Source organism: Polynucleobacter kasalickyi, assembly GCF_900176405.1.
Lineage (GTDB): Bacteria > Pseudomonadota > Gammaproteobacteria > Burkholderiales > Burkholderiaceae > Polynucleobacter > Polynucleobacter kasalickyi.
The window spans coordinates 1-115,343 of record NZ_FWXJ01000008.1; the positions used below are offsets into that span (position 1 = coordinate 1).

The 115,343-nt window shown below is 42.7% G+C and carries 109 protein-coding genes and 2 pseudogenes (1 of these 111 running past the window's edge); 38 read left to right on the top strand and 73 right to left on the bottom strand.

Features of this window, described 5'->3' with window-relative positions:
• The first annotated feature begins 445 nt into the window (after window positions 1-445).
• The gene (locus tag B8983_RS08155) at window positions 446-1,378 is read left to right on the top strand and encodes a hypothetical protein (RefSeq protein WP_084283661.1); all 933 of its coding nucleotides are present in this window, start codon (window positions 446-448) and stop codon (window positions 1,376-1,378) included.
• Window positions 1,368-2,255: a nucleotidyl transferase AbiEii/AbiGii toxin family protein gene (locus tag B8983_RS08160; protein WP_084283662.1), complete on the top strand. Its 888-nt coding sequence runs from the start codon at window positions 1,368-1,370 to the stop codon at window positions 2,253-2,255. The genes B8983_RS08155 and B8983_RS08160 overlap by 11 nt, the downstream gene beginning before the upstream one ends.
• Before the next feature lie 53 nt (window positions 2,256-2,308).
• Here the strand turns inward: B8983_RS08160 and B8983_RS14340 are convergent, their stop codons facing one another.
• From B8983_RS14340 to B8983_RS08180, 5 genes are all read right to left on the bottom strand, one after another.
• Window positions 2,309-2,560 carry a hypothetical protein gene (locus tag B8983_RS14340; RefSeq protein WP_369405849.1) on the bottom strand — a complete coding sequence of 84 codons (252 nt, stop codon included), beginning with the start codon at window positions 2,558-2,560 and terminating at the stop codon, window positions 2,309-2,311.
• Window positions 2,557-2,838 carry a hypothetical protein gene (locus tag B8983_RS14345; RefSeq protein WP_369405850.1) on the bottom strand — a complete coding sequence of 94 codons (282 nt, stop codon included), beginning with the start codon at window positions 2,836-2,838 and terminating at the stop codon, window positions 2,557-2,559. Before B8983_RS14345 ends, B8983_RS14340 begins: the two co-directional genes overlap by 4 nt.
• A complete protein-coding gene (locus B8983_RS08170; RefSeq protein WP_084283663.1) occupies window positions 2,835-3,536 on the bottom strand; it encodes a helix-turn-helix transcriptional regulator in 702 nt (233 codons plus the stop codon). The genes B8983_RS14345 and B8983_RS08170 overlap by 4 nt, the downstream gene beginning before the upstream one ends.
• A 113-nt stretch (window positions 3,537-3,649) precedes the next feature.
• Window positions 3,650-4,045, bottom strand: a complete 396-nt coding sequence (gene ruvX, locus B8983_RS08175; RefSeq protein WP_084283664.1) for a Holliday junction resolvase RuvX — start codon at window positions 4,043-4,045, stop codon at window positions 3,650-3,652.
• An 81-nt stretch (window positions 4,046-4,126) separates the two neighbouring features.
• Entirely contained in the window at window positions 4,127-4,720 is a 594-nt protein-coding gene (locus B8983_RS08180; RefSeq protein ID WP_084283665.1) for a YqgE/AlgH family protein, read from the bottom strand.
• A 130-nt stretch (window positions 4,721-4,850) separates the two neighbouring features.
• On the opposite strand from B8983_RS08180, the gene B8983_RS08185 reads away from it, so the two are divergent.
• From B8983_RS08185 to B8983_RS08200, 4 genes are all read left to right on the top strand, one after another.
• Window positions 4,851-6,350 (top strand): cryptochrome/photolyase family protein, encoded by a 1,500-nt coding sequence (locus tag B8983_RS08185; RefSeq protein ID WP_084283666.1) that lies wholly within the window; start codon window positions 4,851-4,853, stop codon window positions 6,348-6,350.
• Between the two features lie 158 nt (window positions 6,351-6,508).
• The gene (locus B8983_RS08190; protein ID WP_084283667.1) at window positions 6,509-7,330 is read left to right on the top strand and encodes a symmetrical bis(5'-nucleosyl)-tetraphosphatase; all 822 of its coding nucleotides are present in this window, start codon (window positions 6,509-6,511) and stop codon (window positions 7,328-7,330) included.
• A 207-nt stretch (window positions 7,331-7,537) separates the two neighbouring features.
• Window positions 7,538-7,876, top strand: a complete 339-nt coding sequence (locus B8983_RS08195; RefSeq protein WP_084283668.1) for a helix-turn-helix transcriptional regulator — start codon at window positions 7,538-7,540, stop codon at window positions 7,874-7,876.
• Window positions 7,863-9,155 carry a type II toxin-antitoxin system HipA family toxin gene (locus tag B8983_RS08200; RefSeq protein ID WP_143736141.1) on the top strand — a complete coding sequence of 431 codons (1,293 nt, stop codon included), beginning with the start codon at window positions 7,863-7,865 and terminating at the stop codon, window positions 9,153-9,155. The genes B8983_RS08195 and B8983_RS08200 overlap by 14 nt, the downstream gene beginning before the upstream one ends.
• A 39-nt stretch (window positions 9,156-9,194) precedes the next feature.
• On the opposite strand, the gene hemL is transcribed toward B8983_RS08200, so the two are convergent.
• From hemL to B8983_RS08225, 5 genes are all read right to left on the bottom strand, one after another.
• Window positions 9,195-10,505, bottom strand: coding sequence for a glutamate-1-semialdehyde 2,1-aminomutase (gene hemL / locus B8983_RS08205; RefSeq protein ID WP_084283669.1), 1,311 nt, complete (start codon window positions 10,503-10,505; stop codon window positions 9,195-9,197).
• A gap of 22 nt (window positions 10,506-10,527) precedes the next feature.
• The gene (locus B8983_RS08210) at window positions 10,528-10,698 is read right to left on the bottom strand and encodes a rubredoxin (RefSeq protein WP_084283670.1); all 171 of its coding nucleotides are present in this window, start codon (window positions 10,696-10,698) and stop codon (window positions 10,528-10,530) included.
• 177 nt (window positions 10,699-10,875) lie between these two features.
• Entirely contained in the window at window positions 10,876-12,723 is a 1,848-nt protein-coding gene (locus tag B8983_RS08215) for a THUMP domain-containing class I SAM-dependent RNA methyltransferase (RefSeq protein ID WP_143736142.1), read from the bottom strand.
• Between the two features lie 26 nt (window positions 12,724-12,749).
• Window positions 12,750-13,187, bottom strand: a complete 438-nt coding sequence (locus B8983_RS08220) for a CopD family protein (RefSeq protein ID WP_234986955.1) — start codon at window positions 13,185-13,187, stop codon at window positions 12,750-12,752.
• A 65-nt stretch (window positions 13,188-13,252) separates the two neighbouring features.
• Complete coding sequence (locus B8983_RS08225; protein ID WP_084283672.1) at window positions 13,253-14,596, bottom strand: glutamate-5-semialdehyde dehydrogenase; 1,344 nt, start codon at window positions 14,594-14,596, stop codon at window positions 13,253-13,255.
• Window positions 14,597-14,853: 257 nt separating this feature from the next.
• Between B8983_RS08225 and B8983_RS08230 the strand changes: the two genes are divergently transcribed.
• Both B8983_RS08230 and B8983_RS08235 read left to right on the top strand, forming a co-directional pair.
• Window positions 14,854-15,306, top strand: a complete 453-nt coding sequence (locus B8983_RS08230; protein WP_084283673.1) for a hypothetical protein — start codon at window positions 14,854-14,856, stop codon at window positions 15,304-15,306.
• Window positions 15,307-15,359: 53 nt separating this feature from the next.
• Entirely contained in the window at window positions 15,360-15,830 is a 471-nt protein-coding gene (locus B8983_RS08235) for an HVO_A0114 family putative DNA-binding protein (RefSeq protein ID WP_143736143.1), read from the top strand.
• Between the two features lie 81 nt (window positions 15,831-15,911).
• Here B8983_RS08235 and holA read toward each other — a convergent pair whose 3' ends face one another.
• The 5 genes from holA to B8983_RS08260 form a co-directional block, all read right to left on the bottom strand.
• Window positions 15,912-16,976, bottom strand: coding sequence for a DNA polymerase III subunit delta (gene holA, locus B8983_RS08240; protein ID WP_084283675.1), 1,065 nt, complete (start codon window positions 16,974-16,976; stop codon window positions 15,912-15,914).
• Window positions 16,973-17,518, bottom strand: coding sequence for an LPS-assembly lipoprotein LptE (locus tag B8983_RS08245; protein ID WP_159460862.1), 546 nt, complete (start codon window positions 17,516-17,518; stop codon window positions 16,973-16,975). The genes holA and B8983_RS08245 overlap by 4 nt, the downstream gene beginning before the upstream one ends.
• A gap of 134 nt (window positions 17,519-17,652) precedes the next feature.
• Complete coding sequence (gene leuS, locus B8983_RS08250) at window positions 17,653-20,331, bottom strand: leucine--tRNA ligase (RefSeq protein WP_084283677.1); 2,679 nt, start codon at window positions 20,329-20,331, stop codon at window positions 17,653-17,655.
• Window positions 20,332-20,364: 33 nt separating this feature from the next.
• Window positions 20,365-21,180 carry a 4-hydroxy-tetrahydrodipicolinate reductase gene (gene dapB, locus B8983_RS08255; protein WP_084283678.1) on the bottom strand — a complete coding sequence of 272 codons (816 nt, stop codon included), beginning with the start codon at window positions 21,178-21,180 and terminating at the stop codon, window positions 20,365-20,367.
• A 138-nt stretch (window positions 21,181-21,318) separates the two neighbouring features.
• Entirely contained in the window at window positions 21,319-21,765 is a 447-nt protein-coding gene (locus B8983_RS08260; RefSeq protein ID WP_159460863.1) for an outer membrane protein assembly factor BamE, read from the bottom strand.
• A gap of 174 nt (window positions 21,766-21,939) precedes the next feature.
• Between B8983_RS08260 and fur the strand changes: the two genes are divergently transcribed.
• Together fur and B8983_RS08270 are read left to right on the top strand one after the other, a co-directional pair.
• A complete protein-coding gene (fur, locus tag B8983_RS08265) occupies window positions 21,940-22,389 on the top strand; it encodes a ferric iron uptake transcriptional regulator (RefSeq protein WP_084283680.1) in 450 nt (149 codons plus the stop codon).
• 409 nt (window positions 22,390-22,798) lie between these two features.
• The gene (locus B8983_RS08270) at window positions 22,799-23,914 is read left to right on the top strand and encodes a glycosyltransferase family 4 protein (RefSeq protein ID WP_084283681.1); all 1,116 of its coding nucleotides are present in this window, start codon (window positions 22,799-22,801) and stop codon (window positions 23,912-23,914) included.
• Window positions 23,915-23,992: 78 nt separating this feature from the next.
• Here the strand turns inward: B8983_RS08270 and B8983_RS08275 are convergent, their stop codons facing one another.
• The 3 genes from B8983_RS08275 to tkt form a co-directional block, all read right to left on the bottom strand.
• Entirely contained in the window at window positions 23,993-25,417 is a 1,425-nt protein-coding gene (locus B8983_RS08275; RefSeq protein ID WP_084283682.1) for an FAD-binding oxidoreductase, read from the bottom strand.
• Between the two features lie 45 nt (window positions 25,418-25,462).
• A complete protein-coding gene (gene gap / locus B8983_RS08280; RefSeq protein ID WP_084283683.1) occupies window positions 25,463-26,476 on the bottom strand; it encodes a type I glyceraldehyde-3-phosphate dehydrogenase in 1,014 nt (337 codons plus the stop codon).
• A gap of 105 nt (window positions 26,477-26,581) precedes the next feature.
• On the bottom strand, window positions 26,582-28,597 hold the full coding sequence (gene tkt / locus B8983_RS08285; RefSeq protein WP_084283684.1) for a transketolase: 2,016 nt from the start codon (window positions 28,595-28,597) through the stop codon (window positions 26,582-26,584).
• A gap of 178 nt (window positions 28,598-28,775) precedes the next feature.
• On the opposite strand from tkt, the gene B8983_RS08290 reads away from it, so the two are divergent.
• Window positions 28,776-29,528: a 16S rRNA (uracil(1498)-N(3))-methyltransferase gene (locus tag B8983_RS08290; protein ID WP_084283685.1), complete on the top strand. Its 753-nt coding sequence runs from the start codon at window positions 28,776-28,778 to the stop codon at window positions 29,526-29,528.
• An 80-nt stretch (window positions 29,529-29,608) separates the two neighbouring features.
• Here the strand turns inward: B8983_RS08290 and B8983_RS08295 are convergent, their stop codons facing one another.
• From B8983_RS08295 to B8983_RS08305, 4 genes are all read right to left on the bottom strand, one after another.
• Complete coding sequence (locus B8983_RS08295) at window positions 29,609-30,271, bottom strand: barstar family protein (RefSeq protein ID WP_234986957.1); 663 nt, start codon at window positions 30,269-30,271, stop codon at window positions 29,609-29,611.
• Window positions 30,272-30,617: 346 nt separating this feature from the next.
• Complete coding sequence (locus tag B8983_RS14350) at window positions 30,618-31,004, bottom strand: NYN domain-containing protein (RefSeq protein WP_200806883.1); 387 nt, start codon at window positions 31,002-31,004, stop codon at window positions 30,618-30,620.
• 9 nt (window positions 31,005-31,013) lie between these two features.
• On the bottom strand, window positions 31,014-31,256 hold the full coding sequence (locus tag B8983_RS14115; RefSeq protein ID WP_200806881.1) for a PIN domain-containing protein: 243 nt from the start codon (window positions 31,254-31,256) through the stop codon (window positions 31,014-31,016).
• 364 nt (window positions 31,257-31,620) lie between these two features.
• Window positions 31,621-33,957, bottom strand: coding sequence for an NADP-dependent malic enzyme (locus B8983_RS08305; protein WP_084283686.1), 2,337 nt, complete (start codon window positions 33,955-33,957; stop codon window positions 31,621-31,623).
• Window positions 33,958-34,102: 145 nt separating this feature from the next.
• Between B8983_RS08305 and thiL the strand changes: the two genes are divergently transcribed.
• The 4 genes from thiL (at window position 34,103) to B8983_RS14450 (ending at window position 36,582) form a co-directional block, all read left to right on the top strand.
• Window positions 34,103-35,170 (top strand): thiamine-phosphate kinase, encoded by a 1,068-nt coding sequence (thiL, locus tag B8983_RS08310; protein ID WP_084283687.1) that lies wholly within the window; start codon window positions 34,103-34,105, stop codon window positions 35,168-35,170.
• A gap of 18 nt (window positions 35,171-35,188) precedes the next feature.
• The gene (locus tag B8983_RS08315) at window positions 35,189-35,791 is read left to right on the top strand and encodes a phosphatidylglycerophosphatase A family protein (RefSeq protein WP_234986959.1); all 603 of its coding nucleotides are present in this window, start codon (window positions 35,189-35,191) and stop codon (window positions 35,789-35,791) included.
• Entirely contained in the window at window positions 35,788-36,309 is a 522-nt protein-coding gene (locus B8983_RS08320; RefSeq protein ID WP_084283688.1) for a CinA family protein, read from the top strand. The genes B8983_RS08315 and B8983_RS08320 overlap by 4 nt, the downstream gene beginning before the upstream one ends.
• A 195-nt stretch (window positions 36,310-36,504) precedes the next feature.
• On the top strand, window positions 36,505-36,582 hold the full coding sequence (locus tag B8983_RS14450) for a DUF8462 domain-containing protein (RefSeq protein WP_500796503.1): 78 nt from the start codon (window positions 36,505-36,507) through the stop codon (window positions 36,580-36,582).
• Window positions 36,583-36,660: 78 nt separating this feature from the next.
• Here B8983_RS14450 and pyrF read toward each other — a convergent pair whose 3' ends face one another.
• Entirely contained in the window at window positions 36,661-37,491 is an 831-nt protein-coding gene (gene pyrF, locus B8983_RS08325; protein WP_255372803.1) for an orotidine-5'-phosphate decarboxylase, read from the bottom strand.
• 102 nt (window positions 37,492-37,593) lie between these two features.
• Here pyrF and corA point away from each other — a divergent pair, with 102 nt between their 5' ends.
• On the top strand, window positions 37,594-38,559 hold the full coding sequence (gene corA, locus B8983_RS08330) for a magnesium/cobalt transporter CorA (RefSeq protein WP_084283690.1): 966 nt from the start codon (window positions 37,594-37,596) through the stop codon (window positions 38,557-38,559).
• A 55-nt stretch (window positions 38,560-38,614) separates the two neighbouring features.
• Here corA and aroE read toward each other — a convergent pair whose 3' ends face one another.
• Genes aroE through mpl form a run of 4 tightly spaced genes read right to left on the bottom strand, consistent with a single transcriptional unit; the run spans window position 38,615 to window position 44,176 of the window.
• Window positions 38,615-39,511, bottom strand: coding sequence for a shikimate dehydrogenase (gene aroE, locus B8983_RS08335; protein WP_084283691.1), 897 nt, complete (start codon window positions 39,509-39,511; stop codon window positions 38,615-38,617).
• Between the two features lie 33 nt (window positions 39,512-39,544).
• The gene (locus tag B8983_RS08340; protein WP_084283692.1) at window positions 39,545-40,438 is read right to left on the bottom strand and encodes an energy transducer TonB; all 894 of its coding nucleotides are present in this window, start codon (window positions 40,436-40,438) and stop codon (window positions 39,545-39,547) included.
• A 6-nt stretch (window positions 40,439-40,444) separates the two neighbouring features.
• Entirely contained in the window at window positions 40,445-42,667 is a 2,223-nt protein-coding gene (locus B8983_RS08345; RefSeq protein WP_084283693.1) for a ribonuclease catalytic domain-containing protein, read from the bottom strand.
• 3 nt (window positions 42,668-42,670) lie between these two features.
• Complete coding sequence (gene mpl, locus B8983_RS08350) at window positions 42,671-44,176, bottom strand: UDP-N-acetylmuramate:L-alanyl-gamma-D-glutamyl-meso-diaminopimelate ligase (RefSeq protein WP_084283694.1); 1,506 nt, start codon at window positions 44,174-44,176, stop codon at window positions 42,671-42,673.
• 26 nt (window positions 44,177-44,202) lie between these two features.
• Between mpl and B8983_RS08355 the strand changes: the two genes are divergently transcribed.
• From B8983_RS08355 to B8983_RS08385, 7 genes are all read left to right on the top strand, one after another.
• Window positions 44,203-44,787, top strand: a complete 585-nt coding sequence (locus tag B8983_RS08355) for a TlpA family protein disulfide reductase (protein WP_234986961.1) — start codon at window positions 44,203-44,205, stop codon at window positions 44,785-44,787.
• 190 nt (window positions 44,788-44,977) lie between these two features.
• Entirely contained in the window at window positions 44,978-45,439 is a 462-nt protein-coding gene (gene aroQ, locus B8983_RS08360; RefSeq protein WP_084283695.1) for a type II 3-dehydroquinate dehydratase, read from the top strand.
• A gap of 97 nt (window positions 45,440-45,536) precedes the next feature.
• On the top strand, window positions 45,537-45,998 hold the full coding sequence (gene accB / locus B8983_RS08365; protein WP_084283696.1) for an acetyl-CoA carboxylase biotin carboxyl carrier protein: 462 nt from the start codon (window positions 45,537-45,539) through the stop codon (window positions 45,996-45,998).
• Window positions 45,999-46,028: 30 nt separating this feature from the next.
• Window positions 46,029-47,405: an acetyl-CoA carboxylase biotin carboxylase subunit gene (gene accC, locus B8983_RS08370; protein ID WP_084283697.1), complete on the top strand. Its 1,377-nt coding sequence runs from the start codon at window positions 46,029-46,031 to the stop codon at window positions 47,403-47,405.
• Window positions 47,406-47,445: 40 nt separating this feature from the next.
• Window positions 47,446-48,378 (top strand): 50S ribosomal protein L11 methyltransferase, encoded by a 933-nt coding sequence (prmA, locus tag B8983_RS08375; protein ID WP_084283698.1) that lies wholly within the window; start codon window positions 47,446-47,448, stop codon window positions 48,376-48,378.
• A gap of 69 nt (window positions 48,379-48,447) precedes the next feature.
• Window positions 48,448-48,927 carry a DUF3426 domain-containing protein gene (locus B8983_RS08380; protein ID WP_143736144.1) on the top strand — a complete coding sequence of 160 codons (480 nt, stop codon included), beginning with the start codon at window positions 48,448-48,450 and terminating at the stop codon, window positions 48,925-48,927.
• Window positions 48,928-48,983: 56 nt separating this feature from the next.
• Window positions 48,984-49,943, top strand: coding sequence for a carbohydrate kinase family protein (locus B8983_RS08385; RefSeq protein ID WP_084283700.1), 960 nt, complete (start codon window positions 48,984-48,986; stop codon window positions 49,941-49,943).
• A 150-nt stretch (window positions 49,944-50,093) separates the two neighbouring features.
• Here the strand turns inward: B8983_RS08385 and B8983_RS08390 are convergent, their stop codons facing one another.
• The 5 genes from B8983_RS08390 to B8983_RS08410 form a co-directional block, all read right to left on the bottom strand.
• Window positions 50,094-50,663 carry a histone gene (locus B8983_RS08390; protein WP_200806882.1) on the bottom strand — a complete coding sequence of 190 codons (570 nt, stop codon included), beginning with the start codon at window positions 50,661-50,663 and terminating at the stop codon, window positions 50,094-50,096.
• 390 nt (window positions 50,664-51,053) lie between these two features.
• Window positions 51,054-52,283 carry a ribonucleotide-diphosphate reductase subunit beta gene (locus B8983_RS08395; RefSeq protein WP_084283701.1) on the bottom strand — a complete coding sequence of 410 codons (1,230 nt, stop codon included), beginning with the start codon at window positions 52,281-52,283 and terminating at the stop codon, window positions 51,054-51,056.
• Between the two features lie 123 nt (window positions 52,284-52,406).
• Window positions 52,407-55,304 (bottom strand): ribonucleoside-diphosphate reductase subunit alpha, encoded by a 2,898-nt coding sequence (locus B8983_RS08400; protein WP_369405852.1) that lies wholly within the window; start codon window positions 55,302-55,304, stop codon window positions 52,407-52,409.
• Between the two features lie 522 nt (window positions 55,305-55,826).
• Window positions 55,827-56,660, bottom strand: coding sequence for a 1,6-anhydro-N-acetylmuramyl-L-alanine amidase AmpD (gene ampD, locus B8983_RS08405; RefSeq protein WP_255372802.1), 834 nt, complete (start codon window positions 56,658-56,660; stop codon window positions 55,827-55,829).
• A 108-nt stretch (window positions 56,661-56,768) separates the two neighbouring features.
• Complete coding sequence (locus tag B8983_RS08410) at window positions 56,769-57,689, bottom strand: cytochrome C assembly family protein (protein ID WP_084283703.1); 921 nt, start codon at window positions 57,687-57,689, stop codon at window positions 56,769-56,771.
• A gap of 20 nt (window positions 57,690-57,709) precedes the next feature.
• On the opposite strand from B8983_RS08410, the gene ffh reads away from it, so the two are divergent.
• Window positions 57,710-59,101, top strand: a complete 1,392-nt coding sequence (ffh, locus tag B8983_RS08415) for a signal recognition particle protein (RefSeq protein ID WP_084283704.1) — start codon at window positions 57,710-57,712, stop codon at window positions 59,099-59,101.
• 73 nt (window positions 59,102-59,174) lie between these two features.
• Here ffh and B8983_RS08420 read toward each other — a convergent pair.
• From B8983_RS08420 to B8983_RS08430, 4 genes and pseudogenes are all read right to left on the bottom strand, one after another.
• Window positions 59,175-59,987 (bottom strand): annotated as a pseudogene (locus B8983_RS08420) (nucleotidyl transferase AbiEii/AbiGii toxin family protein); the annotation flags it as partial.
• Between the two features lie 12 nt (window positions 59,988-59,999).
• Window positions 60,000-60,161: a hypothetical protein gene (locus tag B8983_RS14025; RefSeq protein ID WP_159460864.1), complete on the bottom strand. Its 162-nt coding sequence runs from the start codon at window positions 60,159-60,161 to the stop codon at window positions 60,000-60,002.
• Window positions 60,148-60,558 carry a DUF6088 family protein gene (locus tag B8983_RS08425; RefSeq protein WP_084283706.1) on the bottom strand — a complete coding sequence of 137 codons (411 nt, stop codon included), beginning with the start codon at window positions 60,556-60,558 and terminating at the stop codon, window positions 60,148-60,150. Before B8983_RS08425 ends, B8983_RS14025 begins: the two co-directional genes overlap by 14 nt.
• A 226-nt stretch (window positions 60,559-60,784) precedes the next feature.
• Entirely contained in the window at window positions 60,785-62,521 is a 1,737-nt protein-coding gene (locus B8983_RS08430) for a proline--tRNA ligase (protein ID WP_084283707.1), read from the bottom strand.
• Between the two features lie 50 nt (window positions 62,522-62,571).
• On the opposite strand from B8983_RS08430, the gene B8983_RS08435 reads away from it, so the two are divergent.
• Window positions 62,572-63,174: an RNA pyrophosphohydrolase gene (locus B8983_RS08435; RefSeq protein ID WP_084283708.1), complete on the top strand. Its 603-nt coding sequence runs from the start codon at window positions 62,572-62,574 to the stop codon at window positions 63,172-63,174.
• Complete coding sequence (locus tag B8983_RS08440) at window positions 63,171-63,704, top strand: CNP1-like family protein (protein ID WP_084283709.1); 534 nt, start codon at window positions 63,171-63,173, stop codon at window positions 63,702-63,704. The genes B8983_RS08435 and B8983_RS08440 overlap by 4 nt, the downstream gene beginning before the upstream one ends.
• A 207-nt stretch (window positions 63,705-63,911) precedes the next feature.
• Here the strand turns inward: B8983_RS08440 and proB are convergent.
• The 4 genes and pseudogenes from proB to rplU form a co-directional block, all read right to left on the bottom strand.
• Window positions 63,912-64,697: pseudogene (proB, locus tag B8983_RS08445) on the bottom strand (glutamate 5-kinase); the annotation flags it as partial.
• A gap of 14 nt (window positions 64,698-64,711) precedes the next feature.
• On the bottom strand, window positions 64,712-65,797 hold the full coding sequence (gene obgE / locus B8983_RS08450) for an Obg family GTPase CgtA (protein WP_084283711.1): 1,086 nt from the start codon (window positions 65,795-65,797) through the stop codon (window positions 64,712-64,714).
• 75 nt (window positions 65,798-65,872) lie between these two features.
• The gene (gene rpmA / locus B8983_RS08455; protein ID WP_084283712.1) at window positions 65,873-66,133 is read right to left on the bottom strand and encodes a 50S ribosomal protein L27; all 261 of its coding nucleotides are present in this window, start codon (window positions 66,131-66,133) and stop codon (window positions 65,873-65,875) included.
• Between the two features lie 23 nt (window positions 66,134-66,156).
• Window positions 66,157-66,468 carry a 50S ribosomal protein L21 gene (gene rplU, locus B8983_RS08460; RefSeq protein ID WP_084283713.1) on the bottom strand — a complete coding sequence of 104 codons (312 nt, stop codon included), beginning with the start codon at window positions 66,466-66,468 and terminating at the stop codon, window positions 66,157-66,159.
• 367 nt (window positions 66,469-66,835) lie between these two features.
• Here rplU and B8983_RS08465 point away from each other — a divergent pair, with 367 nt between their 5' ends.
• Window positions 66,836-67,864: a polyprenyl synthetase family protein gene (locus B8983_RS08465; protein WP_234986972.1), complete on the top strand. Its 1,029-nt coding sequence runs from the start codon at window positions 66,836-66,838 to the stop codon at window positions 67,862-67,864.
• Window positions 67,865-67,898: 34 nt separating this feature from the next.
• Here B8983_RS08465 and B8983_RS08470 read toward each other — a convergent pair whose 3' ends face one another.
• Complete coding sequence (locus tag B8983_RS08470; RefSeq protein WP_084283714.1) at window positions 67,899-69,518, bottom strand: mechanosensitive ion channel family protein; 1,620 nt, start codon at window positions 69,516-69,518, stop codon at window positions 67,899-67,901.
• Between the two features lie 63 nt (window positions 69,519-69,581).
• Here B8983_RS08470 and B8983_RS08475 point away from each other — a divergent pair, with 63 nt between their 5' ends.
• Both B8983_RS08475 and bioB read left to right on the top strand, forming a co-directional pair.
• The gene (locus B8983_RS08475) at window positions 69,582-71,576 is read left to right on the top strand and encodes an acyltransferase family protein (protein ID WP_084283715.1); all 1,995 of its coding nucleotides are present in this window, start codon (window positions 69,582-69,584) and stop codon (window positions 71,574-71,576) included.
• Window positions 71,577-71,608: 32 nt separating this feature from the next.
• The gene (gene bioB / locus B8983_RS08480; RefSeq protein WP_084283716.1) at window positions 71,609-72,595 is read left to right on the top strand and encodes a biotin synthase BioB; all 987 of its coding nucleotides are present in this window, start codon (window positions 71,609-71,611) and stop codon (window positions 72,593-72,595) included.
• A 39-nt stretch (window positions 72,596-72,634) separates the two neighbouring features.
• Here bioB and B8983_RS08485 read toward each other — a convergent pair whose 3' ends face one another.
• From B8983_RS08485 to B8983_RS08515, 7 genes are all read right to left on the bottom strand, one after another.
• Complete coding sequence (locus B8983_RS08485; protein WP_084283717.1) at window positions 72,635-73,636, bottom strand: NAD(P)H-quinone oxidoreductase; 1,002 nt, start codon at window positions 73,634-73,636, stop codon at window positions 72,635-72,637.
• A 34-nt stretch (window positions 73,637-73,670) separates the two neighbouring features.
• Window positions 73,671-74,423, bottom strand: coding sequence for an ABC transporter ATP-binding protein (locus B8983_RS08490; protein ID WP_084283718.1), 753 nt, complete (start codon window positions 74,421-74,423; stop codon window positions 73,671-73,673).
• The gene (locus B8983_RS08495) at window positions 74,420-75,181 is read right to left on the bottom strand and encodes an ABC transporter ATP-binding protein (protein WP_084283719.1); all 762 of its coding nucleotides are present in this window, start codon (window positions 75,179-75,181) and stop codon (window positions 74,420-74,422) included. The genes B8983_RS08490 and B8983_RS08495 overlap by 4 nt, the downstream gene beginning before the upstream one ends.
• Window positions 75,174-76,049 carry a branched-chain amino acid ABC transporter permease gene (locus B8983_RS08500; protein WP_143736150.1) on the bottom strand — a complete coding sequence of 292 codons (876 nt, stop codon included), beginning with the start codon at window positions 76,047-76,049 and terminating at the stop codon, window positions 75,174-75,176. Before B8983_RS08500 ends, B8983_RS08495 begins: the two co-directional genes overlap by 8 nt.
• A 2-nt stretch (window positions 76,050-76,051) precedes the next feature.
• Window positions 76,052-76,933: a branched-chain amino acid ABC transporter permease gene (locus tag B8983_RS08505; protein ID WP_084283721.1), complete on the bottom strand. Its 882-nt coding sequence runs from the start codon at window positions 76,931-76,933 to the stop codon at window positions 76,052-76,054.
• A gap of 28 nt (window positions 76,934-76,961) precedes the next feature.
• Window positions 76,962-78,107: an ABC transporter substrate-binding protein gene (locus tag B8983_RS08510; protein ID WP_084283722.1), complete on the bottom strand. Its 1,146-nt coding sequence runs from the start codon at window positions 78,105-78,107 to the stop codon at window positions 76,962-76,964.
• 85 nt (window positions 78,108-78,192) lie between these two features.
• Entirely contained in the window at window positions 78,193-78,723 is a 531-nt protein-coding gene (locus B8983_RS08515) for a methylated-DNA--[protein]-cysteine S-methyltransferase (protein WP_084283723.1), read from the bottom strand.
• A 43-nt stretch (window positions 78,724-78,766) separates the two neighbouring features.
• On the opposite strand from B8983_RS08515, the gene B8983_RS08520 reads away from it, so the two are divergent.
• From B8983_RS08520 to zapD, 7 genes are all read left to right on the top strand, one after another.
• Window positions 78,767-79,447, top strand: coding sequence for a dienelactone hydrolase family protein (locus B8983_RS08520; protein WP_084283724.1), 681 nt, complete (start codon window positions 78,767-78,769; stop codon window positions 79,445-79,447).
• Between the two features lie 269 nt (window positions 79,448-79,716).
• Window positions 79,717-81,003 carry an HlyC/CorC family transporter gene (locus tag B8983_RS08525; protein WP_084283725.1) on the top strand — a complete coding sequence of 429 codons (1,287 nt, stop codon included), beginning with the start codon at window positions 79,717-79,719 and terminating at the stop codon, window positions 81,001-81,003.
• Window positions 81,004-81,021: 18 nt separating this feature from the next.
• Window positions 81,022-82,155, top strand: a complete 1,134-nt coding sequence (locus B8983_RS08530; RefSeq protein WP_084283726.1) for a GspE/PulE family protein — start codon at window positions 81,022-81,024, stop codon at window positions 82,153-82,155.
• On the top strand, window positions 82,152-83,198 hold the full coding sequence (locus tag B8983_RS08535; protein ID WP_084283727.1) for a type II secretion system F family protein: 1,047 nt from the start codon (window positions 82,152-82,154) through the stop codon (window positions 83,196-83,198). Before B8983_RS08530 ends, B8983_RS08535 begins: the two co-directional genes overlap by 4 nt.
• The gene (locus B8983_RS08540) at window positions 83,195-83,683 is read left to right on the top strand and encodes a prepilin peptidase (RefSeq protein WP_159460865.1); all 489 of its coding nucleotides are present in this window, start codon (window positions 83,195-83,197) and stop codon (window positions 83,681-83,683) included. The genes B8983_RS08535 and B8983_RS08540 overlap by 4 nt, the downstream gene beginning before the upstream one ends.
• Window positions 83,684-83,689: 6 nt before the next feature.
• Window positions 83,690-84,310, top strand: coding sequence for a dephospho-CoA kinase (gene coaE, locus B8983_RS08545; protein WP_234986963.1), 621 nt, complete (start codon window positions 83,690-83,692; stop codon window positions 84,308-84,310).
• 96 nt (window positions 84,311-84,406) lie between these two features.
• Entirely contained in the window at window positions 84,407-85,159 is a 753-nt protein-coding gene (zapD, locus tag B8983_RS08550; protein ID WP_159460866.1) for a cell division protein ZapD, read from the top strand.
• A 72-nt stretch (window positions 85,160-85,231) separates the two neighbouring features.
• Here zapD and mutT read toward each other — a convergent pair whose 3' ends face one another.
• The 6 genes from mutT to secA form a co-directional block, all read right to left on the bottom strand.
• Window positions 85,232-85,642: an 8-oxo-dGTP diphosphatase MutT gene (mutT, locus tag B8983_RS08555; protein WP_084283730.1), complete on the bottom strand. Its 411-nt coding sequence runs from the start codon at window positions 85,640-85,642 to the stop codon at window positions 85,232-85,234.
• Complete coding sequence (locus tag B8983_RS08560) at window positions 85,643-86,497, bottom strand: ATP-binding protein (RefSeq protein WP_084283731.1); 855 nt, start codon at window positions 86,495-86,497, stop codon at window positions 85,643-85,645.
• A 37-nt stretch (window positions 86,498-86,534) separates the two neighbouring features.
• On the bottom strand, window positions 86,535-87,761 hold the full coding sequence (gene argJ, locus B8983_RS08565) for a bifunctional glutamate N-acetyltransferase/amino-acid acetyltransferase ArgJ (protein ID WP_084283732.1): 1,227 nt from the start codon (window positions 87,759-87,761) through the stop codon (window positions 86,535-86,537).
• A 53-nt stretch (window positions 87,762-87,814) separates the two neighbouring features.
• A complete protein-coding gene (locus B8983_RS08570; protein WP_084283733.1) occupies window positions 87,815-88,447 on the bottom strand; it encodes an SGNH/GDSL hydrolase family protein in 633 nt (210 codons plus the stop codon).
• Between the two features lie 72 nt (window positions 88,448-88,519).
• Window positions 88,520-89,764 carry an MBOAT family O-acyltransferase gene (locus B8983_RS08575; RefSeq protein ID WP_084283734.1) on the bottom strand — a complete coding sequence of 415 codons (1,245 nt, stop codon included), beginning with the start codon at window positions 89,762-89,764 and terminating at the stop codon, window positions 88,520-88,522.
• A 123-nt stretch (window positions 89,765-89,887) separates the two neighbouring features.
• Window positions 89,888-92,656: a preprotein translocase subunit SecA gene (gene secA, locus B8983_RS08580; protein WP_084283735.1), complete on the bottom strand. Its 2,769-nt coding sequence runs from the start codon at window positions 92,654-92,656 to the stop codon at window positions 89,888-89,890.
• A 152-nt stretch (window positions 92,657-92,808) separates the two neighbouring features.
• Between secA and B8983_RS08585 the strand changes: the two genes are divergently transcribed.
• The gene (locus B8983_RS08585) at window positions 92,809-93,306 is read left to right on the top strand and encodes a hypothetical protein (RefSeq protein WP_084283736.1); all 498 of its coding nucleotides are present in this window, start codon (window positions 92,809-92,811) and stop codon (window positions 93,304-93,306) included.
• 47 nt (window positions 93,307-93,353) lie between these two features.
• Here the strand turns inward: B8983_RS08585 and lpxC are convergent, their stop codons facing one another.
• The 19 genes from lpxC to B8983_RS08680 all read right to left on the bottom strand — a co-directional run bounded on the left by lpxC (window position 93,354) and on the right by B8983_RS08680 (window position 114,721).
• Window positions 93,354-94,271: a UDP-3-O-acyl-N-acetylglucosamine deacetylase gene (gene lpxC / locus B8983_RS08590; protein WP_084283737.1), complete on the bottom strand. Its 918-nt coding sequence runs from the start codon at window positions 94,269-94,271 to the stop codon at window positions 93,354-93,356.
• 39 nt (window positions 94,272-94,310) lie between these two features.
• On the bottom strand, window positions 94,311-94,811 hold the full coding sequence (locus tag B8983_RS08595) for a peroxiredoxin (RefSeq protein ID WP_084283738.1): 501 nt from the start codon (window positions 94,809-94,811) through the stop codon (window positions 94,311-94,313).
• Window positions 94,812-94,943: 132 nt separating this feature from the next.
• Complete coding sequence (ftsZ, locus tag B8983_RS08600) at window positions 94,944-96,290, bottom strand: cell division protein FtsZ (protein WP_084283739.1); 1,347 nt, start codon at window positions 96,288-96,290, stop codon at window positions 94,944-94,946.
• 66 nt (window positions 96,291-96,356) lie between these two features.
• The gene (gene ftsA / locus B8983_RS08605) at window positions 96,357-97,586 is read right to left on the bottom strand and encodes a cell division protein FtsA (protein ID WP_084283740.1); all 1,230 of its coding nucleotides are present in this window, start codon (window positions 97,584-97,586) and stop codon (window positions 96,357-96,359) included.
• Window positions 97,583-98,701: a cell division protein FtsQ/DivIB gene (locus B8983_RS08610; protein ID WP_084283741.1), complete on the bottom strand. Its 1,119-nt coding sequence runs from the start codon at window positions 98,699-98,701 to the stop codon at window positions 97,583-97,585. The genes ftsA and B8983_RS08610 overlap by 4 nt, the downstream gene beginning before the upstream one ends.
• The gene (locus tag B8983_RS08615; RefSeq protein ID WP_084283742.1) at window positions 98,698-99,759 is read right to left on the bottom strand and encodes a D-alanine--D-alanine ligase; all 1,062 of its coding nucleotides are present in this window, start codon (window positions 99,757-99,759) and stop codon (window positions 98,698-98,700) included. Before B8983_RS08615 ends, B8983_RS08610 begins: the two co-directional genes overlap by 4 nt.
• Complete coding sequence (gene murC / locus B8983_RS08620) at window positions 99,752-101,212, bottom strand: UDP-N-acetylmuramate--L-alanine ligase (protein WP_084283743.1); 1,461 nt, start codon at window positions 101,210-101,212, stop codon at window positions 99,752-99,754. The genes B8983_RS08615 and murC overlap by 8 nt, the downstream gene beginning before the upstream one ends.
• The gene (gene murG, locus B8983_RS08625) at window positions 101,209-102,291 is read right to left on the bottom strand and encodes an undecaprenyldiphospho-muramoylpentapeptide beta-N-acetylglucosaminyltransferase (protein ID WP_084283744.1); all 1,083 of its coding nucleotides are present in this window, start codon (window positions 102,289-102,291) and stop codon (window positions 101,209-101,211) included. Before murG ends, murC begins: the two co-directional genes overlap by 4 nt.
• Entirely contained in the window at window positions 102,288-103,550 is a 1,263-nt protein-coding gene (gene ftsW / locus B8983_RS08630; protein ID WP_439650352.1) for a putative lipid II flippase FtsW, read from the bottom strand. Before ftsW ends, murG begins: the two co-directional genes overlap by 4 nt.
• Window positions 103,551-103,570: 20 nt before the next feature.
• The gene (murD, locus tag B8983_RS08635) at window positions 103,571-105,268 is read right to left on the bottom strand and encodes a UDP-N-acetylmuramoyl-L-alanine--D-glutamate ligase (RefSeq protein WP_234986964.1); all 1,698 of its coding nucleotides are present in this window, start codon (window positions 105,266-105,268) and stop codon (window positions 103,571-103,573) included.
• Entirely contained in the window at window positions 105,181-106,350 is a 1,170-nt protein-coding gene (mraY, locus tag B8983_RS08640; RefSeq protein WP_084283746.1) for a phospho-N-acetylmuramoyl-pentapeptide-transferase, read from the bottom strand. The genes murD and mraY overlap by 88 nt, the downstream gene beginning before the upstream one ends.
• Entirely contained in the window at window positions 106,335-107,837 is a 1,503-nt protein-coding gene (locus B8983_RS08645) for a UDP-N-acetylmuramoyl-tripeptide--D-alanyl-D-alanine ligase (RefSeq protein ID WP_084283747.1), read from the bottom strand. The genes mraY and B8983_RS08645 overlap by 16 nt, the downstream gene beginning before the upstream one ends.
• Window positions 107,834-109,402 (bottom strand): UDP-N-acetylmuramoyl-L-alanyl-D-glutamate--2,6-diaminopimelate ligase, encoded by a 1,569-nt coding sequence (locus B8983_RS08650; RefSeq protein WP_084283748.1) that lies wholly within the window; start codon window positions 109,400-109,402, stop codon window positions 107,834-107,836. The genes B8983_RS08645 and B8983_RS08650 overlap by 4 nt, the downstream gene beginning before the upstream one ends.
• Complete coding sequence (locus B8983_RS08655) at window positions 109,399-111,129, bottom strand: peptidoglycan D,D-transpeptidase FtsI family protein (protein ID WP_234986966.1); 1,731 nt, start codon at window positions 111,127-111,129, stop codon at window positions 109,399-109,401. Before B8983_RS08655 ends, B8983_RS08650 begins: the two co-directional genes overlap by 4 nt.
• Window positions 111,130-111,131: 2 nt before the next feature.
• Window positions 111,132-111,398, bottom strand: coding sequence for a cell division protein FtsL (ftsL, locus tag B8983_RS08660; RefSeq protein WP_084283750.1), 267 nt, complete (start codon window positions 111,396-111,398; stop codon window positions 111,132-111,134).
• A complete protein-coding gene (gene rsmH / locus B8983_RS08665) occupies window positions 111,395-112,324 on the bottom strand; it encodes a 16S rRNA (cytosine(1402)-N(4))-methyltransferase RsmH (protein ID WP_084283751.1) in 930 nt (309 codons plus the stop codon). Before rsmH ends, ftsL begins: the two co-directional genes overlap by 4 nt.
• A gap of 12 nt (window positions 112,325-112,336) precedes the next feature.
• The gene (gene mraZ, locus B8983_RS08670) at window positions 112,337-112,765 is read right to left on the bottom strand and encodes a division/cell wall cluster transcriptional repressor MraZ (RefSeq protein WP_084283752.1); all 429 of its coding nucleotides are present in this window, start codon (window positions 112,763-112,765) and stop codon (window positions 112,337-112,339) included.
• Between the two features lie 237 nt (window positions 112,766-113,002).
• Complete coding sequence (gene coq7 / locus B8983_RS08675; RefSeq protein ID WP_084283753.1) at window positions 113,003-113,668, bottom strand: 2-polyprenyl-3-methyl-6-methoxy-1,4-benzoquinone monooxygenase; 666 nt, start codon at window positions 113,666-113,668, stop codon at window positions 113,003-113,005.
• A gap of 21 nt (window positions 113,669-113,689) precedes the next feature.
• Window positions 113,690-114,721, bottom strand: coding sequence for an NAD(P)-dependent oxidoreductase (locus B8983_RS08680; RefSeq protein ID WP_084283754.1), 1,032 nt, complete (start codon window positions 114,719-114,721; stop codon window positions 113,690-113,692).
• Window positions 114,722-114,863: 142 nt separating this feature from the next.
• On the opposite strand from B8983_RS08680, the gene B8983_RS08685 reads away from it, so the two are divergent.
• On the top strand, window positions 114,864-115,343 hold the beginning of the coding sequence (locus tag B8983_RS08685; protein WP_084283755.1) for a M20 aminoacylase family protein. The gene runs 711 nt beyond the window's last position; 480 of the gene's 1,191 nt are visible here — the first part of the coding sequence; it begins with the start codon at window positions 114,864-114,866; its stop codon lies off the right edge, out of view.

The following is a 115,343-nucleotide window of genomic DNA, read 5'->3' on the forward strand; positions in this document are numbered from 1 at the left end:
AAATAACCGACCAAGAAAAAGGTTAGGATTTAAAACACCCAACGAAGTTTTTATGCAGTCTGTAAAACGTGTTGCACTTCGTACTTGAATCCACGTAACATAATAAATACACGATAAAACAATTAATGTTACCGTGTAAATTACATGTTACATAACCCCATTATGAAATATAGTATATCTACCTTCTAATTGTTTGACGGTAGAAAATTACTGGTTTCGGTGAAATGTCAGCCTGTGATGGGATTGGATGATGGTGCCATTATTAATTTCTAATTTTTACAATTAAACATACCTTAAGGTGATAAAATACGTCCTAAGGACGTATTTTATCACCTTAAGTAATTAATAGTCAACAGTAAATTAATGTTTATTCTTACTTTAAACTGAATGTTTGCTTTTGTTTTATAAATATATTAAAATACGTCCTAAGGACGTATTTTAATATATGAAAACTGTTAATAAATTAAACGTAGTCAGTACCCAACTTTTAAACCAACTTACGCAAATGTTGGCATCACACAATGCGCCCGCAATCTCTACCTATGAGTTGGCTAGTCACGCTTTTATATTTGCCCAAAAACTGGATTGTGAGCTTACTGACTTTAAAGTCGTCTTCAAAGATCTTTGTAACCAACTTACCAGTATTTCCCTCCTTTCAGAAATACAACCCATCACTGAATCAAAAGGATATCTTTTATTTGGTCAAAATAAGGCCTCCCCTGCGGAGGTAATTTGTGGTCTAGACCCCTTTACCTATGTCTCACATTTAAGTGCCATGGAGTACCACGGCCTCACAGATCGCTTCCCAGTCATGTTATATGTCACACGACCTTCGCCTTCCGAATGGAAACTTCAAGCACAGTTACGCATGAATCGCGATCTTAACGAAAATCAAGAATCTTATTTGGCGGCTGGTCTACCGAGGCTAACTCCTACAAAAATTACTCGTTTAAATAAAACGTCTGTCCACTTTTGTGAGCGCTCACAACTCGGTGCATTTCGATTAGTCTCAGGCTCTAACCTAAGGGTCGCTACCATAGGTAGAGTTTTTCTAGAAATGATTCGTGAGCCAACGCTTTGCGGGGGCTTGCAGCATGTAGTGGATGTTTACTGTGCTGAAGCGAAGATCTACTTAAACCTCATTATTGATGAAATTTCTCGCCACGGTTTACCGATTGATAAAGTGCGAGCAGGTTATCTATTAACCGAAGTCTGCCACCTTGACGCTCCAGAATTTCAAGAGTGGGAAAAATTAGCCCAACGCGGTGGGTCTAGAAAGCTCGATCCAGATGGAGAGTACGCAGCCGCTTATTCAGAGCGTTGGAAATTGTCGATTAATCTTCCATCACTAACAGGTCCAACCTCTCATGATGAATAGTCCAATAGAGAGTCACATAGAGTCCCTTGATATACCTGCATGGGTAGCTAAAGCTTCGGCAAATAAGAGAAATTTTCGCGAGGCTGTTCACATCATTCTCACAGCAATTGGGCAATCGACTGCTCTACGGACCAAAATGATTATGAAAGGTGGCATGCTAATGGCGCTTCGCTACGAAAGTAGTCGATTTACTAAAGATGCTGACTTTTCAACTCGCGAACTATATATTCAAGGTAATGAAAAAGAGTTAATAGCAGAACTCGAAGTTCAGCTTGTCATAGCCAATGTAGAACTTTCTTATGACACAAGTTGCAAAATCCAACGTTCTGAACTAAAGCCAACTGGTCTAGATAAAACATTTCCGACACTGGCTCTAAAAATTGGATATGCTCCTAAAAGTAATGCAAGAGCAATGAGTCGCCTTTTAGCTAAGCAATCACCTACGGTAGTTGAAATCGATTACAGCTATAACGAAACCGTACTTGATACAGAGGTTCTTCAACTTGTCGATGGGTTGGAATTACAGGCGTATAGTCTTGTAAATTTAATGGCTGAAAAATACCGATCCGTACTTCAACAAACGATACGGAATCGAAACCGACGTCAAGATATTTATGACCTAGCTTTGCTTCTTAGCCATGTTGACCGTTGGACTCATGCTGAACGTGTCCAGCTTAGGTCTCTAATTGTGGCTTCGGCTGAACCCAAGGGAATTAAAGCTCAAGCAGATTCAATGACTGACTTGCGAATCAGAGAAATGGCAGCAAAGGGCTATGAAGATTTGGCGGCAGAAGTTGAAGAGCCTTTACCTGAGTTTGATAAGATTTATCAGCAAGTTCTTCAATTCTATGAAAGTCTACCATGGTCTCAACAGTGAGTTAGAGATTATTGAAATGAATTTTTATGCGATGGTAGGTCATGGATCTAAATTTACAAGGCTCTTGCCCAACGGCGAATCGTTGCGCGTAATCTTCGTTGATCATCCTCTTCAATCGGCATAGTCGTCACCAAATTTAGCGCATCTTCAACTCTTAGATAATCATATTCGAGTAAAGCCATACAAAACTCTCGATCCTTTTCACGACTTGCTATCGCCTTCGATAAAAAGAGGTCAAGAATATCTAGGCAGTATCCAACTCGATCATTCGTATTTCTATTCTGCACACGATGAACACGCCTCATCCAGTCCCTAGGTAATATCGCCGTGTCGGCCCTACTCCTTGAGCATAGTAACCATAAGTTTCATGAAAATATGATCCCTCGCCAATTGCACCATCAATCTTATCTGCTAAATCTGGAAAATCTAGTGGGTATATATCCGCTTCCATTGATACCGAAAATACCCTTTCAGGATTCGGTACAGGGCCCAACATGGACTGACTTCCGATGATTACAAACTCATACTGATCAGTTACATCAGCACTAGCACGGATGATGTGTTCGAGTTCTTCGCGCGTCATGGCAATTCCTTATAATTTTCTATAGACTCAAGAGTTTCGGTAGTATTATTCAGCACTACCCCTTTTTTAAGTGCGCTTACTTGGCTTAAGATATCAAGTCGTAATGGTTCCGGAATGATGGTCACTAGTGGTGAACTTTGCCTAAGTTGTTGGGCACGTCTTGTTCGGCCGAGAACTTTGCGCCATGACTGGGCTTTCAATATCTGTTGCCATTCAAGCCATAGGCTTGCGGAGCGAGTATCGCCAGTTTCGAGCCAATGTTGCAAAGTGCTTTCAGCCTGTAATACGAGCGTCGGGTCGTCCTTGGCTAGTCCTACAGCCGCCTCATGCAAGGCTAGACTTTGTAGATCTTGAAGTCGATGCCTAGCACTCTCTGCCAAAAAACGCACTTGGACTACAGGCGCAGGTCTTAGCGACCTTGCTGCTGCAGAGCCTTTTTTAGTGGCTTGCATGGTATCTCCGGCCAAAAGCGCTAGCTCCCCACTAACGCCTAAAACAGACATCACTCGAAGATAAGCGCCAATTGATGGGGAAGGGTCACCTGCCTCTATTGACCTTAGGGTATTACGGGTCAAATTTGCACGCAAAGCCACCTCAACCGTGCCTAGCCCTTGTGACTTTCGCAATTGCTTCAGTCGATCGCCTAGTTGTAATAACAACTGACGTTCTAAGATAGGTGCTATATCAGTATGATTCATTTGGTTATTATTTTAACCAAAATATCGGATTTTGGTCAATATTTTATCCAAATTATCAACATCGGAATCGCATAAAATGACCCGACATGCATCTATAAGTTGATTTGATGAAACTATTGTTGATTCTCAGCAAAATATTGCTCCAGAATCATTACCGCAGCCTGAGAATCGATATCCCCCGCTAAATCCCCAGCAACTGCCGAGGTATATCTTTCATCGATCCACACGACCGGAATATTGAGTCGACCATGTAATTGATTACCAAAGCGTGTTGCCTTTTTAGTCATCTCATGCGGATTACCATCCGGATGTCTTGGCAAACCAACCACTAGCAACTTAGTATCCCACTCTTTGATTAGTTGCCCGATTTGTTCAAAGGTATAATCAGCACTTTTATTTAAGATGGTTTTTAAAGGCTGAGCTTGGCGTAAAAAGGTATTACCAACGGCCACACCAATTCTCTTTTCGCCAAAATCAAAGGCTAAGATGGTGTGGCTCAAGACGGATATACCATTTGAGTTGGAATACTCTGGATAGATTGTTTAAAGAATTGCTTCATTAATTGCATCATCAGCTGCAATGCGGAGATCTTAAGCATGACCCACTTCACCACTTAGATGACTTGGATCAATGCCAATAATCGACATGACCTTCTGATACCTCTGTGCAAATGGTGTATCAAAAATAATCTCAGAAATCTTCTCAAGACTTGTTGAAACATTTAACCAACCATTGCGTGCAATCTCATCTTCTAACTGTCCAGCACTCCAACCTGAATAGCCCAGAGACATTAAAAACTTATTCGGCCCACCACCCTCGGAAACTGCCTCCAGCACATCTTTAGAAGTCGTCATGGCAAGACCCCCAGGAACTACCAAAGTAGAGGAATACTGCACATCTTCCACCTGCGAATGCAACACAAAGCCTCGCTCCGTTTGCACTGGTCCGCCCAAATAAACGGATTGCTTCATTAAAGGATCAATTTCTAATTTGAGATTAATTTTGTCAAATAGCCCATGTAAATTCAAATCGGTCGGACGATTCACGACCAGGCCCATAGCACCTTGTTGATTATGCTCAATCATGTACACAACAGTACCACTAAACCGATCATCTACCATACCAGGCATGGCGATAAGTAATTGGTTCGCGAGGTGACTTACATCTTCGGTCAGGTTTTTCATGCTTTAATTTTAGCGTAGTCTAGAATCGGTTTGCTCAAATAGGATGATGGTTTTTGTGGTATGGTTATTCACTTTTCTGTGAATTTCATCATTCATATCAATATTATTTCATTATCAAAAAGGTTATCTCATGGAGAAAGCACTCGTTTGGTTACGAAGGGATTTAAGAACCTTTGATCATGCTGCTTTATCAGCGGCACTCCAGGTCGCTGATCAGGTCTATCTTTGCTTTATTTTTGATACAAACATCTTAAATCCACTATTAGACAAGGGTCTAACTACGGATCGACGGGTTGATTTTATTTGGCAAAGTATTGGACAAATTCACGCTGAATTAATTGCAAAGAATCCCAAGAGTGGTCTGATTGTTCTCCATGGTAATCCGCAAGTATTGATTCCAGCGCTTGCGAAGGAGCTTGCCGTCGATGCAGTATTGACTAATCATGATTACGAACCAAGTAGCATTGCTAGAGACGCGCTAGTTGCCAATCAATTAAAAGACCTAGGCATTGACTTTACTAGCTATAAAGACCAAGTGATTTTTGAGCGCAAAGAAGTCTTAACCGGTGCAGGTGGCGTCTTCTCCGTCTTCACACCCTTTAAGAATGCTTGGCTCAAAAAATTAACGCCGCAGGATATTGCTTCGCAGGATTGCTTTACCTCGGAGCAACAATCTCAGCAACTCGCTCCCCTACCAAAAACCATCCTCGGTAAAGCCACAGAGATCCCAACTTTAGAAGCGATGGGCTTTACTCCCTCCAACATTCAGGAATTAATCCCCATTGGCATGCATGGTGCTAGTCAATTACTGAGTGATTTTGAAGATCGTATCCATCAATATCAAGCAACCCGAGATTTTCCGGCGATTAAGGGTCCTAGCTATTTATCCACCCATTTACGTTTTGGCACGGTATCGATTCGCGCCTTAGTGCGGATTGCGCATCATTTGATGCTAGCAGGAAGTGCAGGTGCGAGTACTTGGCTCTCAGAACTGATTTGGCGTGACTTTTATTTTATGATTTTGGCCAATCACCCACGTTTAGCCAGCGGTGTTTCCTTTAAACCCGATTATGACAAAATCACTTGGGAACAAGGTCTACTGCAAGAAAAGTTTTTTAAAGCATGGACTTTAGGCAAGACAGGCTATCCCTTAGTCGACGCCGCGATGCGTCAACTCAATACTTCTGGCTATATGCATAATCGCCTAAGGATGGTAACTGCTTGTTTTTTAATCAAAGACTTAGGTGTTGATTGGCGTTTAGGTGAAGCGTATTTTGCTGACCAGCTCAATGACTATGACTTCGCTGCGAATAATGGTGGTTGGCAATGGGCCTCCTCAAGTGGATGTGACGCTCAACCTTATTTCCGGATTTTCAACCCGATCACGCAGTCCCAAAAGTTTGATAAAGAAGGGAAATTCATTCGCAAATATTGTCCTGAGCTAGCGGGTTTATCGAATCAATCGATTCATGCGCCATGGCTTGCTGGGGAAATAGAACTACAAGCAGCCAAATTAGAACTTGGTAAAGACTATCCATTCCCCATCATCAAGCACGATGAAGCGAGGAAAACCACCTTATTGAGATACAGTGTAGTCAAAGCGGAAGCAAATTCTTCAACAAATGCATGATTTTGCGTAAAACCATTTAAAATTTCAATTGTTGTTGTCAGATATTTTCCAGTCAAAGTGTCTGACATATCACGAAAATTTCGAAGACCTTCACCGGAAGAAAAAGTTTCACCTGAACTCTAATGAATTACCAATATGACCTTTAAAAAGCGCCGAATATGAATCAAATTTACGCCATTGGTGATATACAAGGTTGCTCGACCCAATTAGACAACTTGGTGAATGAACTTCCATTCGGTTCAAAGATTATTTGTGTCGGAGATTTGGTCAATCGTGGACCTGATTCATTGGGAACACTCCGTAGGCTCAAAGCCTGGCAAGAGCTAGGGGATTGTGAATGCATCTTAGGTAATCACGACTTACACTTACTAGCCCGTGATGCTGGTATTCGCGGCCCTAAATCGCTTGATACCCTCGACGATATTTTACGCGCACCCGATCGACGTGAATTAATTGACTGGTTACGTAAGCGCCCCTTAGCCTTATTCGATGGCTTTAATTTATTTATCCATGCCGGTGTCTTGCCACAGTGGGGCATTAATCAAGTCATGGAACTAGCAGATGAAGTACAAAAGGCCCTCAAGCGGAAGAACTATGTTTCCTTTTTAGAGAGCATGTACGGCAACACGCCCACGAAATGGTCTAATACCCTTAAAGGGGAAGACCGCTTACGAGTCATCGTAAATGCTTTTACTAGAATGCGGTTTTGCTCCAGCAAAGGTGAAATGGACTTTGCCAGTAAAGAGGGGATGGGAACTGCACCAAAAAATTTCTACCCTTGGTTTAATGTGCCAAAACGAAAAACAGAGAATCTACGGATTTATTTTGGTCACTGGTCTACGATGGGACTCGTCCAAAAGAAAAATATTATTGGTTTGGATACAGGTTGTGTTTGGGGCGGAAGTCTCACGGCCATGTCCTTGGATGAAGAACCACAAATGATTCAAACACCTGGTTTAGTCAAACACGTGGCGTTTTAATACCTTTATTGTTCTTTACAACCACTTTTAGCATCCTATTTTCAGATATTTTTGATTCATTAATAAATCATTTGAACCCTTATGAATCATTAATGAATCAATTTTACTTGTTTTATTGTTGAAAGTTCTGTAATATTGAACGAAGATATGTTGCTGTCATTTGATGTTCCAATCATTTGCAGCGCTATTCATTGATGAGGTAAAACTATGGTCAAACCAATCGCACGACCCTATTCACAATACAGTCTTCAAGGTCTTGAATTGTTGGGATCGCTAGTACATGAGGCACGCATTAATAAAGCCCTCACAACCACGGATTTGGCTGCGCGCGCTGGCATTTCAAGGTCATTACTACAGCGTATCGAGCGCGGAGATCCCAATTGCTCTATCGGGGCAGTATTCGAAGTTGCTTCCATCTGTGGTGTACCTTTGTTTAACGAAGAGCAGCGAGGGCTAAATGCTTCCTTACTCCACCAACGAGAAAAATTAACATTATTACCAAAATCTGTGAGGTCCCATCTCAAGGAAGTGAATGATAACTTCTGAATTTCATTCAGCCTATTCTGAAGCGTATGTCTGGTTTTGGCTACCAAACGCAATAGAACCTGTTGTGGCGGGCTTACTCACTAAACAAGGTGAGCAATTAGTATTTAACTATGGACGTAGTTATTTGGCTCGGGCTGATGCTATTTCTTTATATAGTCCAGAATTGCCTCTTCAGACTGGTAGTATTCCTTTGGTACCTGGATTATCCATACCAAGTTGTCTGCGAGATGCGTCACCCGATGCATGGGGACGACGAGTATTAATGAACCGTAAACTAGGGTTAAGAGGGACAAGTACTTCCAACTTTGAATTAGATGAGTTAACTTACCTTCTCGAGTCTGGTTCAGATCGGGTCGGGGCTTTGGATTTTCAACTTACCCCAACCCAATATTTACCTAGACAAACGCAACAACCTTTATTAGAAGAGTTACTAATCGCGGCAGAAAAAGTGGAACGTGGGATTGTGCTCAATCCGGATCTTGAGCAGGCCTTATTGCATGGTACCTCACTGGGTGGTGCTCGACCCAAGGTTTTATTGCATGACGGTCAACGCAAATTGATCGCTAAATTTTCTGCAAGTTATGATCTTTATAGCATGGTGAAAGCAGAATTTATCGCTATGCGTTTGGCGCAAAAAGTTGGTCTTGATGTAGCTCCAGTAGAACTTCGTACCGTCATGGGTAAAGAAGTACTATTAATCGAGCGTTTTGACCGAGTTCATCAGGATGTTGGCTGGAGTAGACGCGCTATGGTATCGGCACTCACTTTATTTGAGTTAGATGAAATGATGGCTGCTTATGCTAGTTATGAAAAACTTGCCGAAATAATTCGCCATCGCTTTAAAGACCCATTGGCAACATTGCGAGAGTTATTTTCTAGAATTGTTTTTAATATTTTAAGTGGCAACACCGACGACCATGCTCGTAACCATGCTGCATTTTGGGATGGGCATCAGTTGATTTTGACTCCAGCCTACGATATTTGCCCACAATCACGCTCAGGTCAGCAGGCTTCTCAAGCGATGCTCATTCATGGCAGGGATCGAAGTAGTCAACTGGCAACTTGTATTACTGCTGCTCCAGTTTTTTTACTTGGAAAAGAAGATGCCATTAGCATCATTAACCATCAAATACGTGTTATCGAAGAATCTTGGCAGGGCATTTGTGATGAAGCCAAACTTAGTCAGGTAGACCGTACATTCTTTTGGCGGCGTCAATTCCTTAATCCCTTTGCATTTCTGAATGCGCCAGAGGAGGTACGAATTCCATCTTCGAATTGAGACTCTTCAACGCAACAGCGTTAAAGAATTCATTTTCATTTAAATCTTCGAGAAAGCCACCTTCGCCGCAACTAACATTTTCTCAATGACGCTATCATTGTGCTCAATCGATAAGAAACCTGCCTCATAGGCTGAAGGTGCCAAGTAAACCCCCTCATCCAACATCGCGTGGAAGAAGCGCTTAAATTTCTCCATATCAGATTTGGTAATATCTTCCAAAGATTGTGGCTTTTCTTTGGCAAAGTAGATACCAAACATACCGCCCACATGATCTGTCGAAAAATCGTGCCCCGCCTCTTTAGCTAACTGCTCGAGACCTTTGAGTAACTTACTAATGTTGTTGCTAAGCTCAGTGTAAAAACCTTCTCTACTCACCAAATTGAGCGTTGTAAGACCCGCAGCGACCGCTAATGGATTACCTGATAAAGTACCCGCCTGATAGACATTGCCAATCGGTGCTAATTTTTGCATGATGTCTCTGCGACCACCAAATGCAGCCATCGGCATCCCACCACCCATGACTTTACCTAAGCAGGTTAAATCGGGAGTGATCCCGTGCAAACTTTGCGCACCACCGAGAGCGACTCTAAAACCAGTCATTACTTCGTCGTAAATCAACAAGGCACCATGCTGAGTCGTTAGACTCCGCATCGCTGCAATAAACTCTGGTGTCATTTGCACGAGGTTCATATTGCCAGCAATCGGTTCAACAATTAGTGCCGCAATTTCTGGGCCAAACTGGGCAAAAGCATGCTCAAGCGCCGCTAAATCATTAAAGGGTAAAACTAAAGTATGTTTAATCACATCTTGTGGCACGCCACCGGAGGAAGGAGCATTTTTCGATAAATCGATATCCTCACTCTCCTCTGCAAATGTCAACAAACCCGATCCTGCTTTGACTAAGAGGCTATCTGCATGGCCGTGATAGCAACCTTCAAATTTCACAATCAAGTCCCGTCCTGTAAATCCGCGAGCCAAACGCAGCGCACTCATCGTTGCCTCGGTACCGCTCGAGACTAAACGTACTTGTTCGATACTTGGCACGAGCTGCGTAATTTTCTCAGCCATCAAAATCTCTGCTTCTGTCGGAGCACCATAGCTAAAGCTATTTTCAGCGGCGACTTGTACCGCTTTAACAACTTCAGGATGTGCATGTCCAAGAATCATTGGACCCCATGAACCAATGCAATCAATATATTGTTTGCCTTCCACATCCCAAATATAGGCACCCTTTGCTTTACTAATAAAGCGAGGTGTACCACCTACCGAGCGAAAGGCTCTAACAGGAGAGTTTACGCCCCCAGGGGTAGTGATTTGAGCGCGTTCAAATAAGGATTGATTGGTTGCCATAGGATATTGTTATCTGTTCAAATTAAAAAGCCATCATTTCAAAATCTTCTTTACGTGCGCCACACTCTGGGCAAGTCCAGTTCACTGGCACATCTTCCCATTTGGTGCCTGGTGCAATGCCCTCATCTGGTAGGCCTGCTTCTTCATCGTAGACCCAACCGCAAATCAAACACATGTATGTTTTAAATTCCATTTGAAATTCCTAGTGATAATAATATTTGTACTATTGTATTAGTTCTGTCTCGTCTATTTCTTTTTCTAAACTCTATCTTAGCCCAATTCAATGGCAACTCCTGAGTGATCCTTTTGAGAAAGGATCACTCAGTTAGTTCATTCTCAATTCGTTCATTCTCAGTTCGATCATTTTCAATTAACTCTCTGTTGGGTCATTCGTTTGAATCGGAGTTTGTTCTTGCCGCTTCTGAAATTCACGAATTTCGAACCGGAACAGGCGGCACTCAATCGAGCCATTAAATAATGGGGTACGCTTGGTTTCTTTCATGCGCATTTGCCCTGGTAAACCCATATCTGCTGTCAAAATATCAATCTGCCAACCAGCAAACTCTTCTTTGAGATGTCGGCCAAACTTTGATAAGAAATCGACAAAGGCTGGATCCGTAAAATTCTTTGGCAATGGATCTCGTGCGCCGCGCATTTTCTTTTCTGGCTCGACAACCTCATAAGTATCTTCCTCGTAGCGTGCACCACGACCACCCTTCAACTCAATCCGCTCGCCATACGGTGGATTAAACAACATCACACCAGGATTACTCATCTGAGACTTAAAGGGAGATTTCACCATGAGCGCATCTACTTGGCGCACATTGGGTTGACCAGGTAGTCTTGCCATCCGCCAGTTGTGGCGCACTACTCGAATCATCTGTTCATTAATGTCAGAACCGGCAATCTGCAGAGGTACCTCTTGATAACGTTGCATCTCCAGTTGAGCCACTTTCTTGAGCAAACCCCATAGTTCTTTTTCCGGCTGGGTTTGGAATGGCTTCAATCTTAAAAATCCGAAGCCTTGATAAACACCAACCAGGTCTACGCGGCTCGGCTTGAACTTTAAAGTTTTATTTGAGCCGGCGAAGTATGCCTCACCACCCTTTTTTTCAAAACGACTTTTTGAGGTGCGGCTAGCGTCTTCGGGTTCAGCTTTTTGCACTCTTTTCGGTACTATTGGCATCAAATCTTGTGGCGTTGTTTTTATTTCCAGTGGCTTACCGGAATCTACCAAAATTGGTGCTGACCAAACTGGTTTAGTACTTGCCGACTGTTCCTCAGAAACAGCTTGAGGAGTATCCTGCGCAGATTGACTTAAAGACTCTTTTTGAATCTCCTCATCCTCATCTGCATCTGCATCTGCATCCGCATCTGTATCCACATCATTGAGCAAAGTATCGGTATACGCTTTACGGACCGGCTCAACGCCCTGGTCTTCAGGTTCCAATTCTTCCATCAATCCGGCGCGAATAGCACCTGGCGGAATATGTCTGGCGATTTGTGCGGCCTCAATCAAAAACGTACCACTACCGCACATCGGATCATACAAAGGTTGCTTGGCTTGCCAACCCGTGAATGCCAAAATCCCTGCAGCCAGATTTTCTTTTAAAGGAGCCGCACCTTTTTCATCGCGCCATCCGCGCTTAAAGAGCGCCTCACCGGAGGTATCCAGATAAATCGAAATATGCGTGGCATCTAAAAACGCCATAATTCTGACATCTGGTGTGCCGGTCTCAATACTTGGACGCTCACCGCATAGATCTCGAAAGCGATCACATACCGCATCTTTAATGCGCAAGGTAATAAAGTTTAAGCTTTGTAAATTGGAGCGCTGAGCGGTTACATCCACGCGGATGGTTTGACTTACATCAAACCAATCTTCCCAGCTAAGTCCCTTCGTGACCTTATAAATATCATCTTCTTTTTTATAAGGACAATGAATGAGTTGCAAGAGGACTCTGGAAGCAATACGACTATGTAAATTAATCGCCATCGCTAGACCCAATGTGCCACTGACCTCAATCCCACCACTAGGCTTGATCGGCGCATCCCCTAAAAACACATTCTTGATGGATTTAGCGAGAGGTATTGCTTCTGGCTTACTCAGCCCAAGCTGTTGCAATTCCTCTTCATCCATACAATGGGTCGTAATTGATACTAGTTCCTCATATAAGGGAACTTCTAGTCCTCTGGGACAAACAACAAAATATTTCAAGCGAGATCTTTAATCAAAGTAAAACATCAAAAGGGTTTAAGAATCACCAAGATGACAATAATCGTCAATAGTACGACAGGGATTTCATTAAACCAACGGAACCATACATGGGACTTCGTCACAGTCCCTGCTACAAATTTTTTCACCATAGCACCACACATATGGTGATAACCAATTAAAAAGATGACAAGTAATAATTTAGCGTGCATCCAAGCAGTACCTGGACTTCTACCAACACCAAAATATAACCAAAGAATCAAGCCAAAAATTAAGGCTGGAATCATCAAAATATTCATAAAGCGATAGAGCTTTTGGGCCATCGCAATCAATCTTGCCTGCACTTGTGGATCTTTATCCATCGCCAAATTCACAAAAATTCTTGGCAAATAAAACAAACCGGCAAACCAAGAAGTAATAAAAATAAGGTGCAGTATTTTGACCCATTGATAACCAACCATGCCCATCTCAACCCCTTTAGTAAACTATTTCTCATGGCCCAAAGCGGACCTGTTTCATACCAGTATGCCGCTTAACCCCGAATAGAGCCGTTGCCCTTAACAATATATTTTAGCGAAGTAAGTCCTTCCAAACCTACTGGTCCACGGGCATGCAGCTTGTCATTAGAGATGCCAATTTCTGCCCCGAGTCCATACTCAAAGCCATCAGCAAAACGGGTACTGGCGTTGAGCATCACACTTGCACTATCCACCTCTTTTAAGAAACGATCGGCAGTGATGGTATTTTCTGTCATGATGGCATCGGTATGGTGACTACCATAGTGATTGATATGGTCAATCGCTTCATCCAGATTTTCTACGACTTTAATCGACAGAATCGGTGCTAAATACTCGGTTGTCCAATCTTCTTCAGTAGCGTCAACCAGTGCACTCATCCCATCAAAGCCCGCCTGAGCAAGGACACCTTTAGTTTTACGATCCACCCGTAATTCGACACCTTTGTCTTGATAAATCTTACATAATGGCGCCATGATTCGTGGGGCAATTTTGGCATGTACCAACAAAGTCTCCATCGCATTACAAGGCGAATAGCGTTGTGTTTTGGCGTTATCGCAAACGGTAATCGCTTTACTCATGTCCGCTTCCGCATCGACATAGGTATGACAGATACCGTCTAAGTGTTTAATCATCGGTACGCGAGCATCTTGCATTAAACGAGCAATCAGACTCTTACCACCGCGTGGCACAATCACATCGATATACTCCGTCATCGTAATCATTTCACCAACTGCGGCACGGTCGGTAGTTTCAATCACTTGTACACCATCCTCAGGTAGTCCCGCTCTTTTTAGACAATCTTGGATAATTTTGGCTAAAGCAGTATTGGATTCAATTGCTTCTGAACCACCCCGCAAAATAGTAGCATTCCCCGACTTAATACATAAAGCGGCTGCGTCGATGGTTACATTCGGACGAGACTCATAAATAATGCCAATCACACCAAGTGGCACACGCATTTGACTAATATCAATCCCAGTCGGACGACTGCGATGATTTAACACTTCACCAATTGGATCCTGTAAAGCGGCAATTTGTTCTAAACCTTCTATCATGCCGTTAATGGCCTTATCACTCAGCGTTAAGCGATCAATAAAAGCTGCATCTTGACCAGCTAATTTAGCTCTTTCGATATCCCTCAAATTCACCTCTTTTAAGAGAGGTGTTTGTAAGCGAATCGCCATCCCCATTTGCAAAAGTGCTAAATTCTTTTGCTGTGATGTGGCTTTAGCCATGGCGCGTGATGCGGCTCTGGCTTTTTTACCAATAACAGTCAATTGCTCATGAATTGCTTGTAAATTCGCTGAGCTACTTGTTGTTGGGGTCGTATTGTTTACGCTTGGATCAGATGTAGACATATAGGTTTAAAAATCGTCAATGAACTAGATGTGACTATTTTCCACTATTTAATTCAAATTGACTAATTTCTTGTTTTATTCGTTAGATCCAATCTTCTAATAAATTGGATTACTCATTTGTCGTACCATAAAACAACTTTAGATAAATCAAATTTCATCATGTAATGAACTTAGTGATGACAGGGGTAATAGTTTTGGAATAATTCTGAACAATATACAATCATATCTAGATATGATATTATAGGTTTAAAAGTAAATTGAGAAAAAAATTAAAAGAAATTCAAGATGAAAGTAATCGAAAGTATGTTGAATCAATTGCTGGATTTGATGGCACAGAACTTTTATTTGCGAGTGGTTACAAATTGACTATAAATCTATCTATAGTAAATATATCAATAGATCATCCGCACGGTTATAGCTATGCCTTTAATTTATTTGCACCAGATTCTGATGGAAATCCTACTGTAAGAATTTTAGCCACAGATAATGCTCATGCGCCTCTAGATAGTAAACATCCCCATGATCATTGGCATGATACTAAATTTGGACCTGGTGGTTTCGTTCCGATAGGCGTTAAAAAAGCTAAATCCATCGAAATGAATAACATTGAACAGCATATTGGGAAGTTCATACGGGAGTCAGAAATTCTTTTAATGAAACTAGGGCAACCCGTTGACATTATTCAAATGAATATTGAAAAAAATATTTAAAAAATTTCTCAAAATAGAGCAAAGAATTCCTTAAATTAATTTAGGTAAACGATATGAAAATAGAAAAGAAAAAAATGTTAAATGAAATTCCAGTAACGACACTTTCTAATGTATTTGAAAGTATTAAAGCTGTTGGGCGGGGAGATGCAGAGCTACCAAATTGGGCTGGGGGGAAGGTTTATATAGGAGATGAAGCTAAACAGTACTGGGAAAACATTGGAACTAATGTTAATAGTTTAGATTCTTTTTCTAAACTTTATTCCGATAATAAAGATTTGATTGCTGCAATTGCTAATCATCAACCTGAGTCGATAGTGAGCCTTGCAAAATTAATTTCTAGAGAAGAGTCAAATGTTTCTAGAACCTTAAATAAACTAGAGAAATTCGGTCTAGTAGCGTTGATTCCAGCTCCAATTGGAAGAGCAAAACGTCCAATTTTAATCATGCAAAGAGTCAGATTTGATTTGGATTTACTTAGTGGTCAAATGTCATTAACTGGAATAAAACAGCCTATAGCAGCTTAAACGATGAAGGAAGACTCCTAATCTCGCCCTTGATGCCTCGAATAGAATGTTTCTTACTTTGTTGTTTGATAAGGAAGGTTATCAGCGAATCGCAAACAACCCACCAATGCGACGCAGCCCATCCCACGGATCCATCGGCATTTCTTTGGCCGGAATTCCTTTGGATTGTTTATCGATATCAGCAATCATTTGCAGGGCACGGTCAAGGGCTGGCAAGTGCATTCTTTGTAAGACTTGTGGGATCAGTTGTTCTCTTTTACCCCAAATTCTGCGCGATTTCATGGCTGAAGCAAGGTGCCCCCCTTGCAGGACGATTTCTTTTAAAGTGCGTAGCAAACGAATCTCTTCAGATAAAGTCCAGACAATTAAGACCAAGGCTTCCCCCTCGCCTTTGAGACCATCGAGGGTACGATTGATTCTCGCCATATTGCCCACCAGAAAAGTTTCGGTCAGTTCGAACACATTGTAGCGAGCCACATTCAGAATCGACTCCCGAATTTGTTCCTCAGTCAACATTCCCTTCGGATAGAGTAAAGCTAATTTTTGAATTTCTTGATGCGCAGCAATCAAGTTTCCTTCAAATTGCTCCACCATAAATTCAATACTGCGTTTACCTGCTTCACCAGTTTCAAACTCTTGCTCGTTGTGCTTGAGTCGAGCTTTGATCCAATTGGGAAGTTCTGAGCGCTCTATCGCATCCAAACGAACCGCAAGTCCGGCTTCCTCTAAAGCAACAAACCAAGCGGATTTTTGGGTCGCACTATCTAATTTAGGTAAATAAATACAAACAATCGTATCTAAGTCTGAGGTTTCCAATTGTTCAACATGTTTGGCAAAGGACTTGAGCGCTTCCGCTCCTTCACGTCCTGGCTTTCCCGTTGGAATCGAGAGCTCTAACAATTTTTTCTCACCAAACAGTGAGAGCGTTTGCGAACCACTCATGAGAGCGCTCCAATCAAAGCCAGACTCATTCATTAAGGTTTCGCGCTCCGTAAATCCTTGACCCTTAACAGTTGCACGGAGTAAATCTTTAGTTTCCATCATAAAGAGTGCTTCATCGGAACTGAGCACATAGAGGGCTCTTAAGCCCTCTTTGCCAGCCCTCACCCGTTGCAAATGACTAACTAGTACGTCTAGGCGATTCATTTGATGGTAGGTGCAAGGACTGGTGATGGCTTTTGCTGGAGGGTACTTAAGCGTCTGGCAATTTGACTAACTATATCTTGCCGCATATCAGTGACGAGTAAGGCCTCTAACTCTCCAGACGCAGTTGGTGTGGAGATGGAAAAATCCATATCTCTGGTGATGAAGAGATTCGAAGACTCAATGAGCTCATCACCATTCGCATTACTCACGGTAAAGTTCACAGAAGCCACAATTCGGTAAGCTGTGATTTGCCCCGCCGAGTTATAAGACAGAATTTGCTTACCAATAGTTTCGTTGATATTCAAAATCAACTCTGCTTCTTGAACATTCGACACAATTGCAGTATTCACGGATGTTTTTAAATATCGATTTAAATACAATCGTAATTCTTGTGTCATCGTACCGTTCAAATACAAAGTTTTATAGGGTAGATTGACCGGTCCACGTAAATGAAAACCACAGCTACTCACGAGCAGACTTCCTAGCAAAAGGACTGCTAGCAACCATCTACTGATCGTTCGATGTGTGAATAAAAAGTGCATGCTCATTTCAATAATAATTACCGATTTTTTTTGCTAAGTGCTTCTCAAAATGCTTCTCAAAACTGCCTAAATATATTGTCTTGTGACTTGAGTCATTGGTACTGAATACAAGATGCAAATCTTCGCATCTTGTATTAAATTACCACATTCACAAGACGGCCTGGTACTACGATCACTTTTTTCGGTGTTGCGCCATCGAGTAGCTTTTGTAAAGTTGGTGTGGCCATGGCAATACTTTCAATTTGCTCCTTGGAACTCTCCGCAGGTACCAAGAAATCGCCCCTTAACTTGCCATTGACCTGCAACATGAGTTTGATTTCATTTTGGACTAAAGCACTTTCATCGACCGCTGGCCATGGCGCATCTAACAATGGGCCTAGCGTTGCATTTTGGTTGACTTGTTCAAAGCCTAAATCAGTCCAGAGTTGTTGTGTAATATGCGGGACGATCGGATACAAAATTCTCAGTAAGATGCTAATGGACTCCACCATGACTCTAGGTGAGATCTCTGCGCTTTGCTCTAAAGTATTGAGCATCTTCATACAGGCGGAAACCACCGTGTTGTATTGCATTCTCGAATAATCGAAATTCGCCTGTTTGAGAATCGTATGGATTTCAAAACGTAGTGCTTGATCCGCCTTAGTGAGGTCATTTGGAGCTTGGTTGGCGTTCTGACAAATTGCTTGATTGGCATCCGCAAAGTTCCATAATCTTCTCAAGAATCTTGCTGCACCTTCGACTCCGGTCTCAGACCACTCCAGTTGTTGCTCAGGAGGTGCTGCGAACATGGTAAATAAACGAGAAGTATCAGCGCCGTATAAATCGATCAGAGTTTGCGGGTCAATGCCGTTGTTTTTACTTTTGGCCATTTTCTCGACACCACCGATTTCGACTGGTAGACCATCTGATTTGAGGGTCGCACCTTGTGGTCGACCTTTTTCGTCAAGTGTTAAATCGACATCAGCAGGATTAATCCATTCGCGACGACCATTGGGTAAATCTCGGTAATAGGTTTCATTCAGAACCATCCCTTGTGTGAGCAAATTCTTAAACGGCTCATTAAAACTAATGAGCCCTAGATCTCTCATAACCTTGGTCCAGAACCTCGCATAGAGCAAATGCAAAATAGCATGCTCGATACCGCCAATGTATTGATCCATTGGCATCCAATATTCATTACGGCTATCAACCATTTGCTGGGCATCTGGCCCGGTATAGCGCATAAAATACCAAGACGAATCGACAAAAGTATCCATCGTATCGGTTTCGCGCCGTGCAGGTTTGCCACACTTCGGACAAACACAGTTCAGAAAATCAGTTCTTTTATTCAGTGGATTACCAGAGCCATCTGGTACACAATCTTCTGGTAACACAACGGGTAAGTCAGCTTCGGGAACTGGCACTTCACCGCAGCCAGGCGTTTGGCTATCGCCACAATGAATAATAGGGATGGGCGTGCCCCAGTAGCGTTGTCTAGAGATACCCCAGTCACGCAAACGATAGGTAGTTTTTTTAGCGCCTAACTCTAACTTTTCTAAATCACTTGCTACTGCCAAAATAGCCTCTGCCACCGTCAAACCATCATAGCGACCACTATTGATCACGACGGTATTTTCTTTGTCGGCGTACCATTCCTGCCAATGCTCGGTGGTAAATGGTTTGGCTTTGAGAGCTTCCGCCTTTTCAGGATTGTTCAGACCAACGACTTGTTCAATCGGCAGATCATATTTAAGGGCAAAAGCAAAATCTCTTTCGTCATGCGCAGGCACGCCCATGACTGCGCCATCACCATAACTCATCAACACATAATTACCCACCCACACCGGAATTGCTTTGCCAGTTAATGGATGTTGCACTGTTAAGCCAGTCGGTAAACCTTCTTTTTCTTGGGTGGCTAGATCTGCTTCAATCACGCTGCCTTTTTTACATTTTTCGATAAATGCTTCAAGTTCAGGGTTGTTTTTAGCCGCGTAAGTCGCTAAGGGATGCTCAGGGGCAACGGCGACAAAAGTAGCACCCATAATCGTGTCAGCACGCGTGGTAAACACGTACAACTTACCGTCTTGAATGCGAGTACCGCCCTCTTCAATCTCGTGCGGAAAAGCAAAGCGTACCCCAAAGCTTTTACCAATCCAGTTTTGCTGCATGATTTTGACGCGCTCTGGCCAACCCAAGGGCTCTAAATCATTGAGTAACTCTTCTGCATACGCAGTGATGTTTAAGTAATAGCCTGGGATTTCTCGTTTTTCAACGATTGCACCGGAGCGCCAACCACGGCCATCAATCACTTGCTCATTGGCAAGTACCGTTTGATCAATCGGATCCCAGTTCACAACTTGGGTCTTGCGGTAAGCAATGCCTTTTTCCAACATCTTCAAGAACAACCATTGGTTCCAGCGATAGTAATCTGGTGAGCAGGTCGCAATTTCGCGGGACCAGTCAATCGACAAGCCCATCGCCATCATCTGCTTTTTCATATACTCAATATTGGCATACGTCCACTGCGCCGGCGGTACTTGATTATTGATCGCCGCATTTTCAGCTGGCATCCCAAAAGCATCCCAACCCATCGGCATCAAGACATTAAAGCCTTGCATCCGCAACTGACGTGCCATCACATCATTAATCGTATAGTTCCGCACATGGCCCATATGTAATTTGCCAGAAGGGTATGGCAACATGGAACAGGCATAAAACTTCGGCTTTAAACTGCCGTCAGGATTTTTTGCATTTTCTTCAACACGGTACACTTGGGCATCTTGCCACTTTTGACGAACTTCTGATTCTACTAAGCGATGGTCATACTGGGACATACGTTATTCTTTTCTTCTTGAAAATTACTACAATTAAAGTTGATTTAAGCCTAAGACATCTTGCATATCAAACAAGCCATTGGACTGATCATTTAAAAAACGGGCCGCACGCAAGGCGCCTTGCGCATAAGACATTCTGCTCGCTGATTTATGGGTAATTTCGATCCGCTCGCCGTCACCCGCAAATAACACAGTGTGATCACCCACGATATCGCCACCCCGGATCGTTGCAAAACCAATCGTGCCTTCTTGGCGCTCACCCGTATGGCCTTCACGTGACAGCACCGCCCATTCTTTGAGATTTTTACCCTGCGCCTGAGCAATCACTTCACCCATTTTCAAGGCCGTACCAGATGGCGCATCGACTTTATGTTTATGATGGGCTTCGATCACTTCGATGTCATAGCCTTGGTTCAAAATCTTCGCCGCGAGCTCGAGTAACTTGAAGGTAGCATTCACGCCCACACTCATATTCGGTGCAAAAACAATCGCCGTACGGGTACTCAACTCTTTCAACTCAGCCAACTGTTCTTCACTGAGTCCAGTCGTGCCAATAATCATTTTGATACCGTGCTCTGCCGCATAACGCGCGTGATTGAGTGTGCCCTCTGGGCGGGTAAAGTCAATTAAAAACTTCGCATTGGCTAAGCCTTGTGCAAGATCAGCAGTGATCACCACATCGGTTTTTTTACCGAGCGTAGCGCCTGCATCTTGGCCAATCGCTGGACTCTGCGCAATATCCAAGGCGCCGACGAGGGATGCGTCATCACTCGCCAAAATGGTTTCAATTAACATCTTCCCCATCCGTCCGGATGCACCTGCAATAGCAATAGGTAAAGTGGCTGTCATAAATAAATATTGGTTATAAGATTTGTGATAAAAAAGTTGTCATCCAGCGAATCGGTAAAAGTTGCTTTTGAAGAATCAAGGGGATTGAACTTTTCTCTCGTAATAGGGCTTCATCATTTCTGCAAAAAATAAAGAAAATTACCGATCCGCTTTTCTCAGATTATTTCTGATGCTATCAATTTCACTAATGAGCTCTTTTTCGGAAGGCAATGCATCAGCATCAATTTTTGCCAGCTTAGTACCATCAAAATTGAGCGTAACTCGTCGTTGTTGCATATCGTCTGAGTCACCCTTGCGATATAAAAAAACATAATCCCAGCGATTGATATGAAACACATCATTAATGAGCGGTGTTCCTAAAATAGCGCGCACTTGATCTTTCGACATCCCTGGGCGAATCGATTCTAGCAAGTCTTTTGAAACGACGTTGCCTTGGACGATATCTGGTCGATAAGGATTAAAAACGCGCGTAACAAAATTTTCTTTTTCTTTCACCAAGGTTGGTTTATTGGCGGTACTTGAACAGGCGCCCAATAGTAGTGTCGTACTTACTGCCAAAACAATTAACTTTAGTGTATTTGTCATAGAATTCATGCGTATGTGGAGGAAATGAAGCGAACCTATTTATAACCATTGATTTTAACGCTGAACTGGTGAATCTTCTGCATATTTCACCTTTTTTCCCTAAATGATTCACTTTTGAATACAATCAAAGCACAATTACTCCTCTTTTTAATCCGCTCATAAAACCGTTTCCTCATGCCAATCAACTCTAACTCTTCCAATGATTTACGTAATATCGGGCTCAAAGTCACAGGGCCGCGAATCAAGATTTTAGAGTTCTTTAACCAAAATCCTGGTGCTCATTACAGCGCTGACGATATTTATCTGGCACTTAGCAAAGAGGGTCTTGATGTTGGTTTAGCGACAGTGTATCGAGTTTTAACTCAATTTGAACAAGCTGGAATCTTGCTCAGGAATCATTTTGAGTCTGGTAAAGGCGAAGGAAAGGCAATTTTTGAACTGAACGAGGGGGTACATCATGACCACCTTGTTTGTTTGGATTGTGGGCATGTCGAAGAATTTGTCGATACGGCCATCGAAAATAGACAACGTGAAATTGCTAGTAAATTAGGGTTTACTTTAGAGGAACATGTCTTAGCCCTCTATGGCAACTGTACCAAGAAAAACTGTAAATACAAAACCTAATTTTCAAAAGAAATTGGCATAGCAGCTTATTTGCAGAGAAAATGAATCCTTGAACTTTGTTCCCAAAGCATAAAATCTACGTATTTTTCAATAACTTTCCATTCACTTTCCATTTATTTTCGGTTTTTTTATTTTTTCTTTTCTATTTCGTACTAATGATGAAGTAGTGGTCGAGAAGGTTGTTACTTTTTTATTGGCCGTAATACTTGATGCTTTTCATCAATCGTTTTGCACCGAAATAGTGCCAAACACTTAATTCATTAGGAAAAATATTGGCATTCCCCCTCATTCGTGGGATATTTTCAATATGTAGAGTCAATTAAAATATCATTTTCATTTATGTAATTGTCAAAAATCTATCATAAAATTGATTTTTGTTACTTTTCTTCAAAAATATCGGACCACATCAATGTATTACATGCTTAGCGTCCTACTGATCTCCTACATTGTGACAATGTTGGTTGTTAAATGTGCAAATTGGCATATTCACTTTACGACGGATCAGGATCATGGTCCGCAAAAATTACACTCTGGCTCTGTAGCTCGAATTGGTGGTTTAGGTATTTTTCTTTCGGTGATGTTGGTATTACTCGTGAAACTCCTCTTTGATCAACCAGCCAACTATAGTTTCTTGATCTTTTTCATCAGTACGATGCCCTGTTTTTTCATTGGCTTATTTGAAGATATTACAAAAAAAGTTGGCGTAAGATTACGTTTAATTTTTACTGCGATTTCTGCCGGAATCGGTATTTACCTACTCAACGGCTTCATTCATAGCGTTGAACTCCCTATCCTTGATGCTTTGTTAAAGCTACAGTGGTTTGCCTATCTATTTACTATTTTTGCAATTACTGGCATTTCTAATGCTTACAACATCATCGATGGTCTCAATGGTTTAGCCGGCATGACAGGGATTTTTTCCTTAATGGGGATTTATTATGTAGCCTACGTATTTGGTGATAATTACATCATGTTCATTGCCCAACTATTAATTGCTAGTATTTTGGGATTTTTAGCGTTCAATTACCCTAAAGGTAAGATTTTTTTAGGGGATGCTGGTGCTTATTTGGTTGGATTTTGTAGCGGCTTTTTATCCGTATTACTCGTCGATCGACATACGGAAATTTCTCCTTGGTTTGCCCTATTACTCAATTTCTATCCGATATTCGAAACCTTGTACTCTATTTTCCGTAGAAAATTTCTGTCTAAAAAAGACTCCACCGCGCCCGATGCTGAACACTTTCACTCCTTGGTGTATTTTTGGTTAAAAAACCAATATGGCAACAATACGGCTCGTGATCATCAAGAAGTTCTGTGGGTTAATAATGCCAAAGCATCCATCCTTCTTTGGGTATTACCGATCTTGTGTGCGATTCCTGCAGCTTTATTTTTTTACGACTCGATGATTCTGAAAGTTTTTATCGGCATATTTGCAGTAACTTACATCCTGGCTTACCGTGTCTTGATTAAAAAGAACGCCGCATCAACGGTCATCGAGATGATGGATGATGTGGCAATGAGTTAATGGAGTAGCTTTAGTCGTAGTTCAGTGAAATGGTTGAGGTGCTACTTCTTGAGTGATGGAAGCTTGAGTCCGCTGCATTCACAACAAGACTTTCTTTGGATTCAGTAAATTTTCAGGATCTAAGGCTTTTTTAATATCCTTCATCATTTGATAGGCAACACCACCTCGGTGTTGAAACAAATAATCTCTTTTTAATTGCCCAATACCGTGTTCAGCGGAAATGGAACCACCAAATAACTGGATTTGCGCAATCACCACCTCAGTCAGGCTTTTTTCATGATTCGCGATATAGTCGACTGAGGCACCCTCTGGGGCACATAAGTTGTAATGTAAATTACCATCCCCTAAGTGACCGAAATTGATGATTTTCACCCCATCAAATTGCTCTTTGAGGAGAGCGTCAGTGCTTTCAATGAAGCCGGCAATTTTAGAAATTGCAAAGGAGATATCAAACTTAATATTGCCAGGTTCTTTTGCTTGGGCTAGAGTGATGTGATGTCGAATCCCCCAAAATTCATTCACTTGCGCTTGCGAACTGGCAATAGCTGCATCTGAGATAGCGCCTTTGACCAGGTAATTCTCTAAGGACCCTTCAAGCACCTCTTGGACTCGCGTACTGGTTGGCGAGTGTTCCTCTTCAAAGTTCGCTAACTCAATCAGCAGGGTGTATTTCCCTGCAGTAAAAATAGGTCGGTTATATTGTGGAAAATGTCGAATGGTTAACTCTAATGATTCCCGAGACATCATCTCAAAGGCGCACAATTCATTCCCAGCGCGGCGCTGTAATTCTTGTAAGAGGGCAATCATCTGCGACACATCATCAATCGCCACTAAGGCCGCATAATGACCTAAAGGTGCGGTAAATAGTTTAAAAACTCCCGCCGTAATAATACCCAAAGTCCCTTCGGAACCAATCAACAAATTTTTCAGGTCGTAACCGGTATTGTCTTTCCGTAAACCCTTTAATTGAGAATACACTTCACCACTGGCTAAAACGGCCTCAATACCTAAACAAATATCTCTCGTATTGCCGTAACGCAGCACATTAATACCACCCGCATTGGTGGCTAAATTGCCACCAATCGTACAACTGCCCTGTGCCGCCAAACTTAAAGGAAAAAATGCGCCACTCGCAGCGACCTTTTCTTGTAGGGTTTGGAGAATGCAACCCGCCTCCACCGTAATGGTTTGGTTTTCTAAATCGATTTCGCGGATTTGATGGAGACGTTTTAAAGACAAAATAATTTGTGGGTCATCACCCTCTGGAGTCGCACCACCACATAAGCCTGTATTGCCACCCTGCGGGATGAGCTTCACCTGAAATGCCCGACACAGTTGGACCACCTCGGCTACTTGCTGAGTAGTTTTTGGCAAAGCGACTGCCAGCGCTGTGCCCGAAAAAATCCCACGCCAATCAGTGCAGTAAGGAGCCAGATCTTCCTTTTCAAACAAAACGCCTGCAGGGCCAAGACAGTCTTGCAGGCGTTGGATGATGGCGTGCATGAATTAAATAATGAAAATTATAAAATTAGCATGGAAAGTTAATGATTACTTCGCTTGCATCAAGGCAACCGTTGCATTTAACATCTGGCAACTATAGCCCCACTCATTGTCATACCAAGATAATACTTTGACCAACTTACCATCTTTCGATACACGCGTTTGAGTACTATCAAAAATACTTGGGTAAGGATTGTGATTAAAGTCGACGGACACAAGCGGTAGGGTATTAAACGCAAGAATGCCTTTGAGTTCACCTTCACTCGCTGTTTTGAGGATTTGATTCACTTCATCTAGAGTGGTTGCTCTGCTCGCAGTAAACGTTAAATCAACCACAGAAACGTTAATGGTTGGCACCCGCATGGCAAAGCCATCAAACTTGCCGAGCAGTGCTGGTAAAACGAGTCCTACTGCCTTTGCTGCCCCAGTCTTGGTAGGAATCAAACTCTGGGTCGCTGAACGCGCACGGCGCATATCTTTGTGATACACATCCGTTAATACTTGATCATTCGTATATGCGTGAATCGTTGTCATTAAACCTGCTTCAATACCGATTTGCTCAAGTAAAGGTTTAACGAGTGGCGCTAAACAGTTCGTTGTACAACTGGCATTGGAAACGACCTGATCACTCGCTTTTAAGATTTGATGGTTCACGCCGTATACGACGGTTGCATCGACATCGTCACCACCTGGCGCTGAAATTAATACTTTCTTCGCACCTTGAGTAATATGAATCATCGCTTTTTCTTTGGTAGTAAAGGCTCCAGAACACTCTAGTACCACATCCACTTGATGCTCACCCCACGGAGTTTCCAAAGGATTACGCGTAGAGTACATTTTGATCCGATCACCATCAATCACTAAATGATCGCCGTCGACCGTTACTGTCGAGCTAAATTTACCGTGCGCAGAATCATATTGCGTCAAGTGGGCATTGATATCGATCCCACCTAAACCATTAATCGCAACTACTTTTAAATCTGTTCTTTTTTCTTCATAAATGGCTCTTAGAACCATTCTGCCAATACGTCCATAACCGTTAATCGCGACCCGAATTGTCATGCCTTACTCCTGAATGAAATATAAATTTTTTCTCTAATAAATGGGGTGATACAACTGATGGCTTCATCAATCATTGGATTGAATCACTCCATCAGTGGGTAGCAATTACTTCGCTTTCACACCAAGTACATCCAATGCTGTTTTAACGATATTTTCCGTCGTTAACCCGAAATATTGGTACAACACACCAGCAGGTGCCGATTCACCGAAGGTATCTAAGCCCTGTACTGCGGCACAACCATATTTCCACCAACCATCGGTAACACCTGCTTCAATCGCAATTCTTGGCACACCAACCGGTAAGACACTGGCTTTGTATGCGCTAGACTGTTGATCGAAGGTCGTAGTTGAAGGCATCGACACGACATTGGCAGCAATTCCTTGTTGCTCGAGAGCACTTGCGACATGCATCGCTAAGCCCACTTCAGAGCCTGTTGCCAGCAATACCAGCTTGGGCTTTTTGACAGATCGCAGAACATAAGCACCTTTTTCGATATTGGCAATTTGTTCAGCAGATTTTTCTAAATAGGGACAATTCTGACGGCTAAAAATTAAACTAGTTGGACCACGACGACGCTTGACTGCGCTAGCCCATGCCACGGCAGATTCAGTCGTATCAGCCGGACGCCAAACATCCATATTCGGAATTAAACGCAAACTCGCTGTTTGCTCAACCGCTTGGTGAGTTGGGCCATCTTCACCTAAACCAATGGAGTCATGGGTAAATACAAAAATACTTCTAATCTTCATGAGCGCTGCCATCCGCAGTGCATTGCGACTGTAATCGGAGAAGGTGAGGAAGGTGCCGCCAAACGGAATATAACCGCCGTGGAGGGTCACACCATTCATAATCGCACTCATCCCAAATTCACGCACACCATAACTAATGTGATTGCCCCAAGTATTTGGACGCAAGGAGATAGACTTACTCCAATTGGTTAAATTAGAACCCGTTAAATCAGCAGATCCGCCCAAAAATTCGGGTAAAACGGGTGCTAAGCCATCAATTGCATTTTGACTCGCTTTACGCGTTGCAATGGTTTCTGCTTTCGCACTGATATTGGCTAATAAGGCTTGCACTGTTGCCTCAAACGATTCCGGCAAGTCGCCTGACATGCGGCGGCTTAGCTCTGATGCGAGATCAGGAAATTCTTTTTGATACTCTTTGAAATGTAAGTTCCATAGGATCTCTGTGGCTGCGCCCATTTCTTTGCCATCCCATAATGCGTAGACCTCTTCTGGAATCGTAAAGGGTGGATAGTTCCAACCAATCGACTCTCTGGTAGCAGCAATTTCAGTTGCCCCAAGTGGCGCACCATGGACTTTATCAGTATCGGCTAAATTCGGTGAACCTTCACCAATCCTCGTTTTACAAGCAATTAAGGTCGGCTTACCATTGTTCATGGATTTGGCATAAGCGATGGCATTCGACACTTCCTGCGCATCATGACCATTAATATCACGAATCACGTTCCACCCGTAAGCTTCAAAGCGTTTTGGGGTATCTTCGGAGAACCAGTTAACGACTCGACCATCGATTGAAATACCGTTATCGTCCCACAAGGCAATTAACTTCGATAGTCCCAAGGTTCCGGCTAGCGAACAGGCTTCATGACTAATCCCTTCCATGAGACAACCATCACCTAAAAACGCATAGGTGTAATGATTAATGATGGAGTGTCCTGGACGATTAAATTCTTCGGCTAATAATTTTTCAGCTAATGCCATTCCTACTGCATTGGAAATTCCCTGACCTAAAGGACCGGTAGTTGTCTCAACGCCTGGCGTCACACGATACTCTGGATGACCAGCCGTTTTACTATGCAACTGACGGAAATTTTCGATTTCAGTCATGGGTAAATCATAGCCCGTCAAATGCAATACGGAATACAACAACATGGAGCCATGACCGTTTGAGAGTACAAAACGATCACGATCAATCCACAAAGGATTTTTAGGATTGTGCTTCAAATGATCATGCCACAAAGCCACCGCAATATCTGCCATACCCATTGGCATCCCTGGATGGCCCGAGTTAGCTTTTTGCACTGCATCCATCGACAATGCTCGAATCGCATTCGCCATTAATTTGGAATCTTCAGGGGTAAGTTTGGTAGGCATAATTTAGTTTATTTGATGAATACAGGTTTAATAATCTTCAATCAATACTTTGCTATTTCGCGATATAGTATTTGGTCGGTCTTCAATTCATCTTGTTTTCTTCTGCACACCATCTCTTTCAAATGGATGAAGGTAGAATAAACAAGACCACAATTCGTACTATTTTAACATTGGACCTATGTCTCACTTTTATCTTCCTGGTAATTGGCAAGAAAGCCAATTGATTGCCCCCGAATCCCTCAAGCATCATTTGCGGGTTAGACGAGTCCACGCTGGCGAATCCATCGCGGTTTTTAATGGTGCTGGCATGGTGGCAAGCGCGGGGATAGATCCCGCCTCGACGGAGAAGAAGCTCCTTTTAAACTTAAGTAATATCCGAGAAGACCTGAGTCGAGAGGCGAGTTACCCCATCACCTTAATCCAAGGTTTGGCAGCCAATGAAAAAATGGATTGGGTTATTGAAAAAGCAGTGGAATTAGGGGTCGGCACCATTATTCCGGTCCAAGCCCAACGCAGCGTGCTTCGAGTAAATGTCCAACAAGATGAAAAAAAAGCGCAGAAAAAAATAGATCACTGGCAACAAATCATCATTGCCGCTTGTGAACAATGTGACCGCACGATCCTACCTACCCTAGAAGCGCCGCAAACTCTCAACCAGTTTTTAGCTAGCTTTGATGTGGCTAGTAGTGGGCAATTACCGATTGTCTTATCACCACTTGGACAACTAAAGCTCGTGAGCATTTTAAAAAGAGCTCCCGGCCAAGGCGTTGCTATCATGATCGGCCCGGAAGGTGGCTTTGATGATCTGGAATTACACAATATTGAACAAAAGGGTTGGCTGAGTGCCAATATGGGGAACCGCATCCTACGAACAGAGACGGCTGGTATCAGCGCGATATCAGCCGTTCATGCTATTTGGGGTGGTTTTTAATGAAATTGCCGCTATTTAGCGGCAATTAGATACTTCTACAATCTTCAACTGCTACTCAAGTCTTGAACCTAAGTAACTATTTAAGCTAAATTTGCGAACGAATAGAAGACACGATAAGGCACTCTTCTTTCAGCCCAGTACTCTACCGCATCACGGAAAACATCGAGTAAAGTCTCACGTGCATCTTTATCAAACTTCAGCGTAGAAGGGATTCCCTCTAATACCACAACAAAACCAGGTTGCGGACCAGACTTATCGATCAAAGTCGTGAGTGCATCTAATAAATGATCGTAGTTTTTGGCTTGTTGTTTCGTGAAATGATAAGCCTTGGCTACAGACTCCAAGACTTCACCTTTGGTGTAAGCATGGGCTGAATTGGCATAAACAAAATGCTGACCTAATTCAGAAGCGGCTTCCATTAACTCTTCTGTTCTAAAAGCACGAATCGACTGCACAATATTTGTTCTAACACTTCTGAGCATCGCTGCCGGTCCACTATCACGAACCGCTAGAGCCGCACGCCAAGATGGTGCAGGTTTCTTCTGTGGAAGCGCACTTAAATCTCTTAATACGCTACCTGTTGGATACAAACTGTTGTTGTAGTAAGGTGATGTTGGAGTTGAAGGCATACTCATACCAATGTTCATACCTGAACGGTTAATTGTTGAACCAAGGCTGTGATCTACGGACTGATCTTCTTCCCAGCCTGCCAATGTTGCGTTTTCTGGAATGTTTGTAGTCATAATCCGTAAAGGTTACTCTTTTCTGTTACTTTTGACAAGAGGTATTCCTCAAAAAACATAGTAAACATATGATTCATAAGACGATAAAAATTAGTGATTACTTGCTTACGAATACAAAAATTTGCTTTAAAAATCAGTGAAAGTGAACTCATAGAAGTAAAAGACAGTTGTAAATATTTGATTTTTTTAAACAAGTTTATAAAATTTATTCGAAAAAATTATGTTTGTATGCTCTTTAGCCATGGCTAACAATTATTCCGTTTAAGCATAGCTTCAGGAATAAATCGTTGCAGTCTAGTGTAAAAAATTCCTTTGATTGTTTGCCGTTTTTGTAAATCAGGAAAATCTACCGGCTTTTAGGCTTTGATATCTCCGTACCAGGAATTGGGTTTGGCAACAAGCTCTTTTCTAGTGCCCAAGGCCTAATAATCTTAATAAAGCTAGAGAACTGTCGGAGCTGCCAGGATGGATTTCTTTTGGGTGCTCCAGGTGTAATCAAACCTATTACTTTCTTTTGCTGCTCTCGAACCATTTTCAAGGCTGTAGCTAAATCAGAATCATTTGAAACAATAACAGCGCAATCATAAGCATCAGCCCAGGCATCATTAAGAACATGTAAAGCTAAATTAACGTCTGAACCCTTCTCTTCCGCCTTAAAAATTTCAATCTTATTTGGTGGAGGATTTGCATTTTCAGCAAAAACCTTATGACGTAAAAAATGTCCAAATTGAATTTCAACTTCTTAGCAATAAGCTTCTAAGGCTCTGAAGTAAGTATCTTGTCTAATATTAACTTGTGGATCACGATCGGTTGGTTGGACTCTGGCAGTAATATATTTTACTTTTATTAGGTTATTTTCATCACCTAAAATGGTTTTGAATAGCTTAACTAAATCCAGCCATTTATAAGGACTATCTTTTAACTGTCCATAGTAAAAATTAAATCCATCTATATAGACAATAGTTCGTAGTTTGGACTTAGCCACAAAAAACCTTTTCTAAAAAAAGCAAAGGCCTCCGAAGAGGCCCTGCACCTGACAGTCGAAACCGTCAGGGAAGTAAATTCAACGATAGTATCTAGCATCCCAAAAATCAATACCTCTTATTGATTTTTTTATTCATACAACACTATTTTCCAATCAAGTTGTCATTAATGGATCAACTAAACAAGTGCTACTCAACGGGTCGGAAATCTAGTTGCCTGTTATATATCACCCGTGGTTTCGCGTTTTTTATTTAAATCTAACTTTACCTTAAACACAATAAACTTAAAAATCTATTTTCTCTAAGGTTATTACACAACTCTGTAATGGAAACTAGAAACCTTTATTACTTTAATAATGCCTTCTATTATTTATGTAACTCAATCCCCATTACAGCCAAAGTTGCCATATTAACAATCCTACGAACAGTCGAAGATGGTGTCAAAATATGGACTGATTTGGCCGCACCCAACAAAATAGGACCAATCGCAATTCCATTACCCGCTGCCACTTTGAGTAAGTTATAAGAAATATTGGCCGCATCAATATTTGGCATCACGAGTAAGTTTGCCGGTCCAGTTAAGGTGCCATCTTTCATAATCGATTCCCGAATGGCTGGATCTAGGGCGCAATCACCATGCATTTCGCCATCCACTTCAATATCTGGATGCTTTTCACGCAGAATTTGGTAAAGTTTGCGCATTTTTTCAGCAGAGGCTGCTGTCGAAGAACCAAAGTTTGAGTGGGATAAGAGCGCCACTTTCGGCTCAATATTGAGGGAGCGCATTTCTGCAACTGCCAGTCGAGTAATTTCAGCAAGCTCCTCTGCCGTCGGATCATAGTTGATATGGGTATCAACAATAAATAACTGACGATCAGGCAGAACTAAGGCATTCATAGCTGCATACACATTCGTACCCGGCTCGTGACCAATCGCCACATCAATGAAATGTAAATGTGCCGCAGGATTACCTATGAGGCCACAAATTAAACCATCGGCATCGCCTTTACGTACCATCAAACTACCAATTAAGGTACTACGTCGTCTGACTTCAAGTCTTGCATAGGACTGCGTAACGCCCTTACGCTTTGTTAGTTCGTAGAAAGTTTGCCAGTAATCTTTGAAACGCTCATCATTTTCCGTATTGATCACGGTGTAATCAGTATCCCGCGCAAGACGCAAACCTAACTTCTTCACACGATGCTCAATGACATTCGGACGACCAATCAGAATCGGATTGACAATCTGCTCATCTACTAAAACCTGTACAGCTCTGAGGATTTTTTCATCTTCACCCTCACAAAATACAATCCGTTTTTTATTCTTATCAATCTTTTTCGCAGCCGCAAATAAGGGCTTCATGACGGTACCCGATTGATATACGAACTGTTGCAACTGATTGGTGTAAGCAGCAAAGTCCGTAATTGGTCTAGTCGCTACGCCACTTTCCATCGCAGCTTTAGCAACTGCAGGGGCAATAATCGTAATCAGTCTCGGATCAAAAGGCTTTGGAATCAGGTATTCTGGACCAAAGGTTAAGTCTGCAATTCCGTAAGCATTCGCCACAATTTCACTTTGCTCTGCACGGGCGAGCTCAGCAACTGCGTCAACGGCGGCAATTTCCATTTCCCGCGTAATGGTAGTGGCACCGACATCTAATGCGCCACGGAAAATAAAAGGGAAACAAAGGACGTTATTCACCTGATTTGGATAATCCGTTCTACCCGTAGCAATCACAGCATCACTGCGAACGGCTTTAATATCCGCTGGATTAATTTCAGGATTGGGATTAGCTAAGACAAAAATCAATGGATTAGGCGCCATCTTTTTGACCATATCCTGGCTTACGACACCTCCAGCAGAAAGTCCCAACAAAATATCTGCGTCTTCAATAATGTCGCTTAAGGTTCTGGCAGAAGTATCTTTAGCAAAGACATCTTTGTCCGGATCCATTAATTCGACCCGGCCTTTGTAAACCACCCCAGCTAAATCCGTCACATAAATATTTTCAACTGGCATGCCTAAATCGACCAATAAATCGAGGCAGGCTAGAGCTGCGGCACCCGCTCCAGAAGTCACTAATTTGACGTCTTTAATACTTTTACCGACCACTTTTAAACCATTCGTAATCGCTGCGCACACGACAATCGCTGTACCATGCTGATCATCATGGAAGACTGGAATCTTCATTCTTTCACGTAATTTACGCTCTACCAAAAAGCAATCTGGGGCTTTAATGTCTTCCAGATTAATACCGCCAAAGGTGGGCTCTAAGGAGGCAATAATATCGACTAACTTTTCTGGATCGGATTCATTAATTTCGATGTCAAAGACATCAATACCAGCAAATTTCTTAAATAAAACAGCTTTACCTTCCATCACAGGCTTACTAGCCAAGCCACCAATATTGCCTAAACCTAAAACTGCTGAGCCGTTCGTTACGACTCCAACCAAATTACCACGCGCAGTATATTTCACGGCATTCGCAGGATCCGCCACAATTTCAAGGCAGGCAGCGGCCACGCCAGGTGTGTAGGCTAATGCCAAATCGCGTTGATTGGTTAATTGTTTGGTGGGAGTAACTGAAATTTTTCCTGGCGTAGGAAACTGATGATAATCTAGAGCTGCTTTTTTAAGTGCTTCTTGGGAGTTACTTGGTGCGTTTGTTTGATTCGCTGTCGGCTGTTGAGAGTCTTGGCTCATATATTTTCCATATTGTTTATTGCGCTTAATTTATTGTTTTTATTTGTTACTACTATTTTCTACTATTTATTTTTAAATATTACCAATTGGCAACATTCATTTTCATTACTTTACGCCATTTTTATAACATCACCTACAATTCATTATGGCCTCTGATAAATCCCAACAATTTGGTGAATTTGATCTAATTAACAAGTATTTTTTAAGGAACTCCTTATCAAATCCATCAATTGACCATCACCATGAGCAGGTGCTCCTCGGTATTGGTGATGATTGCGCCTTACTTGCGCCACCACCAAGTGACCATATGTTAGCAGTTACGTCTGACATGTTAGTTGAAAACAGGCACTTCTTTAGTGATGCTGACCCGAAGCTTTTGGGCCACAAGAGCTTGGCTGTCAATCTGTCTGATTTAGCAGCGATGGGAGCAAAACCTACTGCTTTTACCCTATCGATTGCCCTTCCACACATCAATCATGCGTGGTTATCCGCTTTTTCAGAAGGTTTACACGCTATCTCCGATCAATTTCATTGCCCATTAATTGGTGGTGATACCACCTCCGGACCTCTCACCATTGCGATTACAGCGATGGGCTATTTGCCCAAAAAAAGTGCACTCAAACGCAGTGGAGCTAAGGTTGGGGATGATATTTGGGTATCTGGTGAAGTTGGCGATGCACGATATGCGCTTGGTATCCGACGCGGCGAGTGGCCATCCATCCGTCCTGACGCGAGCTCTTGGACAAAGATTGCACTGCGGATGGACGCACCTCAACCTCGAGTTGATTTAGGGATCGCATTGCGGGATGTTGCGCACTCGGCGGTGGATATTTCTGATGGTTTATTGGGAGATTTACAGCACATACTAAAGGCTTCACAGTGTCAGGCGGCCATCCAGATAGATCAAGTACCGGTTTCTACACAACTCCAGCTCGAATCCCAAGCCATGCGCAGAATCTGCAGTTTAAGAGGGGGTGATGACTATGAGCTGTGTTTTACTGCTCCTCGTCAAAACGCTGCCCAGATCGAAGCCATTGGTCGCAATCTCAACCTACGCTTGACCAAAATTGGTAATATCACCGAAGCACCGATCTCAAGCTCCTCGAACGACGCGATCCATCGCATGGAACTGATCGATCAACAGGGTGAACGGCTCCCTTTGCAAGAGGTACAAATGTACTTAAAATCCTTTGATCATTTTGATGTGGCTTAAATTTATTTGAAATTGAATATGACTGACTTCTCTTCTACGAACATTCCATCACCCATCAATTCCGGATTCATGCCGATTACCCCTACCGCCAACTGGATCAAAGATCGTCCTTGGCGTTTGTTTGCTTTTGGCTTTGGCACTGGTTTAAGTCCTATTGGACCTGGCACGGTTGGCACACTTTGGGCTTGGATTGCCTGCCTTGCTTATCACGTGTTCTACCCTAGTCTAGAAACTTTTGAGAGTATCGTATTGTTAGTTGGAGGGTTGATTCTAGGGATCATCGTGTGCGGTTTAACGGGTAAAGAATTAGGTAAAACGGATCATGGTGGAATTGTTTGGGATGAAATTCTGGCCTTTTGGTTAATCTTATTTTTTATCATCCCGAGTTCTTGGCTGGTCCAAAGTCTAGCATTTGTCTTATTTCGCTTTTTTGATATCGCCAAACCTGGACCGATCAAGATGGTTGATCAATATTTTAAAGATTGGCAACCTAGTCCTAGCACAGCACCATATGCCACCTGGATTCGAGGTTTTGGTGTCATGGTTGATGATCTCTTTGCGGCCCTTGCCACTCTATTTGTTTTATCGATTCTCATCCGACTAGGGGCTCTCTCTTTATGAAACATATTGCTAATGAACACGCAGTTGCCCTATCTCATTTTTTAATGGATCACCATCTTGTCATGAGTACGGCGGAGTCTTGTACTGGTGGCATGGTAGCAAGTGCCCTCACTGATCTTGCGGGTTCAAGTGCTTGGTTTGATCGTGGCTTTGTGACTTATAGCAATGAGGCAAAATGCGATAGTCTGGGCGTAGCGATGGACTTGATTCAAACCCACGGCGCTGTCAGTGAAGAAGTGGCCAGAGCCATGGCAATTGGCACGATTACACACTCTAAAGCGGATATTGCCTTATCCATTTCTGGTGTTGCTGGCCCAACAGGTGGAAGTTTAGAAAAACCCGTTGGCTTTGTCTGTTTCGGTTGGGCTTGGAAACAAAATGGTGTAATTCACTCGCAAACGCAGGCTGTAAAACTTTTAGGCACCGACATCACCATTACAGAGTCAACCCGTCATATTGTCAGGCTATTAGCCCGAGATCATGCCTTAAAAGAACTATTAGTATTTTTAAAGAATTAAGAAACGAAGTTCATCTTCAAAACTTGAGAAACTCACAACCAGAAAGCACTCGGAATCATATCAAATTGATATCTTCCGCCGTGCATTGTAATAACTCCTAACAGTTGGATCGTTGATGATGTTGCAAAACTGATAGGCTTTTCTGGAACACTCCATTTCTAGTAGAGTGATAGCCTATGGATATTAGTCGGGGGGATGATTTCTAGTCCAGCTCACGGGGATTTAGCCTTTACGGTTCCATTGTTTGATGAGTTCTTATTGCGATTAATGTAAAAGTTTTTTAAACTACACTATTTTTTGTTTGAATTGGATATCGCTATCTAATCTACTACTAAAACGATATCCACTTCGCTATCTCGCTCGATTAATCGCATCCCTCGTCTTTAGCGCCTCTTTTCTTGCTGCCTCTGCAAAGTCCTCACCTTGACTAGCGTACAAGATTGCCCTCGAAGAATTAATCATTAGATTTTTATTCCGTCCAGCTTTGACCGTTGCTTGCACATCTCCACCCTGAGCACCAATTCCTGGTATCAAAAGAGGCATATCGCCAACAATTTCGCGCACTTTAGCAATTTCCTCAGGGAAAGTCGCACCCACCACTAAGCACATTTGGCCATTGGTGTTCCACTTCGTTGCGGCGCTCTTAGCAACGCGCTCATAGACCGACATGACCTCACCACTACCATCTGTCGTGGGTAAGAATTGAATATCAGAGCCTCCTGGGTTTGAGGTCCGACACAGCACGATCACCCCTTTACCAGCGTAGCTTAAATAGGGCTCCATCGAATCAAAGCCCATATAAGGATTTACTGTCACGGCATCAGCCTGATAACGCTCAAAAGCCTCGATGGCATACTGCGACGCAGTAGAACCGATATCGCCACGCTTCGCGTCCAAGATCACCGGAATATGCGGGTAATGCCGATGAATATAACTAATTAACTTTTCTAGTTGGTCTTCTGCCCTTGCTGAAGCAAAATATGCAATTTGGGGCTTGAAAGCACAAACTAAATCGGCGGTTGCGTCTACAATATACCGGCAGAACGTAAAAATAGCATTTGCCTGACCTTGTAGAGAAAGTGGGAATTTTTGTTGATCTGGATCTAAGCCGACACACAGCATCGACTGATGTTTTTCAACGCAATAATGGTATTTCTCTAAAAAAGAAGATCCATTAGTAATAGTAGGTGAATTATTCAAAAGAGTTAAATTAAATTGTTTTAATAACGATACTTTAAACTTTCTTTTAATTCTAGTTAAGAAGTAAATTTGAGGAAATGCAAAATGATCAATTTATTCACATTACAAAACGGCCGTTTGGTCCAAGAACAAGTTGAAGACCTCAATGAACTTTTAGACCAGCATGCGCCGATTTGGATTGATGCGATTGAGCCAAACGATGAAGAGTTAGGCTGGATCAAGACTGCCTTTGGTGTTTCCCTCCCAGAATTAGAAGAACTTGGTGACTTAGAAGCCTCTGCCCGATATTTTGCAGGCGATGACGGCTACCTCCATATTCGTACCGATTTTTTACTGGATGAAGATGACCTTTCCCGCAACGTTCGGGTAGCTTTTGTTCTCACCGATAAAACCTTATTCTCCATCCATGACGAAGATTTACCAGTTTTCCGGCTCGTGCGCATGCGCGCTCGACTGCGTCCGGGGTCTGTCAATGATGCAAAAGATGTTTTATTAGACCTTTATTCCACCGATGCCGAGTATTCTGCCGACTCCTTGGAAGAAGTTTATGTTCAGTTAGAAGAGGCCAGTAAAGTGGTCTTATCCAATACCGTGACCGATCAAATTGCGGGAGTAGTCCTCGAAACCATTGCTAAAGAGGAAGATACGAATGGTCGTATTCGGCGCAATGTGATGGACACACGTCGAGCACTCTCTTATCTTATGCGTAGTAAATACCTATCAGATGCCCAACAAGAAGAAGCTAGATTGATTTTGCGTGACATTGATTCACTCGAAAACCATACTGCTTTCCTGTTTGATAAGATCAACTTCTTAATGGATGCGACGGTCGGTTTTATTAATATTAACCAAAATAAAATTATTAAAATCTTTGCCGTGGTATCGGTGGGTCTCATGCCACCTACCTTACTCGCTAGTATTTGGGGGATGAACTTTGAATTCATGCCAGAATTAAAGCTGATGATTGGCTACCCGATTGCCCTCCTCATGATGGTTATTTCGACCATTCTGCCACTGGTTTACTTTAAGCGTAAAGGTTGGATGGACTAAGTAAGTAAACTCAAACGAAGGTTTTGAAACATCTAAAACCTTAGAAGGTCCTCAATTAAAGTGCCTCACGTAGCGTCTTTAAGACAATTTTTGTATCAAGCTTGGCTAAGTCTGGCAATTTTCGCCAGACTTGAAAAGCCACAGCAGCCTGTTCAACTAACATTCCTAAGCCATCCTTCACGACAAATCCATGGTCTTGCATTTGTTGCATAAAGACCGTTGTCTTACCGTACACCATGTCATAGCTTAAGACGGATTTGTCTTTAGTTTCACAGATCATGGCGAGATGATTCGCTTGTATATTTGTCAGAGGTGAGTTACTCGTTAATCCAGTCGATGTTCCGTTAATGACGATGTCAAAAGGCTCATCTAAATTTTCAATCCAGTGACTCTCTAGCGCTCCTAGGTGAACACCTAAGGCTGCAGCTTCCTGTTCAAATCGATTCACTAGTTCTAGTGCTTTTTCAAAAGTACGATTCACAATCACGATACTAGCCACTTCCGCCTTGATGAATGGCAAGATCACCCCTTGCACTGCGCCACCAGCGCCGAGAATCAGTACGGAACGGCCTTTTAAACTGTCACTCTCATCCATCAGATCTCTCACCAAACCAAGACCATCGGAATTATCCCCAAACAACTTCCCATTTTCCATCCACAGGATATTGACTACTCCAGCAGCTTTTGCGTAACTCGTTAACTCATCACACATGGCAAACGCTTTATTTTTGAATGGCACGGTAACATTTAAACCCTTGCCACCTGCCGCAAAAAATTCTTGTACCGTTTTCTCAAACTCTTCTACTTCAGAAAATAACAAACCATATTTCATATTTTGCCCTGTTTGCTGGGCAAATAAATGATGGATTTGTGGAGATTTGCTATGCGCGATCGGATTACCAATCACCGCATAAACATCTTGATGGGGATAATCACTCGGTTGAATATTCATCTTTTTTGTCCTGTAATTCGTTGTATCTGGTATTTATTTATTCTTTTTATTGGCGCGACTGGTCTCACGTTCACTCTTACTGGCTGGTTTTACAGAACCAAGCTCCAGTTGGCTTTTTCCTTGATTTTGGCCAACGCCTTGGACAAAATCAAACGTCGCAATCCAATCAATCACATCTAATTTTGCCATCATTGCTGGTGAAAATTTACCAAATGGCGCACACGCATTCACAATCGCAATTGCTTGTTGATCAAGTTCGACATTACCCGAAGACTTTTCAATTTTGGGTTTAGACAGAATCTTGCCGTTTTTATCTACACTGATTAATACAATCAAACTGCCATAAAGAGGACCATTACTATTTCTCGGAAAGTACGTTGTACCGTAAGATTCGACCTTTTTTCGCATGGCGTCATAATACTGCGCGTAAATGACCGCCTTCGCACTGGTAGAAGTAAGAATTGCTTTACGAGGACGGCTCGCCTCTTCTTGCAATCTTTTAGCAAGTTCCGCTTCAAGGCGCTCTAACTTTTCAAGCTCCTCAGCGCCTTTTCCTAATCGATTCTTTTGTGAACTGGCTTCTTGATTTTTAAGCGCGGCAATCAGGCGGTTCTGTTCTTTTTGTAAATTTTCTAATTCCTTTGCCATCCCAGGTTGAATGGCCGCTAAAGTCGTGGCATTCCGATCCATCTCACTTTGACCACCACCGTTTAAATCATTCTGCGCTAATTTTTTAGGTTTCAACGGCGCTAATTTGGATTGGCTATTCACTAAAACCACCGCTAAGGGAGTTTTTAATCGAACTTCTTCTGGTTCATGAATTGCTTTTTGCCAAACCAGAAATGTCACATGAATCAAAATGGAGATGCACACTGCAATGACGATGGATCGCTTGAACCAATAGACTAAGAATCCTTTCGTCGTCATCGCAGCTTAACTTAACGGTGTTTCTAAAGGATCTCTGGTCACGCTGGATACTTGATTTTCAGTCTCATCACTTGGTACAGCAGTGATTTCTAACTCTACCTGCGGAATACTTTCCTCTTCGGCATCTATCTCTTGGCCATTGAAATCAGGTGCATACCCACTCACTTGCTGATCATGCAGTTCAATCAGTCGAACAGCGGCATTGAGGTTGAGTAAATCCGTTGACACAATTTCAATCTCGACACTCACCCCACGGCGGGTATTTGCGAGTTCAGGAACCATCAATCGTAGTGGAATTGACTCCACCCGAATCATGCCATCCTTCAGAGTTCTAGCCTGCAATCGGAGAGGTAAACCTTGTTGGTTGACCCACTTCAAACACCAATAGCGCTCAACCAATTGTTGATAGGCATTGTAGGAAGTATATCTAGCATCGAACTCGGCACAAAGCCCCATAATTTTTGTATCTTTTGGCACAAATGGTGCAACTAGTTTGGCCATCATGCCATTTTTCACCAAAGCAATTAACTGCCATTGATTCACTAAATCGGCATATCTTCTGAGTGGTGAAGTACACCAAGCATAGTTCTCAACCCCTAAACCTTCATGACGGCAAGGCGTAGTTTGCATCCTAGTACGTTGCGCACCCCAACCTTGTTGTGCTCTAAAAATAGCCGGCAACTCATTCGTTGCTAAATAAGTACCCCAAGTCTGATTACTAAAAATCATCCATTCAGCAACAATCGTATCCACCACGGAACCACGACTTCTAGGCGTAATTTCAACCTGCCACTTAGAATCATTGACCGGTTGCGCCAATATTTCCTCAGGATCGATTGTCACACCTTGCTCATTCAAAATCGAAAAGCCGAAATCACGTAACAGTGCATTCGGATCGGAGTTACCCAACTGTTCCGCCCGCTGACCATTGGCCACCTTCACTTCTTGGCGCTTCGCAAATAACACTTTCGCACTAGCCCAAAGTAGCTTGAGTTCATTTTCAAAAGGAATTGCTTTTGTTTTTGAATCTACGCTTGAACCCTTGGTTTCATCTAATTGGGCATCCTGTTCCATGTCATCAAAATAAGCTTGGGTAAGCACATCTTCAATTTCATGCAAACGTAAATTTTGTTGAATCGGTACCCGTTCAATGACAGTTCGATGAGGAGGGCTTGAAATCATTTCACCGCCAGGGCTGACCTCAACATATAAAGAAATTGCTGGTCTTGCCTCACCAGCCTCAAGAGAAAACACATCGACTACCGACTTCGGCAACATGGTGATTTTCCCACCTGGGAAATAGGCCGTCGACATGCGGTGACTCGCAACTTCATCTAAAGCATCTTTGGGTGACATCACGAGGCTTGGCGCGGCAATATGCACGCCAATTTGATAATTGCCATTCGGCTGTAAGGTTACCGAAAACGCATCATCAATTTCTGTGGTACTCGCATCATCAATCGAAAAGGCAGCTACACTCGCGACTGGCAGATCCTTTTCAAGATGTTGGACAACGGAGCTATTCATCATATTCAGGGCATTTTGTGGAAAACTAACCCCTTTCGGAAAATGCTCTTTAAAAAACTTTCCTTGATGAATTTCGAGAGCCGAATGAATTGCGCCTAGCTCTAATAATAGCTGAGCATTAGAGACACCCTTTTGACTACTTGCACTCGCTAAGGCTTTATAAATAAAATGGTTTTTATCAGGTGCAAACAGGAGAAGCTGTGCTTGCTCGGCAATTTCTGGCGGGAGTATGCCAGCGAGTAACTGTTCTTTGATTTGTTCTTGAGCAAGCGCCTCTTGTTTTTTTCGCTCTACGGATAGCAGTGCCGCTTTTAACTGCTCTTCTGGCGCTCGCATAAAATGGCCCCGACCTTTGCGTCGGAAATAAATTGGTGAATTCTGCAACGCCATTGCCAAACCAATCAATTGCTCAGTACTCGGCTTATCACCAAAGTATTCTTTCGCAATTTCCTCAAACGAAAACTCTTGATCTGGCGAGCACTCCCATAAGAAGTCGATGTCAATGGATGCCGCTAATTCCTTCGCACTCTCCATCAATTTCGCTAAATCTCCAGCTTCCCACTTCAGCCAAACCTCTTTTGCTTTGAGTTTGATTCGTTTACCAAACTGGGTTTGGGCTTGCCAAAAATCAGCCGTCGAGACTGCCGGTCCAATCGCGCTGGCGCCCTTAAGCTCGCCACCTTCTTCAAAAATGAAATGCATGTATTAGACTAGTGCCTTTAATATTTTTTGGTGAACGCCACCAAAACCGCCGTTACTCATTACTAAAATATGGTCGCCTGGCGCTGCGATTTGTACAATCGCGGCCACCATTTGGTCTATATCGTCAAAAGCCTGTGCTTTTGATCCTAAAGGACTTAAGGCTTCTTCTAAGTCCCAACCAAGCGCTGACTTACCCGAAGCTGCGCCATAACCAAAGACTAGATCGGCGGCTGCCAAGCTAGTCGGCAACTGCTGTTTCATGACACCGAGCTTCATTGTATTGGAACGAGGTTCTAAAACAGCGATTAATCTTGCCGGCGTCATGTTGGCAAGGTCATGAGGGTTGATCTTATTTTCGGTAGCAAGGATTCTTCTGCGTAAGCCATCAATCGTTGTGGTAATGGCCGTTGGGTGATGGGCAAAATCATCATAGACAGTCACCCCCTTGGCACGACCAATGATTTCTAGACGGCGCTTGACATTCATAAAGGATCCTAGAGCGTGCGCAGCATCCTTTGGCGCAACACCCACCTGATGGGCAGCGGCAATTGCAGCCAGCGCATTCATTTGATTATGACGACCGGCCACACTGGCATCAGGATGCCACGCTACTCGCCCAAGCTCTAACCCATCCTTCAACACCAAGAAATCATCATTGGCCAAACTTTGGAAAGTCCACTGTGCTTGGCGAGGTAGATTCTCATCAAAGACATCGGTGGCATCACTAAAACTTTCTACCCCGGACCATACGCCACGATGTAAAACTTCTTGAAGAGACTCCTGCTCACCATTGACAAGAATGCAACCACTGGAAGGAACTGTTCTTACTAAATGATGAAACTGCGTTTGGATTGCGGCTAAATCCGCAAAAATATCAGCATGATCAAACTCTAAGTTGTTCATGATGACCGTTCTAGGCCGGTAATGCACAAATTTACTGCGCTTATCAAAGAAGGCAGAATCATATTCATCCGCTTCAATCACAAATAAAGGTCTATTTCTGAGTGTTTCACTTTCTACCGATTGATCAGTTGAGGTGCTTGAGCTTGGTAATGTGGAGCCTACCCTAGCAGAAACAGCGAAATTTTTAGGCACCCCTCCGACTAAATATCCGGGTGATAAGCCATTCGCTTCCAAAATCCAAGCAAGCATTGCCGTTGTGGTCGTTTTACCATGCGTTCCAGCGATCGCTAGGACATGATGGTGCGCTAAGACCTGCTCACCCAACCATTGAGGCCCGGAAACATAGGGCAATCCTGCGTCAAGAATCGCTTCCATCAAGGGATTTCCACGAGAAACCACATTTCCAATGACAAACAAGTCAGGTTTGAGGGACAATTGTTCTTTTGAAAAGCCCTCTATTAAAGTTATACCTTGTTCCTCTAATTGGGTACTCATCGGTGGATAGACGTTCGCGTCGCATCCCGTGACTTGATGACCCGTTTGACGAGCAATGGCGGCAATACCTCCCATGAAGGTGCCGCAGATACCGAGAATATGAATGTGCATCCCTCAATTTTAGCGAAGGAAATGAAATGACTGAAGAAATTAATAAAAAAACTGCTTTAAAAAAGAGCTTTCCCCTATTATTAATGCTTTCTTTAATTGGCTTGGGCAGTTTATTATTAGGCTCTGGTGCATCCTATTGGTTTTCCTCCCAGAACGCCGGCGTTCATCCATCTAGTTCACAAAGTGCCCTTTATCAAGAATTTTTAGATAGTTCTTGGAAAAACGTAGCCGATGAAGTAGTTGATACCAAGGCTTGGAAAAATAAAACCTTAGTCATTAACTTTTGGGCATCTTGGTGTCCCCCTTGCGTAGAAGAAATGCCGATGTTGTCAGCCTTCAATCAAAAAATTGACGCTAACTCCATCCAAATGGTCGGCATTGGTATCGATTCCCCATCTAATTTACGTCAATTCCTTGAAAAGACCACTGTCAGTTATCAAGTGTTGATGGGTGGCTTAGAAGGTAGTGACTGGATGAAGCGTCTGGGTAATGCCCAAGGTGCTCTGCCATACACCATTATTCTCAGTCCAGAGGGCAAAGTTTTATTTACGAAATTAGGCAAGGTCTCTGAGAGTGAACTTCAATCTGCACTTTTACCGAAAGATAAATAAATTTATTGAAAGATAGTATTTATTTAAACGAAGTTAATGAATTGATTGCGTAATACACTTTGATAAATTGAGTAGAAAAAAGGCGCAATCATTTTAAATCGTGAAAAACCATGATTTTTCACTTTAAAAGCGGTTTAAGTGGGATATACTAGGCTCATTCAAAATCAGATTTTCAAGGAATTCATCGAAAATGAGCGCAGATACACCACAAATCGCTTCAGTACTCGTCTTGCAGGGTCCTAATCTGAATTTACTTGGCTTACGCGAACCAGCAGTTTATGGCGCGACCACCTTGCAACAAATCCATGATCAATTACATCAAGTGGCGGGGCAATTACACATTCAGTTAGAGACTTTTCAGTCAAATTCTGAAGGTGCTTTAGTCGATCGGATTCACGCAGCAAAGCAAAATAACGTTCAGTTTATTTTGATTAATCCTGGTGCTTATACCCACACTAGCGTGGCCATTCGTGATGCGCTAGCCGGCGTAGCAATTCCATTTATTGAAGTACATTTATCAAACATTTATCAACGAGAAAGTTTCAGGCACCACTCTTTTCTCTCCGATATCGCAGTGGGGGTTATTTGTGGTCTCGGAGCACAGGGTTATGAACTAGCCCTGCAAGCCGCCCATCAACGACTCACCCAATAATTAAGCATCAACTGTTGAACGCTTTGCAAAGCTACCGATGCGGTTGCGACATCTTTTCATCAGGTGAGATTATCAATTTGTTTTAAAAGGAAATCATATGGATCTTCGTAAGTTAAAAACCTTAATCGACCTCGTCGCTGAATCAGGTGTGTCTGAACTAGAAATCTCTGAAGGGGAAGAAAGAGTACGGATTGTGAATCACCGTGCGCCAAGTGCCCAAGCCACTCAAGTATATATTCCGCAACAACAACCGACTCCACAAGAATTTACCCCAGCTGCCGCTCCTGCAGCGCCAGTGGTGATTAGCGCGCCCGCAGCGCCGACAGGCCATGTGATGAAGTCACCAATGGTTGGTACTTTTTATCGCGCTCAAAACCCAGAATCTCCTGAATTTGTCCGCTTAGGCGACACCGTTAAAGCGGGTCAAACGCTTTGTATCATCGAAGCCATGAAACTTCTCAATGAAATTGAAGCCGATGTCGATGGCGTTATTAAAGAAATTTGTGTTGTGAATGGTCAAGGTGTTGAATACGATCAACCCCTTTTCATTATTGGCTAAAAGATCACCAGAAAAGATTAGATAACTATGATGTTTCAAAAAATTCTTATCGCCAATCGCGGTGAAATTGCGCTTCGCATTCAAAGAGCTTGCCGAGAACTTGGGATTAAAACCGTTGTGGTGTATTCGACCGCAGATAAAGAAGCTAAATACGTAAAACTAGCAGACGAAGCGGTTTGTATTGGTCCAGCACCCTCGATGCAAAGTTACCTGAATATGCCGGCGATTATTTCTGCAGCCGAAGTAACCGATGCCCAGGCGATTCACCCAGGGTATGGCTTCTTATCAGAAAATGCCGACTTTGCAGATCGCGTGGAAACCTCAGGTTTCGTCTTTATCGGTCCTAAAGCTGAAACCATTCGCCTCATGGGTGATAAAGTTTCCGCTAAACAGGCCATGATTGCCGCGGGTGTGCCATGCGTCCCAGGTTCAGAAGGTGCCTTGCCGGATGATCCTAAATATATCCTAGCTACCGCGAAAAGAATCGGTTATCCCGTTATTATCAAAGCAGCTGGCGGAGGTGGTGGTCGTGGTATGCGCGTGGTGCATAACGAAGCAGCCCTCCTGAATGCAGTCAGTTTGACCAAAGAAGAAGCGGGTCGTACTTTTGGTAATCCAGAAGTGTATATGGAGAAGTTTTTAACCAATCCTCGCCATATTGAGATACAGATCCTCGCGGATACCTTCAAAAATGCCGTTTGGTTAGGTGAGCGAGATTGCTCGATGCAACGTCGTCATCAAAAAGTGATTGAAGAGGCGCCAGCTCCTGGCGTTGACCGTCGCTTAATCGCCAAAATTGGTGAGCGTTGTGCACTTGCTTGTCGGAAAATGGGCTATCGGGGCGCGGGTACTTTTGAATTTTTATTTGAAAATAATGAGTTCTTCTTTATCGAGATGAACACACGTATTCAAGTAGAGCACCCTGTAACTGAATTAATTACTGGGATTGATTTGGTGCAAGAGCAAATCAAAATTGCGGCTGGTGAAAAACTCTCCTTTAAACAAAAAGATATTATCTTTAGGGGGCATGCGATTGAGTGTAGGATTAATGCCGAAGATCCATTTAAATTTACACCAAGTCCAGGCAAAATTTTGTCATGGCATACGCCAGGTGGTCCAGGTATTCGCGTAGATTCGCACGTTTATAGCGGTTATACGGTACCGTCCTCTTACGATTCGATGATTGGCAAGTTAATTGCTTTTGGCGCAACCCGCGATCAAGCGATTAAAAGAATGCGCATTGCGTTGTCCGAGATGGTGGTAGATGGAATCAAAACCAATATCCCTTTGCACCGTGAACTCATGATTGATCCAGGTTTTAATAATGGTGGAACCAGTATTCATTATCTGGAGCATCGTTTAGAAGAACAAGCCGAAGCCCGTGCTTTAAACACGCCAAGTAAATAAGGCGGCTTTTGGATCCCCACTACCTGCTTAGGAATGCGCTATGACTTATCGTGAATTAACCTTTTTCGTCAATGAAGAGAGTGCTGAACTACTCGGCGATACATTGATGGAACTTGGCGCGCTATCTATTACCGTAGAAGATGCGCAAGCTGATACCCCAGAAGAAGTAGCCTTATATGGAGAGCCTGGTATGGTGATCCATGTAGCAGCCTGGCAAGAGTCGAAAGTCATCGCCCTCTTTAACCAGTCTTTATGGACTGAATTTGCGCAACATACCGAAGCCATCTTAGCGGAACTAGATCGTTTAGGAATGGCGATTGATCATTACACGGAAGCTCAAATCGAAGAACAGGATTGGGTGAAGTTAACGCAATCGCAATTTGATCCGATCGCGATTTCTGATCGTATTTGGGTGGTACCGTCTTGGCATCAAACGCCTGAAGATCTTCACCCGCAGGCAATTTGCCTTGCTGTAGACCCTGGACTTGCTTTTGGCACTGGTAGTCACCCTACCACAAAACTCTGCTTAAACTGGCTTGAATCACTCTCTGATGATGGTTTATTAGCAAATCAAAGCATGATGGATTATGGTTGTGGTTCAGGTATTCTGGCGATTGCTGCTAAAAAATTAGGTAGTGGCCCGACCTTTGGTTTAGACATCGATCCGCAATCGGTGATTGCGAGTAATGACAACGCCAAAGGTAACGCCGTTGAGATTGAATTTGGTCTGCCGGATATGGTGACGCCTACCAGTCAATTTAATGTAGTAGTCGCCAATATCCTCGCCAATCCCCTAAAAATTCTTGCGCCAGCGATTGGCGCCTTGGTCGCACCGCAAGGCTACCTCGCCTTGTCTGGCATCCTAGAACAACAAGCCGAGCAGATTATTGACATCTATTCCCCATGGGTTGATCTAAAAATTTGGCAGGTTGCCGAGGGTTGGGTTTGCCTCGCAGGTAAATCGAAGGCTTAAGTACCATTTTATTCACGGCAACCCTTCATCACGCGATAACCTTTACAGACCGAATCCAAAGACATCAATATGCGACTTTACAGAATATTCATGTTGTTGGTTTTGTCCGGTGGGATTGTTTATCAAAGCCATTTATTATTTTTAAGTTGGCAACAACAGCCAAAGAAAGATTATGCGGCTTGGCGTTTAGAGTATGCCGACATGCACTCCTATCAAGCAACCATCACCGATCGCGAGCAAGCATCCACAGAGCTCACGTCCGCAAACCAGTCCTTAGAAATACAACTGCATGTCAATGCTCCTACGGAGTATCCCTTTTTTGCAAAAAAGATTGCTTTACCGAATATGGAAATCTTATTAAGCAATGTCAATGGCGAGCCTTTAGCTTATCAAGAACTTACGCCGAGTCAATGGTTAGGAGCCGACCCTAAAGTATTGCGCTATTTAACCAAGGGTGTCGCATCACAGACTCAAATTACAGTTAACATACCGTTAGTGTTGCCAGAGGCAGCAAGCGGTTTTCAGATTCAGATGGTTTATCCCCACTAAGATTTTCTAATAGTGGTGGCAAGAGTTACTTCATTTTTTTAATAGTTAGGAATGTTATGGCAAGTCTTATTTGTGGTTCGATTGCGTTTGATACGATTTTGTCTTTTGAAGGACGTTTTCAGGAACAAATTCTGCCAGATCAAATTCATATTTTGAATGTAGCGTTTTTAGTTCCGAGTATGCGTCGTGAATTTGGTGGTTGTGCCGGTAACATTGCTTATAACCAACGTTTACTTGGTGGTAACCCATTTATTATGGCGACAGTGGGTACTGATGCAGGGCCTTATTTTGACAAACTCGCCAAGCACAATATCGCGACAGACTTTATTCGCGAAATACCGGAAGCATTTACGGCTCAAGCGATTATCACCACGGATCGTGACAACAACCAAATCACCGCTTTTCATCCGGGTGCAATGATGCAATCACATTTAAATGATGTGACTGCAGCAATCGCTGCTAAGGCAAATACGAGTACACCAATCACTCTTGGCATCGTCGCTCCTGATGGACGCGATGGCATGCTGGTGCATACTCAACAATTTGCCCAAGCCAAGGTTCCTTTCATCTTTGATCCAGGACAGGGCTTGCCTTTATTTGACGGCAAAGAATTGTTAGAAATGATTGATCTTGCTTCCTATGTAGCCGTCAACGACTATGAAGGTGAAATGCTGTGTCAAAAAACTGGACTTTCATTACATCAAATCTCGGATATGGTCGAAGCTTTGATTGTGACCAAAGGTGCGGAAGGCTCTGTGATTTATAACAAGGGTCAAATGATCGATATTCCAGTTGTAAAGGCAACCCAATTGTTAGATCCAACAGGTTGTGGGGATTCATTTAGAGCGGGACTTCTATTTGGCATTGAGAATCAATTAGATTGGGCAACGATTGGCCGTCTTGGTTCTTTACTTGGCTCTGTAAAAATCGCTTCTCAGGGCGGTCAAAATCATGTGATTCAAATGGATACGATTCGTGCTGCATTTAAAGAGAATTTTGGCTACGAAATGATGTAAGTCACTCCGTAGTTGGTTCAGCTTCAATCCAACTGCAACTCTCGCTATGGATCAAGGCTTTTAAAATCAACAAAAAACCCGCTAAAAGCAACGCTTCAGCGGGTTTTTTAATAAGCAGTTCACAACCGGAGGAACTGATGCCTTTAATAATTACGGACGGCTACCAGTTGGGAAAGGCCAAGCAGCGGTTGGATTGAGGGCAGTTTCTTTCTTCGATTCAACCTTTTTTTTGGCTGCTGGCTTTGCTGCTGCTTTAACTACTTTTTTTTTTGCGGCTGGCTTCGCTGCAGGTTTTGCTGCTGGCTTAGCTGCAGGTTTTTTTGCTACTGGCTTTGCTGCAGGTTTAGCTGCTGCTTTCTTCGCTGCAGGTTTAGCTGCTGGCTTAGCTGCAACTTTTTTAGCTGCTGGCTTTGCTGCTACTTTTTTAGCTGCTGGCTTTGCTGCTACTTTCTTTGCTGCTGGCTTCGCTGCTACTTTTTTCGCTGCTGGCTTTGCTGCTACTTTCTTTGCTGCTGGCTTCGCTGCTACTTTTTTCGCTGCTGGCTTTGCTGCAACTTTCTTTGCTGCTGGCTTCGCTGCTACTTTTTTCGCTGCTGGCTTCGCGGCTACTTTTTTCGCTGCTGGTTTAGCGGCTACTTTCTTCGCTGCTGGCTTTGCTGCTGGTTTTGCTACTGCTTTCTTAGCTGCTGGTTTAGCGGCTGCTTTCTTGGCTGTTGCCATTTTGATGCTCCTTCACGTGAGAAGTTAATCCAACTACAGTTTAAGAAAGGCCCAGGCATTTTGCATCAACCTTCCGGATAGAAAGTTGGCACAAACGAATGAGCCATTCATGAAACGCATTTCTCAATTGTAGAAATGGACTCATGAATTCCGAAAAAAAAGTCACTCCCATAGTGGGTAGTGACTTTTTAAATTGCGTCTTTAAAAAATTAGTTCTGAAATCAACTGATGCTGTGCTGAAAAAAGGAGCATTCAAAAATAGCGGGAATTGAACATTTTGTAGGGAAAAAATTCCCATTCTTTTTACAGAAGTTTTTAAACAAGAAATTGTATAAATACTACGTATGTTCAATCCAAAAATCTCCTAAATTATTGGAAAGCGATTAAGTTTTAATCCCAACTTAATGCACCCCCAGTTTGATACTCTATCACTCTAGTTTCGAAAAAATTTCTTTCTTTTTTCAAATCTATCATTTCAGACATCCATGGAAAAGGATTCTCTTCATTTGGGAACATTGCGTCAAGTCCTATTTGCATACAACGACGATTACAAATGTATCTTAAGTAGCCTTTGAACATCGGCGCATTGAGTCCAAGCACTCCACGAGGCATCGTATCTTCGGCATATTTGTACTCTAATTCCACTGCTGTTTCGAAGATATTTTTCAACTCCTCTTTGAACGCAGAAGTCCATAGATGTGGGTTCTCGAGCTTAATCTGGTTAATCATATCGATACCAAAATTACAGTGCAAAGACTCATCACGTAAGATGTATTGATACTGCTCTGCGGCACCCGTCATTTTGTTCTGACGACCCATTGCAAGTATTTGCGTAAAACCAACATAAAAGAATAATCCTTCCATGATGCAAGCAAAAACAATTAATGATCGCAATAATTTTTGATCACTTTCTGGAGTGCCAGTTTTGAAAGATGGGTCTGTTAAAACATCAATAAATGGAATTAAAAATTCATCTTTTGCGCGGATCGAAGGGACCTCATGATACGCATTAAAAATCTCACTTTGATCCAGACCAAGTGACTCAACAATGTATTGATAAGCGTGGGTATGAATCGCTTCTTCGAACGCTTGACGCAATAAATACTGGCGGCATTCTGGGGCAGTAATTTGACGATAGGTGCCAAGCACAATATTATTTGCTGCTAATGAGTCGGCCGTTACAAAAAAACCTAAATTTCTTTTAATAATACGACGCTCATCTTCTGATAAACCATTTGGATCTTTCCATAAAGCAATATCACGGTTCATATTCACTTCTTGTGGCATCCAGTGATTTGCGCAACCTGCTAAATATTTTTCCCAAGCCCATTTGTATTTAAATGGCACGAGCTGATTCACGTCGGTTGAACCGTTAATAATTCTTTTATCGTTTAAATTTACTCGACGACTAGTTGCATCTTCAATTTTTTCTTCTGTCGCAACCGCTTTTGCGATTGGCGCAATCGCAACATCTGGCGCACTGATTGGCATTCCAGGGCTCGCCTGTGGTGTTGCGAGTGTCGGGGCTACTTCTACTTTTGCTACCTGAGGTATAGGTGCAATGGTCGGCTTTAGTGGTGCTGCCGGTATTACTACGGTGTCATCTTCCCAATTCAACATAATTCTTTCTCCAAATCAATTGCTTTACTTCAGTGTTACTTTAAATAGGAACTACTTTGATCACGCTCTTTGTTGTTGCATGTATTGAACGTGATCATTCGTTCTAACCCTCTATTGTCGTTCTTATTGACAAGCTTCGCATTCTTCAAAGCCGTCATCACCTGGACGCATTGTACAAACTGGCCCATCTGCCTCCACTGGACCTGCGGCAAAACCACTAGTTCCTGCAGGGGTATTTGCTGCTGCAGCAATTGCCTCTTCCGAGCCATTCGAAACAGAGTTCAGCGTACCTTTCGAGACCGTCGATTTTTCAACCTGAGTTGCCGATGTTGTACGGAGGTAATAAGTAGTCTTCAAACCACGAATCCAAGCTAATTTATACGTATCGTCCAAAGTCTTACCTGAGGCACCAGCCATATAAATGTTCAGTGACTGTGCTTGATCAATCCATTTTTGACGTCTTGAAGCTGCTTCTACAATCCATTTCGGATCTACTTCAAAGGCGGTTGCATAAATTTCTCTTAAGTCATTTGGAATACGATCAATTTTTGCGAGTGAGCCATCAAAGTACTTGAGATCAGCAATCATCACTTCATCCCAAAGTCCACGCTCTTTCAAGTCACGCACTAAATACTCATTAACGACTGTAAATTCACCAGATAAATTCGACTTCACATATAAATTTTGGAAGGTCGGCTCGATACAAGCAGAAACACCAATGATGTTTGAGATTGTCGCTGTAGGTGCAATCGCGATACAGTTCGAATTACGCATACCGTGCGCAGCAATGCTTGCACGTAAGCCAGTCCAATCCATTTTGCTAGAAGAATCAACTTCTAAATAACCACCGCGCTCTTTTAATAACAGTGCGTTCGTGTCTTGTGGCAAGAGGCCACGATCCCATAATGAACCAGGATAAGTACTATACGTGCCACGTTCTTTTGCTAAGTCATTAGAGGCTTTGTAAGCGTAATAACAGACTGCTTCCATCGAAGTATCAGCAAACTCAACGGCTTCTTGGCTAGCGTACGGAATTCTAAGCATGTGTAAACAGTCTTGGAAGCCCATGATACCCATACCAACTGGACGATGACGCATATTGGAATTTTTTGCCTTTGCTACCGCGTAGTAGTTGATATCAATCACGTTGTCGAGCATTCTCATCGCAATCGAAATCGTTTTTTCTAACTTCGCATGGTCGAGCACTAACTTCCCGTTGGCATCCGTCATCATGTGGGCTGTCAAGTTGACAGAGCCTAAATTACATACCGCAATTTCTGTCTCATTCGTGTTGAGCGTAATTTCTGTACATAAGTTGGAAGAGTGAACCACACCTACGTGCTGCTGTGGGCTACGAATATTACATGGATCTTTAAATGTAATCCAAGGATGGCCTGTTTCAAACAACATACCAATCATTTTGCGCCACAATTGCAAAGCAGGAATCCGTTTAAATGGCTTGATTTCTCCAGCATCAGCTTTTTTCTCGTAAGCGACATACGCTTCTTCAAAAGCTAGACCAAACTTTTCGTGCAAATCAGGTGTAGTGGATGGCGTGAAGAGTGTCCAATCTTTGTTTTCCATGACGCGCTTCATAAATAAGTCCGGAATCCAGTTGGCAGTATTCATATCGTGCGTACGGCGACGATCATCACCCGTGTTTTTACGCAACTCTAAGAACTCTTCGATATCCAAGTGCCAAGTTTCTAAATAAGCACAAACCGCACCCTTGCGCTTACCACCTTGGTTGACCGCGACCGCCGTATCGTTCACCACCTTTAAGAAAGGCACAACACCTTGTGACTTACCATTCGTGCCTTTGATATGACTGCCTAGGGCACGGACATTCGTCCAGTCATTACCAAGCCCACCCGCAAATTTAGAGAGTAAGGCATTTTCTTTCAAACCTTCATAAATGCCATCTAAGTCATCTGGGATTGTAGTGAGGTAGCAGCTTGACAACTGTGAACGCAAACTTGCTGAGTTAAACAAGGTTGGCGTGCTGGACATAAAGTCAAACTTAGAAAGAATTTCGTAGAATTCAATCGCACGTTCAGTAGGATTTGCTTCTTCTAATGCCAAGCCCATCGAGACGCGCATGAAAAATGCCTGTGGCATTTCAATGCGTTGACCTTCAATATGTAAAAAGTAACGATCAAAGAGAGTTTGTAAACCGAGGTAGTTGAACTGTAAATCACGTGAGGCGTTTAAAGCAGCGCCAAGTTTAGCGATATCAAAAATTTGTAGTAATTTTGGATCCAATAATTCTTCTTTTACACCGCGACGTAAGAACTTGGAAAAATACTCTGGGTAAACAGCTTGCATGCCACCCTGTGGAATCTCCACGCCCAAGATATCACGACGAATGACGTGCATCAAAATTCTGGCAGTTACTAAGCTATAGGCTGGATCTTTTTCAATTAAAGTTCTTGAAGCTAGGATGGCAGAATCAAACACCTGCTCAATCGGAACGCCTTCGTACAAATTCTTAATGGTTTCAGTCAAGATTGGTGTAGCCACAATCGTGCTGCCGAGTCCTTGGCAGGCGGCTTCTAAAATACCTTGTAAGTTCGCCATATCGAGGGGTTTAATCACCCCTTTATCGGTCACATTAATACCAGGATGAGCAATCGCCGGGGTAGATACGGCAGATTCAATGGTTTGGGTTGCTTGACGCTCTTGATTGCGCTTGTCACGGTACAACACATAAGCACGGGCGACATTGTGCTCACCACTGCGCATGAGCGCTAATTCTACTTGGTCTTGCACATCTTCAATGTGGAAAGTACCGCCATTAGGGCGACTACGTAGCAGTCCTTTAACCACCACTTCAGTGAGATGCTCTACTTGCTCACGAACACGTGCAGAAGCAGCTCCTTGACCGCCATTGACCGCTAAAAAGGCTTTAGTTACAGCAATCGCGATTTTTGATGGTTCAAATGCAACGACCGCACCATTGCGACGAATAATTTTATAGTCCGATAACTGGGTAGCATGGGCAACGCCAACACCACCTTCAATAAAAGCACTGCTAGCACCTTGCGGGCCTGCAAATGGACTTACCCCACCAACTTGGGTGGCAGAATCAGCTACAAAATTGGTCCCTTGAGGATTGGGGTATGTCATAAAAACTCCTTTAATTCATTGATGGTATTAGTTCAACTCTGCTTTAGGATTTCACTGTCAGTCATTTCTTTCAGCGTTCCCTCACCTTCGTTTAACCTGTAATTATTTTTTAATACTATTTATTTCAAACTATTTTCAACGTCAAAATACTTCAACAATTTGTAATTTCAACGACAATTTCACCTAAGTTTTTATAACTCACTGATATATTTATAAAATTTTAGGAATTTAGGAAATACCACTATATATTGTGGTTTGCGCTGTAATTAGTACTAAGTATAGGGGGTTTTAGAAATATTAGATATGTTTTTTTTAAAGGTTTTCCCTAATATATGGCATATTTTTTTCTAATTTTCAGATCAAGAATTTTTGAAAAATTCCCTTAAGTTTGCGCTCACTTCAGAAAAGAATCATGGGTTATCTTGCGGTCAACCCAAATGGGAATTTTTGTTCAGGAATTTGGCTAATTTTTTGAAAATATTGCCAATCAAAATATTTACCTGGATCTTGCTTTCTGCCTGGGGAAATATCGCTATGCCCAACAATCGCCGAAATGGGATGTTGCACTTGAATAGCCTGAATCAGCTGTTGGAGTACTTGATACTGTTTTTGCTCAAAAGGCACCTCGCCAGTCCCCTCTAGTTCAACTCCAATCGAAAAATCATTACATCTTTCCCGTCCCATCAGAGTTGAAGCGCCGGCATGCCAAGCTCTTTGAAGGGTGGAAACAAACTGAACCACCTCGCCATCCCGTTTAATCAAAAAATGCGCTGAAACTTGTAAATCAATAATGGTCGGATAGTAGGGGTCATCCTTTGGATTTAAGCGATTACAAAAGAAGTCTTCAATAGCATGCCCACCAAATTTACCCTCTGGCAAACTAATATGATGAATCACAATCGTATCAACCACCGTGTTTTCTGGACGCTGATCATAATTATTGGATAAAACCTGCTTACAACTCCCTAAAAAGCCCTCTTTATTCAGTAATTTTAGATGGGCAGGTCCACAATAAAACCTTCCATCAAACTCGTGCGCATCGCTATGTGGGAGTCGTACCCGGCAAAAATCACAAGCGACCATCTTCTCAATAATAGGTGCCGCAGGTGGCACAGGGGAAGCTGGCTGCGCTTGCGGATTCGATTTTTTCTCGACCTCTTGTCGACGTTTTTTCTCTTTGATCGCTTTCGGGCGAAAGATCAAGAAATAATATAAAGAAAGCGCTAATAGTAAAAGTTCAAAAATTTTCATTGTAATTTTTAGGTTTTTTGATCATTCCCCTCAGGAATGGAACCTGATTTTAACGAAGGTTCCATGAAAGGCTGCGTCTTTGAAAGGAAAGCTGAAAAGACAGATCAATTAGGCGCGTTGCAGAATCACTTCTAAAACGAAGCGGCTACCAATATAAGATAACAATAAAATCGCAAATGAACCAAGAATCCACTTTAAAGCCTGCGAACCCCTCAAGCCATTTTTCCAATGCACAAAGAGAACGCCACCAAATAATACCCAAGATAAGATTGAAAGAACGGTCTTATGATCAAAAATGAGTGGCCGACCAAAGAGTTCTTGGCTAAAAAAGACGCCAGAAAAAACCGCGATGCTCAACAACACAAAACCAATCCCAATCATATTAAACAAAACCTTCTCCATCGTCACGAGGGGCGGTAGTTGCTCTAGAAATGCCTTTTTCTGACCTAATAACAATACATGGGAGAAGTTGAGTTTGGGCGCATTTTTCTCTTTGAATTGAGAACGGAGATTCTTTTCTTGCCAACCAATCAAAATCGCCTGGATAGCCGCAAGAAATAAGACGCCAACCGCCATGTTTGCAGTAATAAAGTGCAAAATAAAGCCGTGTGAAACTACTGCAGCAGTCGATAACACTGCGCCTTGATAAACACTGGGTAAAAAACTGGAGAACATCGCAATGGCAAGAATCATGGGCATCATGCCACGTAAATTAAAGTACCACCCTTCCATCCAATAAATTGCTACGCCGACCCACGCCATTAAAGATAGTGCCTGAGCAAATCCAAAAACAATTCCTTCTGGAGTAACAATGTCCTGAAAACATACAAGACCATGTAAGACGAGTAAAATGAAAATAATCATTTGTAACCCGATGCTTTCTTGGTTTTTTAAACCAATCGCAGCAAGAGTTACATCATCTTGATCTTTGTCTTGTTGGTCTTGATGGGAACGAGCAATTTTTTTACTCATGGCAAGTAATGCGATGAGAATAATTGCGTAAGCGAGACTTGGAAATATTAATAACATTTGAATAGTGTAACTCTCTCATGCTAGAAAATCTAACAGATCGTTTAGGACGTGTTGTTAAAACCATTAGGGGCCAGGCTCGCCTCACTGAATCCAATACCGCAGAAATGTTACGGGAAATACGTTTAGCCTTATTGGAAGCTGACGTTGCCTTACCCGTCATTAAAGACTTGCTGGCTAATATCAAAGAAAAAGCCCTAGGTGAGGATGTGATTACTAGCCTAACGCCAGGTCAAGCTTTAGTCGGAATTGTGAAAGACGAGTTAGCAAATATTATGCGGGGTGGTAACTCGGCATTCGATACTGCTGGGCAACTGAATCTAGCGACCCAACCGCCAGCTGTTATTTTGATGGCCGGCTTACAAGGTGCCGGTAAAACAACGACCGTTGCTAAATTAGCAAAATGGTTGATTCGCACGCAAAAGAAAAAGGTCTTAACTGTTTCTGTCGACGTCTATCGCCCAGCGGCGATTGAACAATTAAAAACAGTAACAGCCCAAGCTGGTGCCGAATGGTTTGCGAGTGATATCAGTCAAAAACCAATCGATATTGCAAATGCCGCAATTGATTGGGCAAAAAAACATTATTTTGATGTGCTACTCATCGATACTGCTGGACGCCTTGGTATTGATGAAGCCATGATGACCGAAATTGCAGGTCTACACAAAGCATTAAAGCCGATCGAAACACTATTTGTAGTCGATGCCATGCTCGGACAAGACGCTGTCAATACAGCGAAGGCTTTCCATGCAACTCTGCCATTAACAGGTGTCGTACTAACCAAACTTGATGGTGATTCAAGAGGTGGTGCAGCGCTATCCGTGCGTCACATAACTGGTGTGCCGCTCAAATTTGTTGGTGTATCTGAAAAAATTGACGGTTTAGACCCGTTTGATGCAGACCGTATGGCCGGCCGAATTCTTGGTATGGGCGATATTTTGGCGATTGTTGAAGAAGCGCAAAAGAATGTCGACCTTAAGGAAGCTGAAAAACTAGTCGCCAAAATCAAAAAAGGTGGCTTTGATTTATCCGACTTTAGAAATCAAATCACCCAAATGCGTAATATGGGTGGCTTATCAAGTTTGATGGATAAACTCCCTGCACAAATGGCTCAGGCCGCCGCAAAAACAGATATGAATGCAGCGGAAAAAAATATCAAGCGGATGCAAGGCATTATTGATAGCATGACCCCCCTCGAGCGTGCAAAACCAGAATTACTCAAAGCTAGCCGTAAACGTCGAATTGCCGCCGGTGCTGGAGTGCAAGTGCAAGAGGTCAACCGCTTACTCAATCAATTTGAACAGATGCAGACCATGATGAAACAGTTTAGCGGTGGCAAAATGGCTCGGATGATGGGTCAAATGGCGGCAAAAGGAATGGGCAAAGGGCTTGGCAAAGGTCTCTTTAAATAACAGAACTTTGCTTGGTTAAACGGTTGTTGGGCTAATAAACCCTACCTCACCCAAGATTAAAATTTACCAAGCTTTAATGTCGGTAATTTGTTTCAATTGGAGGGATAGTTGCCATTAATAAAGCCTCAAAATTATTAATGGCATCCTCAAAAGTAGGAACATCTGTACCATATACCATCACACGAACGAAATCGTCATACATTTGCTGGTATGTCCTTACTGATTTAGCAACGCGAATAGCATTAGTAATTTCTTTTATGGGGTTTTCCAAAAAAACTGGATATTGACTTGCAAAATCATAAGCGTCGCTCTCCATTGTTCTTGCCATGATGGAAGTTAGCAAAGCCAAATCCGTAGATCCGCCATATAACTTAAGAATTTGACTAACGTCAAAAAGGTGACGCACCAATGCCTTATCTAATTCGAATCGTTTTGGATCGTTTAAATGCATAGCTAATCTTCGTGGAAATGAGATAAGCTTTTCAACAAGAGCTTCTTGAATATTTACACAAAGCATTTGAGTCCTATTTCCATCTTCGATTCCAAGTAATTGGTCAAATAAGAGGCCAATCTGCAGGCGAACGCTTGGCAAGGATAATTCAGTTGCATTCAATTCAAGCTTCAATGTCGCTCTCATAGACTCAGAAACATCAAAATGGCTAAGGTAACTCGCTGTAAAAACAACATAGGCATTAGAGTCCCCTGCTTCGTACAAAATATCAGTCTCTTCAAATCCTGCCTTAATTAAAGCTTTAACAAAGTCTTTTTTAAGCTTAGAAATGGCAGTTTTTCTTTGTCCTTTACTGAGAGATAAGCCATTCTTTAATACAAGCTTAATATCAATATCCTCAGAAATTCTTTCTAAAATACGGTAAGCTTTTGATAGGCACGTTCCTCCTCAAAAAACAATATCAAATTGATCGTTGTTAATATGAGAAATTGCATGCAGTACATCTGTGACAATGAAGTCTTTCTCAAGAGCAAATTCGGATATAACTAAATCCTTTGCAACAATTAAGTCAGCTATTTGATCACGAATAGAATCATTAACTTTTTTCATAAACAACCTGACGCTTACCCACCGTAATCTTACGACTTACCCGCGCACGCCCAACATTGATAATGGGTAGCATTGGTACTTGGGTACTCCGCCCCTCTTGCAAGGCTCTTGCATCTTTTCCAACTTCAGCCTTAATACCAATTTTTTGCATTACTTGTAAGCCAATATTGATTAACGGTATCGCAGGTACGGGTTTCCCACCCAAAGTTGACGGTCGTGCTTTCGCATACAATCCAAAACCCACCTTAATAAGCAGCCCACTAGCAGTCACCTCATGGACGGCACGACTAACTTGACGATAATTCCCAAGTCTGTCGAATTCTTTTCTCAAAAAAACTGAAGAGGGAGATCTCTTAATTTTTGCAACGACCTTTTCTTTTACAGTTATTTGGGGCATAGTCACTCTCTTTATTGTTGCAAAAATAAAAGTTTTATTGCAATCACTTTAATATTTGGTAAAAACTAGGGTTTTGTCTTTGGAAAAGTATCGTAGCTCGATCTACTCTTTTATAAGAGTCTCGACTGAAATCCCCCAGTTCAATAGCCAATATGAAACAGGGGGACTCTAATGCAGTTTACCTCTGAGAGAGGTGTGATCTATCGATGTTCTGAAAGATCGTTTTTTACGCGGATAATTCTTTCAAAACATCTTCCGGTAATATTTTCTTTGCTTGAGTTTCTGACCTAGCTTGGAACTCAACCAATCCCTCTTTCAGACTTTTCTCACCAACAACCACGCGATAAGGTACGCCAATCAGCTCCCAATCCGCAAACATCGCCCCAGGACGTTCGCCCCGATCATCGAGAATCACTTCAATACCAGCTGCCATTAAATCGGCATAAATTTGGTCCGTGGTTGTTTTTACGATTTCAGACCGGTCATAAGACACTGGGCAAATCACTACCTGGAAAGGAGCAATGGATTCTGGCCATATAATTCCACGATCGTCATGGCATTGTTCAATCGCTGCGCCTAGTAATCGAGTAACACCAATACCATAGCAGCCCATGACAAAAGGTTTTGCCTTTCCTTGTTCATCCAAAAAGTTTGCCTTCATCGATTCAGAGTAGCGCGTGCCCAACATGAACACATGTCCAACCTCAATGCCACGACAAATTTCTAAAGTCCCATTGCCATCAGGAGAAACATCGCCCACGATGACGTTGCGAACATCTGCCACGATCGGCTCTGGTAAATCTCTACCAAAATTGACACCACTGAAGTGGTAGCCAGTTTCATTCGCGCCGCAAATAAAGTTACTCATCATCGCAACCGTACGATCGGCAACTACTGTGACCCCAGCTTTCAAGCCAACAGGGCCAAGCGAGCCTGGGGTGGCATTAAATGCTTCCAGAATTTCCGCTTCTGTTGCCATTCTAAAATCTGCCATTCCGGGTACTTTAGATGCCTTGACTTCGTTGAGTTCATGATCACCACGAATCAACACTGCAAATATCTGAATTTTGCCTGGTAATAATTGCTGAGTTTTCTCATCAAACTGATCAACCGCCAAGACTAATGTTTTCACCGTATCTGTGAGTGGTTGATTGAGTAAAGTAGCCACTTCTTCACATTTAGTCATCTCAGGAGTTGCAACTTTTTGCATCACTTGAGTAGGCGCCGAACGCACAGCCAATACGCTCAGTGCTTCAGCTGCTTCTAAGTTCGCTGCATAATCAGAGGATGGGCAATAAGCAATCGCATCTTCGCCAGTATCGGCAATCACGTGAAACTCTTGACTACCACTGCCTCCAATCGCCCCATTATCAGCCGCCACCGCACGGTAATTTAAGCCCAAGCGCGTAAAAATCCGATGATAAGCATCAAACATTTTTGCATAAGAGGCTTTCATGCCCTCGACATCTTTATCAAATGAATAACCATCCTTCATGGTAAATTCACGTCCCCGCATGACGCCGAATCGTGGGCGACGCTCATCTCTGAACTTAGTTTGAATTTGATAAAAATTGATCGGTAATTGTTTATAACTACGAATTTCGCCACGGGCGATATCCGTAATCACCTCTTCCGAGGTCGGTTGCAAGACGAATTCTCTTTGGTGGCGGTCTTTAATACGTAACAGTTCTGGACCCATTTTGCTGAGTCGCCCCGTCTCCTCCCATAACTCTCCTGGTTGAACAACCGGCATCAGCAATTCAATGGCGCCGGCTTTATTCATCTCTTCTCGAATAATGTTTTCGACTTTGCGAATAATCCGCAAGCCAATTGGCATGTAATTGTAAATACCTGCGCCTAACTTGCGAATCATCCCCGCACGTGTCATCAATTGATGAGAAATGATTTCAGAGTCAGCAGGAGCTTCTTTTAGGGTAGAAATAAATGTTTGTGTGGCTTTCATGGAATCTTTATATATATAATCAATTTATAGATTTTAAAGGATTAGTACTTATGCTCGATAAAGAGGGTTATAGACCCAATGTCGGCATCATTCTTCTGAATCAGCGCAACGAAGTATTTTGGGGTAAACGAATTGGTCAGCACTCGTGGCAATTTCCACAGGGTGGTATACAACATGGAGAAAATCCCAAGACTGCAATGCTTCGCGAGTTGCATGAAGAAGTAGGATTATTGCCCGAACATGTCCATATTATTGGACGCACAAAAGATTGGATACGCTATGACGTACCCGATGAGTTTTTAAGAAGAAACGCGCCAGTGCGTGGGCGTAGGGTCGCCTATCGTGGCCAAAAACAAATTTGGTTTCTATTACGGATGGCTGGTCGCGACTCCGATATTTGTTTGCGTGCCACAGATCACCCAGAATTTGATGCATGGCGCTGGAATCCGTATTGGATCCCACTGAACGATGTCATTGATTTCAAACGTGATGTGTATACCTTGGCATTGTCAGAGCTAGCGCGTTTTCTTTCCAAAAAGACTCATTTGATGTCCCTACCATGGGGCTCACCCGTGAATGTTTTTACCATGGGTAAATCCATCACAACTACAACCATCCTCCCAGAAGAGGGTAGTGAACAGGCCATAAAATGAAAGCTCCATTCAATCTAGTCATTCAATTTGCGTGTATAGCTAGTCTCGCTCTAACGAGTAATTTCAGTTTTGGCCAACGACTTTTTCAAAGTACTTTGATCAAAGAAGAAGCTAAACCTGTCGAAATGACTGAAGTTGAGTTACCAAAACCATTTAAGAAAGGTGATTTGACTCCTTTTGTCCCTTCTGAAAGTAGTTCAATCAAGTTTTTTATTGATAAAGAAAGTATTTCTTTTATCAACCATGATGAGGTACGTTTAACGGTGGTGACTTTCAATGAGAGTGAAAAGTATCAAGGGATTTATATTGGCTTTCGTTGTGACGAATATGAATTCCGTCAATATGGTTTTTTAGATGATGGGGTTTGGCGCAGACCAGCAGCATTAGATTGGCGAAAAATTCCGAAACCTGGTTATAACCAATATGTGGCATTTTTAGCCCGTTACAGTACTTGCCAAGGTGGCGGAGCTGTCTTGGGTAAAACAAAACTGCTTGAAGGATTAACTGGTGTTCGAAAAGAGTTCGAATAAGTTTCAAGGTACTATTTGAATCAATGAATTGAGTACTACATTCATAGTGACATGATTGCTGACACAATTTTTTGAACAACCCTTATATGCAAAGGTCCAAGTTTGGGGAAATTCAATAGGAATAGAACTAATTGATATTAGTCAGATTCAAGCACAAATCACTTCAATGACAATGAATCACAGACAAGTAGCTTAAGCGAGCCCCTTTGCCAAGAGCTCAGTTCCAACCATCTCACCACCAGCGAGTCGAAGAAGAACATCAGGCTCATTACCAGAAGCGATAATTGTATGAATATGTGACTTGGCAACAATTTTGGCTGCTAACACTTTCGTTAACATACCACCCTTGCCCAGGCTACTACCCGCTCCACCGGCAATCATTTCAAGTTCAGGCTCTCCTGCCGTGGCTTGAGAAATTAAGGTGGCATTACTATTTTTTCTAGGGTCGGCTGTATACAAACCCTCTTGGTCCGTCAAAATAACCAGTACGTCAGCGCCGATTAAATTAGACACTAAAGCGGCTAAAGTATCGTTGTCGCCAAATTTAATTTCATCTGTTACGACCGTATCATTTTCATTAATGACTGGTACGACCTGCAGTTTGAGTAACTCTGCGAGTGTTGCTCGCGCATTTTCGTATCGCTCTTGGTTCGCCAAATCAGCATTCGTTAATAGAATTTGGGCGGTATGGATGTCGTATTTTTTAAAGGCAGTTTCATAGACCTGTACTAAGCCCATTTGACCAACAGCAGCAGCTGCCTGTAATTCATGAATCTCCGTTGGCCGAGCGGACCAGTTTAAACGTTGCATCCCCTCAGCGATAGCACCCGAACTGACCATGAGGACTTCTTTACCCTGTTGCATGAGCTCTGCAACTTGTCCAGCCCAGCGGCTAATTGCAGCACGGTCTAAACCTTCACCATGGTTTGTGACTAAAGTAGAACCTACTTTAATCACAATCCTTTTAGCGTTTTTTAATACTGAAACACTCACAATACGTTCCTTGGTTATTTTTTTGAATTATTCTCAACATCGGTGAAGCGCACATCCGCTTCATATTCTTCTTGAGCATCTACGGCCGCTTGCTGCGCATCCACATATTTTTGGATGGCAAAACATAAGGCCTGACAGCCATCACCGGTAAGGGCTGAAATTTCAAATACGGGACCTTTCCACTTAAATGCCTTAATAAAGGCCTTAATTTTTTTCTCCCGCTCCTCTTTTTCGAGCATATCAACTTTATTCAGCACTAACCAACGTGGCTTGTCATACAGGTCTTGATCATATTTGAGAAGCTCATTAATAATTGCTTTGGCCTCACCTACGATATCAACCCCTTCATCAAATGGAGCAATGTCTACCAAGTGTAATAACACACCCGTACGTTGTAAATGCCGTAAGAAACGATGGCCTAAACCTGCACCTTCTGATGCTCCTTCAATTAACCCTGGAATATCAGCGATCACAAAGCTCTTTTCTGGTCCTACACGGACTACTCCTAAATTAGGATGCAAGGTAGTAAACGGATAGTCTGCTATTTTGGGTCTAGCATTTGAAACTGCGGTAATAAAGGTTGATTTACCAGCATTTGGCATCCCTAAAAGCCCTACATCAGCCAAGACTTTTAATTCTAATTTTAATTTACGACGTTCCCCAGGTTTACCGCTGGTTTTTTGGCGAGGAGCACGATTGGTACTACTCTTAAAGTGAATGTTACCCCAACCACCCTCACCACCTTTGGCAAGCAGGAGACGTTCGCCATGAGTAGTAAAGTCAGCAACCCGCTCACCTGTATCCATATCATCGAAAATCGTTCCTACTGGAACGCGTAATTCGATATCATCGCCAGCACGACCATAACAATCAGCGCCACGACCTGGTTCACCATTTTTAGCGAGATGAGTTTTAGTAAAACGATAATCAACTAAAGTGTTAATGTTGCGATCAGCGACAGCATAGACAGAGCCGCCACGCCCCCCGTCACCACCATCAGGACCACCGTATTCAATAAATTTTTCACGACGCATAGACGCGCTACCAGAACCGCCGTCACCAGCAATAACTTCAATTCGTGCTTCGTCAATAAATTTCATAGTTCAACCCAAATAAAAAAGGCCTCGCGAAATGGCGAGGCCTCGAATCTAAACGAACCGTTCAGTCAGGCGATATTAAGCCTGAGGCAAAACGGAAACGAAGGATTTCTTTTGTGCACCTTTAACAGCAAACTGTACATGGCCATCAACCAAAGCATACAAAGTATGGTCTTTACCTAGACCAACGTTTGTACCCGGATGAACGCGTGTACCTCTTTGACGAATGATAATTCCGCCAGCATTAATTGCTTGACCACCATAAACTTTTACACCTAGGCGTTTTGACTCTGAGTCACGTCCGTTTCTCGTCGAACCGCCACCTTTTTTCTGTGCCATTATTTGCTCCTGTTAGCCGTATATTAAGCCGATATGTTGTTAATCAAGATTTCAGTGTAATTTTGACGATGCCCTTGACGTTTTTGATAGTGCTTACGTCTGCGCATTTTGAAAATTTTCACTTTGTCGTGACGACCCTGGGCGATAACAGTGGCTTTGACAGTTGCACCAACAACCAAGGGTTCACCAAAAGTCAGTGAATCACCAGCACCAATGGCTAGTACTTGGTCGAGTGTAATTTCGCTACCAATGTCCGCAGGTATCTGTTCTATTTTTAATTTTTCTCCAGAAGCAACTTTATACTGCTTGCCTCCAGTTTTTATGACCGCGTACATATAAAATCCTCTCGAAAGGGTTAATATCCCAAAATTCTCAAATAACTATTTGGGAAGCCTTACATTGTATGTTTTTTAGGCACGAATGTCAAAGACTAGTAAGAAATACCCTTATTTCGACGTCAAAAATAGCAAAAATACCCTTTTAATCCCATCTTTTTAGGGGTTTTTCGTGAGCTCTAGTACCTTAATGGGTATTTATGCCTTTACAAAGGGATCTCTACGTCGGTAGCTAGTAAATCCATTCCAGCAGTAAACCGATGTTTTTGTAAGCTTACCATTGGAAACAATTTCCGAAAAATCGCTTTCGATTAGAATAGTGAGATTAGTTAAAACAGATAAAAAGAGCATCCATTCTTCCAACAATATGTCAGCGATTGACCAACAACTTGAACCGCCAACATCTAGCGTAATTGATATCAAATCTATTTTGACGCCGATTCAGGCCGATATGCGCAAGCTGGACGAAGTCATTGAACAGAGTCTGCGCTCCGATGTTGCCTTAATTAATCAAATATCCCAGTACTTAATTCAAGCGGGTGGGAAAAGAATTCGCCCTGCTCTCACGTTTTTAATTGCCGGTGCTATCAGAGAACCGTCTGAAGTCCAGCATCGTCATGAAATTGCAGCGGTAGTTGAATTTATTCATACCGCAACACTTCTCCATGATGATGTTGTAGATGACTCCGATTTACGCAGGGGTCGTAAAACCGCGAATGCTGTGTTTGGTAACTCCGCAAGCGTATTAGTCGGTGACTTCTTATATTCAAGAGCTTTTCAAATGATGGTCGTGCCGGGTCAGTTAAAGATTATGGAAATCTTATCGACTGCCACCAATATCATTGCCGAGGGTGAGGTCTTACAACTTCTCAACCTCAATGATCCTGATGTAACGGAAGACCGTTATAGGCAAGTGATTATGTATAAAACCGCAAAGTTATTTGAAGCAGCAACCCAACTCGGCGCAGTTCTTGCAAAAGGCACTGAAGGACAGTACGCTGCTGCAGCTCAATTTGGCTCAAGCTTGGGTATTGCCTTTCAAATCATGGATGACTGGTTGGATTATGCTTCTGACGCTGAAACAATGGGTAAAAATGCGGGGGATGATCTCAGAGAAGGGAAACCAACCCTGCCACTCATTTATTTGTTGCATCATGGTAACGCTCAGCAAAAAAAGTTAGTGCAACAAGCCATTGAACAAAGTGATGAGTTAAGTGAAGACTTTTACCAAACGGTCTTAAACGAAGTTCGTAATAGTTCTGCCCTTGCCTATACGCTAGAGCAAGCCAAGATGGAAGCAGAAAAAGCGAAATCTTGTTTATCAGCGTTTGAGGACAATGCCTTCACTGCAAGTCTACGTGCTTTATGCGACTACTCCATCGCTAGATCGTTTTAACTCTCCAAACGAGTAAAACACAGTCTAGCGAAGCTTAATTAGGTGGAGTACTCAATACCGCCTGCTCTGGTTGCACCATAAAATGTGGGGACATAATCTGGATGCCAGCTCGATTGAAATTATCTTGAATCGTCTGGTGCAATTCCGAGAGAATCGCTAATTTCTTAATCGGATTATTGGTATGAATAAATAATTCATATTCCACATAAAAATCACTTAAAGCTCTTTGAAAGACTTTTGGTTCCGGGTCCGTTTTAATATCCGGAATCAACTTCGTGGCATCGAGCAACATTTCATGTACTTTACGCCAAGGAGCGTCATAGCCAATTGTCACTTGAGTGGACAGAAGAGTGCCCGTGGTTTCATTTAATTTCGTCAAATTCGTAATCGGATTACCAATTAATACTGCATTAGGAATCGTAATTTCAATTTTGCTATTTAGTGTTTGAATTTTTGTCGATAGAACGCCAAGTTCTCTAACAACGCCTTCTTGACCATTGACCATCACGTAATCACCCACCCTTAATGCCCTTGAGTAAATCACTACTAAACCACTCATTAATTGCGAGACTAACCCAGTAGAACCAAGAGAAATCACAATCCCGAATAACACGGATAAGCCCTTAAATGCCTCGGTATTGGAACCTGGGATCAACGGGTAAATGATAGAGAAAGTCAAACCCCACAAAAAGAAATTTGCCAAGCGTTGACTTGCACTCACTGTATCTTTATGAAATAAACTAAATTGGATTTGACCTGCTTGCACCCGCTTAAAGAAAATCTTGAGTAAATCAGTAATCGTGCGCGTAACAAAAACAATAATCAAAATAGAAATTAAGTTAGGAATCGATCCTAAAATCGCAGAGAATACTGAAAAAATGGTGTCCGTAATGTGTTGGCCTAATTTCCTACCCAATGGCTCTGTGAGTGGTAGCTGGCGCAAACTAAAGGTGAGCCAAATATAAACAAAGAGTGCCGTTAATAGCCAACTAATCGCACTGACAATTTTGGAGGCAAATCGAAAGTAATATTCGGCCCAGTGAATGCCATTGATCATGGAGTGCGATAAAGAATGGCCTCTTTTAAGCAAAAGGGTTGAAACCCAATTCAATGATTTTTTCTCGACCACAACAACGATGCCTAAAATCAAAGTTGCGAGTAAAACCAAGATGGATTGATGAATAATAAAAGGGAGCTTAACTTGCTTCACCTTGGCATCCATCAGCTCAATTAAGGCTTTAGTTGTCTTGTTTTCAAGGTTTTTGAGATTGCCATCGAGTTCATGGTCAATATCTTTTTCTACTAAAGCAAATAAGGCAATATCGCCTAAATACCACTGCACGCCCTTATCTTGCCCCAACTCTAAGGGCAAAGCTTCAATTTTTTTCGTGATTAAATCGATTTCAGATAGGTTATTAATCCGATCATGTGCTCGTTTAGCGCGTATTTCTGGCGTTGCATTTGCTAAGCTAGTACGAAAAGTCACAATCTCCCGATTCATGATGGATAAAGTTGACTCTTTGAAGGGACCCGACAAACCATCTTGCGCATCAGCCACCTGTCCTAAGCAAGAACAGAGAAATACCAACAGAATCCCTAGTTGCAGAAATAAATTTTTACTACGTGGTAAATCTTTATAAACTTGGGAGATCATGATTTTTATGTGATTTTTTAGGAATAATGAGAAAATTTTATATTAATTTTTGATTCAATTCGCATGAAATCTATTTACCACCCCGAAATTGATGGTTTAAGAGCCCTAGCGGTAGTTAGCGTGCTTCTGTTTCATGGCTTTCCTGCGTTTTTACCAGGTGGCTTTGTAGGGGTCGATATTTTCTTTACGATTTCCGGATATCTCATTACTAGTATTATTTTTAAAGAGCTACAAACGAATCAGTTTAGTTATTGGTCGTTTTATCAACGTCGAATCCGACGTATTTTCCCCAGCTTAGTGGTAGTTTTAGTTGCTTGCTCTGTCGTCGGTTGGGTAGTATTGACCCCCGCAGAATATGAGCTATTTGGTACACACCTAGCAACTAGCGCAGGCTTTGTGCCCAACTTTCGATTTTGGCGAGAGGCCGGCTATTTTGATAAAGAGGCGCTCACAAAGCCTTTACTACACTTATGGTCCCTTGGTGTCGAAGAACAGTTTTACCTTCTCTGGCCAGTCATTTTGGGTTTCGGTTGGCGGTTTTTATCCCACCACCTCAACCGTCTGATGCTGTTGATTATTGCTCTATTGTTCGGTTCATTAACACTGAGTTATTTCACAATCCACGTCAATCCTACGGCTGATTTTTATTCTCCTTTGACACGCTTTTGGGAGTTAGGACTCGGTGGATTCATCGCTCTCTTAACCATCTATAAAAAATTTCAGATTCATCCACTCTTTAAAAACTCCGTGTGTAGTTTGGGTGGCTTACTCTTATTATTTGCCATTACCCAATTTAATGAACAACTGGCATTTCCTGGTCTATGGGCTTTGATTCCTTGTTTAGGTACAGGTTGCATTTTGCTTTGTTTAAACTCTAGTGCGGTCGGTATCCAACCTTCCATCGTATTAAAAACCTTAAAACAACCACTTGTCGTATGGATCGGATTAATCAGTTATCCCCTTTACCTGTGGCATTGGCCATTACTTTCGTTTGCCAGAATACTCGAGGGGCAAGAGTTATCGACCTTACTGCGTAGCTTCCTCCTCATCCTCAGTGTTTTATTAGCTTTTCTTTGTTACGAATTGCTAGAAAAGCCGATTCGGAAGCAACAACGCCCTTATTGGTCACTAGTGTTGTTATTGCTCATGATTTGTTTGTTAAGTTTTGGCATTACACTGCGCAAGCAAGATGGCTTTAAACATCGCCACCAATCACAACTAATGGCTGATCCTAGTACGATGGTTTTGGGTGAGTTTAGAGATAGTATTCGTCGCCCCTGTCACATTGTGCAGCAAATGCCTTCTGATTTAGATTGCTTCGAGGATGTGCGAGATCCGGTGCGCTATGCTCTGCTTGGCGATAGTAAAGCAGAAGCCTTATTTTATGGATTAACCGCCGTTTCAACGACTACAGGACGTTGGTTATTAGTAGATGGCGTCCATCCACCCCCACCCAATGCTAGCTCTGATAAGTTAGACGAACATCTAGCCAAAAGTAATATGACGTTTCATCTCATCAACCGTGATCCACAAATAAAAGTCGTTGTCTTGGCTAATGCACTGCGTGGCATTTTCCCGATTGACCCCAAAACTGGCATGATTACTGGCGTAGGTAATTCCGAAATCCAACTAGAGAATTTTGATGGGCTCATCAGCTCTTTAGAGCAAGCGGGTAAATCCGTGATGTTCGCAATCGATAATCCAACTTTTCCAGATCCAACGAGTTGCATCAGTGGTGGCTTAACGAGCTCCAACTTCCTCAATCAAATTTTTTATCGCAAAGCGAATCCCTATTGCACCATTCGTTACGAGGATCAACTTGCCGGTACCAAAGCCTATCGTGATTGGGTGCGTCAATTAGCCGCTAAACATCCTCGCATGCAGCTGATTGATTTACCCGCCCACCTGTGTAATACGGCTGAAAATCGTTGTCAAACCACCGAGAATGGCGCCTTTTTATATAGCTATAGTGATCATATTTCTGATTATGCGGCGAAGAAAATTGGTGCTCTAATAACCACAATGGCCGATCTAACACAGAATAGTTTAGGCAAATAGACTACCAATCCTTGTTAGAATGGCTAATCAAAATGGATAAAGTAAATATGTCGCAATCAAATCGCACCTGGACAGTTTCAGAAATCGAAGCTTTATATGATTTACCCTTACCCACTCTCATGCATCAGGCGAGTAGTATTCATCAAGCGCAGTTTCCTGAGGGCGATATTGAATTAGCCACTTTACTATCGATTAAAACAGGGGGATGCCCAGAAGATTGCTCTTATTGCCCGCAAGCCGCGCGTTATCACACCGGTGTGGAAGCAACAAAATTAATGGATTTGGAAGAAGTATTAGAAGCAGCCAGAGCGGCCAAAGCGGCTGGCTCGAATCGCTTTTGCATGGGTGCGGCTTGGCGCGAACCGAAAGACCGTGACATTATCAAAGTAGCGACCATGATTAAAGAAGTAAAGGCGATGGGCATGCAAACCTGTGCGACTTTAGGCATGTTAGATGCGGATCAAGCGCGAGCCTTAGGCGAAGCGGGATTGGATTATTACAATCACAATCTTGATTCCAGCGAAGATTTTTATGGTTCGATTATTCAAACTAGAACCTATCAAGACCGGATTGATACGCTGGCCAATGTGCGCAATACTGGTATGTCGCTGTGTTGTGGTGGCATCATTGGGATGGGCGAAACACGTAAACAACGTGCTGGTTTGATTGCTCGCTTAGCGAACTTATCACCTTATCCTGAATCAGTGCCAATTAATCATTTAGTACCAGTACCAGGCACACCTCTCGCAGATCAACCGCCATTAGATCCGTTTGAGTTTGTGAGAACGATTGCGATTGCTAGAATCACGATGCCAGCTGCTAGAGTGAGACTTTCTGCAGGGCGTCAAGAACTCGGTCGTGCCATCCAAGCGATGTGTTTCACAGCAGGTGCTAACTCCATCTTTTATGGTGACAAGTTACTCACCACCAATAATCCTGAGGCAGATGCTGACCGGGCTCTTTTGCAGGACTTAGGTCTGAAAGTCAAAGTGAATCAAACGGCTGAAATCGCCGTTTAATTCACCACATCTTGTTTTCTGAGCTGATTAAAGCCACTTTTAAGCAGCTTTGACCTGCAAGACAATTTTACCGATATGCGCACTCGACTCCATGAGTTGATGCGCAGCGACGACGTCTGTGAACGGGAAAACCGTATCAATCACCGGTAAACATGTGCCTTGGTCCATGAGCGGCCAAATATGTTTTTCTAATTGCTGCGCAATCGCCCCTTTTTGTTCATCACTGCGTGGACGCATCGTCGCGCCGGTATACGTTAAGCGTTTACGCATAATTGCATTCACATCTAATTCAGCGCGACTACCCTTTAAAAAGGCAACTTGCAATAGACGTCCGTCAACCGCTAAGCAATTAATGTTTTTCTGAATATAGGGTCCACCAACAATATCCAAAATCACATTGACGCCGACCTTATTGGTTAGTTTCAGAATCACTTCTTCATAGTCTTGATCTTTATACTCAATCGCCACATCAGCGCCTAACTCTAAACAACGCTGGGCTTTTTTACTACTACCTACGGTGGTAATTACCTTAGCTCCAAAGGCTTTAGCAAATTGAATCGCCGTGACACCAATACCACTCGAGCCACCATGCACTAAGAGTGTTTCGCCACTTCGCAGGTGACCCATATCAAATAAATTCGACCAGACTGTAAAGTATGTCTCCGGTATCGCCGCGGCTTGAACCATACTCAACCCGTTCGGGATTCTTAAACAATGGGCCGCTGGCGTCGCACAGTATTCTGCATAAGCGCCACCCGGTGTGAGGGCACATACTTGATCGCCAATCTGCCACTGTGTTACTGCCGCACCAAGTGCGACAATCACTCCGGCTACTTCTAATCCCAAATAGGGCGATGCGCCTAAAGGCGGCGGATAGGAACCAGAGCGTTGAAATACATCGGGACGATTAATGCCAGTCGCATGCACCTCAATCAATACCTCATGGGGCTTCACAACCGGTAATGGCGCATCAGAAATAATTTTCATAATCTCAGGAGCTCCGCCCTGACCATGGTCAACAACACGCATTGTAGTTTTCATTTTTTTCCTTTAATAATTTGATTGAGCACCAGTGTTAAGTACCCAAATAGGCTTTAATAATTCTTGGATCTTCTAATAATTCTTTACCCACTCCCGAGAGAGTAAGCTCACCATTTTCTAAGACATAAGCTTGGTGAGAAATGCGTAAAGCTTGCTGAACATTTTGCTCCACCAAAACGATGCTTTGCCCGAGGGCATTTAATTCTTTTAAAACACTAAATATTTCTTTTACTTTTAATGGCGCCAATCCCATGGAGGGTTCATCAAGTAATAATAGTTTAGGTTTGGCCATCAACGCTCGGCCGATGGCTAGCATCTGCTGTTCGCCACCTGATAAATTCCCTGCTAATTCTTTGTATCTACTTTTTAGAATCGGGAATAAATCTAAAACAAATTTGAGATCTTGGGCAATCTGCGGATTTTTTTCGCGCGTGTAGGTCCCCAATTGCAGGTTTTCTTCAACGCTCATCGTCAGCAAAATCGCTCGACCTTCAGCCACTTGAGAAACTCCCATCCGCACGATTTCAGAACTCGTTTTCGCAAGCAAGTTCACCCAATCCTGTGGTTGCCGTTGAAATTCAACACTCCCAGCTTGAGCCGCAATAATTTTCGAGATAGCCAACAAAGTGGTACTCTTTCCCGCCCCATTGGCACCCACCAAGGCTGTAATCTCACCTGTATTTACCTGAAAACTAACATCCTTAACCGCTTGAATATGGCCATAGGATACCCTCAAATGGCTCACTTTTAGGATGGCCCGGTCTTCGCTCAATAAGGATTCGCTCATTCTTCCTCCACCGAGCCCAAATAGGCTTCAATCACGCCGGGATGGTTTTTAATCATTTCTGGTTCTCCTTGTGCAATCACCTGCCCAAAATTCAGCACCGTAATATGATCACAAAGTTCCATGACAAACCGCATGTCATGTTCGATTAAAAAGACCGTAACACCCTGCTGGCGAATCAGTTCAATTTCTTTCATCAGTAAAGTTTTTTCAGCCGCATTCATGCCTGCGACTGGCTCATCAAGCAACAACAATTGAGGCTGGGTTGCTAGTGCGCGAGCAAATTCTAATTGACGCTGCTCACCGTAAGATAAACTCTGGGCCGTTTGGTCATGTTGATGCTGTAATTGAAAGAGACTCAATAATTCATACGCCTTATCCCGCGCAAGCTGTTCTTGTGCTTGATAACTAGTACTAGAGAGAATCCAATCATGGGTAGAGTAGCCTAGATGACTATGCATACCCACCAAGACATTTTCTAACAGGTTCATCTCCTTAAAAATACGAATATTTTGAAAGGTTCTAGCCACTCCCAGGCGAGTGATTTGATGAGATGGTAAACCAATCAGTTCTCGACCCTCTAGGGTAATAGTGCCTTGATTCGGTTTTACTAAACCAGTAATACAATTAAACACTGTTGTCTTACCGGCACCATTAGGGCCAATTAATGCGCTAATACTTCCTTTAGATACCTGCAAAGATACGTCTTTTAAGATTTCTAAACCACCAAAATGTTTTGATAAATGCGTGATTTCAAACATGTTGCTGGCCATCCTTATTCTGCCGTGATGGCTTTTTCATGCGCAGGAATTGCCCACTCCACAAGCCATTGGGCAAATAGAGAACCACGAAAATCAGGACTAAGCCATTCACTGCTAAACGATACTCTTTGAAACCGCGGAGGAGTTCAGGCAATAGGGTAAGTAAAGTGCCGCCAAGAATCGGTCCCAAGAGACTGTTCGCACCACCAAAGACCGCCATGGTTAGAATTTCAACAGCATTTTCAAAGGCGTAACTATTTGGGCCAATCGTGTAAGTAAAGTGCGCATTCAAAGCACCAGCTAGTCCAGCAATCCCAGCCCCCAAAGTAAAAGCTAACAACTTAAATTGCATCACTGGAATACCCATTAATGTAGCCGCCACTTCGTCGGCTCGAATCGCCTCAAAAGCTCGCCCCACCTTTGAAGCGCGTAAGCGCCATAGCAGATAAACGACTCCACCTAAGGCAATGAATACATGCCAGAAAGTGGTGATATTAGGGATACCATTTAACCCCATCGGCCCCCCGATGAATTCAATATTCATAATCACCACGCGCAATACCTCACCGAACCCTAATGTTGCCATGGCCAAATACACGCCGGACAATCTTAGGGTTGGAATACCAATGATTAAGGCCACGATGACTGGCGTAAGGATACTCATGATTAATGTCAGCTCAAAAGGCCATTGAAATTGCATGGTCAATGTGGCAGCAGTATATGCGCCAATCCCCATAAAGGCTGCATTCGCTAACGACAACAAACCACAGGAAAGCGTTAAAGCAATGGACAAGGCCAATAAGGAATTAATCCCAATGCTGAGTATCAAGGTGTTATAGGTTGACCAAAAGGTATCTAGCCACTCCAACATTACGCTTTCCTCTCTAGAATTTTGCCAAAGAGGCCAGAAGGCTTAATGAGTAATATTAAAAATAATAAGCCAAAGGCAATCGCATCACGGAAATCACTCGATAAATACGCTACGCTAAATACTTCGGCAAAGCCTAAAAAGAGCCCGCCAATTAAGGCTCCGCGAATATCGCCCATACCACCCAAAATGATGACGGCAATGCCCTTATGTAACATGGGTTGTCCCATAAAGGGAGAAATTGCATTAAACGATAAGCCTACTAATACACCAGCGACCCCACCTAAAGACCCCGCCATAAACGAGGTGTAATAAAACAAGCGTTCGACCGGAATTCCTAGTAAAGCTGCGGCTTTGGGTGATTCAGCGATGGCACGTAAGGCACGGCCTAACTGGGTTTTTTTCATCAGCAACCACAAACCTAACATCATCATCAACGCAATCACCATGATGCCAATTTGAACGTAGGTTATATGTAAATCGCCCCAAGTAATACTTTCTTCAGGAAGCGTTCCACTCGGAAAACGCCGTACTTCAGCACCCATAAATCCTTGAGTCAAACTGGTCAACAAAATACTGACGCCAATCGTGGCAATCATGGGGGCTAAATGGGGTGCGTTTCTTGCGCGAAGTGGTCGCAGGATTAACCAATCAATCACTACCGCTAATACGCCACTCATACCTGCGGCCAAGACCAGTGCGATAAAAATTGGTACATGCAATAAGGTTACAAATTGCAGAGCCATATAACTGCCTAGCATGAAAATCACGCCATGTGACAGGTTAATAACCCCTAGCACGCCAAAAATGAGTGTGAATCCAAGTGCAAAGACGGCATAAACGCTCCCTAAAGAGAGAGCGTTTAATAGTTGTTGTGATAACAAATGAAATTCCGTTAATAATTAAAAAGTATTATTTCAATAAAACAAACTTACCATCTTTAGCAATATTTACGATGGCATCTTGTTTAGCATCATAGCCAGCCTCTTTGCCAGCTTTACTTGGTGCTTTGACGAACTCAAATTTACCAGTCGCACCTTCATGTTTTACTTTTGGTAAGGCTTCATAAATTGCAGCACGATCTTTTTCTAAATTATTTGTCAGAGTAATACCAGCAAGTGCTTCAGATAAGATATACATCGCGTCATAAGCTTGCGCAGCAAACTGATCTGGCTCGCTACCAAACTTTGCTTTAAAGGCATTCATGAATGCTTTATTGGCTGGCGATGTGTTCTCTGAGGACCATGGACTTCCTAATAAAGTATCATCCGCAGCATTCTTGGCAATTTCAAAAAGCTTCGGTGAATTAAAGCCGTTACCACCAATAAATGGTTGCTTCATACCAAGTGATCTAGTTTGTAAAATAATATTCGCCGCTTCTTCTGCGAGACAGCTACACACGATAGCATCTGGATTCGTTTCTTTAATTTTTGTTAACTGTGCTTTAAAGTCAATGTCCCCTTTAGCGTACGTTACCGTCGCGGTTACAGGTAACTTATTCGCTTCGAGAGCTACTTTAAACGCGTCGTAACCACTCTTGGTAAAGGCATCATCATTGCCATAAATCACCGCCACTTTAGATAATTTGAAATGTGCGATCGCTTTTTTGACAACCACCGGCAATACATCTTGTTCCATCACGGAATTTCTGAATACATAGGGTCCCATGTCAGTAATACCACTAGCAGTATTACTCGTCCCAAATGCTACAACCTTAGCAGCAACCGCGATCGGGTCAGCAGCAAAGGCAGAGTTCGATAAAGTGGGTCCAAATACCATCAGAACCTTATCTTGAAAAATTAGTTTCTTAAAAACGTTAATTGCTTCTTCTTTTTTGCCCTGTTCATCCTCGATGATTAAAGCAATCTTATTGCCTTTGACACCACCTTTTGCATTAATTTCATCCATCGCTAAAGTGAAACCATTTTTAATCGCCACACCATACTTGGCCGCAGGTCCGGTGAGTGCTTCAGCAGCGCCAATTTTAATATCAGCGGCGAAACTTTGAGCACCCAAACCAATGAATGAACTGATTAATGCTAGACGAAATAATTTCATGAAGACTCCGTGGTAGTAATAGTTGAGATGACAAATCAGAATTTTCTTTATTTTAGGGCAACTTCAGAAGTTGTCACAAATTCCTTTAGTCAAAAGAAAGTCCCTCATGCTTTAAAAGCCATGTTTTGATATTACGATGGTAACCTTGTTCATCTTCTTGCGCAAACCCGCCGATCCCAGATTGCGCAACGACCCGATGACAGGGCACAATCAGCGGGTAAGGATTTGCACCACAGGCACCCCCAACCGCTCGCGGTCCACTACCCAATTCTTGGGCAACATGACCATAGGTTTTCACCTGACCAACCGGGATCGAGTCAATCAAATCCCATACTTTTCTTTGAAATACCGTGCCCCGCAGTAACATGGGCAAATGAAACTGAAAATTGGGATCCATGAAATAACTTTCAGCCTGGTCACAAAAACTTTGCGCTAGTTCATTTTTAGGGCTGATTAAGGGCTCTAATTGACTAATATAGAGCACTTCACTAATAAATAAACTACCTTCTGTAAAACTCGTCCGTACACCCAATTTGCCAAATGGGGCTTGCATCACGGTAGCCCATTCTTCTATAAAATCATTATCTTTATTTTTTAAAAGAGATTTTTTCGTCATAATCTGTAAGATACACTAAGTTAATATTTTTTTGGAGATGAACATGGGTAGTTTTATTACACTCAAAGCGAGTGATGGTTTTGAATTTTTAGCTTTTGAAGAAAAACCGGTTGGACCAGCAAAGGGTGGTTTAGTCCTTTTGCAAGAGATTTTTGGCGTGAACACGCATATCCAAGAAGTGGCCAAGCTGTATGCTGATCAAGGCTATCATGTGCTTGCTCCAGAAACAATGGCTCGCGCAAAAAGTGGTGTCAATTTAGGTTATACGGCAGAAGATATGGCAGCTGGTTCTGCCCTCAAAGCTGCTGTGGAAGCCATGCCAAATCATCCAGTGATGTTGGATATCCAAACCTGTATCAATACATTGGCCCCATCTGGCAAAGTCGGAATTTTCGGGTTTTGTTGGGGTGGCTTGCTCACTTGGCGAAGTGCTGCGATGTTAGACGGTTTAAGTGCCGCCGTAACTTATTATGGTGGAGGCATGCCTAATGCATCTCAATTAACCCCTAAATGTCCTGTATTAGCGCACTTTGCAGACAATGATTCACACATTCCCCTCGATTCAGTTCAGCAATTCTCGGATGCACATCCAGAGGTACAACTGCATATTTATGCTGGACAACATGGTTTTAACTGTAATCACCGTGGGTCCTATGATGAAACTGCTGCTTTGCTAGCGAGATCGAGAACCTTAACGTTTTTTAGTGAATATCTGCCTCTGTAACTGACTGACTACATGCAAGTAAGGATAGCTTTCACCAAACAGTGATCAAAGCTATCCCACTTTCCTTCAACACCCAAAAAAGCACACTGTCGATGGTGTCTTCTATCACTATTTGCCAACAAGCAAACGTATAATAATTACACATGGTTCGCCTTCAATCCTGGCGACTTGAGATGCGATTCAGTATGGATTGAATCTGTAAAGTGTTTGGAATCCACTTTCACAAGGAAGAGGATCTGGGTGAATCACTTATTGATTAAAGGACGTCTATGGACTCGTTACTCGACGCATGGCCTTGGTGGGCTAAAGTCGCAGTAGTTGTTTTATTATTAGCCACTTCAGCTTTTTTCTCCATCACCGAGACTAGTATGATGGCGGCGAATCGTCATCGCTTGAAACACCGTGCCGCCAAGGGTCATCGAGGTTCAAAGCTAGCGAGCAACTTACTCAATCGTACGGAAGAATTGTTATCCGTGATTTTGATTGGTAATAACGTGATTAATACCTTTGTACCCGTTTTAATTGCGGGTATTGCAATGCAGGCATTCGGCAATAGTGGCTCGGTCTTATCGATTACCACTGCTTTAGTTGCTTTTTTAATTATCATTTTTTGCGAAATAACTCCCAAAGTCATTGGCGCTGCGTTTGCTGACAACATTTCCTCTTCAGTCAGTTGGGTAATTCGTCCTCTAGTTTGGCTACTCACGCCGATCGTTTGGTTTGTGAATCTTTTTGTCTCACTCTTACTAAGAATCATGCGACTCAACACGAAAAATGCTGATCAATCTCGCTTATCACCTGAAGAGTTAAGAAGTTTAGTGTTAGAAACTAGTCACTTTATTCCCAGTCATCACCGAAATATTTTAGTGAACTTGTTTAATCTCGAAAATATCACGGTGGATGATGTCATGACCCCGCGTTCGCAAATGGAGACCTTGGATTTATCGAGACCAATTCCAGAAGTATTGCATCAATTAGAAACTTGTTATCACCACAATCTACCGGCTACCGATCAAGATCCCGATCGCGTCATCGGTATTTTATCGGTACGGAAGGCTGTTTCCCTGATTGGGGATGAAGATCTGCAACATAAGAATTTTAAAGACCTACTCGCACAACCTTACTTTATTCCTAGTGGCACCCAAGTTCTCCAACAGATTCAGGAGTTTCAAGTCTTACAACAACGGATTGGTTTGGTCGTTGACGAATACGGCATTGTGCTCGGACTGGTGACGATCGAAGATATTGTGGAAGAACTCATTGGTGAATTTACTACCTCTTTACCTAGTCTAGCCAATAAAACCAAATGGTTAGAGGACGGCACCTATCTAGCAAATGGCAAAGCTAATTTGAGAGATTTAAATCGCTTATTGGGACTAGAACTTCCAATCGATGGTCCTAGGACCCTGAATGGTTTACTACTGGAAATTTTGCAAGATATCCCCGATCATGACGTCAGCCTGAAAGTGGCTGGTTGCGTGATGGAAATTATTCAATTTGATCAACAATCCATCAAGACAGTACGCATTCATCAACCCCATCAATCTCATCATTAATCATAAGTCCTATGTTGAATGCAAGAAGACCAAAGAATTATTCATTTATGGCAAGAAACGCTTGACCAAGCTTTTTTAGAAAAAGCTACCGATGTCCATGTAGAAGCCCAAGAAGAATTTACCCATATTCGTTTTCGGATTGATGGCAACTTAAGAACCTATCGACGCATTAAGGGAGGTTTTCATGAGCATTTATGTGCGCATATTAAAGTTTTAGCACAATTAGATATTGCAGAGAAACGCCTTCCTCAAGATGGGCGCTTACAGTTTACGCCCGAACAAATGGTTGGGATGAATGACGCGAGAACCATCCATCACATAATAGATTGTCGAGTATCGACCTTACCGACGGTGCATGGTGAAAAAATTGTCGTTCGTTTACTCACGCATCCTAATGGGCAGTTTCGATTAGAACAGCTAGGCTATGATACCCAACAAATCAATGATGTAAGGTCTAGTCTGCATGCTCCGCAAGGTTTAATTTTGGTTACCGGCCCAACTGGTAGTGGCAAAACCCTGACCTTATATACCTTTTTAGCCCTTCTCAACGATGGCTCAAGAAATATTTCTGCCGTAGAAGACCCCCCAGAAATTTTGTTATCTGGGATTAATCAGGTAGCTATAAATGAAAAATTAGGAATGGACTTTTCAAAATCGCTTCGAGCCATGTTAAGACAAGATCCCGATGTCATTATGATTGGCGAAATCAGAGATGCGGTAACCGCACAAACGGCTTTGCAAGCAGCCCAAACGGGGCACCTTGTATTAGCCTCCTTACACACCAATAATTGCGTATCCACCATTACCCGCTTACGAAACTTGGGATGTGAGCAGGATGTGCTTGCCCAGTGTTTATTGCTAGTTACTGCGCAACGACTGATTCGTAAAATCTGTACTGCCTGTTCTGCGCATCAGCCGAACTGTCCTGAATGTAAAAACACGCGGTATTCTGGACGTTTTGCCGTGCATGAGGTTTTAAAAATGAACTCCATCATCAGAAACTCGATTGAAAATAATCAATGTCCCAACGAACTCTCGAAGTTAGCTGAAATGCATGGTATGCGCTCCTTATCTGCGCAAGGTCATCTTCTTGTCAAAAGCGGCAAGACAACAGCGAGTGAAGTTCTTAGTAAGATTGGAGACGATGAATGAACCTTGCTAAGCAACAGTTATTTACGACTCAACTGGTTACTCTCTTAGATGCTGGCGTACCCTTAGTGCCGGCACTGCAAATGATGAGAGAACCGATGAACCGCACAAACTCTACCCATCATTGGTTAGACCCAATGATTGATGGGCTCCACCAAGGTCAGTCATTTTCAACTTGTTTAAGAAATTCGAAAGAAGGATTTGATGCATTTTATTGTGGGTTGGTAGAAATCGGCGAACTCTCAGGACAACTTCATCCATTACTTTGCAAAATCTCTGAGGATTTAAAAAAATCTCAAGAGATACAGGGACAATTAAAAAAGGCTTTGACCTATCCCATTTGCGTATTACTCATTTGTTTTGGCTTGTTAATTGCCATGTTAATTTGGGTTATTCCTAGTTTTGAACAAGTTTTTGCTGGGTTTAATGCCGATCTGCCACCTTTAACGAGCTTTCTTTTACAGCTATCGAGATATGTTCAAGAATCTCTGTTTCTCGGATTATTCTTGATGTTGACTCTTCTTTGCTTAGCTTATTTTTTGTGGTGGCGCTTCCCGCTACTACAAAAATTTGTTGACCGATGTTTACTTCGCCTTCCGCTAATGGGTAAACTCATTCGACATGCCTTATTAGCACGGTGGGCTACCACGATTTTTATCCTCCAAGAATCTGGTACGCCTTTGTTAAAAGCCATTCGAATCAGCGCACGTTGCTCGAATCATTGGTATTTACATGATGTCAGTGTGGAACTTTATCGCTTACTATTACAAGGTCAAGCAATTCATGAATCAGCGCTTTCAGCAGATCATCAGCAACTACTTTTTAAACGCGAAACTCTACAATTATTAAAGGTTGGAGAAGACTCAGGGGGGCTTGTCAAAATGTTGCAATACTTAGCGAATTACCACGAACGTCAACTCACCGAACAACTGGATGTGTTGATGGAGATGATTGAGCCTGCCTTAGTTGTCATCATGGGATTATTGGTGGGTGGAATGGTTGTAGCATTGTATTTACCATTATTTAAATTAGGGGAAATTGCTTGATTTGGATTTACTGCCTGGTCATTTTGCTGATTGTCACTGCCCTGGCCATCATTGATTTACGCACCATGCGATTACCTAATTATTTAACAGTCCCTTTAATGGTGTTGGGCTTACTCGTTAGTTCATTTACCGATTTTGGGTTTTGTAGTGCCTCTGAATCTCTCTTTGGCCTTCTGCTAGGGTACTTCCTGATTTGGGCTGTGAATTGTGTATATTTCCTATTTACCAAAAAACACGGCATCGGCATGGGCGATGCTAAATTACTTGCGGCGTATGGTGCTATATTAGGATTCAGTAATGTTTTACCAATATTATTTATTTCCAGCGTAATTGGTTTAATTGGGGGTATTATTTGGTTAAAATTACATAAATTAAATCATCAGGCAGCTTTTCCATTTGGACCCTTTATATGTGTAGCTGGTTTGATTGCAATTTCAGACGTAGTGTTTAAAACATTTTTTATTCGAACTTTTTTTGGGTTATAGCATTTTATGAACGATACAGTTAAACCAATGACAACAATCGGCCTCACAGGTGGTATTGGTAGTGGTAAAAGCCTTGCTGCAAAAGAATTTATCCGTTTAGGCGCTCAGGTCATTGATAGTGATGCGCTAGCACACCAGGTAACTAGTGCTGGTGGAGTTGCTATGCCAGCGATTGAAGAAGCTTTTGGTAAAGAGTTCTTAATGGAAGATGGTAGTTTAAATCGTGAGAAAATGCGCGAATATGCCTTCAATCATCGCCCAGCCTTGACCATCCTCGAAAGCATTACACACCCTCTCATTAAAGAAGCTAGTCACGCTGCTTTAGAAGCTGCCCTGAAAAAAAATCCCCCTTACATTATTTTTATGATTCCATTGCTGTTTGAATCCAATAATTGGGAAGGTCGTTTTGATAAAATCATCGTGACGGATTGCTCCGTAGAAACGCAAGTACAGCGTGTTGTCCTTAGAAATAAATTACCGAGAGAGCAAGTAGAAAAAATTATGGCTGCTCAAATGTCTCGTGAGGAACGCGTGAAAAATGCTGATTTTGTGATTAATAACGATGGTCTATTAATTGATTTGAATCTTCAAGTCATGGATATTCATCAAAAAATTATTGCCCTATAACTTTTTTTTATTAATTTTTTGATTTTTTCTTGTGCAATTCATAATTAAATCTCATACTAATAACTTCAATTTAAATCAAATAGATAGATTGTTTCCTTGTTAACTTACGAATACCCTTCTAATGAAACTGTACGCAGCCTACTGCGTCTAGAGTATTTGTTCAAGCGACAAGAAATTTTTATGGAGTCGGATGATCCTGAGCTCCATTTAAATGCAATTTCTTTGCTATTTGATATTGGTGATGTCACTTCAAGGGCTGACCTAAAGTCTAATTTATTGAAAGAATTAGACCGTCAAAGGCTCTATCTGTGTGGCTTTAGAGCAGATCAAGCCGTGAATTCCGATGCTTTAGAAACGGTCATCAAACAAATTGAAGATTGCCTTGCGACACTCAACAATTTGGTTGGTAAACCGAATACTTTAATTAATGAAAATGAATGGCTATCGATTATTCGTTCTAGATTAAGTGTTGCAGGTGGTACTAGTCCAGTTGATCTACCTAGCTTATATAGTTGGCAGCGTCTACCCGCCAAGCAACGTCGAGCACAACTGCAATCCTACACTCCAGCTTTCAATGACTGGAAAACCACTTGCCACCTATTTCTAAAGTTGTTGCGTCAATCGGGGGATTCTAAGGCTTACTCTACTGAAAATGGTTCTTTTCAACTGCCACTGACGGGTAAAACGTATCAGTTAATTCGGGTTGAGGTAGATAGTGAAGTGTTAATTCCAGAGATTAGTGCCAATAAACACGTCCTATTGATCCGTTTCTTACAAAGTTCAACCACGGGCAAGGCAACTGCTTATACAGGTCCGATTGAATTCAATTTAACGCTCTGTAATCTGTAAAGAACTGTCTTGCGTAAAAGCGCTTTCTAACGCTTATTACCCTTAAAGTTCAACAACAGAGCATAACTGCTCTCAAACTCCTTGATTTTGCATCATTTCAATAATAGATATTGTAGCTGGCAACAATGGGCTCAAAGCACAATTCGTTAGTACTCGACTAGCTTGCCAGTTTAATTCTTGATTTTCTAGACCACTTGGCACACCAGTCCAATCTTTTACAAGGTGTAAATGAAGTCTGACATAGGCATGTGGATAATCATGTTCTATCACCCCAAATGCATGACTTTGATGCACCTGGATACCAAGCTCTTCCTCGAGCTCTCTGACTAAAGCTTGGTGCGGGCTCTCACCTTGTTCAATTTTGCCACCAGGAAATTCCCAGTAGCCCGCGTAGGGTTTGCCAATTGGGCGGTTGGCGAGTAAATAATCATTATTTTCTCGAAGTATGATTCCGACCGCCACTTCCGTAATTGGCCTAGTCATTTACTGCGCGCCTGCAAAGTGCCTTGCAAATTGCCAAGCTACCCGACCAGAACGTGAACCTCGCTCCAAAGCCCAGACTAAAGCCTCAGGCTTGGCTTTGGCCACGGCATCCGCATCGAGACCAAAATGCGCCAACCAGTGCGCCACGATTTCTAAATACTCATCTTGTTTGGGCGGATAAAAAGATACCCATAAACCAAAGCGTTCGGATAGTGAGATTTTTTCTTCAACAACTTCACCAGGATGAATTTCACCGTCAGAACTATGCTGATAACCTTCATTGTCTTTCATATACTCAGGCAATAAATGCCGGCGATTTGAAGTCGCATAAATCAATACGTTCTCAACTTGAGCGGATAAAGAACCGTCCAAAGCAGATTTGAGCGCCTTATAACCGGCCTCGCCATCCTCGAAAGATAAGTCATCACAGAAAACAATAAACTTTTCAGGCCGACCTGCCAAAATTTCCGTGAGATCTTGCAAGTCCGATAAGTGCTCCTTATCAACCTCAACAAGTCTCAAGCCTGCCGCATAAAACTGATTTAAACAGGCTTTGATCAACGAAGATTTACCAGTACCTCTGGCACCCGTTAACAACACATTGTTAGCTGGTTTGCCCGCTACGAAGTGTTGGGTATTGTTTACAATCTGCTCTTTCTGACGATCAATGGCTTGTAAATCATCAAATGAAATATCTGATAAATGCCAAATCGGTTTCAAAAACCCGAGGTTACCCAGTAAAGACTGTCTTCTTTGCCAACGAAATGCTTTCGCATTTTGCCAGTCCTCTTGCGTTAACGGCTTAGGGAAAAAAACCTCTAAGCGTTCAATAAATTGATCTAATTTTTCACTCATAGTTATATTGTAATTTGTGCGACAAAAACCTGTCCGATTAGGAACGATAGTCGGCGTTAATGGATACGTACTCATGTGAAAAATCGCAGGTCCACATCGTTCGTTCGGATTGACCACGTCCCAAATCGACGGTCACTTTAATCTCTGCCTCAGACATCACACGTTGACCATCTTCCTCGCGATAGTCTGGGTTGCGACCGCCGTCTTTGGCTACCCAAACATCACCCAACCATAATTGCACATGGTTGACGTCTAAATCTTGAATACCCGCATAACCAATCGCGGCAAGAATTCTACCTAAATTCGGATCACTCGCAAAAAATGCTGTCTTTACCAGTGGTGAGTGAGCGATTGCTTCGCCTACTAACTTGCATTCCTCTAGGTTAGCTCCACCTTTGACTTCAATTGTCATAAATTTTGTAGCGCCCTCACCGTCCCGCACAATTTTTTTCGCAAGGTCTTGAGCCGTGGCTAGAAGCATCGCTTTGAAAGGTGCATAAGCAGCATGCTCTGTACTATCAATGTAAATGCCACACTGATTGGATGCCATGATGATGAAAGAGTCATTCGTTGAGGTGTCGCCATCAATCGTAATTGCATTGAAAGATAAATCAGCCACCTCTTTGGTTAAGGTATTGAGCAACTGTGCGTCAATGCCGATATCGGTCCCAATGAAGCCCAACATAGTTGCCATATTGGGGTGAATCATACCAGCGCCTTTACTAACGCCTGACATAGAAACCTTAACACCCGCAATTTCTTGTGAGCTTGAGTATGCCTTCGGTAAAGTATCCGTCGTCATGATCGCAAAGGCTGCGTCATACCAACCAGCATCTATCAGATTCGCTTTAGCAGCGGATAAGGCTGTAATAATTTTAGCCACCGGTAATGGCTCTAAAATCACTCCGGTTGAGAATGGCAATACTTCCTCTGGAGTAATTTCCAATAGGGCAGCAACCGCATCACATACTGCATTGGCATCTTTTAGACCTGGTTCTCCAGTGCCGGCATTCGCATTACCGGTATTAATGACCAAGGCCCGGATACCCGTGGTTTGCGCCAGATGCTGTTTACAAATTTGCACTGGAGCGGCACAAAAGCGATTTAAAGTAAAGACACCACTCACTGACGACCCCGGAGTAAGGGTAATGATCAGGACATCCTTGCGATCAGCTTTTTTAATTCCCGCCATAGCATAGCCTAATTGAATACCGGGAATGGGCAAAAGGTCAGACGGACTTAAAGGATGCAAATGAACGGCCATAGTAAAACTTTCAGTAAAAATTGATAAATTCAGGTGGTTAGAATCAGCTTGGTTTAATTTGGTATCGTTTTAATATTTTCAACGATTTTCTTGCTCCACTCTTTATAGTAAGCCGGTGTAAAGTGTTGCCCATCTGTGGTTTGCCACTCATCTGGCTTTGACATCTTCAGAGAGTCGATATATTTACAAGGTGCCACTGAATTCGCCAGAACTTCATTTAAATCTTTGACTCTTCCATGGGTTTTACCAGTCATATATCCTTCATTTCCCCATGGTGGCCCTACCCATAAACAAGGTTTATTCAACTCAGCAATTTTTTTGGATAAAATCTTCACTTCTGTAGATACATTGAACTTAATCATCTGTTCTTTATATTTACCCAGCGTATCGCCCATGATGACAACAACGACATCAGGTTTGTCTTGGGCGACTAAATCGGTAATTGGCTTTGTTTTGGCTGACTTGCCCAACGATAATTGAATCGGTGCATTAAAGGCTCTTTCTGCACCGCCGCATAAGCCGTTGGACTCCATCAGCCATTGACTAGGCTCAGATCCACACACGCCCATGGAGTGCACTTTGGCGCCTTGACTTTGGAGATTTTCATGTAAGCTAGTAATCAAGTATCCTGGTTTAGCCATATGACTGGCACCAATAATAAGAAACGTTAAGTTTGTAAGTAACATTCAATAGCCCCTTTCCAAGCAATTTAAAACGACATAAAAAGATGACGCATCATCGATTGATCATGCTCCATTTTACCGAGTCCCGTAGACTCCTTCTAAGCCAAACGAACTAAAAGCAATACATAAAATAATCCAAACTACACACGCGTAGGGATTTCTCAAAAAATGATATTTTCTAGCTAATTTAGGGAATGCAAATTCAAAAGCAATCAATAGGGTCGCAAAAATCACCGTTAACAAGGTCTTGGTATCAAACTCTAAATGGCTACTAATCACATTATTTGGGTCTGAGTTCCAAGTGAAGATTTGTTGGAACTTAAAGAATAAGAGGGAAGAATCTGACTCAGAGAAAATTAATCTTCCCAAAACAACAATCAAGGGAAATAGCAACAAAGCGAATAGCTTTGCTAATGCCTTGTTAGCGATGATTTTTAAAATGTAATAGGTAAGTACCCAAAATAGCGCATGGAAAGTACCCCAAATGACAAAATTTAAAGTCACTCCATGCCACATCGCCGAACTTATAAATACTAAGAAGATCGCTACTGGCAAACCAAAGGTCTTTTTAAAGGGTAGGAAAAATAGATTCTTTAACACCGTCGATAAGCTAATATGCCAACGTTGCCAATATTCAATCACATTCCTGGCCGCGAAAGGACTATTGAAGTTCATCACCGTCCGCACTCCAAATAAATTCAGCGCGCCAAATGCCATCATCGTGATGCCCGCAAAATTAAAATACACATAAGCCTCAAAAGCAATCGCAAACACGAGGATATCAAGGGCTTCGGTGGATTCTTTTAGGATCAGTAATTGCGCTAAACCAGAGGCAACAACACTAAATAAGAAAGTGCCCAGAATCATCCAGCGAAGATAAATAAAAGTTCTTTTCTTACTAAATGCTGAGGTTGCTGGAGCTGTCAGCGCCACAGGTCCTGAATTAAACCGGACGGGTTGCATGATATTCAGAAATAAACTTTTAAGTGTGAACTGATCATGATAAATAAAGAGGGCTATACCAGCGCTCACAAAGGAGACGCCCAACCAATTTAATGAAGAACTATTGCCGTTAAACCCCGTAAGTACCCCAATTTGACCGGTCAAACTTAAGATTGGGGTGATAAAAAATACTGCATAAGCTAAGCCTACCCGCGCAAATTGATTCTTTCGAACTAACTGATATAGAGCCCAAATAGCTATAGAACTTAGGGCCGTGAAGATGCTTGCAAAGCCCACACCTTTTGAGAAAAATATTAAACCATATCCAATCAAATAAATAAGAACAGGACCTAATAGATTTTTAGTGTGAAGTTTCATATGTACCAATTGATCAAAATTTACAAAAATTACGATACCGAAACACAAAATAGGCCAGCTCTACGGAATCAGGGCGGTAACTACTTCGCCCTGACATTTCCATGGCAACGCTATTCTTTTAAACTATACAACTTGACCGTGGCAGTGCTTATATTTTTTTCCACTTCCACATGGGCAAGGATCATTTCTGCCCACTTTTGGACCGGTACTCATCACATTATTGAGAACTTGAGAATTGATAAACGATTCTAGTTGTTCTTGTGGTGGTTCCTCGCCATTTGCCTCGGCATGTTGATATTGCACATCTCTTAACTGATTCAGATCTTCTTGAATCATTTCAGTAGCATCATTCAACTGCTCTGCTGATTGGATTTGGACATTCAGAATCGTTTTAGTAATATCGCGTTTAATCACTTCTAAAAACTCAGCATATAACTGAAATGATTCTTTACGATATTCTTGTTTAGGATCTTTTTGCGCATAACCACGTAAATGAATCCCCTGGCGTAAATAATCTAGTGAGGCTAAATGCTCACGCCAATGACTGTCCATGCTATACAAAAATACCGATCTTTCAAACCCAGAGAAAGAAGTTGCATCTGCTTGATCTAATTTTGATTGGTATAAGCGCTTTGCGTCTTCCTGAACCCAAGCAATCACATCGGCCACATCTACTTCTTGGGCTTTCTCAACTTTTTCTGCTAAGGCAACTTGAAGCCCCCAATCTTGTTGTAGTTCTTTCTCAAGACCAACAAGATCCCACTGCTCAGGCAAGGTTTCGGGAGGGAGATATTGCGTGACCAAATTGCTAAAGACATCTTCCCGTAAGTTAATAATTAAGCCACTCACGTGATCCGATTCAAGTACCTGATTACGGAGTTGATAGGTTTCACGGCGTTGATCATTCGCTACATCATCGTATTCTAATAATTGCTTACGAATGTCAAAGTTACGACCTTCGACTTTGCGTTGGGCAGATTCGATAGCACGGGAAACCATACCTGCTTCAATCGGCTCCCCTTCCGGCATTTTGAGTCGATCCATCACAGCACGCAGGCGATCACCAGCAAAAATCCTTAACAAGTCATCATCGAGTGATAAATAGAAGCGTGAAGACCCAGGGTCGCCTTGGCGACCTGAACGACCTCTTAACTGATTATCAATCCGGCGACTTTCATGGCGTTCCGTACCAATAATATGCAATCCACCTGCATTGACGACCTGCTCATGCAAACCTTGCCACTCATCTTCTAAGATTTTAATACGATCACTTTTTTGAGCTTCACTCAAGGAACTATCTTCTAAGAGTAAGCTAGATTGCTTTTCAACATTACCGCCCAATACAATGTCAGTACCACGACCCGCCATGTTCGTGGCAATCGTAATCATTTTTGGACGTCCAGCTTGAGCAATAATTTCTGCTTCTCTGGCATGTTGTTTAGCGTTTAAGACTTGATGTGGTAATTTTTCTTTGGTCAAAATTTCAGAGATCAACTCTGAGTTTTCAATCGAAGTCGTACCAACTAATACAGGTTGACCACGCTCATAGCAATCCTGAATATCTTTAATCACTGCTGCGTAGCGTTCTTTGGAGGTTTTATAGATTTGATCTTGTTTATCTAATCGCTTACTGATTCGATTCGGTGGTACTACAACCGTTTCTAGTCCATAAATTTCCTGAAACTCATACGCCTCAGTATCAGCGGTACCCGTCATACCCGATAATTTCTGATACATCCTAAAGTAATTTTGGAAGGTAATCGTAGCGAGCGTTTGGTTCTCGCTATTAATCTGCACACCTTCTTTGGCTTCTACCGCTTGATGAAGTCCATCAGACCAACGGCGACCCACCATTAAACGACCGGTAAATTCGTCAACGATCACTACTTCACCATTTTGAACAACATAATGCTGATCACGATGAAATAAGGTATGAGCCCGGAGTGTTGCTAACAGATGATGCATCAAAGCAATATTCTGTGGGGCATATAAGGAATCACCCGCCTGCAACAACCCAATTTGACCAAGAATGTTTTCCGCCTTTTCATGACCAGACTCTGTCAAGAACACTTGCTGAGACTTTTCGTCAATGACATAGTCGCCAGGTTTTTCAACGCCAGTACCATCCGCCTTCTCTTCGCCAATTTGGCGATCTAAATAAGAAGGAATGACATTCATTTTTACGTACAGCTCAGTATGGTCATCGGCTTGGCCAGAAATAATCAATGGGGTACGGGCTTCATCAATTAAGATCGAATCGACCTCATCAACAATTGCATAGTTCAAGCCACGTTGTACTCGACTACCAATTTCGTGGACCATGTTGTCACGTAAATAGTCAAATCCAAACTCATTATTCGTACCGTAAGTAATATCAGAAGCATAAGCAGACTGCTTATCAGCATGCGTCATTTGCGATAAATTAATACCTACCGTGAGGCCCAAGAAGTTATACAAGCGCCCCATCCACTGCGCATCTCTGGAGGCTAAGTAATCATTCACGGTAACCACATGGACGCCTTTGCCTGATAAGGCATTTAAGAATACTGGTAAAGTAGCGGTGAGGGTCTTTCCCTCGCCGGTTCTCATTTCAGCAATCTTGCCTTGGTGCAATACCAGTCCACCGACTAATTGCATATCAAAGTGACGCATTTTCATGGTCCGACGACTAGCTTCTCGTACTAAAGCAAAAGCTTCTGGCAACAAGTTATCAAGACTTTCACCACTAGCGACGCGTTCTTTTAACTCTTGGGTTTTCCCAGGAAATTGTTCGTCACTGAGGGCCTCAAATTTCGGCTCTAAAGCATTGATTTGAGCTACCGTTTTACGGTATTGTTTTAGTAAGCGATCGTTACGACTGCCAATTATCTTTTTTAAGAGTCCAGATACCATGATGTTTTTCGTAGAAATTCAATCTAAGAGTTTATCATTCATGCATATTAATTCCATGAATGTAATGTTTAATTCTTATTTTCCCACAGGCTTTTAAAAAACTACTACTTCCTCATCGAAATAAGTAAATAATGTTTTAACTAAACCCATCAATGACCGCTAAAAATCCTCATTCCCTAGAAATCTCGGAGTTACTTTCGGTAAATTTGGCGAACAGTCCTTTGAAAGAGGTTTTTACGAACTTTGAACTTAGAAAAAAATATCTAGTGGCACTAACTCAAGCACTTGATTTAATTGGATTTAATCATTTTTCTAACGACATTTTTATCGGCGAAATGAATGATAAGGGGGTGATTTGCTTATTTACCCGTCATGCCAGCATTATTTCAAGACTTAAAAATAAATTGCCCAGCCTACTGCATTGCTTTCGAGAGTCAGGCTTTGCAGTGACAGAAATACAACTAAAAGTTTTACCGAAATCCGATGTAGACAACGGTTTATCTCGACCAGAGGAACCCAAAGCGAATCCTCAGCCACTTTCTGCCGCCCAAGTTCAATCCTGGGAGATGTTACTTCGTAATACCGATCCAGAATCCCCGACCTATCAAGCTATTCAATTATTAATCGCCAACGCCAAAAAACGAGCCTAAAAGTGTTTAAGGTTGCCGTAAAAAAGGCAAGAGTGGGCTAGTTGAACTTAATCGGCTATCAGATTGAGGTTCGCTGTAAATGCGCTTGGAGCTTTCGACATCTCATCAAAATGCACTATTTCATAGGTTTGTGGATTCGCAAACATTTTTCGCAATAGTAAATTATTGAGCCCGTGACCAGACTTTTCTGCAGTATAAACGCCAATAATCGGATAGCCGGCTAAATACAAATCGCCAATCGCATCCAAAATTTTATGGCGGACAAATTCGTCCTCGAAACGTAATTCTTCGTTATTCAGAATCCGGTGCTCATCTAACACAATGGCATTATCTAAACTGCCGCCCCGCGCGAGTCCAATTTCCCTAAGCGCTTCTACTTCGTGGGCAAAACCAAAGGTTCTAGCACGACCAATTTCTTTGACATAGGTCGTATTGGCAAAATCAATGATGCATCTCTGACCGGTTTTATCAAGTGCTGGGTGTTTAAAATCAATCGTAAAATCCAGTTTAAAACCGTCAAACGGTTCTAATCTTGCGACTTTATCACCCTCAGTTACCTCAATCAATTCCTTGATTTTTATGAATTTTTTTGGTGAGTTTAAAGTTTTTATGCCAGCAGATTGCAATAAGAATAAAAAGGAGGCTGCGCTGCCATCCATAATCGGAATTTCTTCACCGTCGATTTCAACGATCAAATTATCAATCCCAAGTCCAGAACAAGCTGACATGAGATGCTCAACCGTCGAGATACGATGCTCCCCAATTTGCAAGACACTCGCTAGGCGCGTATCGGTAATATTTTCAGCTTTCGCTGGAATAGGAGTATGTGGTTCCTGATCAAGCCGTATAAAAACAATACCTGTATCAACAGGTGCGGGTTTTAGGAACAAATTTGACTTTGTTCCCGAGTGCAGCCCAATTCCAACCGTCTTAATGGGTTCAGCAATGGTGGTTTGTTTTAACATAAGCTGCAATTACACCTGTCGATACATTAATAATCGGAATTATAAGTTTTTTAAAGCAGAAGCAGCGTCACTCACTTCAAACTTGCCAGCAGCTTCAACTGCGAGATGTTCTACCACGCCATCATTCACAATCATCATATAACGTTGTGAACGCACGCCTAATCCACGAGCAACTAAATCTAACTCGAGGCCGAGGGCTTTCGTCAATTCGCCGCTACCATCTGACATCATGCGAACCGTTTTACCAACCTTGAGATCTTTACCCCAAGCGCCCATCACAAAAGCATCATTTACTGCCACACACCAAATTTCATCAACGCCTTTTGCTTTGATAGCAGCTGCGTGTTCTACATAGCCTGGCACATGTTGTGCTGAACAGGTAGGTGTGTAAGCACCTGGCAATCCAAAGATAACAACTTTTTTGCCCTTGAGGATTTCAGCAACTTGGAAGGCGTTCGGGCCTAAAGTACAACCTTCTGTTTCTTCAGAAATAAATTCGTAAACCGTAGCGTTAGGTACCTTTTGTTGAACAGCGATCATATTCTCTCCTTAAATTCAGTTATAAAAAATACCGACAGTAGTGCTTTCGTCGTCAACGGAGGCACACTACTGTCAATCCTTCAATCATACTGTTTTCTATATGACCGCGTTTAACTACCTTACAACTGAGTATTAATCAGCTTGCTTTCTTAAAAACGCGGGAATATCAAAAAACTCTGCACCCTTCTCCAACATCGCTTTCGCTTGTGGTGAACTCGCGGCATTTAACTGCCCAACACCCCTACTTGGATTTGGACGAGTTACTTGTGGCGCAAGATTAACGGCTGTATTACCAACATTCATTGATGACATCACCGGAATCTCGTTTTCCAAGCTAGGTGCAATTTGGCTATTCGCAAAAGTAGATGTCGCCATATTATTTTGGGTATTCACAGTGATTGGACTAATTGGAGCAAAAGTCTCTAAAGTCGTCACAGGTACGGATGATTGTGGACCATACGTGCCAGTGCCAGCTCCAGTATGCCAAACAAGTTCAATATTCTTGTTTTGCTCTTGTGCTTTTCTCGGACCATTTAAGCCAGTTGCAACGACGGTCACCCGGATTGCATCACTTAATGATTCATCGTAAACAGTACCAAAAATAATCGTTGCATCTTCTGCCGCGTAACCACGAATAGCAGACATCACTTCTCTTGTTTCTGATAAACGGAGTGAACGACTTGCCGTAATATTGACAAGCACGCCACGTGCACCTGATAAGTTAACACCTTCTAATAATGGTGAGGCTACAGCTGCTTCCGCTGCAAGTCTTGCACGATCAACACCAGAAACCGTTGCCGTACCCATCATTGCTTTACCTTGCTCACTCATCACTGTTTTCACATCTTCAAAGTCGACGTTAATTAAACCTTGTTCATTGATGATTTCTGCAATACCAGCAACCGCATTATGGAGAACATCGTCCGCAGTACTAAATGCTTTATCCATTTCCGCATCTTCGCCCATGACCTGAAATAATTTCTCATTCAGAACCACGATTAAGGAGTCGACATATTTTTCTAATTCAAACGCACCCTCTTCTGCAATACGTGATCTTTTCGCACCTTCAAAATCAAATGGCTTACTCACGACCCCAACAGTCAAAATACCCATTTCTTTTGCTATTTGCGCTACGATCGGAGCTGCACCAGTACCTGTGCCACCTCCCATACCTGCAGTAATGAAAACCATGTGAGCACCTTGCAACACATCTGCAATTCTTGCTTTAGCTTCTAATGCTGAGCTTGCCCCTACATCAGGTCTAGCTCCTGCACCCAAACCGGTTAAACCCAACTGTAAGTTGATTTCAGCCTTTGAACGCTTTAATGCACCCGCATCCGTATTCATACAAATAAATTCAACGCCTTGCACACCACGACGAATCATGTGTTGCACTGCATTGCCCCCGGCGCCACCAACCCCAATCACACGGATGTTGGTTTTACCTGCTGTATCAGCATCTAACATTTCAAACTCCATTATTGTTACCTCCTATTTATATACTACATTGACGACTACTTAATAAACTCTTTATTTCATAATCTTTTAAAAATTACCTAAAAACCATTCTTTTGCTCTTTGAAATGCACCTCTTAATGGGCGCGCTTCTAATTCTTGTTGGCCTAATACAATTTGGGTCCGACCTTCACGTAACAACCCAATTCCAGTTGCATATTTAGGGTTTCTCAAAACCTCTTTGAACTGCCCGTTATATTCTGGATAACCAATCCTTGCTGGCTTATTAAAGATTTCCTCAGCAAGTTCTATCACCCCTGGCATCATGACCGTACCGCCAGTTAAAACCACGCCAGACGGAGTCATTTGCGAGAATCCTGAGTGTTCTAAAGACTCAACCACGAATTTGAAGAGCTCTTCCATTCTTGGTTCAATCACAGCAGCTAAAGATTGCTTAGAGATAGGACGATATTCACGTTCGCCAATACCAGGTACATCAATCATGGCAGCTGGATTAGCTAATGCCTGTTTGGCAATGCCGTGCGATATTTTCAAATCCTCCGCATCCATCGTGGGCGTTCTCAAGGCCATTGCGATGTCATTCGTAATTTGATCACCACCTAAAGGAATAATTTCTGTGTACTGAATGACGCCCTGAAAGTAGACCGCAATGTCTGTGGTACCACCACCAATATCAACTAATACAACCCCTAGCTCTTTTTCATCTTTTGTCAAAACAGCGAGACTTGAGCAAAGTGGTTGAAGGACTAAGGCGTTAATTTCTAAACCGCAACGTCTGATGCACTTAATGATATTTTGTACGGCACTTACCGCACCGGTCACTATATGTGCATTGACTTCTAACTTTTGACCACTCATACCAATGGGGTCTCTCACGCCATCTTGGTTATCAATCAAATACTCTTGAATCAGCATGTGCAATACTTGTTGGTCAGTCTGAATATTGATGGGCTTTGCATTTTCATGTACCCGCTCAACATCAGCAGCACTCACTTCTTTGTCCCGAATAGCGACCATGCCCTTGGTATTAAAACTATGCACATGATTTCCAGCGATGCCAGTAAAGACATTTTCTACACGACACTCTGCCATCACTTCAGCTTCTTCTAATGCTTTTTGAATCGATTGCACGGTGTCTTCGATATTAACGACGACCCCTTTCTTGATTCCCTGAGAAGGCGCATTGCCAATACCGATCACATTAAACTCGCCATCGTCTTCGATTTCCGCAACCAGAGCCAGTACCTTTGAAGTACCGATATCTAATGCGACGAGTAAGTTACGATGATCTTTACTCATTGTTTTTTACTTCCCATGTGTTCACTTTGTTTAACTTTCTTCACTTCTCGTTTATTTAATTTGGATTCTGGTTTCATCTCTGTATTGGCAGATGGTGCTTTCATATTGAGTGGCGTTTCAGTAGCATTGGACTCTTCATCAACGCCCTCTAAAGGCACTGATAAAAGTTGATTTAAACCAGCTAACTTGATCTCACTAGAACGTGCATCTTGTTTAGAACCAGTCCCTAAGGAAAATCCATTGTTGTAGCGAAGATCCACATAATTTACCGGCGCGGTTAATTTTTTCTCTAACTCTGGCCATAGTTTGAAAAACTTATCCAAGCGTTCAGTAATTTGCTTTCTGTCCTTATCATTTAAATCACGCCCTAATTCAAAGACTAAACCATTGTCCAGTTTGACGGTCCATGAATACCTAGAACTGAGAGTGAGGGCAACCACTTTGTAATTGAGTTTGTTAAACCAACTTTCTAACTGTTGATAAAGTACTAAAACCTCTTTGTTGCTATTCGGCGGACCTTGAAAAACCACTAAATTTTTCCGATCATTTGCCTCAGCAAGATTTACTGTAAATAATTCGCCGTAGTTATTGATTAACTCAGGGCCATTTTGTCCTAACCAAACACCAACAGGTTCATGTTCCTCAATCGATACTTGAATTTGATTTGGCCAAACTCTTCTCACACTAGCCACTCTGACCCAAGGCATTTCTTCAAATGCAGCACGCGCTTCATTCAGGCGTAAGGTGAAAAAATTACCACTAAATTGACTAATCGCTTTGGTTTTGATTGCTGGTACTTTGATGTGATCTAACTCTTGATCGTTCGCTGATTGCACCACGATTTGTTCAATATTGAAGACGGGGCGCTGACCAATCCAATAGAGTCCCCAAAGAATCACAATAGCCCCAAATGCAATCACAAACCAATGCGTGAGCTGCTTCATTCTTTCTGGATAATTCCAAACTGGTGACAAGATAAAAACAAGAATCGTTAGTAGGCCCGTACCCGTCGATTTCATCGTCGCCAAAAACCATTGGCCTAACATTTCACCCAAAGATTGATTATTTTTTGCCTGTTTGCGGAGATCTTTTAGCGGAATACTAGATGAACTCATTGTTCTCCCTCCAACTTTTTCATCTTCACCATAGTAGAAGTTGTGCCATTAGATAGTTTGGAATTCATCAACACCCAAAGAACTAATTCAGCATACGTTAAACCAGCAGCTTTAGCCGCCATTGGCACTAAAGAATGTGTTGTCATACCTGGCGAGGTATTCATTTCAAGCAAATAAGGGACTTGGGTCTTCTTATCCAACATCACATCCGCCCGCCCCCAACCTCTACAACCTAATACTTGATAGGACTTCAAGACCAATTGCTGAATCTTTTCTTCCAATGCTGGATCTAAGCCAGTGGGGCAAAGGTATTTTGTATCATCAGAAAAGTATTTATTGTGATAGTCATAATTGGCGGCAGGAGCCACAATTTTGATGAGTGGTAAGGCTTGGGCTGAAGCCCCCTCACCCACAATCGGGCAAGTCAACTCGTCCCCAATGATGCATTGTTCTGCCATCACATCTTGATCCATCTGCGCAGCTAATTGATATGCTGCAGGTAGCTCGTCGACATGATTCACTTTGCTTAAGCCTAAGGAGGAGCCCTCTCTCGCAGGCTTCACAATTAAAGGCAAGCCAATGTCTTGAATCAGCGCAGCCCAATTCGTATCCGCGTGAATCATTTGATATTTTGGCGTCGACAAACCATGGCTTAACCAAATTTGTTTGGTGGTCTGTTTATCGATTGCCATGGCAGAAGCCATGACCCCACTTCCTGTGTAGGGAATACCTAATTGTTCTAGCAGTCCTTGCATGGTTCCATCTTCACCAAATCGACCGTGCAGAGAAATCATCACCCGGTCAAATTGGTGCTGCACAATACTTTCAATCGGCTCATGCAGTGGATCGAAACCGACAGCGTTCACACCGCTATCTAATAATGCTTGCAACACACCAGTACCTGACTGAATCGAGATATCGCGTTCCGCAGACAAACCACCTAACAAGACGCCCACTTTACCCAAGGATTGAGGTTTTAGATTCGCTAATTGTTCTTTGACTTGGGCAATCCAATGCGAGAGTTGTGCCGCTTGAGTCAGTACTTGTAAATTACTCATCAGCACCCTCTCTTGCAGTCGCTTGCACAATCTGATGAGGCACAGCGGAGATGGAGCCAGCACCCATCGTAATCACCACATCACCAGCTTGCACATGCTGCAAAATGGTGGCAGCCATTAACTTCACCTCTTTTTCCAAAACCATCTGCTCTGCCTGTAGACAGTCAATCTGTCCTTTTTGCATCGATGCACGTAATGCATCGATCAAACTTTGACTATCAGCACCCTGAATCTTGGGCTCTCCAGCTGGATAAACCTCCGTTAAGACGAGAGCATCAAATTGACGCAGTACTGTCACGAAATCACCAAAGCAATCTCTTGTGCGTGTATAGCGATGCGGCTGAAAGGCTAGAACCAATCTTCTGTTAGGAAACGCACCTCTAGCCGCGGCTAGTGTTGCCGCCATTTCTACAGGATGATGACCATAATCATCAATCAAGGTAAATGTGGCACCCTCTTGCCCTGGAATATTAATATCACCATATTTAGTAAATCTTCTACCCACACCCTTAAACTCAGCGAGGGCTTTGATAATCGCCGCATCGGATACACCAAGCTCAGTAGCAACACTAATTGCTGCTAGTGCATTCCGCACATTATGCAAACCGGGCAAATTCAAAGTAATTTCAAGCGGCCCTGGTTTTTTGCCGTGTCGGCGAATCGTTCGCCGCGTCACCGTAAACTGCATCGTTGCACCAACGGCCACAACATCGTGCGCCATGATGTCTGCATCTTCTGACAAGCCATACTTTAAAACGGATTGTGAGACGAATGGCAACATATCTCGAACGTTGGCATCATCTACGCAAAGTATCGCGATGCCATAAAAAGGCATTCTTTGGGTAAATTGCACAAATGCTTGTTTCAGCCGAGGCATCGAATGTTGGTAGGTTTCCATGTGATCGGCATCAATGTTCGTAATGACTTCCATCACAGGCAGTAAATTTAAAAAGGATGCATCCGATTCATCGGCTTCCGCCACAATGAAGTCACCCGTTCCCAACCGAGCATTCGCACCGGCCGAGGTTAACTTGCCACCAATCACAAACGTGGGGTCAAATTCTCCTTCAGCCAAAACAGAAGCGACTAAACTCGTAGTCGTAGTCTTCCCGTGCGTGCCAGCAATAGCGATACCTTGCTTGAGACGCATTAACTCACCGAGCATCACCGCCCGTTGAATCACCGGTATGGATGCCGCTCTCGCCGCTAATATCTCCGGATTATCACCCGTCACCGCCGTAGAAATAACGACCGCCTCTGCATCACCAATATTTTGGGCATGATGACCAATTTGAATTTCAGCACCATATTCTGCTAAACGTTGCGTGGTACTACTTGCTTGAATATCCGAGCCACTGACACGGTAGCCTAAATTTAAAAGCACTTCTGCGATGCCGCTCATCCCCGCGCCGCCGATTCCAACAAAATGGATATGTTGAACGATATGTTTCATGTAGTACTCACTTCTTTACAAATCTCAGCCACACTTTGCGTGGCAAATGGCTTCGCCTGCTTTAAGGCATTTTGCGCCATGATCAACAGCATTTCCCGATTTAAACTCATCAACCAATCCGCTAATAATTGCGGGGTTAAATCCTTCTGAGCGATTAACTTTGCTGCACCAACCGCGGCTAAATATTGGGCATTCTTCGTTTGATGATCATCCACTGCAAATGGAAATGGCACTAATAGAGAAGGTACGCCACATGCCGCAAGTTCCGCTACCGTCATTGCGCCAGATCGACAAATCACGATATCGGCCCCCGCATAGGCAGTAGCCATCTTTTCAATAAAAGGTACCACTTGTGCTTGAACACCTTGGTCTTGATAGTTTTGCGTCAATTGCTCAATATGTTTTGCACCCGCTTGATGTAAAACCTCTGGTCTTACTTCTAACGGTATCAGTTGTAATGCCTTTGGCACGATGTCATTTAATGCCGTAGCGCCTAAACTGCCACCTACCACGAGTAAGCGCAGGACCCCAGTTCGAGCTTGGTATCGAATTTCTGGAGTCGGTATTTGTAGCAAGTCAGAGCGTAATGGATTACCGACCCACTGAGCTTTCGCTAATACTTTCGGGAAAGCACATAAAACTCTTTTGGCAACGGTAGCGAGTACTCGATTCGCCATACCCGCCACCGAATTTTGCTCATGTAAAACGAGTGGAATACCACTCATCACGCCAACTAATGCACCAGGAAAACTAACATAGCCGCCCATGCCCAACATCACTGATGGCTTGATTCTGCGCATGATTCGTAAGCTTTGCCACATTGCTTTGTATAAATTAAAAGGTAAGCGGAGTTTGACGAACAAGCCTTTTCCTCGGACACCACCAAAGTCAATGGGTTCAAAAGCAAATCCAGATTGCTTGATCAAATCAAATTCCATACCAGAAGGATTACCTAACCAATGAACCCGCCAGCCTTCTAGCCGCAAATATTCTGCAACTGCTAAGCCCGGAAAAATATGCCCCCCAGTGCCACCCGCCATGACTAAAATACATTTTGAAGTAGGTATTAAGCGCGTCATATTTTGGCACCTCGCATCAAGGCACGATTCTCGGCATCTATTTTCAACAGGACAGCAATTGCTACGGCATTCATTAATAAGCCAGAGCCGCCATAACTAACCAGTGGCAAGGTAAGTCCCTTCGTTGGCAATAACCCAAGGTTCACGCCCATATTGATGAAACATTGCCACCCAATCCAAATCCCAATACCTTTGGCAACTAAGCCAGCAAAGCTACGATCGAGTTGTAAACAAGTTCTACCAATCATGAAACATCTACGAACGATGTAATAAAAACCGACAATTACTACGAGGACACCAACAAAACCGAGCTCCTCGCCAATCACCGCGAGAATAAAGTCGGTATGTGCTTCGGGTAAATAATGTTGTTTTTCAATGCTGCCACCTAAGCCCACTCCAAACCATTCACCTCGACCAAAGGCCATTAAGGAATGCGTTAATTGGTACGCTTTATCTTGGGCATATTCCTCTTTCCAAGGATTTAAGAAGGCAAAAATACGCTCTCTTCTAAACCTTGAAGTGGCCACAATAATACCGAAAGCACCTAGGCCCATCAAAATCATATAACTAAATAATTTGGCATTGATTCCGCCTAAAAATAAGATTCCCATCGCAATGGCGGCCACCACCATTAAGGCTCCCATATCTGGCTCTAACATTAAAAGCCCGCCAACCACAACAACGATCATGCCTAAAGGTAAAAATCCTTTTAAGAAGGAATGTAAATATTCTTGGCGCCGCACGGTATAGTGCGCAGCAAAGACGACCGCGGCAAATTTCATCAATTCAGATGGCTGAAAATTCATGAGTCCCAGTGGTAACCAACGCTTCGAGCCATTGACTGATTTACCAAGTCCTGGAATCAAGACGGCAATCAACATGAGGACGGTCACAATAAAAAGCAAGGGGGCAATTTTATCCCATACTTTGGAGGGCAAGCGATACACAATCAAGCCGGCGATCACAGCAACCCCTAAAGAAAATAGATGTCTAATTAAGAAATAGGTGGTTGTGTAGTTGGCATATTTTTTACCATCGGCTAAGGTAATAGACGCTGAGTACACCATCACGGTTCCTAGTAAGACCAGCAACACAACAGCCCATAAGAGGGACTGGTCCCATGTCGCCATGGCTGAACGAGAGTAAGTAATCGTCTTCGTCGCATCCCTTAATTCTGAACGAAACTCATTTAAACCCTGACGAATTCCACCGCCAAAGCCAAGCTTTGAGATGACTCGTCCACGGAATAAATTCATCATACTTTGGGCGATCATGAGTTTCATTCGATCGCTCCAAAGGAGTTAATGCTCAACTCTTCAACTGCATTCACAAAGACTTCTGCGCGGTGTTGATAGTTCTTAAACATATCAAAACTAGCACATGCTGGTGACAATAAAACACGATCTCCAGCAACGGCAGTACTAGCTGCTTGTAAAACAGCATCCTCTAAACTTGCTGCCATCGTTATCGATAGAGTTTGACCGGCAAATAATTGCGCAATCTGAGAAGCATCTCGACCAATCAAAAATAAATGTTTTACATATTGCAAGATGGGTTCACGCAAAGGACTAAAGTCCTGGCCTTTACCATCCCCACCTGCAATCAGGAGAATTTTTCTTAAGCCTTGTTTCGCATCGACCATGCCAAGACCCTGTAACGCAGCAATGACAGCGCCAACATTCGTGCCCTTACTATCATCGATATACTCCACATCGCCCACGATCGCGATTGTTTGTACCCGATGTGGCTCACCCGTGTAATCGCGTAAGCCGTGTAATAGTTGTGCAATACCAAGTCCTACCGCATTCGCTAGGGCTAACGCGGCTAAAGCGTTACTCGCATTGTGGCGACCCTTGATCAAAAGTGCCTCAGCAGGGATTAAGTGCTTAATCAATAAGGGCTCTTCATCAAAAGCAGCCTGTGATTTTTTGGTTCTTCTGACTTTAATAGTTTGATTGCCATTAAACTCATCCACAGGTGGCGCCCATGCTAACCAATCAATTGCACCACCCATGTCACTTTTAATTCCAAACGAGTCAGCTTCAAGCGGCTGCTGAATACCGAATGAAATAATGCGTTTCTTGGCCCAATCGGCTTCTGGAATCAGTGCTAACACTCGCGCATCATCACGATTAATCACAGGAATCGTATTCGGCCCAAAAATTTTGGCTTTCGCATTGACGTAGTGTTCCATGCTACCGTGCCAATCTAAATGATCTTCTGAGATGTTGAGGATGGTCGCAGCATGCGGATTAAAGTCTTGGCTGTAATACAGTTGATAACTAGATAATTCCAAGACCCAAATATCTGGTAAGTTATTCTGCAACAGACAAGTCATCAATTTATCTAATAAAGACGGACTAATATTGCCAGCTACGCCAACCGTTTTACCTGATTTGGCACAAATAACGCCCGTTAATGCCGTCGTGGTTGTCTTTCCATTGGTACCAGTGATGGCAATCACTTTAGGCGTGTACTGTTGGTGCATTTCCAAACTACGCAGAGCATGGCTAAAGAAATCGAGTTCACCCCAAATCGCAATCTGTTGTTCTTGTGCAGTCGTGATAAAAGGAGCCATGATTGGATCAATGGGCGAGATTCCGGGGCTCATCGCGATAAGATTGATCTCTGCACAATCGATGGCTAACAACTGAGGGCCAAAGGTAATCCGAGATACGCCTAAGGCCAATAACTCTTGGACGCGATCAATCACCTGAGCACTGAGATTGGACTCCTCTCTAGTGTCATGCATCACAACTTTTGCACCCTGCGATAAAGACCATTTCGCCATCGCCTGACCAGACTCGCCAAGTCCCATGACCAAGACACTACATTGGTCAGAATATTGACCAAAAGCTTGGTGCAGAGGAGAGGTGATTTGCATACTATTCATCGTAGTTTCAGACTCGATAGGCCAATTAATACCAGAATCAAGGTGATAATCCAAAACCGCACGACGACCTGCGTTTCTTTCCAACCACTTAATTCAAAATGATGATGTAATGGCGCCATCTTAAAAATACGTCGCCCCTCACCAAATTTCTTTTTGGTGTATTTGAACCAAGCCACTTGTAATACGACAGAGAGTGTCTCAATCACAAAAATTCCACCCATAATAAATAAGACGATTTCCTGACGAACAATCACTGCGATAGTACCCAGTGCACCACCTAAAGCTAAGGCACCCACATCACCCATAAACACTTGGGCGGGATGAGCGTTAAACCATAAAAACGCTAAACCAGCACCACCAATGGCGCCGCAAAAGATCAATAATTCGCCTGTTCCTGGAATGAACGGGAAGATAAGGTATTTTGCATAAATCGTATTCCCTGAAACATAGGCAAAAACACCCAAGGCACCAGCAACTAAGATGACGGGCATGATCACTAGGCCATCCAAGCCATCCGTTAAATTCACCGCATTACTACTACCAACAATCACTAAATAAGTCAGAATCACAAAGCCAATCGCCCCTAAGGGATAGCTAATTTCTTTAAAGAACGGCACCACTAAATTCAGATTTTTGGGTGACCCTAAAATGAATCCTTCATTTTTCCAACGAATAAATGAATTAATAAAGTTCGTGTTACTAAAATCAGTAATAGCAAATACCAGATATATTGCTGCGACAAACCCAATCAACGATTGCCAAAAATATTTCTCTTTGGAACTCATTCCTTCAGGATTTTTATAGACCACTTTTCGGTAATCATCTACCCAACCTACAATCCCAAATCCTAAAGTGACCCATAACACCGCCCAAATGAATCGATTCGATAGGTCGGCCCATAAAAGCGTAGAAATGGCGATACCAATCAAAATCAAGACACCACCCATCGTGGGAGTACCCGTTTTAATTAAATGTGTTTTTGGACCATTCAGTCTGACCGCTTGCCCTACTTTTAAAAAGGTCAATTGACGAATGACCCATGGGCCGAATACTAAGCCAATGAGTAAGGCAGTTAGAGTGGCCATCACCGCTCTAAAGGTGATGTAATTCACTACCCGTAAAAATCCAAAATCACTTTGTAACCACTGGGCTAGGATGAGTAACATGGATCCTCCTTACTTAATAGGTGCTGAATCACACGTTCCATCTTCGTAAAACGCGACCCCTTGACTAAAATGACTAGAGGGGTGGCTTCGATCTGAGAATGATTACTTGAAAATTTAGCAAGCATTGTCATCAACTGATCCATTAATTGCTCCATGGAGTCAAAGTGCTGACTAGCTACTGACAGATTATTTGTGTTCGTCACAGACGCCTGCTGAAAAGCTGTGTGAGTAAATTGCGTTAGTTCACCAATCGACAGCAATTGATCAATGTGATGATGGGCAGCATATGCGCCAACCTCTTGATGGAAGTTTGGCCCTTGATCACCAACTTCTCCCATATCACCTAGCACCAACCAGCGCTGTCCGGGCAACTCTTCAATGGCTTGAATAGCAGCGATGACGGAATCAGGGTTGGCGTTATAGGTATCATCAACTAACGTGATGGCGGTGTGCTGTACTTTAATGTCCAACTTACGCATCCGTCCACTGACGGCTTCAAATGCTTCAAGGCCAGCAATAATAGCTTCTTTACTGAGCTGCGCGGCAATCCCGACCGCAGTAGCGGCTAAGGCATTTTTAGCATTATGGTCGCCTAGAGTCCGTAAATTGACGATTGCCTTCGTTGGCCATTCCGGCGTACTTATTTCTAATTCACCATACTCATTCCAAGCACCAATTACGTCTGCTGGACGAGTCACTTGCGTGGTATTCGCGCTAGTTGAATCGACCAGGGTAAAGGTGCGAATCGGTCTATTTTGGGCGGCATCGTACCAAGTTTGTACATAATCGCTATCACTCGGAAACACAGCATAACCATCTAGTGGCAAAGCCTTAATCGCTAAGGCATGTTCCGCAGCAACTGCTTCTACGGTTTGCATAAATTCCTGATGCTCTCTTTGTGCATTATTCACTAGAGTAATATCCGGCGCGGCAATATCAGCCAATACTTTGGTTTCGCCAGGATGATTCATGCCTAACTCAATTACAGCTAACTGATGCTCACCATTCATCCTCAACAAGGACATCGGCAAACCAATCTCATTATTCAAATTGCCGAGTGTGGATAAGGTATGGTTTTGACCTACCGCCGCTCTAAAGATACTCGCAATCATTTCTTTGACGGTGGTCTTACCATTACTGCCTGTAACGACCACTACCTTAGGTGCTAAATCAAGACGCCAAGCCTTGGCTATTTCACCAAGCGCAGTAATCGTGTTATTCACTACGACTACCGGTAATTGCGCAGGTACCTTAGACACATTACTAACTAGCGAACCGATCGCACCCGATTCCTGAACTTGCGCTAAAAAATCATGAGCATCAAATCTTTCACCCGAAATAGCGATAAAGAAATCATCTTTTGCGACCCTACGACTATCAGTCACTATGCTGTGTAAGGGCTGATCCAAGACATGCTCGGCATGCATCATTACCGCATCAGGTAAATAACTCTGAATTCTACGGATAGTTAATTGCTTCGGATTCATACCACCCTCCGCAATGCCAAGCGCAAATGATCTTGATCAGAAAATGGGAATTTTTTACCCATCACTTCTTGGGTTGTTTCATGCCCCTTGCCGGCAATCAGAATCACATCATTCATCTGCGCCGTTTTTACCGCATTCAAAATCGCAAAAGCTCTATCTTCCAAAATAGTAACTTTGGACATCTGCACTTCAGAAATACCTTGTAAGATATTTTCAATAATCGCCATCGGATCTTCATGACGGGGATTATCACTAGTCAGAATGATCTTGCTAGCGATATCAGCTGCTATCTTACCCATCACTGGTCGTTTACTCTTATCGCGATTGCCGCCGCACCCAAAGACGCAAATTAAGTTACCGCCCCGTTGCTTGGCAATCGGCAAGAGTGTGTTTAAAGTTTTCGCTAAACCATCGGGTGTATGAGCAAAGTCGACAATCGAGAGCGGTGCTGATTTATCGCCTAAATTAATCATTTCCATTCGCCCTGGAACGGATTTCAACTGCTCAATATTTTTGATGATTTTTTCAATTGGCATGTCATAAGCCAATAACGTACTAATAACAGCTAAAGCATTTTGAATATTAAAACTACCTAAACTAGGAATCGTTAAGGTAAAGCTTCTCTCAAGAGAGTCAATCTTAACCATCATTCCAGAACGACCGACCGTTTTTAATTCATAGATAACCGGGATACATTTAGCCTGTTGTTCAATACTGAGTTTTTGGAAATTTTCTGCTTGTCCGTATACATAAATCCGTGCTCTTGTATGTCCAAGTAACTTTTGACACCAAGCGAATCCTGTTGTGTCGTCAATATTTAAGATGATATTTTTTAAATTGGATCTGCGGAATAAGTCAAATTTTGCCGCCTCGTAGGCAAGCATATTTTGGTGGTAATCTAAATGATCTTGGCTTAAATTACTAAATATTGCAGTATTGATTTGAACCGCATCTACCCTACCCTGATCAATTGCATGCGAGGATACTTCCATGGCAACGGTTTTATATTTTTGATCTCGCAGTTCTGCCAACATTCTTTGTACTCGCGGCGCATCGGGAGTGGTAAATCCTGTCGTCTGCAACTCTTCAATATGGCCATAACCCATCGTTCCAGCAATCGCTGTGAGTTGGGTTTTACCAAAAGCTTGCGCTAACCAATGGGTGATTGTGGTCTTACCATTCGTACCCGTTACGCCAATCACTTCCATGTCTGCAGAAGGATTACTATACCAACGGTTGGCGACTTCGCTGGCAATTTTCCCTAAATTAGGGATTGGCACACACCGTTGATCACCCAATACTTCTCTGGCCGAAAGGAGTTCTGTTTCTGACCAATTTTCACTATCATATAAAACCAAAGCAACCCCTTTTGCTAGGGCGTCTGGAATATGCATCCGGTTATCACTTAAACCCTGACCAAACCCAACCGGGTAAGCCATAAATACGTCACCTGGCGCGAGTAATCTCGTATCGGCAGATAAGTTGGCGGCACGATCAACCTGACTGTAGAGCGTATTTTCTATATCAGCAAAAATCAAAGAGAGATTTTTAGGGTTAAATTTCATCTTTGGAAATTCACTGGCTGAATGCCGTTATTTTGCACAAGCTGGGTAGAATTCGCATCAGGTGCAATATTTAATACCCTGAGCGCTGAACCTGTGACTGCAGAAAAAACTGGCGCCGCAACTTCACCACCATAATGTCCGCCAACAGTCGGTTCATCAATCACTACTGCTACTACAATTCTTGGGGAACTAATGGGGGCTATACCAACAAAAAATCCTTCATAACGGTTTGAGCTATAGCCTTTTTTACCATTCGATTTATGAGCCGTGCCGGTCTTCCCACCGACCCGATAACCGTCAACCCGGGCCTTCATTGCGGTACCACCCTCTTGCGTCACCGTTTCCATCATCGCTCTGACTTGTCCAGCAACTTTCGGTGAAATAACTGGTGAGCCTGAAGTCGATTTTTCAATTTTTTTCATTGAAATCGTCGCGAGTTCACCATCGCGTACAAAAATCGTATAAGCCTTAGCAATCTGGAACAAAGAAGTAGAAATACTGTAACCGTAAGACATACTCGCTTGATCTAATTTGCCCCATTTATCGTAAGGCTTGACTAATCCGGCAACCGCACCAGGGAAACCAATTTTAGGTGCCTGCCCAAAGCCGACTGCCTGAAACATCCCCCACATATCTTCGGGTTCCATTTGCAAGGCAATCCGAGAAGTACCAATGTTGCTGGATTTTTGAATAATTTGCGCGACGCTCAACACGCCATACGGATGCGTATCAGTGATCACTTTTTTGCCGATTTGCAAATGACCAATGGGCATCATCGTATTGGGCGTAACAATCCCTTTTTCTAGTGCTAAGGCAATCGTAATTGGCTTCATCGTTGAACCAGGTTCAAAAGTATCCGTCAGGACGCGATTTCTTAATTGTTCGCCCGTTAAATTGCCGCGATGATTTGGATCATAGGATGGCCAGTTCGCAAGTGCCAAGACTTCGCCAGTAACGGCGTCTAACACCACTGCGCCGCCGGCTTTTGCACGGTGCGTTTCTACCGCTTTTTTAATTTCTTGATAAGCAATGGACTGGATTTTGCTATCAATAGAAAGTTGCAAATCCTCCCCATTACGAGAAGGAATATAACCACCCAAGTCATCGACAACTCTACCGAGACGATCTATCACAACATTTCTTTGGCCACTCTTACCCGTTAGTAAGGTGTTATTTGATAACTCCATGCCTTCCTGACCAACGTCCTCGACATTGGTAAAACCAACGACGTGAGCTACGGCCTCACCCTCTGGGTAGTATCTGCGATATTCACTTGTAATGGCAATTCCAGGTATTTCTAAAGCTTTGATGCGAAGCGCTACTTCTGGCTCAATTTGGCGTCTTAAATAAAGTTGACTGCGTGACTCACCTAATTTCTTACGTAACTCCGCCTCACTCATTTCTAATAATTTGGCAAAGGCTACGACTTTTGATTTTTCTAAATCATCAGGTACAACATCTGGGTAAGCAATGATTGTCTTCGCCTCCAAGCTCGTTGCTAAGATGGCGCCATTGCGGTCAAGAATCTTTCCTCGAATGGCGTTGAGCTCTAATACCCTTTTTACTCGATTACCCTTTTCAGCATAAAAGTCATTGCCAACCCCTTGAATCCAAAAAGCTCTACCGATCAAGGAACAAAACCCTGCAAACATTAAAAACAACACTACCCTAGATCGCCACATCGGCAATCGCAGAACTAACTCAGAAGATTGGGATGGACGTGGCATCCTCATTCTTTTTCCTTCAAATAGATTGTCTTATCCTGCTTTGCATCGTTCATATGCAATTGTTTTTTTGCGATATCAATAATCCGAGAAGCTCTTGATAGTTCTCTTTGTTCATATTCCAAACGATTCCACTCTTGGTTCAGTTTGCGTTGTTGGATTTCTAATCGATTCTTTTCAATAAATAGCTGACGGGTTCGTTGTTGCGAATTCACCAGCAAAAACGAACAGCCCATCAGGGCTAGGATGAGAACGACTACGGCTCTATTCATCGCACCTCCCCGATTTTTTGAGCAACCCGCATGACGGCTGAACGTGATCTTGGATTACTACTGATTTCAGCACTTGTAGGCTTTGTTCTCTCAATGAGTCTTAATGGAGATTTTGGAATCTGAGACTCTCTCAATGGCAGTCCGCGAGGTATTTCTACCTTGCTATGACGCTGCATGAACTGTTTTACGATTCGATCTTCGAGCGAATGAAAACTGATCACTACTAAGCGTCCGCCAATTTTTAAGAGTTTCATCGCCACATCTAATCCTTTTTCCAAGTCGTGAAGTTCTTGGTTGATGTGAATCCGTATAGCCTGAAAGGTACGCGTTGCGGGATCTTGCTCTGAGTCGCGCGAGCGGACGACACTAGCCACGAGCGACGCGAGTTGTCGTGTGGTCCCAATAATGTTGCCTTGCTCCCTGCTAGCAACAATCGCCTTTGCAATCGATAGAGCAAACCGTTCTTCCCCATATTCCTTGATTACCTTATGTAGTTCTTTCTCACTGGCAACCGCCAGCCATTCTTGAGCACTTTGCCCCTCCTTGTTATTCATACGCATGTCCAACGGACCATCCATACGAAATGAAAAACCTCTTTCCGCCTGATCAATTTGCGGGGAACTAATCCCCAAATCTAATAAAATGCCATCTAAACTATTGGGTTCAAGGTACTCCCCCATGTTGGCAAATGAATCATGCACAATCCTAAAACGTCCATCTTCAATACTGCTCGCTTCCTGTATCGCCTGAGGATCTTTGTCCATAGCGATTAATCTGCCACCTTGTGGCAGATTTGCTAATATTTTTCTTGAATGACCACCTCTGCCAAATGTGCCATCCAAATAAGTTGGACTGACATGGGGCTGATCTGCCAACAAGGCAGTAACTGCCTCGTCCAGTAAAACCGGGCGATGACTGATGTGCATCAAATCCTCGCATTAAAAGTTAAATTGACGAAGTGCTTCTGGCATACCTTGTGAAATAGCTATTTGCTCTTTCACAGCATATGTATTGGCATCCCATACTTCAAAGTGCGTCCCCATTCCCAGCAAGATCACTTCTTTTTCGATTCCCGCACCAGCCCTCAACTCAGGACTAATCAAAACCCTTCCAGCACTATCAACTTCAACTTCATTGGCATTTCCCAAAAAAATTCGACGCCACCAATGCGCTTCCATCGGTAACATCGCAATTTTTTCACTGAATTTTTCCCATTCGACCTGCGGAAAGAGCATGAGACAACCATCGGGGTTTTTTGTCAGCGTTGCTCGAAGGCCGTTCTCTGTTTTTAGGGCGTCACGATGCTTAGACGGCACTAACATCCGTCCCTTGACATCTAAATTGATCGCTGAAGCACCCTGAAACATGCTGTTTTTCCCACTTTCTGACACATTCTCCCACTTTAAAGGGCAAACCGAGTAAGGTCAAGGGGTTTTGGGGAATTTTTTGCTACTTTTTCTTGTAATTACAAGAACTTAGAAATGATTTTTCAAGAAATAAATATAAAATTTATAATAATAAACAGCACCTTACAAACCATACTTCAAGTACTAATTGAGAATATTATGGTTTGCCCTAGGTAGCTCAAACCTAGAAAACTCTCCTTACAGATAGTATGCGGTTTTTGTCATCAATTGAGATACAGCGCCCATCACTTTTTTAATCGGTTCAGGTAAATCCTTGGCACCAAGATGTCTTGCCATATTGCCATGCTCAATTTCTTCGACCCGCATCTGCTCGACGATACTTCTAGATAAAATATCTGCCGCAGGCAAGGCCTCTAAATGGCTATTGAGATGATTTTCAACCTGTTTTTCCGTCTCAACCACAAAACCCAAGCTCCATTGATCGCCGGCTAAGCCGGCTAAGGTCCCAATGGCAAAAGAACCGGCAAACCATAATGGGTTCAGCAAACTGGGGCGAGAACCCAACTCTTCGAGTCGATTGGCACACCATACCAAATGATCCTCTTCCTCTTTAGCTGCATGGGCTAATTGAGTTTGCAAGTGTGTCGAAGATGAGGTCAAACGTTGTGCCTGATAAAGCGCTTGGGCACAAACCTCACCAACATGATTGACCCGCATGAGTCCTGCTGCATGCTTTTTTTCTGCTTCGGTTAAGGTTGCAGCTACCGAAGAAATCGCTGGTTGATCGCCAGTCTCCATCTCCGCTTGAGCCGGTTTGGGGACCGGTCGATTCAGTTGTACAGCACCGGTCAATATGCGCAGTGCGCGATCACCTTCAATAATCAGTTGGTCTAGATTGAACATATTGACTAATTTACCCGTAGTTTAAGACACTTTTTTTACAACTGGCTTACGAACAGATTTTGTAACTGTTGTTGCACCGGACTTCGTCGCCAACTTCTTCGTCGCGACTTTCTTAGCAGCAGAAGCCTTATTTTCTGTAAATAAACCCGCCATTTGTCCTAAGACCTCAGCTGTAGAAGCGGTATCTTGTAACGCAAGTCCTTGTGCCATGGCCGCAGTGTAAATAGGCGCGGTTGCATTAAAAATAGGTAATGGGCAACCCACTGACTTCGCTAAATCACCAATTACTTGCATATCTTTTTGCCAAACCTCGACCTTCATGGTCGGTGGACTATATTCACGTTTAATCATGAAAGGGGTACGAAGTCTCATCACACCAGTACCAATCACGGGGCTAGGACCAAAAATATCCAACACTTCTTGTGGATCTAAACCAATTTTTCTGGCAAAAGTGACCGATTCAGCACAGGCCACGTTGTAAATCGCGACTAAATGATTCGCAATAAATTTCATTTTTAACCCATTGCCGTACTCGCCTACATAGGGAGAGTTATCAGACAAACATTTAAAAATTGGCTGAACTTCATTACAGCTCGATTTTTTACCACTGACAAAAATTGTCCAAGCGCGATCTTTCATACGAGCAGCAGTGCCACTAATTGGACAATCTAATAATGCCACTTGTTTTTTGGGTAATTGCGTCGCGATCCAGTCTTTATCAACCATCGCGAGCGTACTTGTTTCTACTAAGGTGATCTTTTTAGGTTGTGCCTTCAACGTGCTGGCAATCTCTTGATAAACAACACGGAGTGCATTGCTCGTTGCCAAGGAGGTAATCAAGACGTCTGCTTGCTTAGTTACTTCAGCAACTGATTTAGCAACATGACCTCCCGCTTTTTTTAATCTTGCGCAGGCACTTTTCTCAATATCAAAACCGACAATCCGGTAATTATTGAGCAATAGTGTTTCTGCCATAATGCCGCCCATAATTCCTAGGCCAACAATCCCTACTACAGGGAGCTGTGTATTTGCTACAGAGTCCATCTTTTTCATTATTTTTTATTCACTTAGAGGTTGAGTAATTTGTCTGATTTTACTGGTTTTTGATCGTTTAAATCGCTGTCTTATGGAGAATTGTATATCCATAGTTAAAAATTTCGGCTATGATAAAAAAAATAACCACTAACGAATCTGCATGAAAATCCAACCTGAATTCATTGACCAACAAGCTTTAATTCAAGCCATTCGTAGGGATATACATGCACACCCCGAACTGAAGTTTGCAGAATATCGTACCGCTGAATTAGTGGTTCAACAACTCACAAACTGGGGTATCAAGACTCATACTGGCCTTGCTAATACAGGGGTGGTTGGCATCATTGAGGGTGAATTAGGTCTTGGTAAATCAATCGGTTTGAGAGCAGATATGGATGCCCTCCCGATTCATGAAAAAAATACTTTTGAGCATGCCTCTACCCATCAAGGTACGATGCATGCCTGCGGACATGATGGTCACACCGCCATGTTACTAGGCGCAGCGCATTACTTCTCCACACATCGCAACTTCAAAGGCACCATTTATCTTATTTTTCAGCCTGCTGAAGAAGGTGGTGGTGGTGCTCGTCAGATGATACAAGAAGGACTTTTCTCCCTATTTCCCTGTGATGCAGTGTTT

Excerpts from the sequence above, each read along its gene's own strand:
- B8983_RS08155 (WP_084283661.1), top strand. The coding sequence starts at position 446 with ATGAAAACTGTTAATAAATTAAACGTAGTCAGTACCCAACTTTTAAAC.
- B8983_RS08160 (WP_084283662.1), top strand. The coding sequence starts at position 1,368 with ATGATGAATAGTCCAATAGAGAGTCACATAGAGTCCCTTGATATACCT.
- B8983_RS14340 (WP_369405849.1), bottom strand. The coding sequence starts at position 2,560 with ATGAGGCGTGTTCATCGTGTGCAGAATAGAAATACGAATGATCGAGTT.
- B8983_RS14345 (WP_369405850.1), bottom strand. The coding sequence starts at position 2,838 with ATGACGCGCGAAGAACTCGAACACATCATCCGTGCTAGTGCTGATGTA.
- B8983_RS08170 (WP_084283663.1), bottom strand. The coding sequence starts at position 3,536 with ATGAATCATACTGATATAGCACCTATCTTAGAACGTCAGTTGTTATTA.
- B8983_RS08180 (WP_084283665.1), bottom strand. The coding sequence starts at position 4,720 with ATGAAAAACCTGACCGAAGATGTAAGTCACCTCGCGAACCAATTACTT.
- B8983_RS08185 (WP_084283666.1), top strand. The coding sequence starts at position 4,851 with ATGGAGAAAGCACTCGTTTGGTTACGAAGGGATTTAAGAACCTTTGAT.
- B8983_RS08190 (WP_084283667.1), top strand. The coding sequence starts at position 6,509 with ATGAATCAAATTTACGCCATTGGTGATATACAAGGTTGCTCGACCCAA.
- B8983_RS08195 (WP_084283668.1), top strand. The coding sequence starts at position 7,538 with ATGGTCAAACCAATCGCACGACCCTATTCACAATACAGTCTTCAAGGT.
- B8983_RS08200 (WP_143736141.1), top strand. The coding sequence starts at position 7,863 with ATGATAACTTCTGAATTTCATTCAGCCTATTCTGAAGCGTATGTCTGG.
- hemL (WP_084283669.1), bottom strand. The coding sequence starts at position 10,505 with ATGGCAACCAATCAATCCTTATTTGAACGCGCTCAAATCACTACCCCT.
- B8983_RS08210 (WP_084283670.1), bottom strand. The coding sequence starts at position 10,698 with ATGGAATTTAAAACATACATGTGTTTGATTTGCGGTTGGGTCTACGAT.
- B8983_RS08220 (WP_234986955.1), bottom strand. The coding sequence starts at position 13,187 with ATGGGCATGGTTGGTTATCAATGGGTCAAAATACTGCACCTTATTTTT.
- B8983_RS08225 (WP_084283672.1), bottom strand. The coding sequence starts at position 14,596 with ATGTCTACATCTGATCCAAGCGTAAACAATACGACCCCAACAACAAGT.
- B8983_RS08235 (WP_143736143.1), top strand. The coding sequence starts at position 15,360 with ATGAAAATAGAAAAGAAAAAAATGTTAAATGAAATTCCAGTAACGACA.
- holA (WP_084283675.1), bottom strand. The coding sequence starts at position 16,976 with ATGAATCGCCTAGACGTACTAGTTAGTCATTTGCAACGGGTGAGGGCT.
- B8983_RS08245 (WP_159460862.1), bottom strand. The coding sequence starts at position 17,518 with ATGCACTTTTTATTCACACATCGAACGATCAGTAGATGGTTGCTAGCA.
- leuS (WP_084283677.1), bottom strand. The coding sequence starts at position 20,331 with ATGTCCCAGTATGACCATCGCTTAGTAGAATCAGAAGTTCGTCAAAAG.
- dapB (WP_084283678.1), bottom strand. The coding sequence starts at position 21,180 with ATGACAGCCACTTTACCTATTGCTATTGCAGGTGCATCCGGACGGATG.
- B8983_RS08260 (WP_159460863.1), bottom strand. The coding sequence starts at position 21,765 with ATGACAAATACACTAAAGTTAATTGTTTTGGCAGTAAGTACGACACTA.
- fur (WP_084283680.1), top strand. The coding sequence starts at position 21,940 with ATGCCAATCAACTCTAACTCTTCCAATGATTTACGTAATATCGGGCTC.
- B8983_RS08270 (WP_084283681.1), top strand. The coding sequence starts at position 22,799 with ATGTATTACATGCTTAGCGTCCTACTGATCTCCTACATTGTGACAATG.
- B8983_RS08275 (WP_084283682.1), bottom strand. The coding sequence starts at position 25,417 with ATGCACGCCATCATCCAACGCCTGCAAGACTGTCTTGGCCCTGCAGGC.
- gap (WP_084283683.1), bottom strand. The coding sequence starts at position 26,476 with ATGACAATTCGGGTCGCGATTAACGGTTATGGACGTATTGGCAGAATG.
- tkt (WP_084283684.1), bottom strand. The coding sequence starts at position 28,597 with ATGCCTACCAAACTTACCCCTGAAGATTCCAAATTAATGGCGAATGCG.
- B8983_RS08290 (WP_084283685.1), top strand. The coding sequence starts at position 28,776 with ATGTCTCACTTTTATCTTCCTGGTAATTGGCAAGAAAGCCAATTGATT.
- B8983_RS08295 (WP_234986957.1), bottom strand. The coding sequence starts at position 30,271 with ATGACTACAAACATTCCAGAAAACGCAACATTGGCAGGCTGGGAAGAA.
- B8983_RS08305 (WP_084283686.1), bottom strand. The coding sequence starts at position 33,957 with ATGAGCCAAGACTCTCAACAGCCGACAGCGAATCAAACAAACGCACCA.
- thiL (WP_084283687.1), top strand. The coding sequence starts at position 34,103 with ATGGCCTCTGATAAATCCCAACAATTTGGTGAATTTGATCTAATTAAC.
- B8983_RS08315 (WP_234986959.1), top strand. The coding sequence starts at position 35,189 with ATGACTGACTTCTCTTCTACGAACATTCCATCACCCATCAATTCCGGA.
- B8983_RS08320 (WP_084283688.1), top strand. The coding sequence starts at position 35,788 with ATGAAACATATTGCTAATGAACACGCAGTTGCCCTATCTCATTTTTTA.
- B8983_RS14450 (WP_500796503.1), top strand. The coding sequence starts at position 36,505 with ATGATTTCTAGTCCAGCTCACGGGGATTTAGCCTTTACGGTTCCATTG.
- corA (WP_084283690.1), top strand. The coding sequence starts at position 37,594 with ATGATCAATTTATTCACATTACAAAACGGCCGTTTGGTCCAAGAACAA.
- aroE (WP_084283691.1), bottom strand. The coding sequence starts at position 39,511 with ATGAATATTCAACCGAGTGATTATCCCCATCAAGATGTTTATGCGGTG.
- B8983_RS08340 (WP_084283692.1), bottom strand. The coding sequence starts at position 40,438 with ATGACGACGAAAGGATTCTTAGTCTATTGGTTCAAGCGATCCATCGTC.
- B8983_RS08345 (WP_084283693.1), bottom strand. The coding sequence starts at position 42,667 with ATGCATTTCATTTTTGAAGAAGGTGGCGAGCTTAAGGGCGCCAGCGCG.
- mpl (WP_084283694.1), bottom strand. The coding sequence starts at position 44,176 with ATGCACATTCATATTCTCGGTATCTGCGGCACCTTCATGGGAGGTATT.
- B8983_RS08355 (WP_234986961.1), top strand. The coding sequence starts at position 44,203 with ATGACTGAAGAAATTAATAAAAAAACTGCTTTAAAAAAGAGCTTTCCC.
- aroQ (WP_084283695.1), top strand. The coding sequence starts at position 44,978 with ATGAGCGCAGATACACCACAAATCGCTTCAGTACTCGTCTTGCAGGGT.
- accB (WP_084283696.1), top strand. The coding sequence starts at position 45,537 with ATGGATCTTCGTAAGTTAAAAACCTTAATCGACCTCGTCGCTGAATCA.
- accC (WP_084283697.1), top strand. The coding sequence starts at position 46,029 with ATGTTTCAAAAAATTCTTATCGCCAATCGCGGTGAAATTGCGCTTCGC.
- prmA (WP_084283698.1), top strand. The coding sequence starts at position 47,446 with ATGACTTATCGTGAATTAACCTTTTTCGTCAATGAAGAGAGTGCTGAA.
- B8983_RS08380 (WP_143736144.1), top strand. The coding sequence starts at position 48,448 with ATGCGACTTTACAGAATATTCATGTTGTTGGTTTTGTCCGGTGGGATT.
- B8983_RS08385 (WP_084283700.1), top strand. The coding sequence starts at position 48,984 with ATGGCAAGTCTTATTTGTGGTTCGATTGCGTTTGATACGATTTTGTCT.
- B8983_RS08390 (WP_200806882.1), bottom strand. The coding sequence starts at position 50,663 with ATGGCAACAGCCAAGAAAGCAGCCGCTAAACCAGCAGCTAAGAAAGCA.
- B8983_RS08395 (WP_084283701.1), bottom strand. The coding sequence starts at position 52,283 with ATGTTGAATTGGGAAGATGACACCGTAGTAATACCGGCAGCACCACTA.
- ampD (WP_255372802.1), bottom strand. The coding sequence starts at position 56,660 with ATGAAAATTTTTGAACTTTTACTATTAGCGCTTTCTTTATATTATTTC.
- B8983_RS08410 (WP_084283703.1), bottom strand. The coding sequence starts at position 57,689 with ATGTTATTAATATTTCCAAGTCTCGCTTACGCAATTATTCTCATCGCA.
- ffh (WP_084283704.1), top strand. The coding sequence starts at position 57,710 with ATGCTAGAAAATCTAACAGATCGTTTAGGACGTGTTGTTAAAACCATT.
- B8983_RS14025 (WP_159460864.1), bottom strand. The coding sequence starts at position 60,161 with ATGAAAAAAGTTAATGATTCTATTCGTGATCAAATAGCTGACTTAATT.
- B8983_RS08425 (WP_084283706.1), bottom strand. The coding sequence starts at position 60,558 with ATGCCCCAAATAACTGTAAAAGAAAAGGTCGTTGCAAAAATTAAGAGA.
- B8983_RS08430 (WP_084283707.1), bottom strand. The coding sequence starts at position 62,521 with ATGAAAGCCACACAAACATTTATTTCTACCCTAAAAGAAGCTCCTGCT.
- B8983_RS08435 (WP_084283708.1), top strand. The coding sequence starts at position 62,572 with ATGCTCGATAAAGAGGGTTATAGACCCAATGTCGGCATCATTCTTCTG.
- B8983_RS08440 (WP_084283709.1), top strand. The coding sequence starts at position 63,171 with ATGAAAGCTCCATTCAATCTAGTCATTCAATTTGCGTGTATAGCTAGT.
- obgE (WP_084283711.1), bottom strand. The coding sequence starts at position 65,797 with ATGAAATTTATTGACGAAGCACGAATTGAAGTTATTGCTGGTGACGGC.
- rpmA (WP_084283712.1), bottom strand. The coding sequence starts at position 66,133 with ATGGCACAGAAAAAAGGTGGCGGTTCGACGAGAAACGGACGTGACTCA.
- rplU (WP_084283713.1), bottom strand. The coding sequence starts at position 66,468 with ATGTACGCGGTCATAAAAACTGGAGGCAAGCAGTATAAAGTTGCTTCT.
- B8983_RS08465 (WP_234986972.1), top strand. The coding sequence starts at position 66,836 with ATGTCAGCGATTGACCAACAACTTGAACCGCCAACATCTAGCGTAATT.
- B8983_RS08470 (WP_084283714.1), bottom strand. The coding sequence starts at position 69,518 with ATGATCTCCCAAGTTTATAAAGATTTACCACGTAGTAAAAATTTATTT.
- B8983_RS08475 (WP_084283715.1), top strand. The coding sequence starts at position 69,582 with ATGAAATCTATTTACCACCCCGAAATTGATGGTTTAAGAGCCCTAGCG.
- bioB (WP_084283716.1), top strand. The coding sequence starts at position 71,609 with ATGGATAAAGTAAATATGTCGCAATCAAATCGCACCTGGACAGTTTCA.
- B8983_RS08485 (WP_084283717.1), bottom strand. The coding sequence starts at position 73,636 with ATGAAAACTACAATGCGTGTTGTTGACCATGGTCAGGGCGGAGCTCCT.
- B8983_RS08490 (WP_084283718.1), bottom strand. The coding sequence starts at position 74,423 with ATGAGCGAATCCTTATTGAGCGAAGACCGGGCCATCCTAAAAGTGAGC.
- B8983_RS08495 (WP_084283719.1), bottom strand. The coding sequence starts at position 75,181 with ATGTTTGAAATCACGCATTTATCAAAACATTTTGGTGGTTTAGAAATC.
- B8983_RS08510 (WP_084283722.1), bottom strand. The coding sequence starts at position 78,107 with ATGAAATTATTTCGTCTAGCATTAATCAGTTCATTCATTGGTTTGGGT.
- B8983_RS08515 (WP_084283723.1), bottom strand. The coding sequence starts at position 78,723 with ATGACGAAAAAATCTCTTTTAAAAAATAAAGATAATGATTTTATAGAA.
- B8983_RS08520 (WP_084283724.1), top strand. The coding sequence starts at position 78,767 with ATGGGTAGTTTTATTACACTCAAAGCGAGTGATGGTTTTGAATTTTTA.
- B8983_RS08525 (WP_084283725.1), top strand. The coding sequence starts at position 79,717 with ATGGACTCGTTACTCGACGCATGGCCTTGGTGGGCTAAAGTCGCAGTA.
- B8983_RS08530 (WP_084283726.1), top strand. The coding sequence starts at position 81,022 with ATGCAAGAAGACCAAAGAATTATTCATTTATGGCAAGAAACGCTTGAC.
- B8983_RS08535 (WP_084283727.1), top strand. The coding sequence starts at position 82,152 with ATGAACCTTGCTAAGCAACAGTTATTTACGACTCAACTGGTTACTCTC.
- coaE (WP_234986963.1), top strand. The coding sequence starts at position 83,690 with ATGAACGATACAGTTAAACCAATGACAACAATCGGCCTCACAGGTGGT.
- mutT (WP_084283730.1), bottom strand. The coding sequence starts at position 85,642 with ATGACTAGGCCAATTACGGAAGTGGCGGTCGGAATCATACTTCGAGAA.
- B8983_RS08560 (WP_084283731.1), bottom strand. The coding sequence starts at position 86,497 with ATGAGTGAAAAATTAGATCAATTTATTGAACGCTTAGAGGTTTTTTTC.
- argJ (WP_084283732.1), bottom strand. The coding sequence starts at position 87,761 with ATGGCCGTTCATTTGCATCCTTTAAGTCCGTCTGACCTTTTGCCCATT.
- B8983_RS08570 (WP_084283733.1), bottom strand. The coding sequence starts at position 88,447 with ATGTTACTTACAAACTTAACGTTTCTTATTATTGGTGCCAGTCATATG.
- B8983_RS08575 (WP_084283734.1), bottom strand. The coding sequence starts at position 89,764 with ATGAAACTTCACACTAAAAATCTATTAGGTCCTGTTCTTATTTATTTG.
- secA (WP_084283735.1), bottom strand. The coding sequence starts at position 92,656 with ATGGTATCTGGACTCTTAAAAAAGATAATTGGCAGTCGTAACGATCGC.
- B8983_RS08585 (WP_084283736.1), top strand. The coding sequence starts at position 92,809 with ATGACCGCTAAAAATCCTCATTCCCTAGAAATCTCGGAGTTACTTTCG.
- lpxC (WP_084283737.1), bottom strand. The coding sequence starts at position 94,271 with ATGTTAAAACAAACCACCATTGCTGAACCCATTAAGACGGTTGGAATT.
- B8983_RS08595 (WP_084283738.1), bottom strand. The coding sequence starts at position 94,811 with ATGATCGCTGTTCAACAAAAGGTACCTAACGCTACGGTTTACGAATTT.
- ftsZ (WP_084283739.1), bottom strand. The coding sequence starts at position 96,290 with ATGGAGTTTGAAATGTTAGATGCTGATACAGCAGGTAAAACCAACATC.
- ftsA (WP_084283740.1), bottom strand. The coding sequence starts at position 97,586 with ATGAGTAAAGATCATCGTAACTTACTCGTCGCATTAGATATCGGTACT.
- B8983_RS08610 (WP_084283741.1), bottom strand. The coding sequence starts at position 98,701 with ATGAGTTCATCTAGTATTCCGCTAAAAGATCTCCGCAAACAGGCAAAA.
- B8983_RS08615 (WP_084283742.1), bottom strand. The coding sequence starts at position 99,759 with ATGAGTAATTTACAAGTACTGACTCAAGCGGCACAACTCTCGCATTGG.
- murC (WP_084283743.1), bottom strand. The coding sequence starts at position 101,212 with ATGAAACATATCGTTCAACATATCCATTTTGTTGGAATCGGCGGCGCG.
- murG (WP_084283744.1), bottom strand. The coding sequence starts at position 102,291 with ATGACGCGCTTAATACCTACTTCAAAATGTATTTTAGTCATGGCGGGT.
- ftsW (WP_439650352.1), bottom strand. The coding sequence starts at position 103,550 with ATGATGAATTTATTCCGTGGACGAGTCATCTCAAAGCTTGGCTTTGGC.
- mraY (WP_084283746.1), bottom strand. The coding sequence starts at position 106,350 with ATGTTACTCATCCTAGCCCAGTGGTTACAAAGTGATTTTGGATTTTTA.
- B8983_RS08645 (WP_084283747.1), bottom strand. The coding sequence starts at position 107,837 with ATGAATCCGAAGCAATTAACTATCCGTAGAATTCAGAGTTATTTACCT.
- B8983_RS08650 (WP_084283748.1), bottom strand. The coding sequence starts at position 109,402 with ATGAAATTTAACCCTAAAAATCTCTCTTTGATTTTTGCTGATATAGAA.
- B8983_RS08655 (WP_234986966.1), bottom strand. The coding sequence starts at position 111,129 with ATGCCACGTCCATCCCAATCTTCTGAGTTAGTTCTGCGATTGCCGATG.
- ftsL (WP_084283750.1), bottom strand. The coding sequence starts at position 111,398 with ATGAATAGAGCCGTAGTCGTTCTCATCCTAGCCCTGATGGGCTGTTCG.
- rsmH (WP_084283751.1), bottom strand. The coding sequence starts at position 112,324 with ATGCACATCAGTCATCGCCCGGTTTTACTGGACGAGGCAGTTACTGCC.
- mraZ (WP_084283752.1), bottom strand. The coding sequence starts at position 112,765 with ATGTTTCAGGGTGCTTCAGCGATCAATTTAGATGTCAAGGGACGGATG.
- coq7 (WP_084283753.1), bottom strand. The coding sequence starts at position 113,668 with ATGTTCAATCTAGACCAACTGATTATTGAAGGTGATCGCGCACTGCGC.
- B8983_RS08680 (WP_084283754.1), bottom strand. The coding sequence starts at position 114,721 with ATGAAAAAGATGGACTCTGTAGCAAATACACAGCTCCCTGTAGTAGGG.